At 59.4% G+C, this 111,103-nt stretch carries 117 protein-coding genes and 2 tRNA genes (2 of these 119 only partly in view); 54 read left to right on the top strand and 65 right to left on the bottom strand.

Going from position 1 to position 111,103, the window contains the following annotated elements; genetic code table 11:
* Positions 1–138 carry the 3' portion of a hypothetical protein gene (locus AC1DON_RS17680; RefSeq protein ID WP_476936137.1) on the top strand. 36 nt of this gene lie to the left of the window's left edge, so only the last 138 of its 174 coding nucleotides appear in the window; the start codon falls outside the window, past its left edge; its stop codon occupies positions 136–138.
* On the opposite strand, the gene AC1DON_RS17675 is transcribed toward AC1DON_RS17680, so the two are convergent.
* The 14 genes from AC1DON_RS17675 to AC1DON_RS17610 form a co-directional block, all read right to left on the bottom strand.
* Positions 135–782, bottom strand: a complete 648-nt coding sequence (locus AC1DON_RS17675) for a hypothetical protein (RefSeq protein ID WP_476936136.1) — start codon at positions 780–782, stop codon at positions 135–137. The two genes, AC1DON_RS17680 and AC1DON_RS17675, sit on opposite strands and share 4 nt — an antisense overlap.
* 59 nt (positions 783–841) lie before the next feature.
* Positions 842–1,162 carry a hypothetical protein gene (locus AC1DON_RS17670; RefSeq protein WP_476936135.1) on the bottom strand — a complete coding sequence of 107 codons (321 nt, stop codon included), beginning with the start codon at positions 1,160–1,162 and terminating at the stop codon, positions 842–844.
* A 23-nt stretch (positions 1,163–1,185) separates the two neighbouring features.
* Entirely contained in the window at positions 1,186–1,635 is a 450-nt protein-coding gene (locus AC1DON_RS17665) for a hypothetical protein (protein WP_476936134.1), read from the bottom strand.
* On the bottom strand, positions 1,632–1,865 hold the full coding sequence (locus AC1DON_RS17660; protein ID WP_476936133.1) for a hypothetical protein: 234 nt from the start codon (positions 1,863–1,865) through the stop codon (positions 1,632–1,634). Before AC1DON_RS17660 ends, AC1DON_RS17665 begins: the two co-directional genes overlap by 4 nt.
* Positions 1,862–2,836, bottom strand: a complete 975-nt coding sequence (locus tag AC1DON_RS17655) for a DUF7146 domain-containing protein (protein ID WP_476936132.1) — start codon at positions 2,834–2,836, stop codon at positions 1,862–1,864. Before AC1DON_RS17655 ends, AC1DON_RS17660 begins: the two co-directional genes overlap by 4 nt.
* Positions 2,837–3,015: 179 nt before the next feature.
* Positions 3,016–3,690, bottom strand: coding sequence for a DUF1376 domain-containing protein (locus tag AC1DON_RS17650; protein WP_476936131.1), 675 nt, complete (start codon positions 3,688–3,690; stop codon positions 3,016–3,018).
* The gene (locus tag AC1DON_RS17645) at positions 3,690–3,965 is read right to left on the bottom strand and encodes a PC4/YdbC family ssDNA-binding protein (protein ID WP_476936130.1); all 276 of its coding nucleotides are present in this window, start codon (positions 3,963–3,965) and stop codon (positions 3,690–3,692) included. Before AC1DON_RS17645 ends, AC1DON_RS17650 begins: the two co-directional genes overlap by 1 nt.
* Entirely contained in the window at positions 3,962–4,126 is a 165-nt protein-coding gene (locus AC1DON_RS17640; RefSeq protein WP_476936129.1) for a hypothetical protein, read from the bottom strand. Before AC1DON_RS17640 ends, AC1DON_RS17645 begins: the two co-directional genes overlap by 4 nt.
* 11 nt (positions 4,127–4,137) lie before the next feature.
* On the bottom strand, positions 4,138–4,575 hold the full coding sequence (locus AC1DON_RS17635) for a hypothetical protein (protein ID WP_476936128.1): 438 nt from the start codon (positions 4,573–4,575) through the stop codon (positions 4,138–4,140).
* Positions 4,575–4,841 carry a hypothetical protein gene (locus AC1DON_RS17630; RefSeq protein ID WP_476936127.1) on the bottom strand — a complete coding sequence of 89 codons (267 nt, stop codon included), beginning with the start codon at positions 4,839–4,841 and terminating at the stop codon, positions 4,575–4,577. Before AC1DON_RS17630 ends, AC1DON_RS17635 begins: the two co-directional genes overlap by 1 nt.
* Before the next feature lie 115 nt (positions 4,842–4,956).
* A complete protein-coding gene (locus AC1DON_RS17625) occupies positions 4,957–6,453 on the bottom strand; it encodes a hypothetical protein (RefSeq protein ID WP_476936126.1) in 1,497 nt (498 codons plus the stop codon).
* Positions 6,453–7,745: a tyrosine-type recombinase/integrase gene (locus AC1DON_RS17620; RefSeq protein ID WP_476936125.1), complete on the bottom strand. Its 1,293-nt coding sequence runs from the start codon at positions 7,743–7,745 to the stop codon at positions 6,453–6,455. The genes AC1DON_RS17625 and AC1DON_RS17620 overlap by 1 nt, the downstream gene beginning before the upstream one ends.
* Positions 7,746–7,863: 118 nt before the next feature.
* Positions 7,864–8,145, bottom strand: coding sequence for a hypothetical protein (locus tag AC1DON_RS17615; RefSeq protein WP_476936124.1), 282 nt, complete (start codon positions 8,143–8,145; stop codon positions 7,864–7,866).
* A gap of 87 nt (positions 8,146–8,232) precedes the next feature.
* Positions 8,233–9,138: a TIM barrel protein gene (locus AC1DON_RS17610; RefSeq protein WP_476936123.1), complete on the bottom strand. Its 906-nt coding sequence runs from the start codon at positions 9,136–9,138 to the stop codon at positions 8,233–8,235.
* Positions 9,139–9,184: 46 nt separating this feature from the next.
* Between AC1DON_RS17610 and AC1DON_RS17605 the strand changes: the two genes are divergently transcribed.
* From AC1DON_RS17605 to AC1DON_RS17590, 4 genes are all read left to right on the top strand, one after another.
* Positions 9,185–9,379 (top strand): hypothetical protein, encoded by a 195-nt coding sequence (locus AC1DON_RS17605; protein WP_476936122.1) that lies wholly within the window; start codon positions 9,185–9,187, stop codon positions 9,377–9,379.
* Between the two features lie 11 nt (positions 9,380–9,390).
* Entirely contained in the window at positions 9,391–10,206 is an 816-nt protein-coding gene (locus AC1DON_RS17600) for a hypothetical protein (protein ID WP_476936121.1), read from the top strand.
* 251 nt (positions 10,207–10,457) lie between these two features.
* Complete coding sequence (locus AC1DON_RS17595; RefSeq protein ID WP_476936120.1) at positions 10,458–13,232, top strand: PAS domain-containing protein; 2,775 nt, start codon at positions 10,458–10,460, stop codon at positions 13,230–13,232.
* A gap of 86 nt (positions 13,233–13,318) precedes the next feature.
* Positions 13,319–13,894: a Smr/MutS family protein gene (locus AC1DON_RS17590; RefSeq protein WP_476936119.1), complete on the top strand. Its 576-nt coding sequence runs from the start codon at positions 13,319–13,321 to the stop codon at positions 13,892–13,894.
* Here AC1DON_RS17590 and AC1DON_RS17585 read toward each other — a convergent pair.
* Positions 13,891–14,886 (bottom strand): adenosine kinase, encoded by a 996-nt coding sequence (locus AC1DON_RS17585; protein ID WP_476936118.1) that lies wholly within the window; start codon positions 14,884–14,886, stop codon positions 13,891–13,893. The two genes, AC1DON_RS17590 and AC1DON_RS17585, sit on opposite strands and share 4 nt — an antisense overlap.
* Positions 14,887–14,941: 55 nt before the next feature.
* Between AC1DON_RS17585 and AC1DON_RS17580 the strand changes: the two genes are divergently transcribed.
* Together AC1DON_RS17580 and AC1DON_RS17575 are read left to right on the top strand one after the other, a co-directional pair.
* On the top strand, positions 14,942–15,844 hold the full coding sequence (locus AC1DON_RS17580) for an ATP-grasp domain-containing protein (protein ID WP_476936117.1): 903 nt from the start codon (positions 14,942–14,944) through the stop codon (positions 15,842–15,844).
* Between the two features lie 106 nt (positions 15,845–15,950).
* Positions 15,951–16,412, top strand: a complete 462-nt coding sequence (locus AC1DON_RS17575) for a response regulator (RefSeq protein WP_476936116.1) — start codon at positions 15,951–15,953, stop codon at positions 16,410–16,412.
* Positions 16,413–16,436: 24 nt separating this feature from the next.
* Here AC1DON_RS17575 and nth read toward each other — a convergent pair whose 3' ends face one another.
* The 3 genes from nth to AC1DON_RS17560 are packed head-to-tail and all read right to left on the bottom strand — an operon-like array spanning position 16,437 to position 17,961.
* Positions 16,437–17,099 (bottom strand): endonuclease III, encoded by a 663-nt coding sequence (gene nth / locus AC1DON_RS17570; protein WP_476936115.1) that lies wholly within the window; start codon positions 17,097–17,099, stop codon positions 16,437–16,439.
* On the bottom strand, positions 17,096–17,608 hold the full coding sequence (locus tag AC1DON_RS17565) for a GNAT family N-acetyltransferase (protein ID WP_476936114.1): 513 nt from the start codon (positions 17,606–17,608) through the stop codon (positions 17,096–17,098). The genes nth and AC1DON_RS17565 overlap by 4 nt, the downstream gene beginning before the upstream one ends.
* Positions 17,605–17,961, bottom strand: coding sequence for a pyrophosphohydrolase domain-containing protein (locus tag AC1DON_RS17560; RefSeq protein WP_476936113.1), 357 nt, complete (start codon positions 17,959–17,961; stop codon positions 17,605–17,607). Before AC1DON_RS17560 ends, AC1DON_RS17565 begins: the two co-directional genes overlap by 4 nt.
* 101 nt (positions 17,962–18,062) lie before the next feature.
* Here AC1DON_RS17560 and AC1DON_RS17555 point away from each other — a divergent pair, with 101 nt between their 5' ends.
* Positions 18,063–18,521, top strand: a complete 459-nt coding sequence (locus AC1DON_RS17555; protein ID WP_476936112.1) for a low molecular weight protein-tyrosine-phosphatase — start codon at positions 18,063–18,065, stop codon at positions 18,519–18,521.
* Between the two features lie 65 nt (positions 18,522–18,586).
* Positions 18,587–18,874 (top strand): DUF3144 domain-containing protein, encoded by a 288-nt coding sequence (locus AC1DON_RS17550; protein WP_476936111.1) that lies wholly within the window; start codon positions 18,587–18,589, stop codon positions 18,872–18,874.
* 3 nt (positions 18,875–18,877) lie between these two features.
* Here AC1DON_RS17550 and hslU read toward each other — a convergent pair whose 3' ends face one another.
* The 4 genes from hslU to hslV are packed head-to-tail and all read right to left on the bottom strand — an operon-like array spanning position 18,878 to position 21,583.
* The gene (gene hslU, locus AC1DON_RS17545; RefSeq protein WP_476936110.1) at positions 18,878–20,179 is read right to left on the bottom strand and encodes an ATP-dependent protease ATPase subunit HslU; all 1,302 of its coding nucleotides are present in this window, start codon (positions 20,177–20,179) and stop codon (positions 18,878–18,880) included.
* Positions 20,176–20,646, bottom strand: a complete 471-nt coding sequence (locus tag AC1DON_RS17540) for a GNAT family N-acetyltransferase (protein WP_476936109.1) — start codon at positions 20,644–20,646, stop codon at positions 20,176–20,178. Before AC1DON_RS17540 ends, hslU begins: the two co-directional genes overlap by 4 nt.
* Positions 20,647–20,663: 17 nt before the next feature.
* Positions 20,664–21,038, bottom strand: a complete 375-nt coding sequence (locus tag AC1DON_RS17535; RefSeq protein WP_476936108.1) for a hypothetical protein — start codon at positions 21,036–21,038, stop codon at positions 20,664–20,666.
* A complete protein-coding gene (hslV, locus tag AC1DON_RS17530; protein WP_476936107.1) occupies positions 21,035–21,583 on the bottom strand; it encodes an ATP-dependent protease subunit HslV in 549 nt (182 codons plus the stop codon). The genes AC1DON_RS17535 and hslV overlap by 4 nt, the downstream gene beginning before the upstream one ends.
* 125 nt (positions 21,584–21,708) lie before the next feature.
* Between hslV and AC1DON_RS17525 the strand changes: the two genes are divergently transcribed.
* From AC1DON_RS17525 to AC1DON_RS17510, 4 genes are all read left to right on the top strand, one after another.
* Complete coding sequence (locus tag AC1DON_RS17525) at positions 21,709–22,815, top strand: Gfo/Idh/MocA family protein (RefSeq protein WP_476936106.1); 1,107 nt, start codon at positions 21,709–21,711, stop codon at positions 22,813–22,815.
* Positions 22,816–22,874: 59 nt separating this feature from the next.
* Positions 22,875–24,542, top strand: a complete 1,668-nt coding sequence (locus tag AC1DON_RS17520) for a GH39 family glycosyl hydrolase (protein ID WP_476936105.1) — start codon at positions 22,875–22,877, stop codon at positions 24,540–24,542.
* Positions 24,543–24,579: 37 nt separating this feature from the next.
* Entirely contained in the window at positions 24,580–25,314 is a 735-nt protein-coding gene (locus AC1DON_RS17515; RefSeq protein ID WP_476936104.1) for a HesA/MoeB/ThiF family protein, read from the top strand.
* A 107-nt stretch (positions 25,315–25,421) separates the two neighbouring features.
* Positions 25,422–26,078, top strand: coding sequence for a YitT family protein (locus AC1DON_RS17510; RefSeq protein ID WP_476936103.1), 657 nt, complete (start codon positions 25,422–25,424; stop codon positions 26,076–26,078).
* Between the two features lie 52 nt (positions 26,079–26,130).
* Here the strand turns inward: AC1DON_RS17510 and AC1DON_RS17505 are convergent, their stop codons facing one another.
* Together AC1DON_RS17505 and AC1DON_RS17500 are read right to left on the bottom strand one after the other, a co-directional pair.
* Complete coding sequence (locus AC1DON_RS17505) at positions 26,131–27,264, bottom strand: hypothetical protein (RefSeq protein ID WP_476936102.1); 1,134 nt, start codon at positions 27,262–27,264, stop codon at positions 26,131–26,133.
* A 71-nt stretch (positions 27,265–27,335) separates the two neighbouring features.
* Positions 27,336–27,596: a DUF3175 domain-containing protein gene (locus AC1DON_RS17500; RefSeq protein WP_476936101.1), complete on the bottom strand. Its 261-nt coding sequence runs from the start codon at positions 27,594–27,596 to the stop codon at positions 27,336–27,338.
* A gap of 181 nt (positions 27,597–27,777) precedes the next feature.
* Here AC1DON_RS17500 and rlmN point away from each other — a divergent pair, with 181 nt between their 5' ends.
* From rlmN to AC1DON_RS17475, 5 genes are all read left to right on the top strand, one after another.
* A complete protein-coding gene (gene rlmN, locus AC1DON_RS17495; protein WP_476936100.1) occupies positions 27,778–29,010 on the top strand; it encodes a dual-specificity RNA methyltransferase RlmN in 1,233 nt (410 codons plus the stop codon).
* Between the two features lie 160 nt (positions 29,011–29,170).
* The gene (locus tag AC1DON_RS17490; RefSeq protein WP_476936099.1) at positions 29,171–29,626 is read left to right on the top strand and encodes a DUF350 domain-containing protein; all 456 of its coding nucleotides are present in this window, start codon (positions 29,171–29,173) and stop codon (positions 29,624–29,626) included.
* A gap of 10 nt (positions 29,627–29,636) precedes the next feature.
* On the top strand, positions 29,637–30,458 hold the full coding sequence (locus tag AC1DON_RS17485) for a peptidase (RefSeq protein ID WP_476936098.1): 822 nt from the start codon (positions 29,637–29,639) through the stop codon (positions 30,456–30,458).
* Between the two features lie 102 nt (positions 30,459–30,560).
* Entirely contained in the window at positions 30,561–31,190 is a 630-nt protein-coding gene (locus AC1DON_RS17480) for a DNA-3-methyladenine glycosylase family protein (RefSeq protein ID WP_476936097.1), read from the top strand.
* Positions 31,180–31,467, top strand: coding sequence for a DUF1905 domain-containing protein (locus tag AC1DON_RS17475; RefSeq protein WP_476936096.1), 288 nt, complete (start codon positions 31,180–31,182; stop codon positions 31,465–31,467). Before AC1DON_RS17480 ends, AC1DON_RS17475 begins: the two co-directional genes overlap by 11 nt.
* Here AC1DON_RS17475 and AC1DON_RS17470 read toward each other — a convergent pair.
* The 3 genes from AC1DON_RS17470 to acs all read right to left on the bottom strand — a co-directional run bounded on the left by AC1DON_RS17470 (position 31,454) and on the right by acs (position 34,728).
* Positions 31,454–31,939: an MOSC domain-containing protein gene (locus AC1DON_RS17470; protein WP_476936095.1), complete on the bottom strand. Its 486-nt coding sequence runs from the start codon at positions 31,937–31,939 to the stop codon at positions 31,454–31,456. The genes AC1DON_RS17475 and AC1DON_RS17470 overlap by 14 nt on opposite strands.
* Positions 31,940–31,956: 17 nt before the next feature.
* Positions 31,957–32,631, bottom strand: coding sequence for a hypothetical protein (locus tag AC1DON_RS17465; RefSeq protein ID WP_476936094.1), 675 nt, complete (start codon positions 32,629–32,631; stop codon positions 31,957–31,959).
* Positions 32,632–32,739: 108 nt separating this feature from the next.
* On the bottom strand, positions 32,740–34,728 hold the full coding sequence (gene acs / locus AC1DON_RS17460; protein ID WP_476936093.1) for an acetate--CoA ligase: 1,989 nt from the start codon (positions 34,726–34,728) through the stop codon (positions 32,740–32,742).
* 192 nt (positions 34,729–34,920) lie between these two features.
* Between acs and AC1DON_RS17455 the strand changes: the two genes are divergently transcribed.
* Together AC1DON_RS17455 and AC1DON_RS17450 are read left to right on the top strand one after the other, a co-directional pair.
* On the top strand, positions 34,921–35,658 hold the full coding sequence (locus tag AC1DON_RS17455) for a creatininase family protein (RefSeq protein WP_476936092.1): 738 nt from the start codon (positions 34,921–34,923) through the stop codon (positions 35,656–35,658).
* A 90-nt stretch (positions 35,659–35,748) separates the two neighbouring features.
* Positions 35,749–37,980 carry a spermidine synthase gene (locus tag AC1DON_RS17450; protein ID WP_476936091.1) on the top strand — a complete coding sequence of 744 codons (2,232 nt, stop codon included), beginning with the start codon at positions 35,749–35,751 and terminating at the stop codon, positions 37,978–37,980.
* Here AC1DON_RS17450 and AC1DON_RS17445 read toward each other — a convergent pair whose 3' ends face one another.
* The 3 genes from AC1DON_RS17445 to tsaD are packed head-to-tail and all read right to left on the bottom strand — an operon-like array spanning position 37,981 to position 41,728.
* Positions 37,981–39,618, bottom strand: a complete 1,638-nt coding sequence (locus AC1DON_RS17445) for a GH35 family beta-galactosidase (RefSeq protein ID WP_476936090.1) — start codon at positions 39,616–39,618, stop codon at positions 37,981–37,983. It lies immediately after the preceding gene.
* Positions 39,618–40,622: an NAD(P)H-dependent glycerol-3-phosphate dehydrogenase gene (locus AC1DON_RS17440; RefSeq protein WP_476936089.1), complete on the bottom strand. Its 1,005-nt coding sequence runs from the start codon at positions 40,620–40,622 to the stop codon at positions 39,618–39,620. The genes AC1DON_RS17445 and AC1DON_RS17440 overlap by 1 nt, the downstream gene beginning before the upstream one ends.
* Positions 40,619–41,728, bottom strand: a complete 1,110-nt coding sequence (tsaD, locus tag AC1DON_RS17435; RefSeq protein WP_476936088.1) for a tRNA (adenosine(37)-N6)-threonylcarbamoyltransferase complex transferase subunit TsaD — start codon at positions 41,726–41,728, stop codon at positions 40,619–40,621. The genes AC1DON_RS17440 and tsaD overlap by 4 nt, the downstream gene beginning before the upstream one ends.
* Positions 41,729–41,881: 153 nt before the next feature.
* Between tsaD and hemC the strand changes: the two genes are divergently transcribed.
* From hemC to AC1DON_RS17410, 5 genes are all read left to right on the top strand, one after another.
* Complete coding sequence (hemC, locus tag AC1DON_RS17430) at positions 41,882–42,820, top strand: hydroxymethylbilane synthase (protein WP_476936087.1); 939 nt, start codon at positions 41,882–41,884, stop codon at positions 42,818–42,820.
* Between the two features lie 258 nt (positions 42,821–43,078).
* Positions 43,079–43,792 (top strand): uroporphyrinogen-III synthase, encoded by a 714-nt coding sequence (locus AC1DON_RS17425; RefSeq protein ID WP_476936086.1) that lies wholly within the window; start codon positions 43,079–43,081, stop codon positions 43,790–43,792.
* A 23-nt stretch (positions 43,793–43,815) separates the two neighbouring features.
* A complete protein-coding gene (locus AC1DON_RS17420; protein ID WP_476936085.1) occupies positions 43,816–44,778 on the top strand; it encodes a COG4223 family protein in 963 nt (320 codons plus the stop codon).
* Entirely contained in the window at positions 44,775–46,298 is a 1,524-nt protein-coding gene (locus AC1DON_RS17415; RefSeq protein WP_476936084.1) for a heme biosynthesis HemY N-terminal domain-containing protein, read from the top strand. The genes AC1DON_RS17420 and AC1DON_RS17415 overlap by 4 nt, the downstream gene beginning before the upstream one ends.
* A gap of 86 nt (positions 46,299–46,384) precedes the next feature.
* Positions 46,385–46,460, top strand: a tRNA-Thr gene (locus AC1DON_RS17410).
* Positions 46,461–46,602: 142 nt separating this feature from the next.
* Here the strand turns inward: AC1DON_RS17410 and AC1DON_RS17405 are convergent.
* From AC1DON_RS17405 to AC1DON_RS17395, 3 genes are all read right to left on the bottom strand, one after another.
* Entirely contained in the window at positions 46,603–47,016 is a 414-nt protein-coding gene (locus AC1DON_RS17405) for a hypothetical protein (protein WP_476936083.1), read from the bottom strand.
* A gap of 238 nt (positions 47,017–47,254) precedes the next feature.
* The gene (locus AC1DON_RS17400; protein ID WP_476936082.1) at positions 47,255–47,491 is read right to left on the bottom strand and encodes a hypothetical protein; all 237 of its coding nucleotides are present in this window, start codon (positions 47,489–47,491) and stop codon (positions 47,255–47,257) included.
* Positions 47,492–47,913: 422 nt separating this feature from the next.
* Positions 47,914–50,835: a TonB-dependent receptor gene (locus AC1DON_RS17395; protein WP_476936081.1), complete on the bottom strand. Its 2,922-nt coding sequence runs from the start codon at positions 50,833–50,835 to the stop codon at positions 47,914–47,916.
* 529 nt (positions 50,836–51,364) lie between these two features.
* Here AC1DON_RS17395 and AC1DON_RS17390 point away from each other — a divergent pair.
* Positions 51,365–52,831, top strand: a complete 1,467-nt coding sequence (locus tag AC1DON_RS17390) for a glycoside hydrolase family protein (protein WP_476936080.1) — start codon at positions 51,365–51,367, stop codon at positions 52,829–52,831.
* A 107-nt stretch (positions 52,832–52,938) separates the two neighbouring features.
* On the opposite strand, the gene AC1DON_RS17385 is transcribed toward AC1DON_RS17390, so the two are convergent.
* The 3 genes from AC1DON_RS17385 to AC1DON_RS17375 are packed head-to-tail and all read right to left on the bottom strand — an operon-like array spanning position 52,939 to position 57,738.
* Positions 52,939–53,988, bottom strand: a complete 1,050-nt coding sequence (locus AC1DON_RS17385) for a LacI family DNA-binding transcriptional regulator (RefSeq protein ID WP_476936079.1) — start codon at positions 53,986–53,988, stop codon at positions 52,939–52,941.
* Between the two features lie 59 nt (positions 53,989–54,047).
* Complete coding sequence (locus AC1DON_RS17380) at positions 54,048–55,793, bottom strand: glycoside hydrolase family 43 protein (protein ID WP_476936078.1); 1,746 nt, start codon at positions 55,791–55,793, stop codon at positions 54,048–54,050.
* A 7-nt stretch (positions 55,794–55,800) separates the two neighbouring features.
* Positions 55,801–57,738 (bottom strand): glycoside hydrolase family 97 protein, encoded by a 1,938-nt coding sequence (locus AC1DON_RS17375; RefSeq protein ID WP_476936077.1) that lies wholly within the window; start codon positions 57,736–57,738, stop codon positions 55,801–55,803.
* A gap of 397 nt (positions 57,739–58,135) precedes the next feature.
* Between AC1DON_RS17375 and AC1DON_RS17370 the strand changes: the two genes are divergently transcribed.
* The 3 genes from AC1DON_RS17370 to AC1DON_RS17360 are packed head-to-tail and all read left to right on the top strand — an operon-like array spanning position 58,136 to position 61,579.
* On the top strand, positions 58,136–59,431 hold the full coding sequence (locus AC1DON_RS17370) for an oligosaccharide MFS transporter (protein WP_476936076.1): 1,296 nt from the start codon (positions 58,136–58,138) through the stop codon (positions 59,429–59,431).
* 40 nt (positions 59,432–59,471) lie between these two features.
* Positions 59,472–60,641 carry a glycoside hydrolase family 88 protein gene (locus tag AC1DON_RS17365; RefSeq protein ID WP_476936075.1) on the top strand — a complete coding sequence of 390 codons (1,170 nt, stop codon included), beginning with the start codon at positions 59,472–59,474 and terminating at the stop codon, positions 60,639–60,641.
* Positions 60,641–61,579, top strand: a complete 939-nt coding sequence (locus AC1DON_RS17360) for an ROK family protein (protein ID WP_476936074.1) — start codon at positions 60,641–60,643, stop codon at positions 61,577–61,579. Before AC1DON_RS17365 ends, AC1DON_RS17360 begins: the two co-directional genes overlap by 1 nt.
* Here AC1DON_RS17360 and AC1DON_RS17355 read toward each other — a convergent pair.
* Complete coding sequence (locus tag AC1DON_RS17355) at positions 61,541–62,641, bottom strand: LacI family DNA-binding transcriptional regulator (RefSeq protein ID WP_476936073.1); 1,101 nt, start codon at positions 62,639–62,641, stop codon at positions 61,541–61,543. The two genes, AC1DON_RS17360 and AC1DON_RS17355, sit on opposite strands and share 39 nt — an antisense overlap.
* Before the next feature lie 838 nt (positions 62,642–63,479).
* Between AC1DON_RS17355 and AC1DON_RS17350 the strand changes: the two genes are divergently transcribed.
* From AC1DON_RS17350 to AC1DON_RS17285, 14 genes are all read left to right on the top strand, one after another.
* Complete coding sequence (locus AC1DON_RS17350; RefSeq protein ID WP_476936072.1) at positions 63,480–64,853, top strand: hypothetical protein; 1,374 nt, start codon at positions 63,480–63,482, stop codon at positions 64,851–64,853.
* Between the two features lie 104 nt (positions 64,854–64,957).
* Entirely contained in the window at positions 64,958–65,128 is a 171-nt protein-coding gene (locus AC1DON_RS17345; protein WP_476936071.1) for a helix-turn-helix domain-containing protein, read from the top strand.
* A gap of 2 nt (positions 65,129–65,130) precedes the next feature.
* Complete coding sequence (locus AC1DON_RS17340; protein ID WP_476936070.1) at positions 65,131–65,766, top strand: hypothetical protein; 636 nt, start codon at positions 65,131–65,133, stop codon at positions 65,764–65,766.
* A complete protein-coding gene (locus AC1DON_RS17335; RefSeq protein WP_476936069.1) occupies positions 65,759–65,935 on the top strand; it encodes a hypothetical protein in 177 nt (58 codons plus the stop codon). The genes AC1DON_RS17340 and AC1DON_RS17335 overlap by 8 nt, the downstream gene beginning before the upstream one ends.
* Entirely contained in the window at positions 65,932–66,156 is a 225-nt protein-coding gene (locus AC1DON_RS17330) for a hypothetical protein (protein ID WP_476936068.1), read from the top strand. Before AC1DON_RS17335 ends, AC1DON_RS17330 begins: the two co-directional genes overlap by 4 nt.
* Positions 66,149–66,400 carry a PC4/YdbC family ssDNA-binding protein gene (locus AC1DON_RS17325; RefSeq protein ID WP_476936067.1) on the top strand — a complete coding sequence of 84 codons (252 nt, stop codon included), beginning with the start codon at positions 66,149–66,151 and terminating at the stop codon, positions 66,398–66,400. The genes AC1DON_RS17330 and AC1DON_RS17325 overlap by 8 nt, the downstream gene beginning before the upstream one ends.
* The gene (locus tag AC1DON_RS17320; protein ID WP_476936066.1) at positions 66,397–68,106 is read left to right on the top strand and encodes an AAA family ATPase; all 1,710 of its coding nucleotides are present in this window, start codon (positions 66,397–66,399) and stop codon (positions 68,104–68,106) included. Before AC1DON_RS17325 ends, AC1DON_RS17320 begins: the two co-directional genes overlap by 4 nt.
* 439 nt (positions 68,107–68,545) lie before the next feature.
* A complete protein-coding gene (locus AC1DON_RS17315) occupies positions 68,546–68,737 on the top strand; it encodes a hypothetical protein (protein WP_476936065.1) in 192 nt (63 codons plus the stop codon).
* Positions 68,730–70,622 carry a glycosyl hydrolase 108 family protein gene (locus AC1DON_RS17310; RefSeq protein WP_476936064.1) on the top strand — a complete coding sequence of 631 codons (1,893 nt, stop codon included), beginning with the start codon at positions 68,730–68,732 and terminating at the stop codon, positions 70,620–70,622. Before AC1DON_RS17315 ends, AC1DON_RS17310 begins: the two co-directional genes overlap by 8 nt.
* Positions 70,615–73,356: a hypothetical protein gene (locus AC1DON_RS17305; protein WP_476936063.1), complete on the top strand. Its 2,742-nt coding sequence runs from the start codon at positions 70,615–70,617 to the stop codon at positions 73,354–73,356. The genes AC1DON_RS17310 and AC1DON_RS17305 overlap by 8 nt, the downstream gene beginning before the upstream one ends.
* Positions 73,357–73,397: 41 nt before the next feature.
* Positions 73,398–73,724, top strand: coding sequence for a hypothetical protein (locus tag AC1DON_RS17300; RefSeq protein WP_476936062.1), 327 nt, complete (start codon positions 73,398–73,400; stop codon positions 73,722–73,724).
* A gap of 2 nt (positions 73,725–73,726) precedes the next feature.
* Entirely contained in the window at positions 73,727–74,047 is a 321-nt protein-coding gene (locus tag AC1DON_RS17295; RefSeq protein WP_476936192.1) for an HGGxSTG domain-containing protein, read from the top strand.
* Positions 74,031–74,198, top strand: a complete 168-nt coding sequence (locus tag AC1DON_RS17290) for a hypothetical protein (protein ID WP_476936061.1) — start codon at positions 74,031–74,033, stop codon at positions 74,196–74,198. The genes AC1DON_RS17295 and AC1DON_RS17290 overlap by 17 nt, the downstream gene beginning before the upstream one ends.
* A gap of 955 nt (positions 74,199–75,153) precedes the next feature.
* Positions 75,154–75,732 (top strand): hypothetical protein, encoded by a 579-nt coding sequence (locus AC1DON_RS17285; RefSeq protein WP_476936060.1) that lies wholly within the window; start codon positions 75,154–75,156, stop codon positions 75,730–75,732.
* Positions 75,733–76,166: 434 nt separating this feature from the next.
* Here AC1DON_RS17285 and AC1DON_RS17280 read toward each other — a convergent pair whose 3' ends face one another.
* The 3 genes from AC1DON_RS17280 to AC1DON_RS17270 all read right to left on the bottom strand — a co-directional run bounded on the left by AC1DON_RS17280 (position 76,167) and on the right by AC1DON_RS17270 (position 81,400).
* Positions 76,167–76,400, bottom strand: a complete 234-nt coding sequence (locus AC1DON_RS17280) for a GlsB/YeaQ/YmgE family stress response membrane protein (protein ID WP_476936059.1) — start codon at positions 76,398–76,400, stop codon at positions 76,167–76,169.
* A gap of 270 nt (positions 76,401–76,670) precedes the next feature.
* Positions 76,671–79,886, bottom strand: coding sequence for an error-prone DNA polymerase (locus AC1DON_RS17275; RefSeq protein WP_476936058.1), 3,216 nt, complete (start codon positions 79,884–79,886; stop codon positions 76,671–76,673).
* On the bottom strand, positions 79,883–81,400 hold the full coding sequence (locus tag AC1DON_RS17270; protein WP_476936057.1) for a Y-family DNA polymerase: 1,518 nt from the start codon (positions 81,398–81,400) through the stop codon (positions 79,883–79,885). The genes AC1DON_RS17275 and AC1DON_RS17270 overlap by 4 nt, the downstream gene beginning before the upstream one ends.
* A 292-nt stretch (positions 81,401–81,692) precedes the next feature.
* On the opposite strand from AC1DON_RS17270, the gene AC1DON_RS17265 reads away from it, so the two are divergent.
* The 3 genes from AC1DON_RS17265 (at position 81,693) to AC1DON_RS17255 (ending at position 83,600) form a co-directional block, all read left to right on the top strand.
* The gene (locus tag AC1DON_RS17265) at positions 81,693–81,899 is read left to right on the top strand and encodes a hypothetical protein (RefSeq protein WP_476936056.1); all 207 of its coding nucleotides are present in this window, start codon (positions 81,693–81,695) and stop codon (positions 81,897–81,899) included.
* 471 nt (positions 81,900–82,370) lie between these two features.
* Positions 82,371–82,808: a DUF1810 domain-containing protein gene (locus tag AC1DON_RS17260; RefSeq protein WP_476936055.1), complete on the top strand. Its 438-nt coding sequence runs from the start codon at positions 82,371–82,373 to the stop codon at positions 82,806–82,808.
* A gap of 72 nt (positions 82,809–82,880) precedes the next feature.
* On the top strand, positions 82,881–83,600 hold the full coding sequence (locus AC1DON_RS17255; RefSeq protein ID WP_476936054.1) for an SOS response-associated peptidase: 720 nt from the start codon (positions 82,881–82,883) through the stop codon (positions 83,598–83,600).
* A gap of 1 nt (position 83,601) precedes the next feature.
* On the opposite strand, the gene AC1DON_RS17250 is transcribed toward AC1DON_RS17255, so the two are convergent.
* A complete protein-coding gene (locus AC1DON_RS17250) occupies positions 83,602–83,901 on the bottom strand; it encodes a hypothetical protein (RefSeq protein WP_476936053.1) in 300 nt (99 codons plus the stop codon).
* Positions 83,902–84,137: 236 nt separating this feature from the next.
* Between AC1DON_RS17250 and AC1DON_RS17245 the strand changes: the two genes are divergently transcribed.
* Positions 84,138–84,767 (top strand): SOS response-associated peptidase, encoded by a 630-nt coding sequence (locus AC1DON_RS17245; protein ID WP_476936052.1) that lies wholly within the window; start codon positions 84,138–84,140, stop codon positions 84,765–84,767.
* Between the two features lie 79 nt (positions 84,768–84,846).
* On the opposite strand, the gene AC1DON_RS17240 is transcribed toward AC1DON_RS17245, so the two are convergent.
* The 8 genes from AC1DON_RS17240 to AC1DON_RS17205 form a co-directional block, all read right to left on the bottom strand.
* Entirely contained in the window at positions 84,847–85,050 is a 204-nt protein-coding gene (locus AC1DON_RS17240; RefSeq protein WP_476936051.1) for a DUF2188 domain-containing protein, read from the bottom strand.
* Between the two features lie 94 nt (positions 85,051–85,144).
* Positions 85,145–85,462 carry a hypothetical protein gene (locus tag AC1DON_RS17235; RefSeq protein ID WP_476936050.1) on the bottom strand — a complete coding sequence of 106 codons (318 nt, stop codon included), beginning with the start codon at positions 85,460–85,462 and terminating at the stop codon, positions 85,145–85,147.
* A gap of 94 nt (positions 85,463–85,556) precedes the next feature.
* Positions 85,557–87,539 carry a DNA ligase D gene (gene ligD / locus AC1DON_RS17230; RefSeq protein WP_476936049.1) on the bottom strand — a complete coding sequence of 661 codons (1,983 nt, stop codon included), beginning with the start codon at positions 87,537–87,539 and terminating at the stop codon, positions 85,557–85,559.
* 2 nt (positions 87,540–87,541) lie between these two features.
* Positions 87,542–88,408: a non-homologous end joining protein Ku gene (ku, locus tag AC1DON_RS17225; protein ID WP_476936048.1), complete on the bottom strand. Its 867-nt coding sequence runs from the start codon at positions 88,406–88,408 to the stop codon at positions 87,542–87,544.
* A gap of 89 nt (positions 88,409–88,497) precedes the next feature.
* Positions 88,498–88,725, bottom strand: a complete 228-nt coding sequence (locus tag AC1DON_RS17220; RefSeq protein ID WP_476936047.1) for a hypothetical protein — start codon at positions 88,723–88,725, stop codon at positions 88,498–88,500.
* A gap of 223 nt (positions 88,726–88,948) precedes the next feature.
* The gene (locus AC1DON_RS17215) at positions 88,949–89,224 is read right to left on the bottom strand and encodes a hypothetical protein (RefSeq protein ID WP_476936046.1); all 276 of its coding nucleotides are present in this window, start codon (positions 89,222–89,224) and stop codon (positions 88,949–88,951) included.
* A 368-nt stretch (positions 89,225–89,592) separates the two neighbouring features.
* Positions 89,593–89,817 (bottom strand): hypothetical protein, encoded by a 225-nt coding sequence (locus AC1DON_RS17210; RefSeq protein ID WP_476936045.1) that lies wholly within the window; start codon positions 89,815–89,817, stop codon positions 89,593–89,595.
* Positions 89,818–89,884: 67 nt separating this feature from the next.
* Complete coding sequence (locus AC1DON_RS17205; RefSeq protein WP_476936044.1) at positions 89,885–90,316, bottom strand: hypothetical protein; 432 nt, start codon at positions 90,314–90,316, stop codon at positions 89,885–89,887.
* Positions 90,317–90,450: 134 nt separating this feature from the next.
* Here AC1DON_RS17205 and AC1DON_RS17200 point away from each other — a divergent pair, with 134 nt between their 5' ends.
* Positions 90,451–91,029, top strand: a complete 579-nt coding sequence (locus tag AC1DON_RS17200; RefSeq protein WP_476936043.1) for a hypothetical protein — start codon at positions 90,451–90,453, stop codon at positions 91,027–91,029.
* An 895-nt stretch (positions 91,030–91,924) separates the two neighbouring features.
* Here the strand turns inward: AC1DON_RS17200 and AC1DON_RS17195 are convergent.
* The 5 genes from AC1DON_RS17195 to AC1DON_RS17175 all read right to left on the bottom strand — a co-directional run bounded on the left by AC1DON_RS17195 (position 91,925) and on the right by AC1DON_RS17175 (position 94,639).
* Entirely contained in the window at positions 91,925–92,344 is a 420-nt protein-coding gene (locus AC1DON_RS17195) for a helix-turn-helix domain-containing protein (protein ID WP_476936042.1), read from the bottom strand.
* A gap of 64 nt (positions 92,345–92,408) precedes the next feature.
* On the bottom strand, positions 92,409–92,576 hold the full coding sequence (locus AC1DON_RS17190; protein WP_476936041.1) for a hypothetical protein: 168 nt from the start codon (positions 92,574–92,576) through the stop codon (positions 92,409–92,411).
* Positions 92,576–93,700: a hypothetical protein gene (locus AC1DON_RS17185; protein WP_476936040.1), complete on the bottom strand. Its 1,125-nt coding sequence runs from the start codon at positions 93,698–93,700 to the stop codon at positions 92,576–92,578. Before AC1DON_RS17185 ends, AC1DON_RS17190 begins: the two co-directional genes overlap by 1 nt.
* A 107-nt stretch (positions 93,701–93,807) precedes the next feature.
* A complete protein-coding gene (locus AC1DON_RS17180) occupies positions 93,808–94,266 on the bottom strand; it encodes a hypothetical protein (RefSeq protein WP_476936039.1) in 459 nt (152 codons plus the stop codon).
* 10 nt (positions 94,267–94,276) lie between these two features.
* A complete protein-coding gene (locus AC1DON_RS17175; RefSeq protein WP_476936038.1) occupies positions 94,277–94,639 on the bottom strand; it encodes a hypothetical protein in 363 nt (120 codons plus the stop codon).
* A 764-nt stretch (positions 94,640–95,403) separates the two neighbouring features.
* Here AC1DON_RS17175 and AC1DON_RS17170 point away from each other — a divergent pair.
* Positions 95,404–95,913 carry a hypothetical protein gene (locus AC1DON_RS17170; RefSeq protein WP_476936037.1) on the top strand — a complete coding sequence of 170 codons (510 nt, stop codon included), beginning with the start codon at positions 95,404–95,406 and terminating at the stop codon, positions 95,911–95,913.
* A gap of 176 nt (positions 95,914–96,089) precedes the next feature.
* On the opposite strand, the gene AC1DON_RS17165 is transcribed toward AC1DON_RS17170, so the two are convergent.
* The 5 genes from AC1DON_RS17165 to AC1DON_RS17145 all read right to left on the bottom strand — a co-directional run bounded on the left by AC1DON_RS17165 (position 96,090) and on the right by AC1DON_RS17145 (position 99,606).
* Complete coding sequence (locus tag AC1DON_RS17165; protein ID WP_476936036.1) at positions 96,090–96,488, bottom strand: helix-turn-helix domain-containing protein; 399 nt, start codon at positions 96,486–96,488, stop codon at positions 96,090–96,092.
* Between the two features lie 848 nt (positions 96,489–97,336).
* A complete protein-coding gene (locus AC1DON_RS17160) occupies positions 97,337–98,242 on the bottom strand; it encodes a hypothetical protein (RefSeq protein WP_476936035.1) in 906 nt (301 codons plus the stop codon).
* Between the two features lie 151 nt (positions 98,243–98,393).
* Complete coding sequence (locus tag AC1DON_RS17155) at positions 98,394–98,786, bottom strand: thermonuclease family protein (RefSeq protein WP_476936034.1); 393 nt, start codon at positions 98,784–98,786, stop codon at positions 98,394–98,396.
* Positions 98,787–99,296 carry a surface-adhesin E family protein gene (locus tag AC1DON_RS17150; protein WP_476936033.1) on the bottom strand — a complete coding sequence of 170 codons (510 nt, stop codon included), beginning with the start codon at positions 99,294–99,296 and terminating at the stop codon, positions 98,787–98,789.
* Positions 99,289–99,606, bottom strand: a complete 318-nt coding sequence (locus AC1DON_RS17145) for an excalibur calcium-binding domain-containing protein (RefSeq protein WP_476936191.1) — start codon at positions 99,604–99,606, stop codon at positions 99,289–99,291. The genes AC1DON_RS17150 and AC1DON_RS17145 overlap by 8 nt, the downstream gene beginning before the upstream one ends.
* Before the next feature lie 145 nt (positions 99,607–99,751).
* Here AC1DON_RS17145 and AC1DON_RS17140 point away from each other — a divergent pair, with 145 nt between their 5' ends.
* The 5 genes from AC1DON_RS17140 (at position 99,752) to AC1DON_RS17120 (ending at position 103,450) form a co-directional block, all read left to right on the top strand.
* The gene (locus tag AC1DON_RS17140) at positions 99,752–100,225 is read left to right on the top strand and encodes a hypothetical protein (protein WP_476936032.1); all 474 of its coding nucleotides are present in this window, start codon (positions 99,752–99,754) and stop codon (positions 100,223–100,225) included.
* A gap of 234 nt (positions 100,226–100,459) precedes the next feature.
* Positions 100,460–101,290 carry a hypothetical protein gene (locus tag AC1DON_RS17135; RefSeq protein WP_476936031.1) on the top strand — a complete coding sequence of 277 codons (831 nt, stop codon included), beginning with the start codon at positions 100,460–100,462 and terminating at the stop codon, positions 101,288–101,290.
* Positions 101,291–101,667: 377 nt separating this feature from the next.
* Positions 101,668–102,387: a TIGR04255 family protein gene (locus tag AC1DON_RS17130; RefSeq protein ID WP_476936030.1), complete on the top strand. Its 720-nt coding sequence runs from the start codon at positions 101,668–101,670 to the stop codon at positions 102,385–102,387.
* The gene (locus AC1DON_RS17125) at positions 102,384–102,983 is read left to right on the top strand and encodes a hypothetical protein (RefSeq protein ID WP_476936029.1); all 600 of its coding nucleotides are present in this window, start codon (positions 102,384–102,386) and stop codon (positions 102,981–102,983) included. The genes AC1DON_RS17130 and AC1DON_RS17125 overlap by 4 nt, the downstream gene beginning before the upstream one ends.
* Positions 102,983–103,450: a hypothetical protein gene (locus AC1DON_RS17120; protein ID WP_476936028.1), complete on the top strand. Its 468-nt coding sequence runs from the start codon at positions 102,983–102,985 to the stop codon at positions 103,448–103,450. The genes AC1DON_RS17125 and AC1DON_RS17120 overlap by 1 nt, the downstream gene beginning before the upstream one ends.
* 13 nt (positions 103,451–103,463) lie before the next feature.
* Here the strand turns inward: AC1DON_RS17120 and AC1DON_RS17115 are convergent, their stop codons facing one another.
* The 6 genes from AC1DON_RS17115 to AC1DON_RS17090 form a co-directional block, all read right to left on the bottom strand.
* Positions 103,464–104,684, bottom strand: coding sequence for a tyrosine-type recombinase/integrase (locus AC1DON_RS17115; RefSeq protein ID WP_476936027.1), 1,221 nt, complete (start codon positions 104,682–104,684; stop codon positions 103,464–103,466).
* 165 nt (positions 104,685–104,849) lie between these two features.
* Positions 104,850–104,936: transfer RNA gene (locus AC1DON_RS17110), tRNA-Leu, on the bottom strand.
* A gap of 152 nt (positions 104,937–105,088) precedes the next feature.
* The gene (locus AC1DON_RS17105; RefSeq protein ID WP_476936026.1) at positions 105,089–106,249 is read right to left on the bottom strand and encodes a glycoside hydrolase family 130 protein; all 1,161 of its coding nucleotides are present in this window, start codon (positions 106,247–106,249) and stop codon (positions 105,089–105,091) included.
* A gap of 382 nt (positions 106,250–106,631) precedes the next feature.
* Positions 106,632–107,204 (bottom strand): hypothetical protein, encoded by a 573-nt coding sequence (locus AC1DON_RS17100; RefSeq protein ID WP_476936025.1) that lies wholly within the window; start codon positions 107,202–107,204, stop codon positions 106,632–106,634.
* A 114-nt stretch (positions 107,205–107,318) separates the two neighbouring features.
* Positions 107,319–110,570, bottom strand: coding sequence for an error-prone DNA polymerase (locus tag AC1DON_RS17095; protein ID WP_476936190.1), 3,252 nt, complete (start codon positions 110,568–110,570; stop codon positions 107,319–107,321).
* Positions 110,561–111,103: the 3' portion of a DUF6504 family protein gene (locus AC1DON_RS17090; RefSeq protein WP_476936024.1), read on the bottom strand. 900 nt of this gene lie beyond the right edge of the window; the window shows 543 of its 1,443 coding nt (coding positions 901–1,443); its start codon lies off the right edge, out of view; its stop codon occupies positions 110,561–110,563. Before AC1DON_RS17090 ends, AC1DON_RS17095 begins: the two co-directional genes overlap by 10 nt.

The following is a 111,103-nucleotide window of genomic DNA, read 5'->3' as shown; positions in this document are numbered from 1 at the left end:
GCTGGCAATGCGATATTCGTGGACGAGACGGAGAGCTTGGCGGCGAACCGGGACCACATCGAAAATCGCTATGTCATCACGCGCATCGCTGCACCGACTGGTGAGCTTGTGTTGTGCAATGGCGTCAGGGTCGATTAAGCCGCCCGCGTCCTTCGACTCCGCCGCCTCTCCTCCGCATAATCACCGAGTGCTTCGCAGGCGACCACCACCCGCTCCGACTGCCTATCACGGTCGATGATGCCAAGCCCGGCCAGGGCATTACGCCAGCGCGCCACAAGCTTGCCGTTTCGATCCAAGACCACCATTCCGTCCCCCTCCCAATAATCGCGGCACAGTGCATCCAGAAGCCTCGCAGACGGCGGGCCGACGTATGCCATTATGGCTGACCACTCGTCGCGGTGTTCAATCCGCTTGCGCGCTCGAACCGCGCCGGACATTACAAGCTCATCATTGCTAGGCTTGCCGCCGTCGATAAAGCCCGCGTCTTCATATTCTGCAGAACCGGCGATGCCCTGGCATCGAGCATACAGCTCTAGGACGGCGTGTCCGTGTGCTGCCTGATTTCGGCTCAGGGCCGGTGCCCTTCCCTGCGACAAAAGCGCGAAGACGCTCGCCCGCTTATTTGTGCCAGTAACCCGGCCCTTCGTGTCGTAGGTCTCGCCCAGGTCTTCCTTGCTGATCCTGCGCACCGCTACGTGCAAGATAGCTTCTTCGTCCCCAGCCTGTTCCAAATGTTCCATTGTCGAACCTCGCAAATCATGAGAAAATACAAGTGCCGCCAAGCACTCCGCCCTCATCGCGATTTCGGTCCGGTGGGGGCGCTATGGTCGCCCGCCGATTGTTAGGCCTCCGATACCTCCAGCCCGCGCCTCAACACCTCGATAAGGCCCTTAAGGTCCGTCGCCTCCCAAACGAGATATTGCGCAGCGTCATTGAATAGCCCTTCACGGCCATAGATATCAAATTCGGTCTGTATGGATTGCCCCACTTCAGCCTGCGCTAGCTTTTCCGTCCACTCCCCTGTGTCGGTAGCCTTTACCGATCCCGGCGCCGTGAGTGTTGCATAGGTGAAGTCATATTCCAAAGACGGGCCGAGTACGCACAGATCGCCGCCTATGCAGGGTTCATAGGGCTGATAGATCGTCCCGGCCGGCATCGTCATGAGAGTTTTTCTGTCAACAATCCTCATTGCACACCTTTCCGCAGACGCTCGATAAGCGTGTCATCGTCCCCTGTGTCATGCACGCCGTCACAGCGGTCCTTTTGTGCGAAGTACCACCTTTCGATCATGTCGATATCGGCACGCGTGAGCGGCACGCCCGATCCGTCCCGCCAACGCTGCAACTCGACTGCAAAGGCGCGCGGCGCGTTCAAAATTTCCGTCTGAAAGTCCGCGTCGTCGGCAATATGGAACGCCCGGCAGAATTGACGCTTGAAGAGCCGCAGTTGAATCAGTTCGCGCTCAGTTTCCTCGCACGGCACGGGAACACATGCAGCCACCGGCCCCAATATCTGAGCGCCGCGCTGCATACATTGCGCAGCGTCTTCAGCCTCTTGTCGCGAGCCGTGGGAGGACAACGGCACATATTGGCCGTCATCGTTCATCCCGAAGAGCAGGTGCTTTTCTTCTGTCATGATATCCCTTTCAAGCCATTGTAGCGGACACCCCAAGCCGCGAAGGCCTTGATGCTTCCATCCATTGTCCTTGCCGCATACAGCAGCGCCCGCCCGCTTTCCCCATACTGGACGGCTAGGGGCAAGACCGGGTGAGGGTGCCATTCGGGGTTTTGCTCCACAAAGGCTTTGATCACGTCAGGCTCTTTGAAGGGCCGGAAGCGGCCCAGGTCGATTACGTCATTTGTCATGCGGTCAAGCGCTCCTTGTCGCCTATCATCGCAGATTTCCGCAGAATTTCCGGCATATCATCGGCCCAATCGGAGCCGGGTGTTTCCGGCAAGTGGACGGTGACCGCGATTTCCAGCGCTTGCCGTTCGGCCCACCGCAGAACATCACGAGCCGCAATGTATGCCGCTGCCTGCCCCACGTGCGACCGGTCATTGTCGCCAAAGATCATCAGCCGCTCGACGCCAGCAGGCGGGCGAAACTTCTGCATTCCCCCTTCTGAAATGACAGCCCACACCGGCACGCCAAATCTGATGTGCGCCGCTATGGCCGTTTCAATCCCTTCAGCTATGCCGAGAACCGGGCCAGCAGCGAAAAGGCGAATAGCGCTTCCGTCCGGTATTCCGCCCTTCATCAACTTTCGGCACGGGTCTAGCTCAGCTTTACATCCGTCCAATGTCAGCCAGGTCCGGTGAATGTTGGCGGCGCGACCGTCCGGCCCGACGACTTGCGCAATCATCCCAGGCGCCGCGCCATCCTCATGACGAAGGCTTGCGACGTGGCGAAGGCACCTTGGATAGCTGGACAGGCGAAGCCGACGCCGCGAGAGATAGCGTCCAACAGGATCATCTTCGCTGATGGTCAGACCCTTGTTCCAAAGGCTACGCATGGCCGCATGACCGCTATCGTGCGCCTGTTGAGGGGGCCGATTTGGAATTGACGACCCTATGACGCTTTCAACCTTTTGCGCCGCTTCTCGGAAGTCTAACTTGAAGTAGGCTTGGACGAAATCAAACCCGTCACCATGACCGCAACCATTGCAGAAGTAGCCGCCGCGCTCCTCGTGGTTTGTCCATCGGAACCGGTCTTTGCCGCCACACATCGGGCAAGCTTGATTTCTCTTGTTCAGCACGGATGCGGCCACACCGAGCGATGACAGGATGCTGAACCATTGACCTTGGCATCGGTCAGATATGGAAGTGTTGCTTTTCATCAGCAGCACTCCCGATCAAAGCTCACGTGAGAAATCGCCTCATGATCGTAACGTAACGCGTAACGTAACGCGTCACTGTGACAAGCCGGGGTTTGCCTTCCGGGTGGAGTGGCATTGACCCTATGCGCTTGAGCTGGCTTGTAGCCCTGCTTGTTGATTTGACTGGCTAGGCTAATCATCTAATGACGAGCCTCCCAATCAGGATCTATCTCACCGCTGTTAGCCTGATCTCCTACTACAGTACTAACTCCCTTCTTACGGAAGGGATAAGGGGAAGTGTAAGGGGAAGGAGAAGTATAAGTAGACGTGGCATCGCTATTAGCACTGCCTGTGCCACTGCCCGTGGCAACCTCATCATCGACCTGTTTCCGCAGCTTCGTCAGCGCCTTGGATCGAGGGTTGAGCGCCTTGAGGTAGGTCACGGCCTGTTCTTTTTGGGCGTCCAAGAATGATCGATCGATGTCAACGCCGTGGCGTTTTTTGTGCCCCGCCGCCGACTTGATGCGCTGCGTAAGCTTGCTGATCCATGAGTTCAGCGCACTTTCAGCAAGGATCGGATGATATAACCGACCATCGGTCGATTGCTCCCAGCCACGCAAGGCATGCTCGCGGACCTTCGGCCAGGACTTCTCACCGTCTCGCAGGTCAGCAAGCCGGGCCAGGCGCCGTTCATCGCTTGGCAGGCTTGCGGCGGGCACCTGATGCCAAGCTTGAAGCAACAAAGTTACACCTGCCCGCCACTCGCTATCAGAAGCGGCGTTGTGAAACTCGGACTTGAGCAGCCGGTCCACTTCTAATGGAAGGTAATGAAAATCCCTGAGGTCGCAGTCAGGCGGAGTAAGAGGGGCTCTCATTATGCATTGCCCTCCTCAGCTTCCAAAATACCAAGCTCCCGCGCCTTGACCTCCGCACGCTGTAGAAGCGCGATAAGGTCGGGAATGGCCGTGGCGCGGATGCTCACGCCCTTCTGCGTAGCCATCGGCACCTTCGCAGCGCTGAACTCAGCATAGACGCGCAGGTCAAGGAGCACATGGCCCTTGAACTCGTTGATCGCTATCCGCACTTCCTCTTGGCTGTTTTTCTTGACGGCGCCGACGCTGAACGGAAGGCCTGAATTTTCGTTGCTCATGCGTCACGCTCCATCGGATCACTCATACTCAAAATGTGGTTCATCGCCCGCCTGTTGAGCAGGCGGCGTTCTTCGGGGTTTTCTTCTCTGTCAGCTTGGCGGAAGATTTCAGCCGCCGCATCGCGCGTGGCTTCAATCTCAAGTGCAGTAGCGAACCGCATGCGGAACGCCCTCATGCGCTTGCCTCTGGAACCAGTTCCCATCGAACAGTTCCGCAACCGGCCTCAGACTTGCCACGCTGGCCTGAGTCACGAAGGTAACCGGCTTGGGCTAAATCGGTCAGGCGCGCCCGGTAAGTCTGGACAGGCGACATGACGCCGAGAGGCTTTAGTACGGCCTGAACGTCTTCAGCCGACATTGCACGGCCAGTGTCTTTGATAACGGCGAGGATTTTCGCAGCGATCCCGCCAGCGGTCTTGCGAGCAACCAGCGCCGCAGCTTCGGACGTGCCGCCTGTAGCGTTGTGTCGATAGCGAGGATCAGGAAGGCCTTGCGGATGGTCCGAGCGTGGGTTACGGTCTTCTTGATCCCTACCACAGTGATCATTAAAACCTTTGGAAAACCCGTCATTATCAGTGGCGGGTTTTCTGCCGTTTTTGGGGGCGCCCATTATGCAGCCCCCGCGCAACCGTTGTCGCTGGTCGATGTTTGGGGAGGCGATAAGATCGACTCAACCCAAGCATCAAGACTTTCCGGGCTATACAACGGAAAAATCCCGTCACGCACGAAAACGGGTCCGCCCCCGCGCACCGCATAAGCGGCGAGCGTAGCGGGCTTTCGCCTGACCCCATGAACCTCGCCAAGATATTCGCAGGCCTGTTCCCGGCGCAGGCGGCGGGGCCATTTCCGCACCTCGGTTTCAACATTCGCGTCCATGTCGTCTCCTTTGCAAATCACCGCCGAAGCGTGAGAACAAAAGAAGACCACAGCTCAAAATACGCCGTCTAGACCCAATCAAATACGCCGAAAGAGCGATTTAAACTTTTTTCGCCTATTTAATTACGCGTAAGTGCGGGGAGCCCGAAGACGCTGATTTTGTGCGTTTCGTGCCAGGGTTTCCACGCCCCCGCCGCTTATTTGCAGGCAGTTCCTTGAAGGTGTCTCGGACCGCATCGCGGTCGTAGAGATTTCTGAAATACGGGACCAAGTCTTTCTCTAAACGAGGATAAAATTTCTTCTGAGAAAAATACTTGTCCACATAACTTTCCAGCACATGAACCGGCATCGATTTCTCACGCTTGCCGCTGCCAGGTGGCGGAGAGGTTAGCGACTTTGCGCGATGTTCTTCTTGCGCCTGTTCTGCTTCCGCCAACACCGCAGATACATCCTCATCAGTCATCGGTGTTGGAAACCGATCACCCGCGAACTTCATATAGGCCGGGAGAAGGAGGTGGTTAAACCTGACTTCGACATTCCACAGGACGCTATCGCCTACAAGCAAGGTTTTATCATCTTCCCGAATGCTTACCCCGCTATAAAATACATCATTGTCGTCACTATAGTCTTTCTGATCAGCCAAGGCATGGCCGGGCCTGCCGCGAACATCGAGCAAACCGTCTTCGATCAGATCGATAAGAGTTATATGGTCGGGATGGTCGTTGAATGCTGTGGTATCACCCGCGAGCGCAGTGAAGTCCTCAATGCTGACTGGCTTTTCGTCCTCATCTTCTATCGCCCACGAAACGCGACCCTCCCCATCCCATGTTGGATATAGATAAAGAGACGACAGGGTTGACCACGCATCATCCGTGAACGTCAGTTCAGCAAATTCGCTCTTCAGGTAGGCAAGTGTCGCGCGCCCAACGGTCTGTGGCTTCATTGTTTCTGAGTCGCCCCACCGTACATCATCGGCAGCAATCAGCAGTTCTCCGACTACTGGAAAGGTCTTAGCTTCAGACAGCTTTTTCCACTGGAAATATTCGTTGAAGTCCTCAACCCACAGGCCGAGAAGGTTGATATCTAAACGCTCTTCGTCCGCCCCGTATTGGGTTACAGCACGTCCCATGTCGTCCGGCCCCACAGCGTCATAATTGCCGAACGCAAACCTCATCGACTCCTTTATATTTGGCGCGCGAAAGGAACGATGGACGATCTGGTTGATCCGCCCATCAGGATCTTGGATCATTGAAATGAATGCGTCCGTACTTTCCGCGTTCAATATGACGCAGGTCACATAGGAGTCCAAAGGGTAATCGTGACCGAGGTGCTTAGCAATTATAGCCAGTTGCTCAGGCGTAAGTCTCGGCTGTCGCTCAGCTAGCGCATCTTCCTCACTTACATTTGCCTCCTGTACTTCACCTTTGTAACTTGCGACTGCCGCATGAAAGCCTCTCTCCATCTCATCCGCTTCCAGTACTGCGGACACGGCAAAATGATGAGAGAAAAGCCCTTGAGCAACATAAACGTCGCGACCATCCTTCAGGCGAATGATGTCGGTGTGAGCGCTGTATGTTCGATTGCCAACCTCTATTGTTATGACCTGGCTCACTATTTTACCCCCTTCATCATGTTGAAAATATGCGCTGAAACCCTGTCAGCAGCCGCTATCAAGGCCTCGTCCAAATGGTGCACGTAGCCCTCAGTGACATTCGACGCCGAGCCATGCCCGATCATCGCTTTTATGGTTGGCATGCCGTAACCAAGATCGCCCGCCGACGACGCGTAGGCATGGCGCAGGCCGTGGAGGGTTAAGGCAGGCATCACTACATTGGAGGGTATGCGCTTCATGATCCGCGTCCAGGCGCCGGGGAGCCCGCCATATGGCTGTTCGGCGTTCCGCTCACTGTTGAAGACGTAAGGGGCATTCCCAATCCTACGTTTCAGCACTTGCAGGGCGGCGCGGCCCAATGGCCGGATGCTCTCGTTCTCTTTCGTGTCGATCAGCCGTAGGGCATTCCCATCTGTATCGACCTCTTGCGGCTGAAGCTTGATGACCTCGTTTTTACGACAGCCAGTCAGGGCAAGGGTCCAGATTGCATCTGTAGCCTGCCAGGACTCCCCGGCATCTTCAGCGGCGCGCAGAGCCTCACCAAGGGCGCGGTACTGTTCAGCGTTGAGCCGGATTTTGCGCTTGCCGTCAGGTGGCCGCTTGACGCCGCGACAGGGGTTTGCGTCGATAATCCCTTGTGACATGGCGTAGGTTAGAATGCCGCCGAGCAGGCCGACAGTCCGGCTTGCGATCCCCGCACCACCGGCAACACGGACACTGCCGCGCTTCTTCACCTTGTCGTCTTTTTCGGTCGTCGCGGTCTTGCCGACCGTCACGTTATGCTGAAATTTGGATATGTCCTTGGGCTTCAAATCCCGGACCTTCTCTTTCCCGAGAAGCGGAATGATATGCCGGTTGATGCGGCTCTTATCTTCGGCCAGCGTTGAGGCCTTCTTCGGCCTTCCACCCTTGCCACGGATCACAGCCCGCCGAGGGTCCTTAATCCCCAGCTCGACAGCCGCAATATAAGCCTCGCAAAGTTCTTTGACCGTTTCGGCCAGGCGGTCTTCGGTCTTCTCCGCTGCGGGGTCTTCGCCATCCGCAACACGGCCTAAAAGCACCTTGGCCTTCTTGCGCGCTTCCTCAGCGGTGAGAGCCCCGTGCTGCCCTATTTGGACCTTGCGGGTCTGACCGGCACTATTGCGATATTGAATGACGTAGGTTTTCCGCCCGTTCGGCTTCGTGCGGATGCCAAACCCGGTTAGACGCGCATCAAAATATACATGATCCTTGTCACACGTCAGCGCATCCACAAATTCCTTGGATATCCGGTGACCACTCAGCTTCGGCACGTCTAGCCCCCTTCGTTTGCTACCCAGCCCCCCGCAGGGTAGCAAGAGGGTAGCAAGGCAGATCACAGCGGCTCAATTGCGCCGCATTGATCGCCTTGTATCACAAAGCGGAAACCGTTCAAATACAAAGGAAAATCAGGGTGGGGATAATTGCCGCAATTGCGCGCAATTGATGTAGCGCCACCTTGCCAAGGTGGATGTCGAGAGTTCGATCCTCTTCGCCCGCTCCAATCTTTCCCTTTATTTTCTCTTCTTTTCCGCCTCTTCGACCAGGCGATTGTCCGTCCGGCTTCTTTTCCAGGATACGTTGGTTCGGATCTGGCGTGGGCGCTGGCTGCCCTGCCACGCCCTGCACGCGATTGACGGTTTCTTTCTGCTGCGGATTATCCTTGATGGTCATAGCAAAACTCCTATCGCTTCGATGAAACGATAGGAGTGCGTGGCTAAGGTTTCGACCGGGTTGACCGGTCAAAAAAGCAAGAAACCGTCAGACCAGTCCTGCGGCCAGCGACAGCTCCACCGCGTCCCTGGTCGCCTTTTCATAGTCGCCGTTGAGCGGATTATACTCGAGGCCGAGGAAGCCCTTGTAACCTGCCGCACGGATGCCCTTGAGCAGGTTGACGTGATTGACCTCGCCCGTGCCGGGCTGGTTGCGGCCCGGAACGTCGCCAAGCTGGACGTAGCCGACCTGGTCGATTCCCGCCTTGAACTTGTTGATCAGGTCGCCTTCCTCATGCTGCATATGGAAGAAGTCCCACTGGATCTTCACCATCGGTGAATTGACCGCCCGGCACATGGCCACGGTTGGCCGTGAGCCATTGAGCAGGAAGTTCAGATGATTGACGTGGTTGAACGGCTCGACCAGCGCCATCAAACCGGCATCTTCCAGCATCGGTGCGATCCGCATCAGGCCGACCGTATAGCTGACAAGCATGTCTTCGCGCGACATGCCATCCGTGTTGTGGTGGCCCACCAAGGTGATCTGAGAACAGCCCATGACCTTGGCGTCGGCGATAGCGTCCTTGATCATGGCGTCCAGTTCACCGTACTTGGCCGGACTGGTAAAGGCCGGTGCCCCTGGCGCAAACTGCGAGACCTTTAGTCCGTGTTTGTCCAGTTCCGCGCGGATCGCCTGGGCGTTGACGCCGTCTTCGCGCCGGGCCGGCCAGAATTCGACGGTCGTAAAGCCGCACTTCGCCGCCAGGGCAAACCGTTCGATGAAGGGCGTCGGACGGAACCACATATCGATATTACAGGCATAGGGCGCCAACGTCGCCTTGACATCGACCTTCTTGTCAACCTTGGCGGGCTTCGCCGCCTGGGCCGCGGTTGCCGCCATGACGGTGCCCGCCGCCAGCATGGCCGATCTGCGGGTCAATTGCGCCTTGTCCATCTGTTCCTCCAATTGTGTGATATTTCGCCGGAGCCTAACCCCGCACTTGGCCGCGCGCAACCTCATCTTACCACGTCATTATATTTCGACAGCGCAGCGCATATTTCAAGGAAACGGCGAACGTCCTAGCTCTGGCTCCCCCGACAATCACACCAAGGAGGACGTCATGGGTAAAGGTATTTTGCTTTGGCTTCTGGGGGTGCCGATCCCCATTATCATCCTGCTCGCGCTGATCCGCTGACGGGGGCTGACATGGACACGCCTCTCGAAGCTACGGGTCGGCACGACCGGCCGAACAACGAATCCACACATTCCGGCATCCACTGGGCAGCCATCCTCGGTGGCGCCGCAGCCGCTGCTGCGATTACGCTCATTCTTATTCCGCTCGGGTCGGCGCTGGGCTTTGCCTCATTTTCGGTCTTTACCGCCGATGCCAGCGATGCCGTCGAAATCGGCGCGGGTGTCGGTATCTGGATGATTGTCACGCAGTGGCTGGCGTCCGGCGTCGGCGGCTACCTTGCAGGACGGATGCGCGTCAAATGGGCCGACCTGCACAGCGATGAGGTCTTCTTCCGCGATACCGCGCACGGTTTCCTGTCGTGGGCCATCGCCTCATTGCTCGTCGCCTTCCTGTACATTTCCGCTGCCGGAACCGTCCTGCAAACGGCATCGACGGTCGCAGCCGGCGCCGCCGAAAACGACCGCCTGGCCTACAACGCGGAGAGCCTGTTCCGGGGCGCAACAGCGCCATCGAGCGACGCCAGCGCCGAAGCTGGCCGGATCATTGCCCAAGGGATGACTGATGGCACGGTGACGCCCGCCGACCGCGCCTACCTGGTCCGGCAGGTCGTGGCACGCACCGGCCTTGCCCAACCCGAGGCCGAGGCGCGCGTCAACGCCACGATTACGCGCGCTGAAACCGCTAAGAAAGAAGCGGCTGAAGCCGCTGAAAAGGCGCGCAAGGCCATGGTCGCCCTGCATTTTGGCCTTAGCCTGTCGCTGCTGATCGGCGCCTTTATCGCCAGCGTCGCTGCTGCCCTCGGCGGCCGCTTGCGCGACAAGCATTAACGCCGAACCAGGTCCCTCTTTCCGTCACAGGAGAGAGGGGCAAGGCGTCCCAATTTCTCAAAGACTGAAAACCAACCGCCTCAGGGCGGTTTTCTGCGCTTAAACATTTGTGATGTAAGATAATTACCTTGCAACTCTCTTCGGGTACGGTTTTTGCTAGCAACCGTCCACAGGGTGAAAATGTGTCGCGAATTGCATCACCGGCGCTTCATCCGCCGAGAACCGGCCCAGCCAGGGATTGATAAGCGCGTATGTTGTTGACCAGTGAGCAAGATCTGATTTTGGTCCTTGGCATCGTCGCCGTGGTCCTCCTGGCCCTGTCGATCGGCGCAGGCGTGCTGGCGACCCTCAAGTCCATGCAGGTCAAACAGTTCCAGGAACTGCTTTTCAAGGCCGAACGCAAGATCGACACCCTGGAACGGCGCATGTTCAACGTTTTGAACGCCGTCCCGGTCGCCCTGGTAGAAACCGATGCCTCGGGCAAGTTTACCTTTGCAAACCGCGCCGCCCACACGCTTCTCGGCCGCAAGGACAATGAGCTGATCGGCCTGCGTTTCCATTCGGCGACCTGGGGCATCACCTTTCCCGACGGCCGCGTCGTCCCCGCCGACATGCTGCCGATCGCGCGTACTCTGCGCGGCCAGACCGTCAAGGGCTTCCAGCACCTGATCGTCAACCACGGCAGCCACGAAAAGGTTCTGGTCAGCGTCACCTCCATGCCGATCATGAACGGCAATGGTGAGGTGATCGGCTCAACCTCGGCCATGGTCGAACTGGAAAGCAATGCCGGCGAAGGCGTGGACGACCTGACAGGGCTGTGGCGCGGCCACTGGTTCACCGCCGCCGCCCTGCCCTTCTGGGGCCTGGACGCCAAGGGCCAGATCGTCGACGTCAACAATGCCGCGCTCGACGCCTTCGACGCCAAGCGTGAGGACGTGCTGGGCAAGACATGGACGCACATCTGCGTCAGCGACGCCGATTTCCAGAACGCCATCAACTTCCTCGGTGAGGCTCAGGACGAGACGTCGCCACACAATGAAAAAACGGTCCCGCTGACGCTCAAGGGCGCCGAGGGCGAACGCGTCATGATCGTCAGCGCCTGGGCCGTGCATACGCACGAAGGCGGCGAACACGGTATTACGGTCATGGCAATGCCCAGATCAGAAGCCTGGCCCACCCCTGAAAGCCCGGCTTTGGCCGCAGAGGAGACTCCCATGGCCTTCAAGCCTGCCGCGGAACTCACCGACGACGACGCACAGGAACTGGAAGACCTGCGCAATGCCGAGGTCGCGCTGGCGTCCTTAGGGATAGGCGTTTGGCAGTACGACCGCGAAGCCGAGACCATTGTCGAGGACGAAGGCATGCGCCGTCTGATCGGCCGCGAATATGCCGGTGGCCCGACCTTGATTTCAGACGATGACCAGGCGCGCGCAGACACCGCCTTCGCCGACCTGCTGAGCGGCAAGAGCGATGCGCTTGGCCTGGATATCCGCGTCATCGACAAGGGCCAGGTGCGCTGGATCACCATGCGCGGCCAGGCCGAAATCACCGAAGCCGGTGAACGCCAGATCTATGGCGTCGCCTTCGACTCGACCTCGCTCAAGGCTCAGGTGACTGCTGCCGATGTCGTTATCCAGCCCGTCACCGGCCTGACGGTCGCCGACGTCGAAGCCGCGCGCCAGGAAGCGCTGGAAACCGCGCGCAAGGAATATGAGGCAAAGCTCGAAGTCGTGAGCAGTGAGCAGCCCGGAACCTATGGCTGGAACGACGCGTCCGCGCCCGTGGTCCAGGCCGACCGGGCGGTCATCGAAGAAAACGCAGCACTGAAAGCAAGGCTGGAAACGCTGCAGGCTGAGTTGGCCGATGCTGCCACCCAGCAGGGAACGTTGCAGCAGGAGATCGAAATGTTGAAGGCGCGCCCCGAACCGGAAACGCCGCAGCTTCAAGGCGATAGTGAAGAAAACGCAGCGCTTAAAGCCAAGCTGGAAGCCCTGCAGGTCCAGGTGGTCGAAGCCGCCGACCATCACGGCGCGCTGCAACAGGAAATCGCCGCCCTGAAGGCGCGCCCGGAACCCGAAGCCCCTGAGCCTGTCGTGGTGCGCGAGCCTGACCCGGCGACGGTCGAGGAAAATGCTACGCTCAAGACGCGGCTGGAGGCCCTGCACGCCGAACTGGCCGAGACCTCGGCTTATCACGGCACCCTGCAGCAGCAGATCGCCGCGCTTGAAGCCCGACCCGCTCCGGTCGCCGATACCTCGGCCTTAGAAACGCGCATCGCGGAGCTGGAAGCCCGGTTGCAGACCACCGACGCGGCGCGCAACGAGCTTCAGGTGCAATTGTCCGACATCCTGCTGGCGCCCAAGCTGGTCGAGGCCAAGGACGAGCGCGACGCCCAGATCGAGCGCCTCAACGGTGAACTGGAAAGTGCCCGCCTGCACAGCGATGTGCTGACCGCCAGGATCGAAGCCCTGGCCTCGGCGCCGCCACCCAAGCCGGACACACGCGAATGGGAAGAAAAGGTCGCTTCCGCCGAGTTCGAAACGCGCAAGTGGCAGGCTGCCTATGACGATGCCCAGGCCAGGCTAGCCGCCGTTCCGCCACCGCCCACCGTCCATATCGACGCACTGACAAAGCGTCTTGATGACCTGCAGGCCAGCCTCAATCAGTCCCTGGCGCAGCAAGCGGAGCTTCAGGCCAATCTGACCCAGTCGCTGGCGCAACAGACCGAGCTTCAGGCCAGCCTGGCACAGGCCACGGCCCAGCAGAGCGAAGCGCAGGGTAAGGTCGAGCAGTTGTCGACGGCGCTTTCGAATGCACGCCGGTTCGAGACGGTCGGCCGCCTGACCGGCGATGTGGCCCAGGACTTCGCCCAGATGCTGGGGGTCATCAACGGCGCCCTCGACGTCATGAGCCGCCACGCCGACAACGAGCAGATCAAGAAGCTGTCGGAGGCTGCCCTGGCCGCCGGCAAGCGCGGCGAACGCCTGACGCGGCAATTGCAGGCCTTCCAGTCGGAAGATTATTAAGCGCCTTCCTCTGGCTTTTGCCAGGGTTTGCAAAGTAATATACCCCACCACCTTCGCAAAGGCGGTGGGGTTTTCTTTGGTGCAGTATGGCGTGGTATAAATTCAAGGCAGAGGATACGCGCCTGTGGGCACTGGTCACCGCGACCGTGCGCCCGCACAAGGCCTCGCGCGTCGACCCGCCCGCACCGGAAATCGAAACCGTCCACGTCGCCGATATGCCGAAACCGATGGTCGCCGAAAAGCCCAGGCCTTTGCCGCTGACGCCCTTTGCCATCGGCCAGGCGATCAAGCCGCAGACAGGTTACAAACTCTCTTTCGACAGCCCGAAGTTCGAACCCGACGCCATCGAACCGCGCCGCAAGCGCCGGTTGTCGCGCGAACGCGATCCGATCGAAGCGCGGCTGGACCTGCACGGCCTGAACAGTTTTGCCGCCGAAGCCCGGCTCAAGGCCTTCGTGCAGCAGGCCTATGCCAACGACTATCGCGCCGTGCTGGTCATCACCGGCAAGGGCATGGCGGAAAACGGCATATTGAAACGCAATGCGCCGGAATGGCTGGCCGACCCACAGCTTGGCCATATCGTCGCCGGCATCAGCCAGGCCCACGCCCGCCACGGCGGCACGGGCGCGCTCTATGTCGCGCTGAAGAGAAGGACGGGCTAGATCAGCCCGCGCTCTTTGGCCAAATCGTTCAGATTGACACGCGGACGTGGGCCAAAATGGCCGATGACTTCCGCCGCCGCCAGCGAGCCCAGCTTGGCGCAGGTCTCGATATGCAGGCCTTGCGTCAGGCCGTACATGACACCCGCCGCGTACTGATCGCCAGCGCCCGTCGTATCAATGACCTTGTCGACCGGCGCGGCCGCGACCGTGTGCGTGTCTTCGAACTTGATCGCTACCGAGCCCTGCTCCGAGCGCGTGATGAAGGCCAGGTCGGTCTTGGTGCGTAAGGCACGCAGCGCCTTGAAGAAATCGTCGGTCTGGAACAGCGACAGCAGTTCGCCTTCATTGGCGAAGACCAGGTCGATATGGCGCTCGATAAAGGCCAGCAGGTCGGTCCGCCAGCGGTCGACGACGAAAGTGTCCGACAAGGTAATGGCGGTCTTGCGGCCGCTTGAGCGCGCGATCTGCGCCGCCTTGGCAAAGGTTTCTCGGCCCGACGGCGAGTCGAACAGATAGCCTTCCAGATAGGTGATCTGCGAGGCGCGGATAATGTCGGCATCGAGGTCCTGCGGCGCGATCAGGGCGGCGGCGCCGAGATAGGTCGCCATGGTGCGCTGGCCGTCCGGCGTCACATTGATCAGGCAGCGGCCGGTGCGGGCGGGATCGTCGTGCAGGACCGGCGTATTAAAGGTCACGCCCATCTTTTTCAGGTCGCGCGCAAAGGTTTCACCGAGAGGGTCGTGCGCTACCTTGCCGACATAGGCGCATTTGGCGCCGAACGAGGCCGCGCCCGCGATGGTATTGCCGGCCGATCCGCCCGACTCCTGCTCGCTTTCCGCCATGGCCTCGAACAGGCTGGTGCCGCGATGCGTGTCGATCAGCGTCATGGCCCCCTTGTGCAGGTCCTGCGCGGCCAGGAAGGCGTCGTCCGCCGGAGCCAGAACGTCGACAATGGCGTGGCCAACAGCGGTGATGTCGTAGGTCAGGTCCATGGAAAATCCGGAAAAATCGGTTGCGTCTAAAGGTTTGTCGGGGAATAGAGCCTCCATGACCAAGACGCTACTGTTTTTTACGCCCGATCCCTCAACGCCATCGCACCATGGCCGCTGGCCTGCCGTGCTCGACGGTTATCGCGAAGCCCTGAAGGGACTGGATATCGAGATCAGCGCGCAAGCCTGGTCAGAGCCGGTCACCAAGCCATACGACCTGATCTGTCCGCTGGTCGCCTGGGGCTATCACAATGACCCCGAGCGTTTCCGCGCCGCCCTGATGGCGCTGAAGGATGCGGGGCATCGCGTCTTCAACCCCGCCGATATCGTCAGTTGGAACGTCGATAAGCGCTATCTGCGCGACCTGGCCGAGGCCGGCGTGCGCATCATACCGACCCATTTTGTCGAACGCATCAGCGACGAGGCCATCGCCCACGCCCGCGCCGATTTCGGAGACGCCCTGGTGCTGAAACCCGTCGTCTCGGCCGGCGCCAAGAACACCCTGGTGTGGCGACACGGTGAGACCCTGGCCTTCGACGCGCTTGAAGGCAAGGCCGGGCCGCCGAAGGGCGCCGCCATGATCCAGCCCTTCATGCCGTCCATCCAGGACGAGGGCGAATGGTCGCTGCTCTTCTTCGCCGGCCAGTTCTCGCACGCCGTACTAAAGACGCCGAAGTCGGGCGACTTCCGCTCACAACCCGACTATGACGCCAATCTACGCACCCTGTCCCCACCGCCCGAAGCCATGATGCTGGCGGCCGCCGCCATCGACTATATCGGCGCCGACCGCCTGCTCTATGCCCGCGCCGACATGGTCCGCGACAACGAAGGCCGGTTCTGCCTGATGGAGCTGGAACTGATCGAGCCCGACCTTTATCTCGGCTATTCGGACGGCGCCGCCGACCGCCTGCGCCATGCCTTTGAGATCGCCCTGTTCGGCGGCTGCGCCTGCCATTCTTAGGGACTGGAATACCGCCCTTTCCGCTCACGCAATTTTCGCTTGAAAAATATTAACGGCGGGCGCTTAGTTTCGTTTTCATAATTGGCTGGGGGCAAGCCAAAAAAACATGACCAATGCCGCCGCCCATACGCGGCTCGCGCAGGCGCTCTTCGTCGATGACAGCGCCGCCGAGATCCGCCTAGTCACCGAGTTGCTGAACCGGGCCTGCGTGCAGTTCGACGGCCATTGGGTGACCTGCGGTGAGGACGCCCTGGGGTTTCTGCGGCGGGAACAGGGCTTCGAAAGCGCGCCCGAGCCCGACATTATCTTCCTCGATCTCAACCTGCCAAAGCTGAGCGGCGCCAAGGTGCTGCAGATCATCCAGAACGACCCTGGCCTGAGCCGCATTCCCGTCGTCATCCTCAGCGGCTCGGATCACGAGGACGACATCGTCAATGCCCGCGAACAGGGCGCGACGCATTATGTCGTCAAGCCGCTCGATTACCCGAAACTGCGCGAGACCGTGACCCTGATCGACACCTTGCGCCTTGTTCCCGAAGGCAGTGAGTGGCACCTGACTCCGGCGTGATTTCCGCGCGCTTTTGAGCAGCGCTTATGCCGACTGCTCGACACCAATCCTGGGGCACAGATCCCGCACGATGCAGATGCTGCACTTCGGCTTGCGCGCGACGCAGACATAGCGGCCATGCAGGATCAGCCAGTGGTGCGCCCGCGTCAGCCAGTGCTTCGGGATAACCGCCATCAGCTGCTTTTCGACCTTGTCCGGCGTATTGGCGCTGACCAGCCCCAGGCGATGTCCGACGCGAAAGACATGGGTATCGACGGCGATCGCCGGCTCGATATCGAGTTCATTCAGCACCACCGAAGCCGTCTTGTTGCCGACGCCGGGCAGAGACACCAGGTCCTCACGGTTCATCGGCACCTCGCCGCCGAAGCGGTCCAGCAGTATCTCGCACAGGCGCATGACGTTCTTCGCCTTGTTGCGATAGAGGCCGATCGAGCTGATCATCCGCATCAAACGCTCCTCGCCCAGCGCCAGCATGTCGCGTGGGTTGGACGCGAGGGCGAACAAGGGGCCGGTCGCCTTGTTGACCGCGACGTCGGTCGTCTGGGCCGACAGCGCGACCGCCACGACCAGGGTGAAGGGATTGCTGAAGTTGAGCTCCGTGCGCGGGTCGGGCTTGTCCTGCTCAAAGCGCTCGAACAGGGTCTTGACCAGTTTCGGGTCTGGATTGACGAAGGCTTCGGTGCTCATCGCAGGCGCTCCAGAAAACGGATCGGCTCGCCGCGGAACAGGCCGTCGTGATAGACGGTAAAGCCCAGACGTCCCGCCAGTTTCAACGACCGTGTATTGCCCGGCGAGATGATGCAGACCGTGCGCGGCAGCTTCAGGCCCGTATCGGCATGATGCAATACAGCGGTCATGGCCTCGCTCGCCAGCCCTTTGCCATAAAAGGCCGGATCGAGCCCCCAGCCGGCCTCGGGTGCACCAAACGCCGGTTCGATATCCCGGCAGTAGTCGAACAGGCCGGCGGAGCCGATATACTGGCCGGTTGCTTTCCACGTCACGGCCCAGTTGCCGTAGCCGAAGACGTGCCAGTGGCCGACATCACGCAGCAATCGCAACCAGACGATCTCCGGCGAGTGGGGGCCGAAGCCGACATCACCTACGAATACCGGATCGTTCCATAGCCGGCACAGGGCTTCGAAATCCGTCGCCACCATGGGCCGCAGGATCAGTCTGTCGGTCGTCAGCACGGTCATGCGGTCACCGCTGCCGTCGGCGCAGCGCACTCTTCGTGCGCGGCCTCTTCCCACTTCAGCCACTTCTCGGCGATCGCGGCATTGAGGTCGATCCCTTCGGCGCGCGCCATCAGCATGACCATGCAAATGACATCGGCCATCTCCATCGCAACATCGTGCCGGGCACTTTCGGCGTCACGGCGCGAGCGGCCGGTCATGGCCAGATACGCCTGGGTCAGTTCGCCCATCTCTTCCTGGACCTTGAGCAGGTGCCAGTCACCGCCGCGATCGATGTCATAGGCCCGGCCATAGCGGTCCGAAATCGCCTTCAGGCGGTCGATAAAGGTCTCCAACTCGGGAAGCGGCAGGCTCATAAGGTCACCCGTTCATATTCTGTTCCCACCGTCTTAGAGCCGAATCTGCACCCTGATCAAGGGGCCTTATCTTCCTTGGTTTCAGACGCTATAGACAACTCATGACCTCCATCCTGTTTGTTTGCCTTGGCAATATCTGCCGCTCGCCTTTGGCCGAGGGCGTCCTCCAGCACAAGATCGACGCGCTGGGCCTGACCGGGCGGTTCGTGCTCGACAGCGCCGGCTGCGGCGGCTGGCACGCCGGTGAGCCGCCCGACCGCCGTTCGATCGCGGTAGCGGCGAGGCACGGCGTGGCCATTGACAGCCAGCAGGCGCGAAAACTGACGGCTGAGGATTTCAACCGCTTCGACCTGATCCTCGGCATGGACCGCGATAATGTCGCCTACCTCAAGGCGCAGCGTCCTCGTGAGGCAACGGCCAGGGTCGCGCTTTATCTCGAAGAGGCCCTGGGCGAGGCCGGGAACGTTCCCGATCCCTATTACGGCACCGAGGCCGACTTCCAGAAGGTCTATGAGCTGTGCGACCGCGCCAGCGATGCTCTGCTGGCAAAGCTTACCTGACAGGGCTGGCCATAGGTAAGATTTCAGGGCATGCTTGCCCTTCTGTTCTGTTTAAGAGACGTCTCATGCTTGAAACCGTTGATCCCCGTTTTTACCAGCGCGCCGATGACTATATCCAGGTCGCCAACACCCAGATGCGCACGGTGAACCCCCAGCGGGTCAGTGCGTCCTTCCTGTGGGGCGTCGCGCGCTACACGTCGTGGATGAACGTCCAGCTCAGCGAATCCAAGGCCGAGATGGAAGCCAAGCGCCAGGAAGCGATCGATTTTTATACCGATCAGTTCCGCCAGCTCCTCAGCGAGCAATACGACAAATACCTGCAGGAATACGAAGTCACCAAAGACCCCGGTTGAGTATCAGAGAATATACCGGCTGAGATCGGCGTCGCCGGCGATTTCGCCGAGGCGCTTGCGGACGTAGTCGGCATCGATCGTCACGGTCTGACCCGACATGTCCGACGCGGCATAGCTTAAGTCCTCCATCACCTTTTCGATGACGGTGTGCAGCCGGCGCGCGCCGATGTTTTCGACCTTGGCGTTGACGGTCGCGGCCGCCTCTGCCATGGCGGCGATCGCGCCATCGTCGAATTCCAGCGTCACGCCTTCGGTCGCCATCAATGCCTGGTTCTGCTTGATCAGGTTGGCTTCGGGCTCGCTCAAGATGCGGCGGAAATCGTCCTGGGTCAGGGCTTTCAGCTCGACGCGGATCGGCAGGCGGCCCTGCAGTTCCGGCAGCAGGTCCGACGGCTTCGAAACGTGGAAGGCGCCAGACGCGATGAACAGGATGTGGTCGGTCTTCACAGGCCCGTACTTGGTCGACACCGTCGTGCCTTCGATGAGCGGTAGGAGGTCGCGCTGGACGCCCTCGCGCGACACGTCGGCGCCGCCTCGGTCCTGACGCGAGGCCACCTTGTCGATCTCGTCGAGGAAGACGATGCCTTCGTTCTCGGCCAGCTTCAGCGCTTCATTGGTGACGCTCTCGCTGTCGAGCAGCTTGTCGCTTTCCTCGGTAATCAGCGGCGCCATAGCGTCCTTGACGGTCATCTTGACCGTCTTCTTGCGGCCGCCCATGGCCTTGGACAGCATGTCGGACAGGTTGAAATTGCCGTTGCCGGGCTGGCCGGGGATCTCCATGGCGCCGAAGGGCGAAGCCGCCTCGTTCAGCGACAGCTCGATTTCCTTGTCGTCCAGTTCGTTGTTGCGCAGTTTTTTACGGAAAACGTCGCGCGTCGCCTGGCCGGCATTGTCGCCGACCAGGGCATCAATCAAGCGCTCTTCGGCAGCCGCTTCGGCCTTGGCGCGGACGCCCGTGCGGTTCTTTTCGCGGATCATGAGTTGGGCGGCTTCGACCAGATCGCGGACGATCTGATCGACATCACGGCCGACATAGCCGACCTCGGTGAACTTGGTCGCTTCGACCTTGATGAAGGGCGCATGGGCCAGCTTGGCCAGGCGGCGGGCGATCTCGGTCTTGCCGACGCCCGTAGGCCCGATCATCAGAATGTTCTTGGGCGTGATCTCGTCGCGGATGCTCTCATCCGTCGCCTTGCGGCGCCAGCGATTGCGCAGGGCCACGGCGACGGCCTTCTTGGCGTCGGCGTGGCCGATGATGTGGCGATCGAGTTCGGAGACGATTTCACGGGGAGAAAAAGTAGTCATGATTTTGAACACTGCATAAGAAGGCTGGGGCCCCATTCGGGGCTGATGATTTCGCCGTAGGCCACAAAGCCGGCCTTTTCGTAGGCGCGGATGGCGCGGGCATTTTTAGGGTGCGGGTCAGTGACGACCACAGGCGCGCCCATGGCGAACAGCCGCTCGACCTGCTGGCGGACCAGGGCCGAACCGTGCCCCCTGTTGATCATGTCGGGATCACCGATAATCTGGTCAACGCCGCGCGTACCATCCGGCCGATCGAAGAAATGGTGACCAGGATAGAGATGCGGAGAATAGTCCTGCATGTAGGCGAACGGCCGGCCGTCCAGTGATACGATCCAGGTGTTGAAATCGGGTTCGATCAGGTCATCCTCTTGCATGGGATCAGACTCGCCGCTGGCATCGATCCACCATTCCGCCACATGCGGCTGGGCGATCCAGTCGTTGACCAGGGCCAGGTCTTCCGCGGTCATGGAACGAAAACCGTAGATCACGCCCGTCCTTCGAGTTTCAGAATTTCCTGGCGCATCTCCTTGGAACACAGCTCGCTCTTTTCAGCGAAGCTGTTGTCGGCACCGAGGACGCGGCCCTTGATGGCGGCCTCTTTCAACTGCTGGACATTGCCGACGCGCGCATAGGCCCAAAGCTTCCAGCGCGGCGTCATATACGCCTTGTACAGCCAGCTCATCGGCCAACCCGACACGCCGATAAAGATCGACACCGCCATGACCATAAGCGGCGCCTTGCCCATCGGCACGATCAGCAGGGCCTGGGCCCACGCCACCATCATGATCAGCGTCGCCGGCAGGTTGATGGTCAGGCGCGCTTTGTCGACCGCCTGATCGATGGTGATCCGATCGGTCATGACAGTTGTTCGAGTGTGACGTTGCCGTTGGTGTAGACACAGATTTCGCCGGCGATCTTCATGGCCTTGCGGGCGATGACCTCGGCGTCGGGTTCGTATTCCAGCAGGGCGCGCGCCGCCGACAGGGCGTAGGTGCCGCCCGATCCGATGGCCGCTACACCGTCTTCGGGCTCCAGCACGTCGCCGACGCCGGTGATGGTCAGGATGTGGTTGCGGTCGCCGACTAGCAGCATGGCTTCAAGGCGACGCAGGTAGCGGTCGGTCCGCCAGTCCTTGGCCAGGTCGACGCAGGCGCGCGCCAGCTGATCCGGATAAAGCTCCAGCTTGGCCTCCAACCGCTCCAGCAGCGTAAAGGCGTCGGCCGTGGCGCCGGCGAAGCCGACGATAACCTTGCCGCCGGCTAAAGTCCGGACCTTCTTGGCGCCGCCCTTGACGATGGTCGGGCCCATCGAGACCTGGCCGTCGCCGGCAATGACGGTCTTGCCGTTCTTTCGCACCGCGACGATGGTCGTGCCGTGCCAGTTGGGAAAATTTGAATCTTGCATGTCCGCTTAACTGGCGGTTTTGCCTCCGGCTTTCAAGGGCCAATTGTTATCCTTGCTATGCGGCCAATAGTCCGCCAAGCTTTCGGAAAAGACTTTGCAAGACGAAGCACCCGGAGGACACGTCCATGACCATCAGCCGCCGCGCGATAACCGCCACCCTGTTGCTGGGTCTGGCGGCCGGACAGGCCCGCGCCACCTCCGTCACCTTTCCCATGCCGCGACTGGCTATCGCGGGCCTGACTCATGGCCACGCCCATTGGGTTTTTCAGGCCGCCAAACGCGGCGACACCTTCGAGATCGTCGGCATCGCGGAACCTGATCGCGCACTGACCCGTCAGTATGTCACGCAATATGGTTTGAGCATGGATCTGGTCCACGACGACCTGGCCACGATGCTCGACAAGGTAAAGCCTATGGGCGTCATGGGCTACGGTTCAGTGGCAAGCCACATCGATATCGTACGCGCCGCCGCGCCGCGCAAAATCCATGTCATGGTTGAAAAGCCGCTGGCGATCAGTCTTTCCGACGCGCGCGAAATGGCCGCACTGGCGAAAAAGCACAGCATCCATCTGCTGACCAACTACGAGACCACATGGTATCCGACGGTCGAGACAACGCAAAGCCTGCTGGCAGGAGGCGCCATTGGACCATTGCGCAAGGCTGTCTTCCATGACGGCCACAAAGGCCCGAAGGAGATCGGCGTCGGGCCGGAATTCTTAAGCTGGCTGACCGACCCAGCACAGAACGGCGGCGGCGCGATCATCGATTTCGGCTGCTACGGCGCCAACCTGATGACCTATCTTCACCAGGGCAACCGCCCGGTCGCCGTCACCGCCGTCACGCGCAGCTTCAAGCCGGACGTCTATCCAAAAGTCGACGACGACGCGACCATCATCGTCGACTACGGCGATGCCCAGGCCATCATACAGGCGTCGTGGAACTGGCCGGTTTCGCGCAAGGACATGGAACTTTACGGCGCCACCGGCCAGATCATTGCCGAAGACGGTACCAACATGCGGCTGGTTACCGATGCCGGAGCGAGGCCCGTCAGCGCGCCGGAGCGCCGAAGACCCGGCAATGACCCGTTCGCCTATTTCTGCGCCGTCATCCGCGAAGATGTCAGACTTCAGCCGTTCGAACCCTCAGCGCTGGAAAACAACCTGATTGTCATGGAAATCCTCGACGCGGCCCTGCACAGTGCCAAGACAGGAAGGACCGTGTATCTGAACTGACGGAAACTTGCCGCGTCGGCGTTTCACTGTTATCGAATTGTCAGACAAGAGGAAACGCCATGTTGAAACAGATGACCAGCCTGGCGCTTGCGCTTGGCCTGATGAGCACACCCGTTTGGGCGCAGGACAGCTTTCCGGTGACCATCGCCGTCGATGCGGCGAAATCCCAGGGCCTGCTCAAGCCCGTCTGGCGGTTTTTCGGCGCCGATGAGCCCAACTACGCCACCATGAAGGACGGCCAGAAACTGCTCGATCATCTGGGCGAACTCAGGCCTAAGCAGGTCTATTTCCGCGCCCATAACCTCTTGAACACCGGCGACGGCACACCCGCCTTCAAGTGGGGCTCGACAAACGCCTATACCGAGGACAAGGACGGCAAGCCGGTCTATAACTGGATGATCACCGACATGATCATCGACAGCTATCTCGATCGCGGCGTCCGTCCTTATCTACAGATCGGTTTCATGCCCGAAGCCCTGTCCTCGGCACCGGAAGGCACGCAATACCGCCACTCCTGGCGGCCCGGCTTCAAGTACGAACTGATCGAAGGCGGCTGGAACTACCCGCCCAACGACTACAAGAAATGGGAAGAGTTGGTCTATCAATGGACCAAACACAATGTGGAGAAATACGGCCGCGACGAGGTCCTGACCTGGTATTTCGAGGTGTGGAATGAGCCGAACGGCCCATCTTACTGGAAGGGCACACCGGAGGAATTCTACAAGACGCACGACTACGCCATTGCCGGCGTCAAGCGCGCCCTGCCCGAAGCGAAGGTTGGCGGGCCCGATGTCGCGGGCTCCGGTGGCGCATTCATGGACGGCTTTCTCAAGCACGTCGTGTCGGGCAAGAACTATGCGACCGGCGAGACCGGCACGCCTACCGACTTTCTCGCCTTCCACGCCAAGGGCACGCCGAAATTCATAGATGGCCACGTCCAGATGGGCATGGTCAGCCAGCTCAAGGCCGTTGATACCGGTTTCGGGAAAATTGCTGCGGTCCCGGAACTGAAAGACACGCCGATCGTCATCGGCGAAAGCGATCCGGAAGGCTGCGCCGCCTGTCCGGGCAAGGCCAACGGCTATCGCAATGGCACCATGTACTCCAGCTACACGGCCGCGTCTTTCGCCCGCATCTGGGAGCTGTCGGACCGCCACAAGGTCAATCTCGAAGGCGTGCTGACCTGGGCCTTCACCTTTGAGGACCAGCCGTGGTTCGCCGGCTATCGCCAGTTGGCGACCAATGGCATTGACCTGCCGGTGCTCAATGTCTTCCGCATGTATGCCCAGTTTGGCCCTGAGCGCATCGCCGCCAGCAGTTCGGCGCAACTGCCGCTCGACGATATGATCGCCACGGTGACGCAGAAGAACGATGTCGGGGTCATGGCGACGCGCGACGGTTCGAAAGTCGCCGTCCTGGTCTGGCACTACAACGACGACGACCTGAAAGGCCCGGACGCAGCGGTGACGCTCAACCTTTCGGGCCTCGGCAAGGCGAAGACCCGCAAGGTCACCCAGTATCTGGTCGATCCCAAGACGGCCAATGCCTACACCGCCTGGCAGGACATGGGCGCACCGCAATCGCCTAATCAGGATCAGTACAAGGTCCTGGAGGCCGCTTCGGTCATGCATCCAACTGCCTTGGCGCCGCTGACGGTCACCAAGGGCGCCGCCAAGGTCGATCTTACGCTGGTTCGTCAGGGCGTAACGCTGCTGATCGTCGAATAGGCTTGGATCAGGCGGCATTCGGTCCTATTTAGCCGTCATGCTTACCGACGACGAAATCGACCGCTATGCCCGCCATCTCGTGCTGAAGGAAATCGGCGGGATTGGCCAGCTAAAGCTCAAGGCCGCGAAGGTCGCTCTTGTCGGCATGGGCGGGATCGGTGCGCCGGCCGCGCTCTATCTCGCAGCGGCCGGTGTCGGCACGCTGGGCCTGATCGATGACGACACCGTGTCGCTGAGCAATCTGCAACGGCAGGTGCTTTATGCGACCGGCGATGTCGGCCGGGGCAAGGCCGATACAGCCAAAGATGCGCTGCACGGCATCAATCCGCATACGGACTGCCAGGTCCACGCCGTGCGCCTCGATGACGACAATACCGCCGATATCCTAGGCGGCTATGACATTGTGCTCGACGGCTGCGATAACTTCCCGACGCGGCTTTTGGTCAATCGCATTTGCCAAAACTTGAAAAAGCCGCTGGTATCGGCAGCGCTTGGCCGCTGGAGCGGCCAATTGTCCGTCTTCGACGGCACGCCCTGCTATCAGTGCCTGGTGCCGGACATCCCGCCTGACGCCGAAACCTGTGAGCGCGTGGGGGTTGTCGGCGCGCTTGCCGGCGTCATGGGATCGCTGGCAGCGCTGGAAACCATCAAGCTGATCACCGGCGCCGGTGAGCCACTGCGCGGCCAACTGCTGATCTTCGACGGCCTGACGATGCAGTCGCGCGTCGTCAAGCTGTCGGTCGATCCCGACTGCCCGGTCTGCCACGGTTAGAAGACGGTTTTCCGCAACCCAAAACTATGGCATGATAGTTTCAATCGCAAACATATGCGCGCCACAGGACGGGATGCACTCAGGGCCACTCACCTGATGGATGCGACATGCCGCCAAGCACCGCAACAGCCACCACCGCCAATAACGACAAGGAGAGCCTGCTCTATCCTGCCGTCAAGCACACCCTGATCGAAGACATCTATGCGTTTGCCATCGGCTGTTCATTTGTCGTGCTGGGCATGATGTTCCTGAAGGCGGCAGGCCTGGTCACTGGCGGCGTCGCCGGTATCGCGCTGCTGGCCTCTTACGTGGTGCCTCTGCCGGTCGGCCTGTTGTTCCTGCTGATCAATATCCCGTTCTTCCTGTTTGCCTGGCCGGCCATGGGCAAGCGCTTCATGCTGAAGACCGTCATCGTCAACCTGGCGATCATGGCAGGCGCGCAACTGGCGCCCTACGCCTTCCATCTCGACAAGGTCCATCCGGTATTTGCCGCGCTTTTCGGCGGCACGGTCATCGGCATGGGCATCCTGTCGTTGGCCCGTCACAGCGCTGGCGCTGGGGGGACGGGCGTTCTGGCGCTCTATCTTCAAAAGACGCGCAACATCAATGCCGGCAAGACGCAGATGGTCTGCGATGCGCTGATCCTGTCCGCCTCGATCTTCGTCCTCAACGGTCAGCAGATCATATTCTCGGTGCTTTCGGCGATCGCCATGAGCGGCGTGTTGATCGGCTTTCACAAGCCCGAGCGCTATATCGGGCGTTAATTTTTTGACGCGCTTTTAATCCAAAAACCGCGTTGCACTTTTTGAAAAGCGCTTAGTCGTCAGTATAAACGCTGTCACCGATAAAGATCATTTCCGGATCGGGCTGAGGCGGTGTCTTCCGCAAGGCAAAGGCAAAGAATTCGCGCTTTACCGTGCCGTCGGCATAGGTCAGGGTCAACGTATGATCCTTGACCACATAGGTGCCGTTCTTGCCATTGCTGGCGCTGACCGCCGTCGCCCAGCCGCTCATGTTCCCCGAGCTTGTCGCACCAACATCGGAACCCTCGACAAAACGACCATCGGGCGCAAAGGCGATCTTGCTCTTGATCGCGATCGTCACCTCGCCGCCCAGCGCCGAATTGCCGCCGCCCGACAGACACTTATAGGCTGGTAAAAGCTTCGCCGCCGACGCCGGATAGGCCTTGAAGAACTGGCCCTGCTGAAGTTCGTACGTGTTGGCCTTGCCAGAAACGCCAGTCAGAACAAAAGCCGCACCGGCCTTGTTCCACTTCCCCCAGGACCGTGGCCGCGCCTGACGGTCGGCACCGATATCCATGTCTTCCAGCGCCGCATCGCGGATCTCCACATAGCTGCCGTCCTTGAACAGGATGATCGGCTCGAAATCCATGCCCGCCATGCCGCCGACACCAAAGGTCCCTATCAGCCGGAAATAGACGCCATCGACCTTAGCCCAGCTCTGGACAAAGCGTGCATTGGGCGCGGCCTTGACGCTTGCAGGTCTCAAAGCGGCAATTGGCGCAACAGGCGCCGCGACACGATCGACCTTGCCGAAATTAGCCAGGCACAGCAACAGGAGTTGCGGAATATGCGCCTGGCTTTCAGGCTTGGCTGGCGCGCGGATATGACAGACACCGCTGCCGCTCTCCGACGCTACCAGCATATGAATCTGCCCTGGGTCCTTGCCAAACGACCGCACCACAAAGGCGATCGCCGTACCCGTGGAGGTATCGACCTTGGGCTCGGGCCCGGCCGATGCCCCACCAAGCGTCTCTTCCAGCCGTGTAATGGCCGTGTTGAGGCTCCCGCCTGGGTCGACGGCGGGACCGCCTTCTTCCTCCATCGCGACCGTGATGCCGAGCGGATTGTCATAGGCCAGTGGTCCGGCATGCGCCATGGGCGCGGCCAGCACCAGGCCGAGGCCGGCGATGGATTTCAAGAACAGCATTGACGGTCTCCCGAACAGGATGCCCGCCCCGGGCTATCTACCGTCACAAACGCGACAAAAGGATGACGAAGCTATCCGCTTACCGTGAACAGGTCGCGCAGCCAATCCTTGACCTCATCGATGATCTGGTGCTGACGCGTCGATAGAACCGCCCCGTCCTGGACGATATGGTCGGACAGGATTTTCATGGCGCGATCATACGGCGTGCCCTCGCAATGGCTGGTTTCGGCGATGCGCTTCAACGACTCGGCGATAAGTCTCGGATCTTGCGAAGCAAAGAGGTTGGCGTGGTCACTTTCGGAATCCCGGGGCCATTTCCTGATCGTCACCATGCGCGCTCCATGCCAGCCTGACACACTCTGCACTTCGCGGAATCAGGAAGGAATTTGCGGGCAATCCGTGAGATATCAGAAGGTGGCAAACGCAATACATCCGGCTCATTAGACAAGGCCGACCTTTTCCTGTATAGACCGCGCCTTCATCCCGAAATGCCCTGTCCGAAAGCCGCTTGCCTTGGCCCATACGCTCGACCTGTCTCAAAAGCCTGCCTCCACTCAGCTGGTGAACATCACCGGCCTGACGCGCGAAGGCCTGACGCAGGCCTTGATCGATTCCGGCGTGGTCGAGGCGCGCAAGGCCAGGATGCGCATGCAGCAGATCTGGCGCTGGGTGCACCATTACGGCGTCATCGATTTCGACCAGATGACCGACATCGCAAAAGACCAGCGCGCCCTGTTCCGCGACAAGTTCACCCTGGCCCGGCCGGAAATCGTCGAGCGTCAGATTTCCAGGGACGGCACGCGCAAATACCTGATCCGCATGGCGCCAGGCATCGAGGTCGAAAGCGTCTATATTCCAGGCGTCGGACGCGCCGGCGCCTTGTGCGTTTCCAGCCAGGTCGGCTGTACCCTCAACTGCTCGTTCTGCCACACCGGCACGCAGAAGCTGGTGCGTAACCTGACCGCTGCGGAAATCGTCGCTCAGGTCCAGGTGGCGCGCGACGACCTCGGCGAATGGCCGTCGCCCAAGGAAGATCGCCAGCTGTCCAATATCGTTTTCATGGGCATGGGCGAGCCGCTGTACAATCTGGACAATGTCGCCGCGGCCATCGACATTATCTCTGACGGCGAAGGCATCGCCATTTCGCGCCGCCGCATCACGGTGTCGACCTCGGGCGTCACGCCGGAACTGCATGCCCTGGGCGAGCGCACCGCCGCCATGCTGGCCATCTCGCTGCACGCCACCAATGATGAGCTGCGCGATGTGCTGGTTCCGCTCAACAAGAAGTACAATATCGAGACGCTGATGGCGGCCATCCGCGCCTATCCGGGCCTGTCGAACGCCCGCCGTGTGACGTTCGAGTACGTCATGCTGAAAGGCATCAACGATACGCCGGCCGAGGCGCGCGCCTTGATCCGCTTACTCAAGGGCATTCCGGCCAAGATCAACCTGATCCCGTTCAACCCGTGGCCGGGCACCGACTATGAGTGTTCGGACTGGCGGACGATCGAGACCTTCGCCGCCGTGCTCAACAAGGCCGGCTATGCCTCGCCGATCCGCACGCCACGCGGCCGCGACATTCTCGCCGCCTGCGGTCAGTTGAAGTCGGAGAGCGAGAAGCAACGCGCCAGCGTGCTGCGCCGCAATCAACGCGATGACACTGCGTCAAACGAGGACATCGATGCCGATGATGACCACGGCGAGAGCCTGCCGTTCGCCTATCTGGCCTCTGGAATGGACTCTTAAATCGCGTATTTGTAACGCCTGGCGCAATTCACAGCGAAAGTGTCCACAGGCCTGGGTCGCTGGACTTGATCTTGCAGGAAGTTTCCAGCATACCTAACGGGCCGGTGGAGAACGCCGCCGGACCGCACCGCAAAAAGTGCCGCAGGGGACCGTTTCGCACATGACATCCGACACGCTCAATCTCAGCTTCCTGACGCCCGAAGTGCTGCGTCCGGAAATGCAGGCCTTCGCCTCGGGCTTCGTCACCACCCTGCTGCACGGTGGCGTCGCGCTGCTGATGCTGATGATCGGCGCCACCGTCTATTCGATCCTGACGCCCTACAAGGAAATCCAGCAGATCCGCGAAGGCAATTCGGCCGCAGCGGTCGGCTATGGCGGCGTCATTATCGGCCTGGCCATCCCGTTGGCCGCCTCCATCGTCGCCTCGACCTCCTTGCGCGAAATCGTACTGTGGGGTGGCGCGACCATCCTGCTGCAACTGTTCGTCTTCCGCATGGTGGACTTCCTGCTGGCCGGCCTGCCCAACCGCATGAATGATGGCGAAGTCTCCGCCGCCGTGCTGCTGGTCGCCGCCAAGCTGGCCGCCGCACTGCTCCTCGCCGCCACCGTCCAGTAAGGGCCCGGTTATGAAGCTAGACTGGCTTCTTTACGGTGCTTGCGTCGCCATCGTTACAGTGGTGACCAGCCAGTGGCATGAGAACTCGCCGGCGCCGCCTGCCCCGCCGCCCCCAGGCGTCGGTGAAATGGCCCTGTTCGCCAACTTCACGCCGTTTACCGCCGGATCGATCATCAACCTGCCGATCGACGATCAGCGCGTCATGACCGGTACGGCCTTCAGCCTGTCGCAGACCGGCGACTGGGTTGTGTCGCGCCAGAGCATTCGCGGCTGTACCCACCCGTTCCTCAATATTGGCGGCAATCTCGGCGTCCCGTTCAAGGTACGTGAAGTCCCGGGCGTCGACAGCTATGTCATCGGCGTGACCGATGGCGGCGCCCGTCCTCTGTCCCTGGTCGATGCCAAGACGATCGAACCGGGTGTACGCGGCTTCATGCCAGGCTTTCCCGCTGGCGAGCCAGGTGAAGCGACAGCCCGCCTGATCGGCGCAACCGTGCTGGAACGTTCCAAGCGTGGCGGCCATAATGAGGTGGTTCTGGCCTGGGCCGCGGCCGGCCGCACCCAGGGCATCGAAGGTGATCTCAATCACCTGACGGGCGGGCCGGTCATCGACGACAATTCGCGCGTCGTCGGCATCGTCATCAAGGAAGCTCCGCGCCGTGGCCGCATCTATACCTCCGTCCCGGAGGCCGTGGTGCAGCTGGCTAATGCCAGTCAGCGCAAGCCGGACTACGACGCCGAAGCGACCATCACAAAGCGCAATTACGGCATCGTCGCCGACACGCTGCGCCGTGAATACCGCGTGGCGCAGGTCGGGTGCATCAAGTCGTAAGCTGAGATTCTTGGATATTTTTCCTTCCCCGTTCATGGGAAAGGAAAGAAGCCTGGCAAATCTGCTGCCGCTTTCGCGCAAGTCTTCCGGTATAAGCGCTCCATGACACCTCTCGACCCAGCGCATTTAACGGCCCTCGCCGCCGCCGATCCAAAGTTCCGGCCCATCAGCGAACAGTTCGGCCACATTACCTTCCGCAAGCGCGACAATGGCTTTCCCGCCCTGCTGGGCCTGATCGTCGAGCAACAGTTGTCGGTCAAGGCAGCCAATACCATCATCGCCCGACTGCACGCCGGCCTCCAGGATGTGAGCCCACAAGCCGTGCTCAGCCACGACCATGACCTGATGCGCAGCTACGGCCTGTCGCGGCCCAAGATCGGCTATGCCCGCTCACTCGCCGAGGCCTTCCACTCCGGCCACTTGACGGCCGAAGCCCTGGCCGCCATGGAAACCGAGGCCGCAGTCAAGCACCTGATGGCGCTCAAGGGCATCGGGCGCTGGACCGCCGAGGTCTATCTGATGTTCTCCGAAGCGCGGCTTGACCTGTTTCCGGTCGGTGACATCGCCCTGCGCGAAGCCGTTGGTTGGCTGGACGGGCTGGAGGCGCGGCCAAACGAGTTGTACTGCGCCGAACGCGCTCTTAGATGGTCGCCCTACCGCTCCATTGCATCGCATCTGTTGTGGGCGTGGTACGGCGCCGTTAAACGCGGCGAGGCCAGCCGTGAGCTATAATTTCGAAGGAAAGTTGTGGCGATATCACGCCGAAAAGGCCTCCTGGGTGTTCATTACCCTGCCCGAAGGCGTCGCCTTTGCCATTCGCTGTGAGGCAGCAACCCGCGGCTGGGGCTCGGTCAAGGTGACGGCACAGATCGGGGCCACGCGCTTTCAGACCTCGCTGTTCCCGCACAAGGCATCGAACAGCTATTTCTTGCCGGTCAAGGCCACCGTCCGCAAAGCGGAACATTTGGCCGACGGCGACATTACGACTGTGCAACTCACATTGGTATAAGCGGATCGCCGATGCGAACGGCGCCGCCTTCAAGCACGCGGGCCGTAATACCCCCGTGGCCGCGCACGGCATTGTAGCCGCCTTCGCCAAAGATCTCTTCCATTCGCGAGCAGGGATGACATTCGCCAGTCGTTTCCAGGACTGCGTTCCCAAGCCGGAACCTCCTGCTTTTCAACGCCAGCAGATTGATACCTGAGACGACGATATTGCGCCGAAGCTGCTCGGGCGCCACGTTCTGGCCGAGAAAGGCGGAGATGGCGTCGACGTTCTCCCGCGCGATCAGTGTCACATGGCGCTCACCACTACGGCCAGAGTAACGGTCTCCGATCAGACCGTGGCTCGTATCGAGCATGGCCTCCTCTACAACGGAGATCGGTGCGCGCCGTTTCGGACGCACACCGATCCATTCGACCTTACCTGGCCGCACGCGGGCATTCATCAGGCCGGCGAGCGGCGAAGCAGAATTAAGCATCAAGCTATCTTACACGCTTACTGCTTATCTTTCACTTCGATTTCAGGCTTGCCCTCGCCGGGCTTCAACGTCACGTCGGGGCGCAGCACGTGGTGCTGGGCGTCCTGCGGCACGCGGAAACGGTGCTGGTCTTCCGGCGGGAAATATTCCTTGTCCTCGCCCGATTGGTTCAGCTCATTAGGCCGAAAGATGAGCTTGCCCTCGTAGGTGCCTTCCTGCGACAGCGGATCGTCGCGGCGTTCGGCATGGTCCTGAGGCTGGTCTTCGAGCTTGAACGGCGCCTCGCCACCTTCCGGCTTTTGAACGACATCGCTTGAGCCCCCCATGACGGCGTTAGCAGCGTCGCTCTGAATGTCGCGGGTTCCACGATCAACGGAAGTGTTCGCGGGCGAAATTACACCTGTGTCCGGGCTAACGCCGTCGGCGGCGATAGTCTCTTCTTCAGCGATATCGGTACGCGCATTGGCGTAGGAGGTATCCGCCGAACCCTGAAGCTCGGTATCCGGGCTGGCCTGGCCTTGAATGCCGACAATGGAGTCGAAGCCGGTTGTCTCGCCACCCAGGCCATTGCCAGGGCTGTTGGTCTGTTCCGGATGCAGGGTCGTGCTGTCTTGGGTCTGTCCCTGTGATTGCGACTGACCGTCCTGAGATTGATCAAAACGGGCACGGTCATTGTGAATCTGGTCTGCCATGGGAGTCGCTCCTTCCTATTGAAAGAGGAGCGTACTCCCGAGCCCAGTAAGGATCGGATGCCGGAATTACCGAGGCGCGTAAGCCACTGGTAAGAGCGGGCCCTTGCTTCAGTTTAACCCTTTTGCGCCCTCGATCAGATCTTTCACGACTGAAGGGTCTGCCAGCGTCGAGATATCGCCCAGGGCTTCCGGCTGGCCTTCGGCGATCTTGCGCAGGATACGGCGCATGATCTTGCCCGAACGCGTCTTGGGCAGGCCCGGCGCCCACTGGATGACGTCCGGCGAGGCAATCGGGCCGATTTCACGGCGGACATGGTCTCGCAGTTCCTTCTTGAGATCGTCCGTGCCCTGAAGACCGGCTTTCAGCGTCACATAACACCAGATGCCCTGACCCTTGATGTCGTGCGGATAGCCGACGACTGCCGCCTCGGTGACACCCGAGTGGCCGACCAGGGCGCTTTCGACTTCGGCCGTGCCGATGCGGTGGCCTGAGACGTTCAGCACGTCATCGACGCGGCCGGTGATCCAGTAATAACCATCGGCGTCACGGCGGCAGCCGTCACCGGTGAAGTACATGCCGGGATAGGTCGAGAAGTAGGTCTCAAGGAAGCGCTGGTGGTCGCCGAAGACCGTGCGCATCTGGCCTGGCCACGAATCCGCAATACACAGATTGCCTTCGGTGGCGCCTTCCAGCACCTTGCCTTCGGCATCGACCAGCACCGGCACGACGCCCGGCAAAGGCAGGGTCGCGGAGCCCGGCTTGGCGGGTACAGCACCCGGCACCGGCGTGATCAGGTGACCGCCGGTTTCGGTCTGCCACCAGGTGTCGACAATCGGGCAACGACCATCACCAACCACGCGATGATACCACATCCAGGCTTCCGGATTTATCGGTTCCCCGACCGTCCCGAGCAGGCGCAGGGACGCGCGGCTGTATTTCTTCACCGGCTCTTCGCCTTCGCGCATCAGGGCACGGATGGCGGTTGGCGCGGTGTAGAAGGTATTGACCTTGTGCTTGTCGATAACCGCCCAGAAGCGGCTGACGTCGGGGTAGTTTGGCACGCCTTCAAACATCAACGAGGTCGCGCCATTGGCCAGCGGGCCGTAGACGACGTAGGAATGGCCCGTGACCCAGCCGACATCGGCCGTGCACCAGAAGATATCGCCGTCCTGATAGTCGAAGGTGGTCTTGAAGGTATAGCTGGCCCAGGCCAGGTAACCGCCCGTGGTGTGCAGCACGCCCTTGGGCTTGCCGGTAGACCCCGAGGTGTAGAGGATGAAGAGCGGGTCTTCGGCGTTCATCGGCTCGGGCGGGCAGACGTCGGATACGTCTTTGAGTGCCTCGGGCACACTGACATCGCGGCCGCCGTGCTTGATATATGCAGCAGCCGTATGTTCGACGACCAGCACGTTGCGGACATTGGGACACTGCAACAGAGCCAGATCGACATTGGCCTTGAGCGGGATCGATTTACCGCCGCGCAGGCCTTCATTGGCGGTGACGACGATATCCGACTGGCAGTCTATGATACGGTTGGCAATACTGTCCGGCGAGAAACCACCGAACACGACGCTGTGCACGGCGCCGATACGGGCGCAGGCCAGCATGAAATAGGCCGCTTCCGGCACCATCGGCAGATAAAGCGTGACGCGGTCGCCCTTGTTGACGCCGTACTGCTTCAGCAGGTTGGCGCGCTTGTTGACCTCGACCGACAACTGGCGATAGGTGACCGTTGAAGACACACCGGGATCATCGCCTTCGAAGATCAGCGCGACCTGGTCGCCACGGCGGTTCAGATGGCGGTCGATGCAGTTGGCTGATACGTTGAGCACGCCGTCATAGTACCAGCGGATGCGGAAATCCTCGCGCTGATAGCTGACATCCTTGACCTTGCTGAACGGCTTGATCCAGTCGAGCGCCTTGCCGAGGTTCGTCCAATGCGCCTCAGGATCGCGGGCAAACAGGTCCGTCTGCGCCTTCAAACCTTCGGCTGTCAGGCTGCCTGGGCGAATGAAATCGGCGGGAACCGGGAAAATGGCGTCGTCGCTCACCTTTAGTCTCTCCTGTGTGTTCCGGCGCAGGCCCGGAAACGGCATTCTTTTGTCGGCGCGACCTTAGGAAATAAGGATTCCGGAGTCGAGAGGACCAATGCGAAAAATCGTTGGCTTTAACCGTACTTACGCCTAAAACCCGTCTCAGCCGAAACCGTCCGTTCAGGTTTTTATTTTGTCGCGATATCCAGTCAAAAACCGCTGCACACTTTTTGGCATATCGCTTTAGGAGTTCCCATGCTGCTTCATCTGTCGACCTGGTGCGAAATCGAAAAGCGCCTTGAAGGCTCGCGCACCGTCATTGTGCCGATCGGTTCCAATGAACAGCACGGCCCCATGGGATTGCTCGGCACCGACTGGCTGTGCCCGGAAATCATCGCCCACGCCGCCGAAAAGGAAGGCGACCTGCTGATCGCGCCGACCTTCAATATCGGCATGGCGCAACACCATCTGGGCTTTCCGGGCACCATTTCGCTGCGCCCGACGACCTTCATGTCGGCGATCGAGGACTGGGTCGATTCCCTGGCACGGCACGGCTTTGACCGCATCTATTTCCTCAACGGCCACGGCGGCAATGTCGCCACGATCGAGGCGACCTTCTCGCAGATCTATTCGCACTATTCGTACTCGGGCAACCCCTGCCCGTTTATCCTGAAGCTGCGCAACTGGTGGGACTTGCCGGGCATCATGCGCCTGGCCGCGAGGCTTTATCCGACCGGCCACGGCAGCCATGCCACGCCGTCGGAAATCGCCGTCACCTTCGCCGCCTATCCCGATCATGTGAAGTCCGCGCCAATGGAACCGAAGATCGCGCCAGATGGTCCCATACGCGATGCGCTCGATTACCGCGCGCGTTTCCCCGACGGCCGCATCGGGTCGGATTCGTCGCTGGCCACCATCGAGGACGGCCGGGCTCTCATCGAAGCGGCGGTCAAGGGCCTGCTTGACGACGTGGCCAAGCTGGAAGCGGAATAGGTTTTTAAAGAGCGCTACCACCACAAGGCCAGACTTGCATTACAGGCAAACCGGCAGCTACAGTCCGGCCATAAAAACAGGGGCCAGTGAATGACCAGCCAAGCCGCGACCACTCGTGCCCTGCGCCAGTCGCCCCTGTTCGCCGTGACGGTTTTCACCAGTGCGCTGCTGGTCTTCTTCGTACAGCCCATGGTCGGCAAGCTGCTTCTGCCGCTGCTGGGCGGCGCGCCCGCGGTGTGGAACACCTCGATGGCCTTCTTCCAGGCGGCGCTTCTGCTCGGCTACGGCTACGCTCACCTGCTGCAAAAACTGAAATCCTTCCGCATGCAGGTTATCCTGCACGGTGTCCTGCTGGGTCTCGCAGCCCTCACCCTGCCGCTTGGCATCACCAATGCATTGGGCCTGCCCAGTCCGGAACACCCCATACTGTGGATGCTGGGCGTGCTTACCCTGTCGATCGGCGCCCCATTCGCCATCCTGTCGGCGACTGCGCCGCTGGTCCAGGCCTGGTTCGCCCTGACCGCCAATCCGGACCCCACCACGGGCAAGCCGCCCGAACCTTACACGCTCTACGCCGCCAGCAATCTCGGCAGCCTGCTGTCGCTTCTTGCCTATCCCACAGTCGTCGAGCCGCTGACGCAACTGACAGACCAGCGCGTCGGCTGGAGCCTCGGCTACGGCCTGCTGGTCGTGCTCATCGTGACGCTGGGCCTGACGCGTAAAGCGCCAGCGCGAGCGGCCGCCCAAACCGCCACCGCAACACCACGCCCCTCGTGGCAGACCATGGCGGTATGGATCGGACTGGCGGCCATCCCGTCCAGTCTGATGATGGGCGTCACCACCTACCTGTCCACCGACGTCGCCTCAGCGCCTTTTCTGTGGGTCGTGCCCCTGGCGCTGTATCTGCTAACCTTCGTCCTGGCTTTCAGCTCCAAGCCCCTCATCGGCCGCAAGGTGCTGTTGATCGGCCAGGCGCTGGCGGCGTGCGCCTGCATCTACGCCCTGCCGTTTCACGGCCTGGCCATACCGCTGCAACTCCTCGTGCACCTGCTGACCTTCTTCCTGACGGCGCTGCTGTGCCATTCGGAGCTGGCCCGCGCCAGGCCGCAGCCGGAGCACCTGACGCTTTACTACCTCTGCTTGTCGATAGGGGGCGTTGTCGGCGGCGGCTTCAACGCCTTTATTGCACCTGTCGTCTTCCCGCTGGTCGTGGAATATCCACTGGCCCTGGCCCTGGCTTGCCTGGCGCGGCCATGGTGCCCTGAGCGCGAGGACCGGCGCTTCACCCAGCTCGAACTGGTATGGGCGGCCTTTGCCCTGGTCGGCGCCGTTGCGTTGCTGATCCTGCTCGTCCTGCCCTCCGACAGAATTGCCATCAACGCCCTGACGCGCTTCCTGTTCTCGATGGGGCTGGTATGCGCGTTTGCCTTGCGCGAGCGCGGCCCGGTCATGGCTGGTATAATGACGGTCGCCGCCCTGACCACGGTTACCGCGCCGCAGATCGGCATCCACGTTGTCACCGAGCGCAACTTCTATGGCGTCGTGCGCATAGCCGAAACCATAGATCCGGTTGTCGGCCCCATTCGCCGCATGACCCACGGCACGACGCTGCATGGTGCGCAGGCGCTCGATCCGCGACGCCGCTGCCAGCCGCTGACCTATTACACCCCCGAAACCGCCATCGGACAGACCATCACGGCTGTCCAGGCGCGCGCTCCCGCCGTCAACATGGCCGTTGTCGGTCTGGGCGTGGGCACCATGGCGGCCTACGTCCGGCCCCAGGACCACATGGACTATTACGAGATCGATCCGGCAGTCATACGGCTGGCGAGCGATCCGAAATATTACACCTTCCTGTCGGACTGCGCCAAGGCGCCGGTCGCCATCCACGCCGGCGATGCCCGGCTGACCCTGTCCACCCTGCCGGCAGGTCAACTCGACCTGCTGACGATCGACGCCTTTTCGTCCGACTCCGTGCCGGCGCATCTGCTGACCGTCGAAGCCATGGACATGTACCTGTCCAAGCTGAAGCCCGAAGGCGTCCTGCTGCTGCACCTGTCCAACCGTCACCTGGAATTGCGCGACCCGGTTATCGCCGCCGTCCGTCAAGTGGGTGGCAGCGCCCTGACCCAGACCAGCACCAAGTCCCTCAAAAACAGCTTCGCCCAGTCGCCGGCCATCGTCGTCATCGCCGCGCGCAATCCAGCCGCCCTGTCGGTGTTCCGCGCCGATCCGCGCTGGAATACGCGCGATCCCGGCCAGGTCAGGGCGTGGACGGACGACTACACCAACCTGATCGGCGCCATGCTGCGCCACAAGTAGTCAGTCGTAGCGATAGAGCTTCAGGCGCTGGATGCTACTTTGGCCCAGCGGGAGACGCAGGTGACGGCCCTGGTGCGTCTGGTCGCCATTGAGCCAGCGGCCTTCGAGGAACAGGCCGTCCTTGAAGCCGCCTTCAATGACCTGCTCCATGCCGACCCGCGCCTTGCCAGACGCATCGGCGAAGGTCACGGTCACGCCGGTGCCAGCGACGATGAACTCGTCCTTGCCGGTCTGGATGATCAGGCCGCCGTGGTTGGCCGGGCTCTGCTTGTCCTTTGGCGTCCACGGATCGACGAAGGTCACCGTGAAGCGATAGCTCCCCAGATTGAAGCTCTGCGGCGTCTGATCGACCGTGCCGTCATAGGCGATCGGCGGCTTGAAGCCGCGCATGGTGCGTTTGTCGCCGGTCTTGCCCTGGTGTTCGATCATCAGCGGCGTCAACTGATCCAGCACCGCATAGGCGCCGATTAAAGGATCATTCTCCGGCAGGTCCTCGATCGAAAACGGCGAGAAGCCCATCGCATCCAGTTCGCCGAAGACGAAGAAGGCGTTGGCGGCGGCCTCGGGCTTGCCGGCGTGGTTGGCCTCAGGGACGAAGAGCGGATTATCGTCGCGGCGGAACTTGCGCGCCCAGCCGGTGAAGTCCGGCCAGTAGCTATCGATGGCCAGAAGATCGACCGCGGGGGCGCCGATCTTCCAGATGTCAAACAGATGCGGCAAAGGCCCGGCCGACGGATACTGGCCCGGCGCCTTGCCCGGCGCATTCAACGCGGCGTTGACATACATGGGCAGCGGATAGGCGGCCTTGCCGGCCAGGGTCAGTTCGTTGGTAAAGACGGCATAGCCCCACGCCTGGAAGACTTCGCGGCCGGCAGGCGTATCGCCGAAGACCTCGGCCCACGTGCCCTTGGTCTTGTTGCCATTGGCGTCCCACAGGGCTTTCAGTTCCGGCGTCAGGTCGGATTTGCGTTGCTGCAGGGCAGTCATCAAAGCGGGCGACACCGGCGCCTTGAACGCCTTGTCGGCTTCGGATGAATGATCGCGCGCCGACGGCAGCATGCCGATCTCGTTCTCGACCTGGATCATGACCACCGTATGGTCGGTATCGACCGTCTTCAGATGCGCCAGAAGCGCCGCGAACGCTTTCTTGTCGGCGGCGAGATTGTCGGCGTCGAAGGCGCTGAGGATATCCTGCGCCACACCGTTTTCGTCGCGGGCGCGGCTATAGGTCTTGGCATCGTGCTTGATCCACGCCGGCGCATAGGTCGACATCGAATTCTTCCAGGCGCCGAACCATAGCAAGACGAGTTTGGTGTCATTGGCGCGTGCCTGTTCGATGACGGCATCGATGACCGAGAAGTCGAAACGGCCCTGTTGCGGCTCGATCTGGTCCCATTCGACCGGCGCCAGCACCGTGTTCAGGCCAGCTTTCGTAAGGGTCGGCCAATGGGTCGCCAGATGCGCCGGGTCGGACGCCGTCGAATTGCCAAGCTCGCCGCCCAGCATCAGGAAGGGTTTGTCATCGACAAACAGCTGCGCCGCCGTGCCCTGCTTTTCCAGCCGCGGCATGTCCTGCGCCACAGCCGCTCCGCCCAAAACCAGACCGCAAACCGTAGCCAACAGGACCGTGCGCAACATCAGGCCTTCTCCACCTTGATCGGCCGCGACATCAACAGGCCGATAGCGTCATCGACCCCGATCTTGCCACTCAGCACGGCAGCAACCGCGTTGCACAGCGGCAGGTCGACACCCTGGCGCTTGCCGAGGTCGACGACGGCCGGCGCCGATTCGACGCCTTCGGCGACCGAGACCTTGTCTTTCAGGAATTCCGCCAAAGTCTGGCCCTGACCCAGCGCCAGGCCGACGCTCATATTGCGCGACTGCGGCGATGAGCAGGTCAGCACCAGGTCGCCCATGCCGCACAGGCCGGTCATGGTCTCGGGCTTCGCGCCCATCGAGATCGCCAGCCGCGTCATTTCGGCGAACCCGCGCGTGATCAGGGCGGCGTGGGCGTTCTTGCCCAGCCCCTTGCCTTCGCTGATCCCGCAGGCGATGGCGACGACGTTCTTGATGGCGCCGCCGGCCTCGGCACCAATCAGGTCGGTCGAGAGGTAGGGCCGAAAGCTGGGGCCGGCTATGGTCGCGGCGATGCGCGCAGCGACCGCTTCGTTCTGCGAGGCGATGGTGACGGCGCTCGGCAGACCCATCGCGACTTCGCGGGCAAAGTTGGGGCCGGCCAGCACGGCCTGGCATGCCTCGGGCAGCACAGCGTCCAGCACCTCGGTCATCAGGGCATCGCTGCCGCGCTCGACCCCCTTGGAACACAGCACCACCGGCAGGCCAGCACGGGCATAGGGTTTGAAAGCCGTCAATGTGGCCCGCATGTGCTGGGCGGGTGGTACGGCCAGGATCAGATCGCAATCGGCCAGATCCGCCAGATCATTGGTCGCCATCACACCTTCCGACAGCTTGACACCGCCGAGATAGAGGCTGTTTTCGCGAACGGCGTGGATCGAGGCAACGACCTCCGGCTCACGGGCGTGGAGGGTGACGGCATTGCCGCCCAGGGTGACGACCTGCGCCAGGGCCGTGCCCCATGCGCCTGCGCCGATCACCCCGATGCGCCGGTATTGCTGCGTCATGCCTTGGCCCCTTTACGTCCCTGCGTCTTATATATCGGCGATTCCACGGCCCGCGCTTCGTCCAGCGGCCAGCGCGGCCGGGCGAGCGCAGCCATGTCGGCCGCTTTATCGTGCGGCATAGTGGCCCGCTTCGCGAAATGTTCAAGCCCGGCCAGGGCAATCATCGCTGCATTGTCGGTGCAATATTTGAGCGGCGGCGCGACAAAGGTAAAGCCGTTGCGCTTACACAGGGCCTGGAGGGCTTCGCGGACAGCGGTATTGGCGGCGACACCACCGGCGACGACGAAGTCCGGATTTGTGACATCCATCTGGTCCTTGAACTGCTTTTGCGCGCGATCGGAGCGTTCGACCAGCTGACGCGTAATCGCCGCCTGGACCGAGGCACACAAGTCGGCGCGGTCCTGTTCGGTCTTCACTTCCTCATGGGCGATCTTGGCGGCGGCGGTCTTCAGGCCCGAGAATGAGAAGGCGCAATCCTTGCGGCCTAAGAGCGCGCGCGGCAGGGTGAAGCGGCTGGCATCGCCCTTTCTGGCTTCGCGTTCCAGCGCCGGACCGCCGGGATAGCCGAGCCCCAACACCTTGGCGATCTTGTCGAAGGCTTCGCCGGCGGCATCGTCGATGGTGGTGCCGAGGCGTTCATAGTCGCCGACATCGCGGACAGACAGCAACTGACAATGGCCGCCGGAGACCAGCAGCAACAGGAAGGGAAAGCTGACATTTTCAGTCAGGCGCGCCGACAGGGCGTGGCCCTCGAGATGGTTGACCGGCACCAGTGGCAGGTCATTGGCCAAGGCATAGCCCTTGGCGAAACTTAAGCCGACCATGACACCACCGATCAGGCCGGGACCGGCAGTAGCCGCCACGGCGTCAATCTGTGCATTACCGGCTTCGCTGAGCGCCTGACGTGCCATGGCATCGATGGTTTCGACGTGGCTACGCGCGGCGATTTCGGGTACGACACCGCCGAATTCGGCGTGCTGGACGACCTGGGAATGGATGACGCTCGACAGCACTTCGACGCGGCCGTCTGCATCACGCCGCACCACGGCTACGGCCGTTTCGTCACAGCTCGATTCAATGCCAAGAACGGTAAGGGTTTGGGACATGCACTTCACTTATACCTCCCCAGCTTGCTGGGGAGGGGGACCGCGCCGTGAAACGGCGGGGTGGTGGGGGTTCTTCCTTCCTAACACCTGCGACAAAGCCTCGCGTCAAGCCTTTTGCATTGAACGATGACGTGAAAATGGTAGGACACCGTCATGACTATCAAACTGAAAATCGGCACGCGCGGCTCGAAACTGGCCCTGACGCAGTGCGGCTGGGTCCAGCGCCAGATCGTCGCCGCCATGGGTGATGACCCGGCCAACGCCGACGCGATCGCGCCGCTGACCGTCATCACCACGACGGGCGACCGCATCCAGGACCGCCGCCTGATCGAGGCCGGTGGCAAGGCGCTGTTCACGAAAGAGATCGAAGAGGCGCTTCTTCGCGGCGATGTCGATATCGCCGTCCATTCGCTGAAGGACGTGCCGGCGCACGAAGTTCCGGGCCTGACGATCTGCGTCATCCCGGTGCGCGAGGATCCGCGCGACGCCTTCCTGAGCCCCAACTATGCCAGTCTGGACGACCTGCCCAAGGGCGCCAGGCTCGGCACCGCCTCGATGCGCCGTCAGGCCCAGGCACTCAGCTGCCGGCCCGACCTCGACATCATCATGGTGCGCGGCAATGTCGATACGCGCCTGGCGAAACTGAAGGCTGGCGACTGCGATGCCCTGCTGCTGGCCGCCGCCGGGTTGAACCGGCTGGGCCTGAGCCGCGAAATCCGCAGCTTTATCGATGCCGATCAATACGCCCACGCACCGGGGCAAGGCGCTTTGGCGATCCAGTGCCGCAGCGAAGATGTCGGCCAGGACTGGATGAAGCGCCTGCATCACGAAGAGACCTTCCTCGCGATCCATGCCGAACGCGGCGCTCTGGAAGCGCTCGAAGCGTCTTGCCGGACGGCAGTCGGCGCTGTCGGTAAGGTCACGGACGGCACGCTGTCTTTGTTCGTCGAAGCCCTGAGCGCCGATGGCCAGAAGCGCTGGCAGCGCCGCGAGACGCTTTCTAACGTCACCCCGCAGACCGCCCGCGAACTGGGCCTGCGCCTGGGCCACGCCATCAAGGCCGAAGCCGGCCCGGACCTGATCGTTGCGTAAGGCCCCCACCACCGCATCGCCTTCGCTACGCTCAGTCGTCTTGCGCTTGCCGGGACTATATCCCGGCTTCGCTCATCCGGCCTCCCCACAAGTGGGGAGGTATAAGGCAGCGCCAATCTATTCTATACCTCCCCAAAAGCACCTCGGATCTATCAGCGCATGCAATGCGAATGAGGTAAGCGCCGCGAAAGTACAGCTTTCGCAAGCGCAGGACCACACGAGCCGTAGGCGAGATGTGGTGGTGGGGGCAGGTTCGCAATGACAAATGTCGTCTGGATCACCCGCACCCATGGCGAAGCTACTGCCGAAGCCATCACGGCGCTCGGCCACGAAACCGTGCTCGCCCCGCTCCTTGCCGTCCAGCCGATCGACGCAAACCTGGACGTCCCCTATGACGCCATCATCTTCACCAGCCGCAACGGGGTTTCGGCCTTTGCCCGCCTGTCAGATCGGCGCGACCTCTCCGTCTGGTGCGTTGGCGATGCCACCGCCGACGAGGCCCGCACCCACGGCTTCGGCGATGTCGTCAGCGCCGGCGGCGACGCCCCTGCCCTGTTCGAAAAACTCAAATCCGAAGCCCCGCGCACCACGCGCTTCCTCTACGCCGCGCCCTCCGAACCGTCGGCGCCACTGGCTGCCTGGATGTGGGCCGAAGGCTTTACCATCCACCAGATCGCCGTCTATGAAACCGTAGCCACTCCCCCCGCGCTCTCCGACGCAGATCTCCACCGCGTCACCCATATCCTGATCCATTCGGCGCGTGGCGGTCAGGCCCTGGCTTCATATCTCGTTAGCCGTAAGTTTGCCTTCACCAATTCATGGTTTATCTGTATCTCTGAAAAGGCATGGCAAGGGTTTACGGACGCTATCGAGGCGCAGGACAAGGGCCTGCTCACGGGGGTGAGTGTACGGATTTCTCCGTTACCGGATGAGCCTTCCATGTTAAAACTGATCGACAGGGACGGCAGCTGAACGTCCCGATGGGATGCCAGAACATGACCGAGCCGCTGCAAACAGCCGCATCTGATACCTATTCCGATAGCGGCCTGAGCCCTTCGGACATGTCTTACGGCAAGCCGCAGCCCAGCCCAACCGCGGCCGCAACGCGCATGTTCATCATGTTCTCCATCCCGTTGGCCCTGATGTTCATCATCCTGGTCGCCGCCTTTGCCTGGAAGCTAAACCAGACGAAAAACGCCGCTCAGCCACCTGTTGTCGCCGCCGCCCCCGCCAAGGATGCCCAGATCGCCCAGTTGCAGAGCCAGATTATCGCCCTGCAAAGCCGCCTGGCCGCACCGGCTGCTCCGGCCGAAACCATCTCGCCGGTCCCGCCCGCCCCTGTTCCGACCTATGCCGATCCGGCCCTGCTGACCCAGTTGTCGCAGCGCCTCGACCGGCTGGAAGCCAACCAGCGCGCCCTGGCCCGCGCCGCCGCCGCCGCCAATGCCGCCGCCGCCCTGCAGTTGAAAGCCCACTCTTCCGAGCCCTTCCTCAACGAACTGGCCGCCGTCGAGCCGGCCTTCGATGACCCGGCCCTGACCGCGCCCTTGCGCGCCGTCGCTGAACGCGGCGTTCCGTCCGAAACCCAATTGGCCATCGAATTCCCGCAGGCCGCTGCCAAGGCCAATATCGCCGCCAAGGCCGCCGGCAGCGAAGACAGCCTGTTCGAGCGCGCCCGCCATGCGCTGAGTTCGCTCGTCTCGGTTCGCCGCGTCGACAATCTCAACGGCAAGGGCGTCCAGGCGACCCTGGTCCGCGCCGAGACCCGCCTGAACCAGGGCGACCTGAAGGGCGCGCTCGCCTATCTCGACACCCTGCCGCCGGAAGGCCAGAAGGCGCTGAAGCCCTGGCTGGACAAGGCCCGCGCCCGCGCTCTCGTCGACGGCACGACCCTGCGCCTGACGCAATTGACTCTGCAGAAACTTGCGAAAGCCAGCGATACCGGAGCCGCGCTGTGATCCGCACCCTCCTTATCCTACTCGGCATCACCATCCTGGTCACGACCGGCATCGGCCTGATCGGCGATCCCGGCGCGGCCAGCCTGGTCTGGCTCAACTACCGCATCGACACCTCGGCGGCCGCCGCCGTCAGCATTATCGGCGTCCTGGCCTTCTGCGCCGTTTGCTTCTGGAACCTGGCCCTGTGGCTGTCGCGATCGCCGCAACGCGCCGAGCGCGCCCGTGCCGAAACACGCCGCCGCCAGGGCGACGAAGTCCTGACGCGAGGCTTCCTGAGCGTCGCCTCGGGCGATGGCAATGAAGCCCGCCGCAACGCCGTAAAGGCGCTCGATCTGTGCGACAATGTTGCCCTCGTCCGCATCCTGACCGCAATGGCGGCTGAAACCTCCGGCGACGTCACCGCCACCCGCGCCGCCTATACCGCCATGCAGAGCGTGCCGGAACTGAAGCTCGCCGGGCTCAAGGGCCTGATGCAGCTGGCGCAAAGTCAGGGCGACAAGGCCGAAGCCGTCAAGCTGGCGACCGAAGCCTATAGCCAGTCGAAGCCCGCCATGTGGGCGTTCGAGACCCTGTTCGAAGCACGCCTTGAGGCTGGCGAGTGGTCCGAAGCCCTGGCCCTGATCGATGGCGCCCTGACCCGTAAATTAATCTCGCCCATCTTCTCCGAACGCGCCAAGGCATCACTTATGGTGGCCTCGGCCGCCGGCGTCGAAGCGACCGATGAGACCCAGGCACTCGACTACGCCGTCCGCGCCGCCAAACTGCAGCCGCAGTTTACGCCGGCCGCCGTCATCGCCTCACGCCTGCTGTCCAAGGCCAACAAGCTCGGCCGCGCCGAAGACGTATTGGAAGCCGCGTGGGCGGCCCGTCCGCACCCCGCCCTGTGGCTCAGCTATCGCGACCTGGTGTCGGACGAGACCCCACGCGAACGCGCCCGCCGTCTGCAGGGGCTGATCGACCGCAATCCGAAACACCGCGAAAGCCGCATCCTTCAGGTCGAACGCGCGCTGCTGACCGGCGCACGCCAGGACATCGCTGACGCCGTGAAAGCGTTGGAAAACGACAGCACACCCGACACCCTGACCAAGCGGGGCTGCGCGGTGCTGGCGCGGGGCGCGTCGGCGCTTCAGGACATGGACACGGCGCGTGCCTGGGCGGCCCGCGCCACCATCGCCAAGTCCGATCCCGAGTGGGCGGACATCGACGCCGAAGGCCGCGCGTTTGAGTACGGCGCCGCTGACTGGTCGAACCTGATCCTAACCTTTGCCGGCACGGCGACCCTGGTCCACCCGCGCTTCGAACGCGGCGAAAAGGGCCTGCCGGAATTGCCTGACCTGCCGTCGCGCTACGTGCCGTCCATGCCGTTCATCAAGGCGGCCCAAAAGCGCTCCGCTAACGTGCCGTTGCCGGACGATCCCGGGGGGTTCGACGCCGCCATCACCGGCCAGGACCTCGATGAAGCCGAAGCCGCGCGTGCCAAACCGGTCCGCAAGGTCCGCGCACCGAAGGCTGTGAAATAAAAGCAATATCCCCTTGGCAAGGGGCATGCAGTTGTGTAATGACACGCCCCTGTCCGCGAGCCATATAGGCCTTCGCGTACTTCCGGGCCGCTTTAGCTCAGCCGGTAGAGCACCTCATTCGTAATGAGGGGGTCAGGTGTTCGAGTCACCTAAGCGGCACCATCACCTTGTTCGCCGAGTCAGCGACAGGGTGAAAAATCTAACAACTTTGTTAGTTTAGACACGCATTGACCGCAGTGTGCTGCCGTTTGCCGACATTCAGCTGATGTCCTGAAGCAAGAGCAGGAACGTCACGATGACCAGGCTAAATGAATTGCGCATCGTCAATGGCGGCTCCGCCCAAACCATTGATCCAATTCAGGGCCGCTTCAAAATTGTTGAAAAAGGCATAGTCCCGATACGGAAATGGCGCTTGCAGCCGGCTTAACCGGGCTTCCATTGCCGGATAGTCGCTGACGATTGCGGTTCTTCGTCCGACATCGCGACCTTTGGTCAATTCAAACCAGATTCGTCCGACCTCTTCGTTGTCGGCATCGGTGAAGGTGGCGACGTAATCGCCCAGGTCGAAAATGCAGTCATACCGCCAGGCGTTCTCAAAGCCACGCAGGTGATCCACCATGCTTTCGCGCAGATCCACCCCCTCAATCCGACCGGAATAGCGAATAACAATGAGGGAACTCGGGATATCGACGACAAAGGTAAATCTATACTTTTTCATTGAACACAGGCTCATCTTACACGACCGGTTATCCCATAAAGGTGATTAACGCGCACTTGCCCTGCCCGGCACGCGTCGCACGAAACTGTGAATGGTCAAAAACCGTATCAAGAAGAGTTGCTAGCGCGGAATGATTTTAGACGAAAATACCATCCGGCCTAAGATATTGTTTTGTTGAAATATTTTAGCGAAACCGCTGACGCTTGGGCTACGCCGAACGTCGTTTCGCCATATCGCTCTAATCGCCCAATAGCTCGCGCACGCGGTTATAGTCCGCCATCTTGGCTTCGTAATCGGCGCGGGCCGCGCGGAACCCCTCGGTCTGGCTCAGCCCCATGTCGAACAGCAGGTTGGCCTTTTGCGCGGCCAGTTTCACATGCTCTCCAAGGACCATCATGCGTGTAGCCAGGGCAACCGGATCGGTCGCTTCGTTTGGAGACGGTTCGGGATTTGAATTTTGCAGCAGGTCAGACATCACAAACAAACGTCGGAAAAAGGCGGGATGGAACGGTCTACCTTATAACCGGTGTTGAGTTGCCGCCCTGTTAATCCCTGCGAAAATATTTGTGAACCACCGCCTGAACAGGGACAGCCCGAACGCGTATGCTCCCTCCACGCCGGACACCTCGTCTGATGAAGGATCGCGCTCCTGCAGAACGGACACCTGCGGCGCAGTCAAAAAAAACCGCAGCCATTTCAAGCTGCGGCAAGAGAGGATGATCGAAAAAACAGGGAGTGTATTTTTCGATCATGGGAACAGATGCCACAAGGGATTTCCTTGCGAGCTACAGAATACAATATTCTGATATCGGTATCAAATTGCAATGCACATATTTACATAAAAAAAGCGACCTCCGTTATTTACGAAGGCCGCACATTACTTTCTATAATTTGAGCCTACCCTCCGAACTTGTATCTCAGACTGATATTATAGTTGCGACCATTCAGAAAATGCTGACGCTCGACATCGGTTTCATACCCACCCGGCTCACCGACATTGCGGTTTAACGCACTGTCTGTCAGGTTGAGGGCATTCAGCGAGAGGGTCAGTTGCTCGTTGATCTTGTAGTTCAGCGAGGCATCCAGCACGCCATAGGCCTTGATGTAGCGCCCATCGATCGGGTTGGTCGCTGCGCCGAAGAGGATCGCGTCAGACCGCCAGGTATAGACGACACGTGCCGAGAGCTTGCTGTCTTCGTAGATACCCGACAGGCTGTAATTGTGCTTCGACTGCATCGGCTGGGGCAGGACGACGAAGCGTGGGACGGCCGCCGTACCGAAGTTCACCGGCAGCGCCGTATCGACGTAGGTGTACGAACCCGACACGCCGAAGTGGCTCCAGATGCCTTCCAGGTCGTCAAAGAAGTACTGGCCCGCCAGTTCGATCCCCTTGACCCAGCCCGGCTCGGCATTGATCGTGCGTGTGATCAGGTACTGGGGCGACGGACATCCGGTCGGCGTTACCGGCGTTGGCGCCGGAGCCCCTGCAATCGTTTCACAGGTCGCGATCCCGTAGAAGAAGCTGTCGATATCCTTCTGGAAGAGGGCCGCCGACAGATAGTTCGTGCTGCTGAAATAGCGCTCAAGCGACAGGTCATAGCTGTCCGCCAGTTGCGGCCGCAGGTTCGGGTTGCCGGCCCCGCCCGTGCCCGACGTCGTCGAATAGGTCAGGCTGGGGTTGAGCTGGTCGAGACCCGGGCGCGTCAGGCCCTTGCCATAGCCGAAACGCAGGAGGAAGTCCGGCGCGAAGTAGTAGGTCGCGTTCAGGGACGGCAGCGTGTTGCTGTACGAGGTCGTCTGGCTCAGGCCGGTGCTGGGGAGGCCGGCGATGGCATGACCATCCGTCGTGACGTAGCGGACGCCGACATTGCCCTTAAGCTTGGCGTCAAACAGTTCGAACTCGCCCATCAGGTAGACGGCATTCGTGTCTTCTTCGACGAAGCGGCGGCTGGCGACAGCTTCGGGCAGCGAAGCATCGGCAGGAATGCCGGCCAGTCCGAAGCGATTGCGGATGTTGTCGCCCAACAGCGCGTCGGAATCGACCGCCAGGAAACCGCCCGGGTATCCCGCCTTGCCGCGCATGAAGTTCCCTGGCGCCGTGATAAAGAGGTCCTGCATGCTGGTGCCGTAGATGGCATTCGAGAAGTCGCCCGCCAGCGCCACGCCATTGGTCGTCAGCGGCTTGGCGGAAACGTTGAAATTCTTGAACGTGCTTTCCTGATGCGCGTTGCGGAAGCCGAACTTGATCGCCTTCAGGACGCCGTCGAGTTCGTACTTGCCGCTGAGCGCGATGGCATGACCATTGTCGTCCCAGACCGAGTGATTGCCGTTCTGATAGTCCTTGAGCACCCAGTTGGCCGGATCCGCCAGGCTGGACCCAACGATATCGAAGGTATGCGGGGCGCCATCGACGCCACGGACAATGGTCCAAGTCTTGCCAGCGCCCGACACCATGTTGATCGACCGGTTGTCGACCGTCCGATCGGCCTTGATGTACATCACGTCCGCCTTGAGGCTGAGGCGCGCGGTCGGCGACCACTCGACGCCGCCGGCGGCCGTCCAGGTCGTATAGGGCGTGTGCTCATCGCCGCTGACGGAGGTCAGCGTCGAGTTCAGGAAGGTCGCGCCGGCAAGGCGCTTGGAGACGAGAACGTCATCGCTTCCGCCGTTGCTGTTACGATTTGCCAAACCTTCCGTGTATTCGAACGGCGACGTCGTCAGGCCCTGCACCGTCTGGTTGTCGACCGAGTTCAGGCCACGGTAGTTCTGATGATACTGATAATAGGTGTAGTTATAGTCAGCGTAGAAACGTAAGGCATCATTCACGCGATAGTCAGCGGCGAGGCTCAGGCCCTTGCGCGTACGATAGATGGTTTCCTGGAACTGATTGTTGGTCAGGGCGGTACCGACCATGACATTGCTGATCTGGTCCGCCGTCAGGCCGGTCAGGTTCGGCTGGTTTACCCCCGTGGACGGCAGGCTGGCCAGGAACCAGGTGTCAGAACGGCCGTCATAGGCGTGATTGGCGCCGGCCGTCGTCAGGTATTCGGCACTGTCGGCGCGGATGGCCCGCTTGAAGTTCGCCCCGCCATTGGCCGGGTTGTTGTCTGAGCGCCCGGTGCTTGCGGACGTCACCGCCGCAGCCAGGAAGCCGATACGGCCACCGTCGGCCAGGTCCCACTTGTTCGCGACCAGGCCGAATACCTCCGGGTCGGAGCCGTTCTCCAGGTCGTTATAGCGGAGCGTCGCGCCCAGGGACACGGTCAGGCGCTTGAAATCGCTGGGGTTCCGTGTGCGGATATTGACCAGGCCGCCGATGCCGCCCTCGATATGCTCCGCCGACGGGTTCTTGTAGACGTCGATACCCGCGATCATCGCCGGGATGGCGCTTTCGACATTGAATTCACGGTTGCCGGCGGTGAAGTAGACGCGGCTGTTGATCTGGGACGCCGTCTGGCCCGACAGGCCGCGAATGGTGACGCCCGAACCGGAGCCGCCGGGCGAGGCGCCCTCACCCGCATAACGGTAACCCTGGACACCCGGAATGCGCGTCAGCGTCTCGGACACGTTGTTGTCCGGCAACTTGCCGATGTCTTCGGCCGTGATCGAATCGACGACTTCGGACGCATTTCGCTTCAGTGAGACGTTCGAGCGCGCGCTGGCGCGCATGCCGGTGACAACGACCACGTCCCCGGACGCGGCGCTACCCGTCGCCGGTACGTCCTGCGCATAGGCGCCGGATGCCGCCAGCGCCGTGAGCACGGCCAGGCCCGACACCTGCCCAAAAGCCTGCATTGAAAAAGATCGAATATTCTTCATGTTGGTTTCCTCATTTTGTTCGCGTTGGTCGTCAGCCTGTGGCCACGCCCGCATTTTATCGTTTCCGTCGCCCAAGGACGGATGCTGGATTGTCTCTCGCACCTAATCAGAAGCCATTCTGATATCGATACCAGTTACCTTTGAAATACACCCGGCATGTGAACGCGTCAATCGGGCACCGAATATGAGAAATCGATATGAGACATTTTAAACACAACCAACCATGCAAAAAAATACCATTTGACAACGCTATCACAAAACGGTCACCTGAAAATGTTATTGATTCATAATATGAAAATAAGTTTTTGAAATGTCGTATAAATAATTTCCCGACGCGATCAAATCGCCGATCCAGATCGATAAAATTTCACATATTAGGATTCCAATACGCGAAAAAGCCGCAGCATGATGAAGGGGCATTTGCGAAAAATGCGATCGTGGAAAGTGACACGGACCCGGAGATTTGATATCGATATCCAAAATAACCGGAAAGCCTTTTGCAAGGCGTTCAGAGCACAGGAGAGACCGCATGGGCAAGAGGGACATAATCACCGCCACAGTTTGGTTGCTGGCCAGTATGTTGACGGCCAGCGCCGAAGCGGCAGTATCCCAGGTCGAGGTGTTTCCGTTCCCTCAACCCGTCCGTTATAGCCACCACAATGACGACTTCACCGTCCGGGTGCGCACCCCTGGCGGCCAGTGGCAGGATGTGTACGAGTACAATGTCAAGGTCGACTACGACCGGCCGCAAAAAGACGCCTCCATGGTGTACTTCAATTTTGACGGCGCCGTTGAGGTCTCCGTCCAGAAGAATAACGGTACCGTCTCGAAGGTTGATATCCGGCCGACCGCCAAGGGAGTGAAACACACCCTAAGGGACGGCGTCGTCTATTTTACCCTGCAAAAGCCGGAGAACCTCAGCATCGAGTTCGACGGCGACCGCCACCACAACCTCCACCTCTTTACCCACGCCATCCGGCGCGACTGGCCTGCCTTTCCGCAGCGCCCAGCCTCGCCCTATGACATCGGCCTGGCCAAGACACCCGACCTGACCCAGCCCGTCGTCTATTTCGGCCCTGGTATCTATTCCGGAGATCTCAGGCTGCGGTCGAACACGACCGTCTATATTGACGGCTCGGCAATGCTGCGCAGCCCGCTGATCATTGACGGCGTCGAGAACGTGAAAGTGATCAGCGACGGCCTGTTTGACGCCGCCGGCGGCATGCAGATCCGGAATTCCAGGAAGATCTCGCTGGACGGGCTGATCTTCATCAATCAAACCAACGGCACCATGGCGTGCCACGCCTCCCAGGATATCGAAGAACTGAATATCCGGACGATCGGCGGGGGCCAGTGGTCCGATGGCCTGGGGCATTTTGGTTGCCAGCGGGTCAGGATATCCGGCGCCTTCATCCGCACGTCCGACGACAATATCACCCTCTATAACCACCGGTGGGACACCTGGGGCGACACGCGCGACGTCACCGTTACCCATTCGACCCTGTGGGCCGACATCGCGCACAACGTCATGATCGGCATCCACGGCAATACGCCGTCTCCCGCGCATCCGGAACCCGAAGTGATCGAACGCGTCGTCTTCCGCGATATCGACGTGCTGGACCATGACGAGGATGAAGACGATTACCAGGGCGCCATCGGGCTGATGGTCGGCGACGATAATCTCGTCCGCGACATCACGTTCGAAGACTGGCGTGTCGAGCGCATCGAGGAGGGCAAGCTGTTCAGCCTCCAGGTCCTCTATAACCAGAAGTACAATACAAGCCCGGGCCGGGGCATCGAGCGCGTCACGCTTCGCAATATTGCCTATACCGGTAAGGGCGCGGCCGCTGCCTCCCTGATCCGGGGCTATGCGCCCGACCGGACGGTGCGTGACATCACGATCGACAATGTGACCGTTGCCGGAAAGAAGATCACCCGCGCCGAGCCCGGCCTGCTCGACATTGGCTCCCATGTCGAAGGCATCACCTTCAAATAAGGCCGTTACCTGGCTGGCCCTCTCGAAGCCGGCCAGGCGACGATTAGAGCGATATGGCGAAAAGTGTGAAGCGGTTTTCGCCTTAAATATCGCCACCCAACAAAAGATTAGATCAGCTTGTCCGGCGCGGGGCCGGTAGACCCCCGGTGCATGAGCATGAATTTCATCAGCTGGTGGGTCGGCCGGCTGTCCTCCCCCTGCTTCAATGCCCGGATCTTGTCATGGATGGTGCCGACGGCGCTGCGGCCCATGGCCACGATCGGCTGATGCACAGTGGTAAGTTGAGGCCAGACCGTGGTCGCGACCGGCGTGTCGTCGAATCCGCAGACACTCAGCTCATCGGGTATGGAGATGCCCATGCCGTGGGCGACCGCCAGCACGGCCGCTGCCATATCGTCGTTGGAGGCAAATATGGCCGTCGGCCGGTCGTGCCGGTCGAGCAGGTCGCGGCCGACCTCAAGCCCCGACCTGTAGGTAAACTGGCCTTGCAAGACGAGATCTTCCACCAACGGCAGGCCGGCTTCCCGAAGGCCCGCCAGGAAGCCCTTGTAGCGGACGTCGGTTGGCGTGTGGCTTGGGTCGCCCTTTATGAAGCCGATGCGGCGATGACCGAGGTGGACGAGGTGCCGCGTCAGGGCCAGCGCCCCCTGAAAGTCGTCAATCCGCACCGCCGACACGTCCGGCAATGGCCGTGCCGTCGCCAGGGCGAGCACGGAGATACCGGCGCGCTTCAGCATCTGAACCGTCGCCTCCGAGTCGCACAGCGGCGGCGGCAGGATCACCCCGTCGACACCGGCTTCGACCAGCCGGTTGACCGCATTCTTCTGGGATTGCAGGCCGCCGCACTTTTCGAGGATCAGCTGGGCCCCGAGCTTAGATGCATGCTCAAGGCCACCCAGCATGATCTCGTTCAGGTAGGATGCGGACGGATGAGAATACAAGATCCCGATACGGACACCGCCAAGGCCCGCGCGCGTCGACTGGGCAGCGACATTGATGGAGTAGTTCAGCGCCTTGATCGACGCCAGGACGCGCTCCCTCAGCGGTTCCCGCACATTGACATTCTGGTTGATAACGCGCGACACGGTCATGGACGAGACGCCGGCATGCCTTGCGACGTCATGGATCGTGACACTGCCTCCCTGATCCGCGGGCACTTTGTTTCTCAACGTTTTTTGCTTGCGCACCTTATCAATCCCTAACCTGGTCGCGCCCGTCACTCGGCCACGGTGAACGCTTCAAACTCGGCGTATCCGACACGGGTCGCCACAAAGGCGGGTGTTCCGGACGACGCCTGAGCAAACAGTCCGACCTGCGTGCCGACCCAGCGGCCGGGCTGCGTGGTCATGCCTGGTCCGATCGGGGTAAACGCCTGGCCATCCAGGCTGTAGCTGAAGGTCACCCGCGCGTGGGTAGACCTGAGCATCGACGGCCAGTAGTCGGCGAAATTCGGCACGGGCTCGGCAACTGTGACCGGTTCGAACCTGACGCGAACCCAGACAGGGCCATTGACCTGCACGGGAGCGGTGAGCACGGTTTCCGCGCCACCCAGATTGGAGCGGGGCCGGCTGACCTGAACCAGCCGTACGCCATCCGCTGTCTTCTCAAGCCCGATCCAGCCATAGTCGTAGCCCAGCACCAGCAAGCCGGCGCGTTCGCCGGGCAGGTTGGCGTTCAGAGACAGCTGCGTCGTCGCACTGAAGGTCATGCCGGGCAGCTTCTGGGTCAGCAGGTTGCCGGCCTCCCACAAATTGGCCGACGACGACACCGATTTGAGACGCAGCTTGCCCTTGACCGAGCAATCGACCCAGTCCTCACCTGGATTGGCGCTCCATTGCCAGCCAAGGTGATAGCCATCGCCGAACGCATCGTTCACGACCGGCACCGCGCGCGGCTGCTGCGGGACATCCGGCTTGCGATAGCGCGTCACGGGTTGACCGAAAGCCTCCCCGTTCTGGCGCTCTCCAATAATCGGCCAACCGTCCTTGCCCCAGACCATCGGTTGCAGCAGGACGCGGCGGCCATAGGAGTCGGTGTCCTGAAAGTGCAGGAACCAGTTTTCGCCGCCCGGCGTATCGACCCACGCCCCCTGGTGCGGACCATTGAGCTCCGTGACGCCCTGGTCCAGCACGCTCCGCGCCTCATACGGCCCCTGGATCGACCGCGACCGGAACACACCCTGCCAGCCCCCCTTGACCGAACCGGCGGGCGCAAAGATGTAGTACCAGCTATTGCGCTTGTAGAGCTTTGGCCCTTCCAGCGTGAACCACGGCTTGTCGCCCTGCGAGGTCCTGACCTTGGGAAGCTTGCCACCATCGACGACATCGATGCCGTCGTCGACCACCCGCGTCCCATCAGCGCTCATCTTTTTGATGCGGATGACATTGTTGAAACCCGCGCGCGAACCGGCAAAGGCCATGGCCAGATAAGCCTGGCCGTCATCGTCCCAGAACGGCGCCGGATCGATTGCTCCCTTGGCACCATCGACCAGGACAGGCGTCGTCCACGGTCCTTTTGGGTCGGTCGCCGTTACGACGAAGATGCCGAAGTCGGGGTCCGGGTAGTAGATCATGAATGTCCCGGCGTGATGCCGGATCGCCGGCGCCCACACTCCGCCGCCGTGGCGCGGCACCGAATGGTGGCTGTCCGGCACGTTCCGCGCCAGCGCGTGGCCAATCAGGGTCCAGTTGACCAGGTCTTTCGAATGCAGGATCGGCAGGCCCGGCACGTTGGTGAAGCTCGACGCCGTCAGATAGTAGTCGTCGCCGACACGCACGGCATCGGGGTCCGAATAGTCACCCTGGAGCACCGGGTTGATATAGGTACCGTCCCCCTGATCCGGGCTCCAGATTCCCGGCGGCAGGGAGGCCGCCGGCTGGACCAGAGGCGGTTCAGCGGCATTTGCCGGGGTTACGATGGCTGAGACGAGGCAACAGCTAAGTGCCAAAGGCTTCCAGGTCATAGGTCTCTCAGATACGCGCAAAGCGGATGGCCTGGCCGCCGGCCGCATTCAGCTGAAGCTTCAGGCGATCCGCCGAGGTGACGGTCTTGTTCCCGATCACGACAGGCGTTGTGTTGGCCGGCCGCGACAGGGTGCCGTCCATGTAACGGGTCGCCGACCAGTTGCCCTGGCCGAGGAAGGACAGATCGACCTCTACCCGGCGTTCCATCTCGTTGGTGATCGCCCCCAGGTACCAGAGGTCGCCCTTGCGCCGGGCAATGATAACGTATTCACCGAGCGCACCGGCAAGCGCCCGGGTTTCGTCCCAGGTGGTCGGCACGCTATCGAACCAGGCAAGCTCGGGCCACGCCTTGCCGGCATACTTCTCGGGCTTGTCGTACCAGTAGAGCATCGACAGGGGGCTGTAGCAGGTGACGGCCAGGGCCAGCTGATGCGCATTGGTCGTCTGGTTGCGTTCCTGGGCGTAGCAGATCGTGTAGTCGATCGGCCCGACGACCGAGCGCGTATAGGCCAGGTTGACATTATGGCGGGCCGGCGGGAACTGCTCATTGCCCTTTACGCCTTCAAGCGTCAGGTAGTTCGGCAGGGTGGTTTCAAGCCCGGCCGGCCGCAGGTTGTCGTGCAGGTTGACGACCATGCCGTGCTCACCGAACGCCTTGACGACCTTGTAGATGAAATCGACATCGACCTGGCGCCCCTCCCACATGAAGCCCAGCTTCACACCGGCCACGCCCCACTTCTGATAGAGCCGGCACATGTCATCCAGCGCGCGGGTCACGGCGACGCGGTCGATGTAGAGGACGACGCCAATGCCCTTGGACTTGCCGTAGTCGATGACTTTTTGCAGGTCGAGCGCGGCGATCGGATAGGTCGGCTCCGAAGCGTCGGTTCCGTCGCCGTACCAATGGGCATCGAACAGGACGTATTTGATATTGTGCGCCCTGGCAAAATCGACGGCGCGCAGCGAAGCCTCGGTCGAATAGGGCTTCATGATCCGGAACATGTGACCGGCCTTGATCCACGACACATCGCCCAACTGGTTAGGCGTCGCCAGGGTCGGCACGATGTGATGGCGCTCGATCAGGCCTTTGGCGCTGTCGGCGACCATGACGATGCGCCACGGCGTCTTCTGGCCGACCGCGATGTCAAAGTCGGCCTGGGGCGGCGTATCGCCAGGCCCTCCCCACCCTGTTGCCCGGCCCGGATAGGCCATCAGGTGCGTGACGATTGCGGGCGCACACAAAGGCGCTACCATGGCGCGGGGGTAGTGCAGCCGGTCGGACTCCGCGACGACGGCGTACAGGCCGTTGCCGATATCAACCGTCAGCGGAAGATCGGCCAGCCGGCCCTTGTCCGACGAACCGGTCAGGTCGGGATGCTCCAGCGGCGCGATATCGGCCTGCGAAGAAACATGGATATCGCCCTCGTCGCGGCTGGCATAGACTTGCGCCGACGCCGGAAACTGAAAGACCGTCCGCTCGCCATCAAGCGTGACAGCCTTGGCATTCGGCGCGCTCAGTATCTGATACCGGACCGCCGCGGCGCCATTGAAGGCGCGGACGATGATCGCGAAGCGAATGCCCACGGACCGGTCCAGCAAGGTGAGCGTCAGTTCGGCCGAGGCCTGGTCATAGCGGCTGGATTGCCCATTGAGCGGCACCCAGTTCCCCGATATGTTCCGGATCGCAGCATCAATGACCTCAAGCGTGTCGAAGCCCAATACGCGGCGCTGCGCACTCAGGGACAGTCCGAGCAGCGATGGCTGGAGCACAGGCCTGCCGTCATAGGCGATGGCCCATGTTGGCACTTCCCCCGCTGCGGTTACGGAGACCGTCAGCCGACCATCGGGCGAGGAGATCGCGTGGGCGGTCTTCTTGTCCGAAGGCTCAGCGGCGACCGATGTGCCGCTTGCCCCCGCAATGCCGGCCGCGGTGAAAGCCATCATTTCACGCCGTGTTGGCATCGCCAGTATCTCCGCAGAATTCCTACCTGTCGAGCCATGCCGGCTAGCCGCCCGGACTAAGCCGTCGGCCTGCACACCCTGCAACCTTTCACAGCCTGACCCAAACGGAAATTGACAGGTCGGAACGGCGCATCGCAGCCTGCCCGGTGCTCTTCATTATGTCTTGGGCTCAAGCCTACACGACCTGATATCGATATCAAGTCCAATTATGCCTGACTATAGCGCAGCGTGTTAGAAATCATTCACCCATCACACTATAAAAGCACGGACTGATCCAAAATTCCGGCACAAGCGATGGACTTCAACATAAACGTCTGATATCGATATCAAAACAGCGCTAATAAAATTGGGGCAAAGCCCCGTGCACAGCAGGTAGGTTATGACCTCGTTTCCCCAAGCGATCCTGACGGAAGTGAAGGACAAAAGGAAGATATACGCACTCCTCAGTGTCTATATGTTCGCCTACTTCGCCGCCCAGGCCATGAGCATCTCGCTCCTGTCGAATTGGCTGAAAAGCACGCTTGGACTGACGGGCGAGCAGACGGGCATCGTCTTCGCCGCCAACTTCGTCGCCGCCCTGATAAGCCAGCCGCTGTACGGCTTTATTTCGGACAAGGTCGGATACCGCCGCCACGTCCTTCTGTTCCTGGCCCTGATGGTCGGGGCCTGCGGCTTCTTTTTCATCTATCTCTATGAGCCCCTGCTGCGCTCCAATCTCATGCTGGGCGCCAGCCTGGGCGGCGCCTATATCGGCCTCACCTTTGCGGCGGGTTCATTCGCGCTTGAGTCCTTCACGGACCGCGTCGGCCGCAAGTACGGATTTGAGTACAGCCGCGTCAGGATGTGGGGCTCGCTCGGCTTCGCCAGCGCCGCCTTCTTCTCCGGCAGTCTGTTCAATATCGACCCGCATATCAACTTTTTCATCGCCTCGGCCACGGCTGTCGTCCTCCTGAGCGCGCTCGCCTTCGTGAAAATCAAGACCAGCGAAGACGAGGTTATGGCGTCATCCTCCCTGAAGGTCCGCGATGCACTCGAGGTCCTGCGCCTGCCCAAATTCTGGGGCTTCATGGTGCTGATCCTGGGCGTCACCAATCTCTATCTCGTTTTTGACCAGCAGTTTCCGGTCTATTACGCCTCGCAGTTCCCGACGGAGCAACTGGGCCGCGAGATGTTCGGCCGGCTGAACTCGGCGCAGATCTTTGTCGAGGCGGGCATGTTCTTCATTGCGCCGTTCATCGTCAATTTTATCGGGATCAAGCGCGGCCTGTTGCTGGCTTCCGGCATCATGATCATCCGCATTACCGGCTCAGGCCTGGTCACCGGCCCGGTCCTGATCTCGTGCATGAAAATGCTGCATTCGATCGAACTGCCGATCCTGGCGGTCTCCATCTTCCGCTACATCGCCGCCCATTTCGAGTCGCGCGTGTCCTCGACCATCTACCTCGTTGGCGTCAGCTTCGGCCACTCGCTGGGCCTGGCCATCCTGTCCCAGCCCGTCGGCAAGTCCTACGACCTTATCGGGTTTCAGCACACCTACCTGCTGATCGGTCTTGGGGCCCTCATTTTCTGGGCGGCGTCGATCTTCATCCTCGCCCGCGACCCCTCCATACTGACCAAACCGGCCAGTGCGCCTCCCCCCGGCACGAGCGACGCAGCCAGCGACGTCACCTTATAAAAGCGTTTGAACCATGCCTCTCGATAAAAGCGTTTGAACCATGCCTCTCGCCTCCCCCACGGACGCGCCGCCCAGCCCGAACGCTGACGCGTCGCTCGCCTTTCTCGACTCTGCCATTACAGACGCCCTGGCGCGTATCGACGCGGCACTGCCGGCCTTTACCGATGCCTGGCCTGAACCATCCAGCGTAGACGGCGTCTACGCGGCAATGGACAATACCGAATGGACCAACGGCTTCTGGACCGGCATGCTCTGGCTGGCCTATGAGCTGACCGGGCAGAACAGGTACCGCGACATCGCACAAAAGCAGGTCGACAGCTTCCACCACCGTGTATTCCAGGCCGTCAATATCAATCACCACGACCTGGGCTTCCTCTATTCGCTGTCGTGCGTCGCGTCCTGGCGCCTGACGGGCTCACCCGTGGCCCGCGAAGCCGCCCTGGAAGCCGCCCATCGCCTGCTGGATCGCTACCTGCCACAGGCTGGAATTATCCAGGCCTGGGGCGACCTGTCGGACCTTGACGAGGCCGGCCGCATGATCATCGACTGCAATCTGAACTTGCCGCTGCTCTACTGGGCGGCCGACGAGACGGGAGATGCGCGCTTTTCAGACGCTGCCCGGTCTCACATCAAGGCAGCCCAGAAACACATTGTCCGACCGGACAATTCGACCTTCCACACCTTTCATATGGATCCGGCAACGGGCGCGCCGAAGTTCGGCTCCACCCATCAGGGCCTCTCCGATTCCTCGTGCTGGGCGCGCGGCCAGGCGTGGGGCATTTCCGGCTTTCCGCTGAATTACCGCTACTTCGAGGATGCCTCGCTGATCGCCACCAGCGAGAACCTGGCCGACTACTTCCTCGCCAGGCTCCCCGCCGACAAGGTGTGCTGCTGGGACCTGGTGTTCACTGATGACGGTGAGCAGCGCGATTCCTCGGCAGCGGCGATCGCGGCCTGCGGCCTGCTGGAACTGGCCGGCTGCACCTCCCCGGAAAAGCAGGCGCGTTACCGCGACAGCGCCATCGCGATCGTCCGGTCACTGGCCGGCACCTACGCCTCAAAGGCTGATGACGCCGGCAACGGACTGTTGGCACACAGCGTGTACCATATGCCCAAACAGATCGGCGTCGACGAGTACTGCATCTGGGGCGACTACTTCTACCTCGAGGCCCTGGTGCGCCTGCGCAAGAATTGGGTGCCGTATTGGTAATGCAGATCGGGATAGACTTTGGCGGGACGAAGATCGAAGCCGCAGCGCTCGATCTTCATGGCAAGATCATCACCCGCATTCGCCGTGGCAATCCGGGCGACTACGAGGACGCGATCCGCGTCGTACGCGATCTGGTCCACGAGATCGAGCGCACGACCAGCCAGCGCGGCACGGTCGGCATCGGCACGCCGGGCTCGATTTCGCCGACCACCGGTGTGATGCGAAACGCGAACTCCCTGTACCTAAACGGCCGTCGCTTCCGGGAGGACCTGAGCGTTGCCATCGGTCGCGAGGTCAGGCTGGCCAACGACGCGAACTGCTTTGCGCTCAGTGAAGCGATCGATGGCGCCGGCGCCGGCGGCACCGTCGTGTTCGGTGTCATCCTCGGCACCGGCTGCGGTGGCGGTCTGGTCGCAGGCGGCAGGCTTATCGCCGGCGCCAACGGGATAGGCGGCGAGTGGGGCCACAATCCCCTGCCGTGGCCATCTCCCCAGGAAAACCCCGGCCCGCAATGCTATTGCGGACAGTATGGCTGCCTTGAGCAATGGATTTCCGGCACAGGCTTGCAACGGGACTACCTGGTGACCGCCCGGATGCCTCTGTCAGCGGAGCAGATCTTCGCCGACGCGCGCAGAGGCATCGCGAACGCCGAAAACGCTGTCGCCAGATTCATGAGTCGTTTGGCCAGGGCGCTCGCCACAGTCTGCAATGTCGTCGATCCGGACGTCATCGTGATTGGCGGCGGATTGAGCAATGTCACCGAGATCTACGACCGGCTGCCGGGCATCATCGGCGGCCGCGTCTTTTCGGATGCCTGGTCGGCGAAAATCGTTCCGGCGCAGTGGGGCGATTCGTCGGGTGTCCGCGGCGCCGCCCGGCTTTGGACAGTCGAAGAGGCTTTAACGCGGAAGGATGCCGCCTTCGTACACCCCAAATAGTTCGGGACGCGGGACCGGCCCGGTCGAAGCCCGCTCCTGCAAGGTGTATTCCAGGATCAGCTGACGCGGCTTCAAAGCCTGGCCCAGGCGAATATCGCGGATCTTCTCCGAGATCGTCGCAACGGCGGCCTGCCCCATCTTGACCAGTGGCTGGTGGATCGTCGTGATCTGAGGCCAGATCGTTGTGGCCAGGGGCGTATCGTCAAACCCGCAGACGCTCAGGTCGTAAGGGATTTTGATCTTCATGCCATGGCAGAGCGAAATAACAGCTGCGGCCATTTCGTCATTGGACGCGAAAATAGCGGTTGGACGCTCGCGCAGGGCCAGGAGCTGCTCCGCGGCGATCAGCCCGGACTGATAGGTGAACAGTCCCTCTGCGATCAGGCTTTCATCCAGCTCCAGGCCGGCCTCGGCCATTGCATGCTGGAAGCCGCGCAGGCGCTGCAAGGTAGGCGTATGCTGCGGGTCGCCCTTGATGAATGCAATACGCTGGTGCCCCAGCTCAATCAGGTATTTCGTCATCGCGGCAGCGGCTTCGAAATCGTCGATGCGCACGGCCGAGACATTTTCGAGCGGGGCCGCGGTTGCCAGGGCAAGAACGGGAATACCCTCGCGCTTCAGCATATGCACCGTCGGCGCTGAGTCACAAAGCGGCGGCGGCAGGATAATACCATCCACGCCCTGCTTGATCAGGCGCTCCATGGCGGCCTTCTGCGATTGAAGCCCGCCACAGCTCTCCAGTAGAAGCTGTCCGCCCGACCGTGTCGTCTCTTCGAGTGCCCCCAAGAGGATTTCGTTCAGATAGCCTGGCGACGGATTTGAATAGAGTATGCCGATCGAGACCTTGGTTACACCGGCGCGGGTCGATCGTGCCGCTTCGTTCACGGTGTAGTTCAACGCTTCGATCGAGGCGAGGACCTTGCCTTTTAACGGCTCTCTGACATTGACCTTGCGGCTGATCACCCGAGAAACAGTCATGGGTGAAACGCCCGCATGACGTGCGACGTCATGAATCGTAATGGTACGACCTTCGTCAGGACCCGTTTTCTCAGTCAAAGGCATCTCCAGTCCACCATCCTATTCGCTGCTGAAGCCTTTGCAAGTTGCACACGAGGTAATTTATACCACGAGCTTATCAGGATTCGCTCTATCCTTACCTCTTCCATAAAGTTTATCGCCTGTCGAAATCAATTGCGGCGATTAAAGTGCGCAGGCAATTGCCCCACGCAGACAGCGGAAACGCAACAGGGTTCGCGACGGTGGCCCAGCCCGGAATGGCTATGTTCTGCAGATTGCAAATCCAGTGAAACAGCCGCTGCGTCGGCCGAACACCGGAGCCCGTAAAGTATCAGATTTTAGGGGGCTTTTCAAACATCAGCAGGCGCTGACGGAAACCCAGATGGTGCCAGGAAAGGACTCGAGCGAAACAAATAAGCAATTGATCTCAATACAGTATCCAAATACAGTTACAACTCAACACCCCCAATTGTACCCCCAATTGCTCATATTGAGCGCTGGTAGGTCGAAAGGTACGACGTCTAAAACTCCCTCGGTAGAAAACCTTTTCCGATCTTCTGGGGCGGGGCTTTTCCAATTGAGGATAAGTGGTCCAGCAACTTCCTTTCATGGATCGGCCCCCAACCGTCTTCGCTGCTCGAATAGCAGGGGTGGCACACGGTGATGTCGTATCCCCGCAATGGATAGCCGGTGTACCGGCCAAAGGCGAACTTGTACGCGCCACCACAAGTGAAACACCGGTGAGTTGGTGCCTCCGGCCTATTATCGATATGCATCATCCCTCCAGCTCGAATCAATCCTGGTCGAATGGTAGCGCACAACTGCGGTCAGCCGTGAATGATTTTCCCTTTTTGTTCACGGCGAATGGGTGTAGCTTTCCGCCATGGCAGTCAGAGAAATTGAGCGGCAAGGCGTCCTGAAGGGATACGTAAGGGCGGACGAGGTGTGGAAGTTCGCCGTTGAAACTCTCAACCGAAGTCGGGATGTCAACGGGCGCATAAAGGAATTAACTGGCTTCGACATCAAGAAGCTGGAAACTACCTTGGAACAACGCGCTGAAACCGAAGGCGCTGGACGTGAGCCCGGCATCGCTGAAAAGGTCAGGTCGCATTACATATCCGAACTGTGGCGCATAAGAGACGAGAAGTTGTCTATTGCCGGCGCAGTGGCCGTTCATCGGTTATTTTTGAGAAACGACATCAAGGTCTGGCATCAGCCCGACGTAGGAACGGAACGATACCTTTTACCCGAAGAGTTTCGCGTTGCGGATACCCGGCCCGGCGGGACCTATGGCCAAACTGCGAGCGAGGACGTGGCCCTCACGCCATACAATTCCTGGATGACCGGCGCAGTAAGTCTCAATGAGACTAATGGCGGATCGGACGACCGCCTCTATGGCAAAACTCTGATGGTTTCAGAGTCCGACATCGAGAAGGCTCGCCAGTCGTTAACGCGGGACTACCCCCCGACGGCGTTAGCTCTTGCTGCCGATGAACGTCTGAGCATGATCGAACAAGAAGTCGAGCGCCTACACAATCGAAAGCTCTGGGACGTCCTCGCTACAGTTGGGTGGGTCGCATATCGAGATCTCCGGCAAGTCGCAGAAATTGTCGTCGACTGGAAAGCAGGCCATTCGCTTACCGCGGCCTTTGTATCTGCGCCAACAGCATTGATCGACATCCGATACCTCGATGAAAGCAATGACGCGTCTGCATATCTTCCTTCACGGCAACTGCTCGACGCGCTGCTTAATGAAGTGGATTTAGGCGCCACGGGAAGGTTTCTTGGCGAAAGTCATTCTAAATCACTCACCGGAGTTGATGCAGTTGGCCGACATTTTTGCGGAGGGACTGCGGGCGAATTTATCGGAGCTATGAGCCAAATCGGCCCAGGCGAAAAAGTGACACAGGCCGATATTACGGCGGTCTCATTTGATCGACAGAAGGTGATGTCGGCATTTCCAACGCCTGCCGTGAGCTCCGAGAGAGACGCCGTTGAAGGCGGTGCGCATCTGATTTTACATCAAGATCGCACTGGGACGGGTGACAAGCCCTCGTGGCATCGTAAAGAATATGAGTCAAAGTCGTCATGGCTGCTTCGGCAAGATGTTCGCGAAGAGGCATTTCTACGATCCGGCATCGAGGATATGCGGAAGTCATACCGAGCGTTAGCCGATATGGCGCAGGAGGGCGGATTTGGCGGTTGGACCCATCTGCAAATCGGAGCAAATTGGAGACAGTTGAATCCTGCGTCCTAACTTGCTTACTTCGCGAAGTTTCTTCGCGCAAAGCGAAGTTACTTCTTTAGTCCGCGCTCGTTTGTGAGTGTACTTAACAGGCTCCGACAATATGGAGCCTGCACATGCAGCCAATTTCCTACCGCATTAATGACTTCGCCAAGGCCGTAGGTCTTAGTCGCACGTCCATTTACGAACTGATCAAGGATGGCAAGTTGAAGCCGGTCAAGATCGCGGGCCGGACTCTTATTCCCTCGTCCGAAGCGCAACGTCTCATCACGGAGGCTGCGCAATAAACATGGACAAGTACAACGACGAACGCCGCCCCACCTCTGGCAAGGTGGAAAGCGGCGCTTCTGATATGTCGATGCTTGGTGGCGCTGACGGTTCAGAAGATAGCAAATCCCCTCTCCGCTCGCAATCTCCGAATTTGGATTTTCCCGTCCGCTACCGTGCTAACGCGACCGGCGAAACCAGCCGTGACGCTGCCGCGATGGCAACCAAGACGGCCAAGACGCAGCGCGAACGCGTTCTTGCGATCATGAACGAGTGCGGACTTGCGATCTCTGCTGAAGGCGTGACGCTCATAATGGTGTCGAAGGGCTTCATCCCGGCATCCGAATATCAAGCCGCTGTACCCTCGGTCCGCCCTCGCTTGTCCGAACTGGCCCGCCATGGCCTTGTCCGCGACAGCGGCAAGCGTGGTGACGGCCTGCGCGGTGCGAAGTCGATCATGTGGGAGTTAACGCCTGCTGATCAGATCGAAGCTGAAGCCGCAAAGTACAAAAAACCGAAGCCTGCCGACGAAGAGGGCCTGTGGGCTGCCGCCTTCAAAGAAGCCGGCGAACTGCTCGAGCAGGGCAAACGCCCGATTGAAGCGCTGGCAATGGCGATCTTCGACCGCTTGGTCATGGAAGGGCGCCTTAATGCGTAGTGTCCTTTCCCCCCTCCCCGGCGCGTCGATCGCCAACCATACCCGCCAAGCTTTGACCCTGATGCGCCTGGCCGGTTCCCACGATGAACCCGAGACGCGCGCACTCCTCAATATGGGCGCCGTCGTCCACCTTTCAGCGGCACGCGCTGCAAAGGCGGTGCGCACATGAGCCTAATTGGAAAGCTGAACACGGGCATCAAGGTGGAAACCCGTGTGATTGTGAACGACGCCTGCTCCATCGTGGATATTCGGCACTACGAGCGTTTGACCTCTACGGGTCTGTACACGGGAACCAAAATTGGCCTGCCGGTCCCGGTAGCTGATCTGGATGCCCTGATTGAACTGCTGCAGGCCGCTAAGGCGATGGTGGGGAGTGCGGCACATGAGTAAGGCCCCATCCCTGCCCGTCATCCTGGGCGATATCCAGAAGAATAGCCGAGAGGTTGTTCGCGTCTCGCTCACGGTTAAGGGCCATAAGCTTCTTGATGCCCGCATTTACGCAGGCGACGACGCGAAGGCCACTGCGAAAGGTATCTCCGTCAAAGTGGCATTGCTTCCGGCGCTAATTGTACTTCTGCAGAAGGCAGAAGCGCAGGCGCGCGACCTCGGCTTGATCGACGGGGGCGCCGAATGAACGCCCTCGCCATCCTTCCACAGACCGAACCGGGCGAACACCTGACCGCAGCGGATGCCAGTGAAGAATTAATTGGCCTCTTCATGGTCTATTCGGATGTCCGCCCCCTCGCTCGCTCCCTGCCACCCGAGGCGCACTATTATGGGGTGCACCAAGTTATCTGGCGTGCCCTGCTGACTATCGATGCGGAGGGGGGTGAACCGCTCCCCGAGGCTGTCGGCGCACGCCTAACGCACGGAGAGATGAAGGAGTTTCTTGATTACGGTGGAAAGGCTACCCTCGAAAACCTAGGCGCAAAATGCGGAACACCAACGCGCGTCAAGCCCATGATCCAACTTGTTGAAGCTGCGGCGCGCCGTCGGCATCAACAAGCGCTTTCTGCCGATCTCTCCATTGCCATTCGGGACAACTATGACCCGGAGCCGATCCTGGCCGAACTTCAGGCTCTAGCCTCTCGCCATGACAAGGGGACCTCCCTTCCCCTGACGCGCTGGTCGTGGGTCGATCCTTCCACGCTGCCGCCTCGGCAATGGCTCTACGGCAAGCATTACATTCGGCGCTTCGTCTCCGCCACCGTCGCTCCCGGCGGCTCCGGTAAGTCTGCCCTCGCTCTTACAGAGGCGCTTGTGCTGGCATCTGGTCGCGGTCTGCTGGGCATCGTGCCCGAAGAGCGCGTCAAGACTTGGTATATCAATCTTGAGGACCCCCTAGAGGAAACCCAAAGGCGTATTGCGGCGACCTGCCTTCACTACGGTCTGAGGCCGGGCGATCTGGAAGGCTGGCTCATGATCGGCTCTGGCCGTGATGCTGAAATCATCCTCGGCAGTCAAAGCCGTGACGGCGCGGTGGTGAATGAAGCTCTCGTGTCGAAGCTCTGCCGGGTGATAACGGAGCAAGGTATTGGCGCGGTTATCGTTGACCCTTTCGTATCGTCGCACCGTGTGAGCGAAAACGACAACGGCGCGATTGATGCGGTGGTGAAGGCCTGGGCCAGGATCGCAGACGCGACCGGGTGTACGGTTGAACTTGTCCACCACGTCAAGAAGGGGCAAGCGGGCGTAGCAACCACGATGGAGGACAGCCGGGGCGCTGTGGCTCTCGTCGGTGCTGTGCGCTCTGGCCGTGTCCTCAACGCCATGACGGACGATGAAGCGGCTAAAGCCGGTGTCGATGCCGCCTGGCCGTACTTCCGCGTCAACAATGGCAAGGCAAACCTTGCGCCCGCAAATCGCGGTTCTGAGTGGTATCGCTTCGTCTCGGTCGATCTTGGCAACGGCGATAACGTTGGCGTCGTCACCTCGTGGGATTGGCCTGCCGAGGCTCCTATCAAGTTGGATGACGTTGCCAAGGTTATCGCGGCCATGTCCTCCCTTTCCGAAGATCAGGGGCGTTGCGACTATCAGTCCCCGTTCTGGCTCGGTCATACGGTAGCGGATGCTCTAGGGCTGGAACTGCCACGCGCAAAGCAACAAATCCGACATCTGTTGAAAGCATGGGAAGCCGCGGGACACCTTGCCCGGGTTAAGCGGAACGACGCCCGCCGCGTCGCAAAGGATTACTACACGGCAGGTGCTCCACGTTCATCAACTGCGGTGGTGCAAAGTGGAGCAGTGGAGCAACCTTCGTGCTCCACCACCCCCCCTTTTTATAAGGGGGGTGGTGGTGGTGCAGGTAAGGTGGTGGAATATCTGGGTGGTGCGGCATGACCGTCGATGTGTCTGGCCCATCATTCGAGCATAAGCGCGAGGTTGCCTCTCGTATCAGTCGGCGACTGGCGTTGCTCGCAGCAGAGTTTGCGGCGCTGTCTGACGACTTTGCAGAAGCCCGCAACCTCGGCATTAGCCTTCCCGGTCCACAATACAGCGACCCGAGCGGCGCAACGGCCTTATGGGGCGAAGTCGTTCGTGTGGTTCGGGAGGTGTACCCTGACGGGCTGCCTAATGAAAAACAGTCTTACGTCTTGGGGGAAATATCCAAAGAGTGCGCAAAAAGGGAGGTGTGGGCGGGATCTCGCACAGTCCATAAGGCGCTTGTGTGGGCGGGTCTGAAGGTGCCTCGGCCAAAGAGAAAATGGAAAGCCTAACGTTCCATACTTTTCCATATATTTAAATGGGTTGCAGCTCCTCCGAATGGTATATTTCTTCCATGGATTTGCACCAAAACACCCCCTTAAAAAGCTGCCTCAAGGGCACGCTCAACCCCTCCGAACTTAACGCCATTGCCAACCATGCCGCAGTGCGTCCGCATGTCGGCAGCGGCAGCGGCAGCGGCAGTGGTGATCTTGGTCTGCAAAAGCCAGAATTATCCTTCACTTTTTTGGATTGGCCCAATGTCTGAAATCCGCACTCCGAACTTGCTCGACTATGCGGCAAAAGGCTTTGAGCTTGGCCGTTCTCACCGCACGCAGCAGGCCCGCGACGGCATCCTGGCGCAGTATGGCAAGGACCCGGAAAAGGCATCGGGCTTGCTGATGCAGGCCGGTGATTTCGACGGTGCGCGCTCGCTTCAGGACTACAACGTCAATGCCGGCGAACTGAAGGTGAGGCAGGAAGAGGCGCAGCGCAAAGTCCATTCTGAGTATCTGAATCAGATGCTGAACATGACGGAAAGCCTCAAGCGTGTTCAGTACGAGAGGCGGCAGGAGGCATTTGATAACGTCCTGGCTCCGGCGTTAACGCAGATGGGCTTCAGCGTCCTTCTGCTGGATCAAATGCGGCAAGCAGACAAGAGCGACGAAAACCTCTCGGCATTGACCACGGCGCTCGGACGGAAAGCCAAGGAATATCAGCTTGCCACGACAGGCACCGGCTTCGTCGGCGCCTTCGATAAAGAGTCCGGTTCACTCCAAACCTTGCGCGAAGCGGACGCGGTTCAGTATCAGAACCTGAAAAACGCAGACGGGTCAGAGACGGTTGTTCAACTACCGAAGACCGGTGGCATCTCGGGTGGCTCTGGCCTCCTGTCGTCGTATGGCGGTGGAGGTGGTGCGGCTGGTGCCGGTGATGCCGGGCGTAGCGGCTTTGATGCGATCTATGACGGCTTTATTGCGCCGCAGGAAGGTGGTTACACGTCCTCGGATGGCAACGGTGCGCCGGCCAACTTCGGCATTAACCAGAAAGCCAACCCGGACGTGAATGTTGCCAGCCTGACGCCAGGCGCGGCCCGTGAGGTTTACAAGCAACGATATTGGGACGCCTCGGGCGCGGCGAACCTGCCCCCAGCGCTCCAGGCCGTCCATTTCGACACGGCTGTTAATATGGGCGTGGGTGCGGCCCAAGGCCTTCTGCAGCAATCCGGCGGTGATCCGCAAAGGTATCTGCAACTGCGGGAGCAAAAGTATCGCGCCATTGCGCAAGCCAATCCTGAACGCGCGGGCGCATTGCCTACGTGGCTGCGTCGTAATCAGGCGCTCGGTCAGTTCATTGGCGGTGGTGGCTCGGGCGCTGTTTCCGGTGGTGGTGGTGCGCGCGCCGTGTTCACATCACAAGGTAGCAAGCAGCAAACGCGCCTCATGACACCGGAGGAAAAGGCAGCTTATGGAATCGACGCAAGCACGCCTGCGCAGATTTCACCTGACGGCAAGGTTGACGTGATTTCAGGCGCCAAGCCTGCAGCAAAGAAAGTACCCGTTAAGGCACAAGCAGGCTTTCAAGCGAACCAGGCGGCGATTACCGGGATCGATCAGGCAATTGAAATGATCCGCGCGAACCCCGAGGCAATGGGTGGCGCGAACTATCTGGGAGACGAAGTCCGGCAACGCTTTGATACAGACGGAGTAAAGGTCCGCGCCGCCGTTTCCAACATCGGTGGCCGTGTCATTCATGACCGGGCGGGCGCCTCTCAGACCGTCACGGAAGTGAAGCGCTTGAAGCCATATGTTCCAAACACGACGGATCGCGCGGACGTGGCAATTACAAAATTACACCAGTTGCGTCGCGAGTACGAAAACGAGATCGCTCAGTTTGAGTCCACTTACGGAGAGGACAACGGTTATGCGCCCCTCGGACAGCGGGGCAACGGCTCGGAGACTGGTTCCCCGCAAAACGGCGCGAACATGAACCCTGCGCAGCGCGCAGCCTACCGTCACGCGTTTAAGCCAGGCGCCGCCTATGGCTCCGAAGATAACCCACTGATCGTGAATAGTGAGGCGGCTTATAACAACCTCAAGCCCGGCACTTTCTACATAAGCCCAGACGGCCAACGGAGGCGCAAAGGTGGCTAATCCCTGGGAAAATGACCCCGTTGTCCCGGTCGGCGGCTCTCGTCCTGCTCAAGAGTCTGCGCGTCGCACGTCGGCAAAGCCGTGGGAAGCGGATGCCGTTGTGCCAATCGCGAAAGCCAAGGCCACGGTAAAGAAGCCAACGCTGCTGGATGACTACAAGGCCGGAATTAAGGAGTCGATGGACGCCTTTACCGAACAGCAAAACCGTGTCGAGGCCCGCCGCGCCAAGAATGAGCGAACCAATAACATCGGTGGACGCGTCTCGGATGCCCTGCGCTATCCAGCTGATCAGGCATTAACCGCCCTGACCGCCGTGGGCGCTGCGACTGCTCCGGTGCTCACGGCGCCGCTCAAGGCTGCATCCCGTCCGTACTCCGATCTCATGTATGATGCCGGTGTTCAGTTCAATTTGTCGAACGTGACAAAGCCTCAACTTGGCCTGCTGGCTCTGGTTCCAACCATAGGCCCGGTCAAGAAATCGAGCCCTGAAGGTCGCGAGGCAAACCGCCAAATTACAGAGGCCATTATGAATGTGGGCTCTATGGCGATTGGTGGCGGTGGCGGCGGTGCTGGCAAGGCTGGCCTGTTGGCGCGAGGCGTGAGCGAAGGTGCGGAAGGCGCTGGGATGCTCGCACGGGGTGGAAAGCTCGTGAGCAATGGCGCACGCGTCGATCCGTCCAAGGTCAGGATAGCTGATCCGGCAAGAGTGTTGAGCGAAGCCGCACAGCGTAGCGCAGAAATGGGGAAATCGCCGCGTGTGCTTGGTAAGCCCGAAAGCGCGGCTTTAAAAATGGCCCAAAAGGATCTGCGCAAGGCTGGCCCCCAAGCCGCCGAAGCTCTGGCCCGCAACCCTCAACTTTCGTTCGCGGAAGCTGTAGGCGAGCGCGGCATCAAGCGCGTAAGGCGTCTAGGCGAGATGGAGGATTTAGGCTTGCGCTCCCAGGTGACGGGAAGGATGTCTGAGCGCATCGCCAATACCCCGGCCAGGATCAACCGTGCGGCAGAAGCCCGCACCGGCATAATCCCAGAGGCGGCAGAAGCCAACTTAGACGCCGCGACGGTTCGGGGCCAAAAGGCAGCGCAGCCGCTCTATGATGAAGCGTACAAGGTCCCGGTAGACAGTCCTGTGCTACGCGGCGTGCTGCAGCGACCTGATGTTCAGGCCTCAATGAGAACGGCAACAAGGGGCATCCTGAACCGTGGCCGCGATCCGTACGCACTACAGGAAACGATTGCCCTGCCGGATAGCCTGCCCACGGGTGCGCCTACAGGCGATGCGGCGGCCTACATTGACGACATTCAAGCGCTTCGTGGCGGCGGTGTGCGCCGTGCCAATCGTGAGGCGGGCGCGTCGCTGTCTGATACCCTGGCCGAAATGGGGGGCATTGCTGACAAGACTGGCGACCTGCAGGCCTTCGATGCTGATCGGATGCTGTTCAATCCAGGTGTAGGGAAGTTGAAGCGTCTGACGCGCGACACGGGAATGTCGCTCGATGATGCTGCCGTCAGGGCGTGGGAGGAAGGCTATTTTCGATCTGTCCCCACACAACGCGAATTGCTCGACGCACTGCGCAACGAGGCACGCGGCAAGCCTATGCGGTCCATGCAGGCTGATGGCGACCCGACGCGGGCGCAATACCTTGAAGGCCTTGATCAGCGCATGGGCGAGATGGGCGTGCCTGGTGGCGCCACACCTCGCCAGACAGCTCAAGCCCTGGCCGATGATGACGCGGCAATGCGCAACCTTCAGGACTTCGCGGACGGTCGCCAAGACGGCCTTTCCCCTGCGGTGGTGGAGGAGCGTATCCCCACAATGGAGCGCCTGGACAAGACCAAGCGCTACCTTGACGACGCTGTGCGCGATGCGCGGGCACGTGGCCGGAACGAAACGGCCTCTGACCTTGATGCCGCGCGTTCCGATCTGGTTGGCGAACTGCGCAGCCTGAACCCGTCCTATGCGAAGGCGCTCGACACAGCCAGCGACTACTTGCGGAACAGGACCGCGTTTGACAGTTCGGCGCGGCAATTCAGCGGGGCGTCGGCAAACTCCTATCGTCAGTACGTGGCCGGTCTGTCTGGCCCTGAAAAGGAAGCGAACCTCGCGGGCCTCCTGGCTGACTTCGATAAGAAAATGGCCTCGCGTACTGGTGGGCCTAAGGCGTTCCTCGACTCGATGAACTCGCCCGCCGTTCGTGACAAATTGGCAATCGCTGCGGAACATCTGGGGCCTGATGTCGGCACCAAGCTGCACGGCGACATTTTGAACGCAGTGGAGATAAGGAATAACGCAACGCGGATGATGCCCCGGCAATCACGCGGCAGCACACCGGACATTGAAAGCGAAATGCTGGCGGAAGCTACTGGCAGCAAGAACCCGAAGCTACCGACAAGCCGCGCTGGACTGATGTCCAGTCTCGTTGAGATGGTGGCCGATCCTGCGCGGCAGGTCTGGTACAAAACCCGGATGTTGAGGGGCAAGCCGACGTTGGAAGCCTATGCACGGCTCATGCTTGAACGCGGCGATGTCACCATTGCGCAAATCAATGCCATGCCCGACAGCCGCTTGAAAACGATCCTGACACGCGTTTCCAAGGCTGCGAAGGCTGTCGCGCCTGTGGCTGTCAAAACGGTTGCGGGTTCTGCGGCTGCGTCCAATGCCAAAGGATTACTCAACAGCTACTCCGACAAGAACCGCAAACCCGCAAAGCCCATGCTTACGAAGGGTGACCAATGACCCAGGCACTACACACACAATCGGTACGGACTGCCGATGTCATGAAAACACTGCTCATGATGACGCTGGGCCTTCGACGTGTCGCGCCTGAAGACCGGGCGGAGACGTACAGTTCGGTTGTCATTCCAGCAATGCAGGGAATGGGCTTTGACGCGGCAATGCTCTCGCTGCTCACTCGCATAGACCTGAGCGACGAAGGCATAAACAGCGCCGTCTCGACATTGAGCGGTATCGTGCAGATGCTTGAAGCCCTGGCCGAACTCGCCTTGCAACCGCATGGCCTGGTAAGGGATGCCTTCGGGGTCTTTGCTGTCGGCGTGTTAGACACTTATGGCTTGATGAGCGCCGAACCGGATGGGGCGTGCTGAAAATGGATCGGGTAGCCAATGAACCCACAGTTTCCCTCTCCGGGGCACTTATCGACGCCGATGCCATGAACCCCTCCCCGGTCCTGAGATTGCGGGCCGCCTGCCGGTGTGGAGCCAAGAACCGTCAAGGCCTCCCCTGCCAGGCGCCCGCGATCCACGGAAAGCGGCGTTGCCGTCTGCATGGCGGCAAGAACTCAGGCGGGAAGACCGGAAAGCAAAACGGACAATACAAGCACGGCCTGCGGTCACGCGAGGTGATCCGGGGCAAGCGACTATTCAAAGCGCTGGTAAGAAAGGTGATTGCCCATGTCGAGGAAGCCTAAGCCTGTGGCGCGCCCTGATGTGCCCGCAACCATGGAGGAGTTTGAAGAATTGTTCGAACGCGAAGGGCCGCGGATCATCAGCCTCGTGCGTCAGCATCACCCGTCGCTGTACGTGAAGGCAATTAGTGCCCTGGCCGACTTCGGAGATTGAATTTTTCGGAACGGTAAAAGGGTCTCTCGACCGAATTTTCCCACACGATAAAAGGGGCCAAGGCTGGTAATTTCGTAACACGGTAAAAGGTCCCCCGTGGGAATTATCTGACACGGTAAAAAGGTGACCTCCGCCAATTCCGCGCGCGCACGCGAGGCATCACAAGCGCCTGCGTCCGTGTCTAAAGTAGATCGGTTTAGACGGTAAGCCAGGCATCCGGCGGTGTGGCGAAAGTACTAAGAAATCCTAAGGGCGCGCCGAGTTTCTTGACACGGTAAAAAGGGAGCGTGCCGAGTTTCTTTAGTCCATAAAAGGGCGGCGTTGGTGAGTTTTCGGAGCCCATAAAAAGAGCGTCCGTGAACTCCGCGCGCGTGAGGTCCTGAATTATGCGACCCCGAAAAAGGGCAGCGGTGACAATTCCCCGCGCGTGTGCGCGAGCGGTTACTGGTCGCCGCCGATCTGCACCCTCACTGGGAGGCAGGATTAAAAACAATGACGGTCTGTAATGGCCGAACATTCCGCGCGCGCGTATTAAGCCCGCCTCGTGAATGTCAACAAATGTCGAGGTTGTGGCCCGTCCCCGGCCTGCCGGTCGAAAAACAATCAACGGATTTCAAAGGGTGCCAAAATCTGCACATGCCGTTTCCTGACTCATACGAGTCCGTACAGGCGAAAGTCGCGGTTTCCGCCCTTGTGGTGCTGGAATGGCGCGAGATGGCCGTGTGCGCCTTCCTGAGTCCGATTGCGAGGGGTCTAAAGTGGACAGTTTTAGACCGGATACTTGGGCTTGGTGCGATAAGTCTTGATAAGGTCCAAATGCTAACTATTGCTAAGGTGTGAGGGCTGCGGCGTGCTAGGAAATGTTGGGGGTGCTATCCGCGATCCCCGGGTAATAGCTGCCATTGCGTTTCGTCCTCCAGTGGATCCATAGTGAATTACGCACACGGGACGAACTATGCGACTTCCGATCAAAAACAACTTCGACCGTCCGCTTACCGTCTTCATGGAGCCGATGTGCAACCAATTTGAAATACCTCCTGGCGGGGAGGCTATCGTTCGTATTGAAGATGGTTTTCTTGGCCCGATCGAGTTTGAAGACGCATGGGTGACAATCTACGACACTAGCTGCTGCGCGTCCGTTGAGATCGTTTCCGATCAAGATAGGAAGTTTGATGGTGCTCTCAGGCTTGCCTCAACTTGGCTTTTCAACCTCGGTGCGATTACCGAGGGAAAACTCATCGATGACGTCGTCGAAGAGCTTGAGCCCATTTCTGGATATTTGGACGCTAGAAAGCAGGTATTTATCTCTTTTTACGACGGATTCAAAAGCTTAAAACGACGCAACTCAAGCAACGGTTCGCCACCAGACGCAAATTTGGCAGCCTGTAGGCAAGCCGGCGTGGTTGCGGCCCGCCTTAATGAGGCGGCACGCTTGAGCTTCTCTTTCCCTGGCTTTGGAATAGGGCCCTTAGACACTGACCTTGTAAAGTCAGCTTTCGCTAGTGCCTCAGTTTTCGCTCGTACCTTAGACTAGTAAACGCCAAAAGGAGACATCCGGGCCGGTATTATCGAACGTTCCCCGAAGCAGACATTCATCGAACAAGGCCGTCCGCACATACAATTGTGCATTGCGTTATTACCAGGTGGTCCTTCAAACGGGCAGCTTGGAGGCGTGATTTTTGCTCAGGCGTACCACTAAATTTCGCCGGAGCTCGCTGCTATGATTTTCATCGCACCGCTGGCGGCAGGACCGGGCGTAGACGAGAACCTCACGTCTTGCCGACAGCTCCGTATCGCGATCTTATCGGCAACCGCCCAATGTGTGCAGGCGTTCCATAACGCTCCGTCACTGGCGGTCCGGACTTGCCCTGGGGCGATCTGGGCCGCTGGTTGATGTAAGTAGGGGACCGGCAAAAAAATAAGCGCCCATAGCGGGCGCTTATTTTGTCTAGGCTATCAAAACTGAATTTAGACGCTTCGGCGTCGCAACATGCGACCCAAGGCGATCAGCACACAGGCACCCAGGAAACCGGCGATGAGGTAGCCAAGGACGCCACCCAGGGCGACACCCATCATAGAGAGCGCAAGGTTGGCCAGAATGGCGCCGGCAACACCTAGGACGATGTTCATCAGAAGCCCTTGATTGGACTTCATTACCATTTCAGCGAGCCAACCGGCGACCGCGCCTACGACGATGGCCATAAGCCATCCAACTTGAGTTTCTGGCATTTCACGATCCTCTGTTCCCGCCCTCATGGGCTGGTGACCCATACAGTACGGCAGCGTGCGTATTGTTTTAATGGCGTATGAGGCTGCAATGATAAAACCTTCGCAAAACGCGAGCTATGGCATTACCCGCCATCGGCCGCCTTGCGCCGAGTCGGCTCGTGCTCAAGCTATCATTCGCGCGCCACTTGTCGAGTAAAGCATTGATAAGGCGCTCTACCTCCGGGTCTTGTAGCTGGCTGGTCATTAGTGGAAGTTCCTGGCCTTTTGCAGGGGCATCTCCGGTGCTCGCCTATCGCTACCCTTCGGTCCATATTTGAACTCATCCGCGCGGCTTAGGCGCACGTCTACGGACTCGTCCCTGTCCCCAATGGAAGATAGCTCATGAGAGATATCGACAATGCTCCGGGCAATCAGGTGAACTACCTCGCCCTCCCGCTGCAGGTAGCCCGTGATGAGCATGAGCGTGCTTCCCAGAACGGCGCGCCGAAACTGCTCGAACACCTTAGGCCAGACAATGACATTCAAGACGCCGGTTTCGTCTTCTACGGTTACGAAGACGACGCCGGATGCAGAGCCGGGGCGCTGCCTGACCAACACCATGCCGGCAGCCTGGACGTACTTGCCATCCTTCGACTCGTTCGCCTGGCGGCACGACAATATGCTACGGCTCGCCAGATCGCTACGCAGGAAGGACACCGGATGATCCCGGAGCGTCAGACCAATATGGTTGTAGTCCTGGACGACATTGCCGCCCTTGGTCATTGCCCGTAGCTGCACCGCGGCCTCTTCGAACTCCGGCACCGGCTCATCCAGCTTGTCAGCCAATGAAGCGAATAGCGGCAAAGGCTCGTCTCTCAGGGCTTTAATCGCCCATTTAGCGTCACGCCTCGGCAATTTCAGCGATGGCAGGAAGGCGTCAGCGTCGGCCAACTTTAAAAGGGTGGCGGTTGGCACTTTTGACCGGCGCCATAGGTCGTCAATCGATACGAAGGGCCGGTTCATGCGCGCGGCGACAATCGCTGCCAAGTGCGCGTTATTGAGGCCCTTCACCATCCGAAAGCCCAACCTGACCGCAAACCGCCCTTCATGCTGTGTCGGTTCCAATGTGCAGTCCCAGCGGGACGAATTGATACAGACAGGCCGCACCTCCACATTATGCTCGCGGGCGTCTCGAACGATCTGCGCCGGAGCGTAGAAGCCCATCGGCTGGCTATTCAGCAGGGCGCAACAGAAGGCGTCAGGGTGCCAACATTTAATCCAGCAGGACGCATAGGCGATCAGAGCGAATGAGGCGCTGTGGGACTCTGGGAAGCCGTAGGAGCCAAAACCTTCCAACTGGTCACAAATCCGCTCTGCGTCGTTCAAGGTGTAGTCGTTCGCCAGCATCCCGCCGATCAGGCGCTCTCGGAATTTCACAACGCCGCCTGTGTGCTTGAATGTCGCCATAGCGCGCCGGAGTTGGTCCGCCTCGCCTGCAGTAAAGCCAGCCGCTACCATGGCTACCTGCATGGCCTGTTCCTGGAATAATGGGATGCCCAAGGTCTTCGACAGAACTCGCTCAAGCTCCGGCGAAGGATATGTCACCGGTTCCTTGCCCTCCCGGCGCCGCAAGTACGGGTGCACCATATCGCCCTGAATAGGGCCTGGCCGGACAATGGCAATCTGCACAACCAAATCGTAGAAGCTGCGGGGCTTGAGCCGTGGCAGCATCGACATTTGCGCCCGGCTCTCGACCTGGAATGTGCCCAGGGTATCGGCCTTGCGGATCATGGCGTAAGTGCGCGGGTCCTCGGCAGGAATGGTTGCAAGGTCCAGGCTTAGATCCTTATGGCCTTGCAGCAGGTCGATTGCTTTGGCCATGCAGGTCAACATGCCCAGGGCCAGGACATCGACCTTCATGAATTTCAGTACGTCGATATCGTCCTTGTCCCATTCAATGACGGCCCGGTCCTTCATGCGTGCTGGCTCGATAGGCACAAGCTCGTCCAGCCGGTCGTTTGTCAGCACGAACCCGCCGGGATGCTGCGACAAGTGCCTTGGGGCACCTTTCAGTTGCCCTGCCAGTTCCAGCGTCAGGCGGATACGGCGATCTTTGGTGTTGATGCCGGCGGCCGCAATCTCCTCAAGGCTCAGGCCTTCCTTCCAATAGCCATAGACCTCACCGGTAATGGTCTTGACCATATCCTCGGGCAGCCCAAGTGCCTTGGCTACGTCGCGCAATGCCCCCTTTGTGCGATAGCGGCTGACAACAGCGGTGAGCGCTGCCTTATCCCGGCCGTAGGTCTTGTAAATCCACTGGATAACCTCTTCCCGGCGCTCGTGTTCAAAATCGATATCGATGTCGGGAGGCTCGGCGCGTTCCTGGGATATGAAACGTTCGAACAGCAGGTTGTTGCGCGCGGGATCGATAGACGTAACGCCAAGGACGTAGCACACCGCACTATTGGCAGCAGAGCCGCGTCCCTGGCAGAGGATGCCGACTGAGCGGGCATAGCGGACAATGGCGTGGACGGTCAGGAAGTACGGCGCATATTCCAGAGCCTCAATCAGCTTCAGTTCATGCTTAAGGTTGGTAATAACCTCATCCGGTACACCTTCCGGATACCGGGCCTTAGCGCCTTCCCATGTGTAGCGCTTCAAGGCGTCCATAGCCGACATTCCGGTCAACACCCGTTCCTCTGGATACTGGTAATCCAGTTCCTTCAGGGAGAAGGTACACCGGTTCATGATCTCGATCGTGCGCTGGAGGGCATGGGCGTACTTTGGAAATAGCCTTGCCATTTCCTCGGGTGGCTTCAGATATCGATCGGCGTGGCGCTCTCGCTTGAAGCCTACATCATCAATGGTCGTGCCATGCCTGACGCAGGTGAGCACGTCCTGAAGCTTTCGCCGTGAACGGTCGTGAAACAGCACGTCGTTCGTAACAATGGTTGGAACGCCGAACTTTGATGCCTGGTTCGACAAATGAAGTAGTCGGACCTGATCGTTTGGTCGTCGCCGCAGCGTCAGCGAGAGATAGGCGCGGTCTCCAAATAACTCCTTCAGCTTGCGCAATTGGAGGGCCGTTGTGTCATCGGCCTGTACTGGCACCAAGACAGCAATCAGCCCCTCGGCGTAGAGCCTGACGTCATCCCAGCCGATATCACATTCACCTTTGCCGGCGCGCGATTTGCCAAGGCTAAGCAAGCGACATAGACGGCCATAGCCGGCCCTATCCATCGGGTAGGCAAGGATTGAAGATCCGTCATTCAGGTCCAGGCGGCACCCGACGATCAGTCGGACGCCGTGCTCCTTTGCAGCCACATAAGCACGGACAATCCCAGCGAGGCTATTGCGGTCGACAATCCCTAACGCGCTTATGCCCAACGCTTTGGCCGTGGCAAACAAGTCATCCGGCGATGAGGCGCCTCTTAGGAACGAAAAGTAGGTGGTGACCTGAAGCTCGGCATAGGCGGTCATGCGAACAGGCCATGAATGTACCAGCCCTGGCTCCCCGTGTCGTCGTACTCGCCGTCTCCGTCGCGAAACAGCCAGTAGCGTTTGCCGGTCTCGTCCACGACGTAGTAGTAGTCTCGAACGCTTTCCAATTCGGGATCGCGCTTCCACCATTCACCAAAGACACGCTCCGGACCATCGGCTTGCGCAACGCGCCTGCGTTGGCCGCGCCAGGTGAAAGCAACAGGAGGATGGTCGGGCAACAATGCCATTACCTGCACAGGTTCAGGCGGCGATAGAAGCCGTGTCGGTCGTTTCCAGCTATCTGCCCAGGTTTGTGTAACGGCTACCTCAGCGCCGGCCCAACGCACGTTTCGCTCAGGCAGATCACTGGCGATTGGCACGGGTCTACAGACCGCCTGCTCGCCCAAACGATTAGCAAGGACATCAACAAGCGAAATGACATCTGGCCGCTGGTCCTCCGTCAAAGCAGACGCAATCTGATGGGCCTCTAAAGGCTCGGCCAAGGTCGCAGTGAGCGTCATCACTTCGACGCCAAACCCCGGATCGACGGTTTCGATCTTGTCGATGAGCAGGCGAGACAGTTGCTTGATGTCTCGTGATGGCCTTGCAGTCCCTATGCGGACGGACTCGACGTGATTATCTACGCGGTAAAACAACAGATCGACCAACCGGGCGCCAAGACCAGCAACTTCCAAAGCATCGCAAAACTGCTCGACAAGCTTACGGGTGTACCGCCGCAAAGTCTCTGGGGCGCCAATAGGCTCGGCAAAAACCTTCCGCACTTCGATATACTCGATCTCACGCGCGGACTGGATGGGCTCATTCTCGCGGCCCAAAGCCTGGTCAAGCCGTCTGCCTAGTTCTGGCCCGAAGCGCAATTGCAAGGGCGCGCGGGGTTGAGACGCCAGATCGGAAATCCTCTCAAAGCCCAACGTATGTAGTGTCTCAACGAGCGTGCCGGGAAGCCTCAGGGTAGATACCGGCAAGGGTAAGAGCGCATTTGCTGTTTCGCCAGGTGGGACTATCGTGATGTCTCGGCGGCTATAGCGAGCCAGTGCATGTGCAGCACCCCATGTATCGGCAAGCGCTGCTACGGCTGTAATGCCGGTCTCTTGCAGACGATCCAAAACATACCTGACAGTCTGGCTCTCGCCGCCGTGAAGGTGATCAGCGCCGGCCGTGTCTATGACGAGCCCGTCCGGTGGATCAGCTGAGACGACAGGAGAAAGTCTTAGCGCCCACAGTGCCAGGCGCTCAAGTGCTGCTCGGTCCTCGTCCTTGTCCGCGTCCATCAGCACGAGATCGTTGAACAGGGCTTGCGCCTTGGTAACTGGCATCCCAATACGAACACCGATCTGTTGTGCCAGGTCATCAGCCGCCGTGACAACACGCTTGCCGCGTTCGACGCCTTTGAGAACTAGAGGAACATCACGCGCGGGCGCGGCTGGTCCCAAAGCCCGCCGTAGCCGATCGGTCGGCCAATACGGCAGGTAGAGCGACAAAACCCTGCTCATCACATGCTTCCAAAATGAAATCCGCGCACTCGGCGCCTTGTACGCGCATCAACTCGACAGCCCACCGCGCTCGGGCTACCCCGGCCACAGGTAGTTCTTCAGGCAGAACCTCCGTCACTCGCCACCGGGTGCGTGAAGCAGTGGGATGACCAAAGTCCGCAGCATCGACCTCACGTCGCCAGCGGCGCAGAGCAAGGCCTAATGTGCCTGTGCTCTCGGCAGCGAGTTGCAAGCGCCTGGAGGCCGTCATATCCAGCCGGGAAACTTCAGCTACTACGGCCGTCAATGACCCGTGCCGCAGTCCTTCTTCAAAGGCCAGGAGAAGGCTCTTGTCATCATCGACCTCGACACGCAGCAGGCGGTCGGGCGTAAGGCCTGCCTGCGCTATGCCGGCTGGAAACAGATCGGCCTTTGTAAGGCACCACATGACCTGCCCGCCGGTACGCGCAGCAATCCCGGCACAAAAGGCGGCAGCCGCAGCGCCATCTATGGCGCCTGACCCACCGCCCGCAACTTCGTGCAATGCTCCTAGAGCGATGCCGCCACCAGGCAAGCGATTATCGATTTCCGGGACATGAAATGGCAGGTAGGTCCGAGGGCGTGCAGAGGTGTTTTCCAGCTTGCGGATACGATCTCTAAGATCGGCAAGCTCGGCTCTGGTGGTACGCTCGGAGTGCGGGGACACGGGTATGATTCCTTCTGAAGCATCTCGTCTCGGGGTTAAGTGACAATATGTTCGCTTTTTGTTCTCAAATTCAGCAAGGTGTCAATAGTGCCTTGGTTGAACCCGCCACAACCCAAAAGCCTTATTCCGCTTAACCCAAGGCTTTGGGCTCAACGTTTTCGCTGATGGGGCAAGGCTTTAGATGCTTACCGCCCACCACTGGCAATTTGTGGAAAAGCATCGAAATTTATCCGGCGTCAGACTATCGCTCGACCATTATTACCCCGTGAACCGATGGCTAGTTCAATGGCGCAGCATGACCCGTTCGGCCTGAAGCGATTCGTAGACGCTCAGGAAAGAACTTACGAAACCGCCTTGTCGGAACTCCGCCAGGGCCGGAAGCAAACACATTGGATGTGGTTCATTTTTCCTCAGCTTCGCGGCCTGGGCCGGTCGTCTACCGCGCAGTATTACGGCTTGTCGTCACTTGATGAGGGGCGTGCGTATCTCGACCACCCCATACTTGGCCAACGGCTAGACGCGGCCACAGTCGCGGCGACAAACGCATCCGCAACGTCACTAAATGCCCTGTTCGGATCGCCAGACGATATGAAGTTCAAATCGTCCATGACCCTCTTCGAACGCGCGGCCTTAGAACCGGACAACATATTTGGCCTGGCGCTCGACAAATGGTGCAGTGGACAGCGCGACCCTGCCACTCTCGAACTACTTGCCTCGCATTGATCCGGTTCCGGCTTGCGTTGACAGGCCAGAGGCGTTTAACGTCGGCATAGTCGTATCTGATGCGAGCGGTATATGTGCAATCTCTACTCCGAACTCGTAGGCGCAGCCGCCATTGTCGCCATGGCAAAGGCAATGAACAGCGGGATCAATTTCCCACCGTTGCCTGGCGTCTATCCAGATAAGCCGGCTCCGATTGTGCGTAATAGTCCCAACGGGCGCGAGCTCGCTATGGCACGGTGGGGTTTGCCAAGTCCAGACAAGTACGTCGCGACGCTGAATTACAACAAAGGCACAACGAACGTTCGACGCCCTGAGATCAAGCATTGGCAGCGATGGATGGGCGTCGAAAACCGGTGCGTCGTGCCGTTTACCAGCTTCGCTGAACCGACGACCATTGACGGTAAAACGACCAATGCCTGGTTTGCTCTAAGCGAGGATGAGCCGTTGGCCTTTTTCGCTGGCGCCTGGACCCCATGGACCGGCGTTCGAATGGTGAAGGAAGGACAGGTTTCGTGTGACGTCTTCGCCTTCCTGACGACGGATGCCAATGCCGAAGTGTTCGAGCATCATCCAAAGGCAATGCCGGTGATCCTTCGGACGCCGGAGGAGATTGACCGCTGGCTGACCATTCCCAACGCCGAAATCCCGGACCTGCAAAAGCCGCTGCCGGATGGGTCACTGAAGATCATCAGCTTTAGTAGGGTGCACCCGCGTATAGCCGAGTTCAAAGAGCCGGAGCCAACCGTATCACCGATACCCGAGGCGCAGCCTGATCAAGGCTCACTGTTCTGACCTACTCAGGCCCGATGTCCAGCAGCCAATCGAAATCCGGGGTACCGGACTTAGACGCTTGCGTCATCTCCCAGATGTCAGAAGCTGCTGTCTCTGCGTCTATCTCCTGGCTGTGTACGCGGTCTAGGATCGAATCGAGATAATCGATCAAGCCCTGCCTGCTGCAATCGTCGCTGGCCGCGCCGAAGGCTGACATAATTGCGGCTCGCGCTTCGACCAGGTGGATCTGATATTTCTGGAACCTGCGAACGATATCGAGAATAGTCTGCTCATCGTGAGCCGCCTTTAAATCCCGAGGCATTACAGTCATCGGTCGTCCCTTCTGTAAGGGCGTACTGCCATGACCGCCCGCGCTTTCTTCGGGGCAAGTAAGAACCTGATTATTCCCGTACGCTCGTAAGGTTTCAGTCGGGGTCGGGTACCGCCGGCATGTGGTCACACATCGTCGTCTTGCCAATCCACCAAAATGTTCTATCTTTGTTCTTGGCTGGATAGGAATGTCCAGACCGATATGCAGAAGCAGAGTGAGCGTACGGTATGTGTGGCAGATATGGTGCCCCGGCAGAGTTAGCGATTTACGCGGGCTATTTCGACGTGCCAGCGCCGTTCACGAACCAAAAGCAGGCAGACAACGATATGTACCCAAGCCGGAATGTGACGGTGCTCGCAAAGAACCGCGAAGGCCAGGTTACCGCTATCGAAATGCGGTGGGGCCTAATTCCATCTACGTTTTCCGGCCATGTTGCCGACTGGTCGTTCAGCACAATGAACGCAAGGCTTGAGACGGTCGAGACGGCACCGGCATTTGCGAAGTCCTGGGCTAAAAAGCGCCGGGTCATCATTCCTATGGAGCGCTACTTTGAATGGCTCCCTGCGAGCCATGGGCTTTTCGGCAAGACAAACAAGAAACAACGGGTGGCGATCGCCAGGGCCGACGGTAAGCCGATGGGTGTAGCTGGCGTCTATGACCATGCCCAAACCTTGGACGGTCCAGTTCTTTCCTGCGCCATGCTCACCCGTGCACCAGGCTCCCGTATGTTGGAGGTACACGACCGCGAACCGGTCGTAATTGACCCGCAGGATTGGCAGGCGTGGCTAAACGGATCGGATGACATCGACATCTTCAGTAGCTGGAAAGACGACGCCTTTTCGCTCGAAGCGGCCTAGCTTTTATAAGAAAGCCCCGGCATTGCTGTCGGAGCTTTGGTTCGGACGTCCAAAGTAAAGGCCGCTCGGTCTGGTCCAACTACACCTTACGAAATTTATCCGGGCCATCCCCACCCTTGCGAACACGCGCGACGTGAACTTCGCCACCTGGCTCGAGTTCTTTGGCACTTTTGATAGCTTCGGCTTGCGTGGGTGCGATTGCGCTGGCGCGCTTCGAGCCTTCCTTACGAACGGCGAAATCACCCTGTGGGCGGGGTTCTACGTATAAACCGTCTTTAGACATAACATGGCCTCCAATGAGGCCAACATCCTTCCCGAAGTCTCGTAAGGAGTCAGGAGTCTGTTCAGCGCCAGGCATTGGAAAGTCGTAAGCAACGCTAAAACGCTTGCAACCTGGCAAGAGGCTGCGCCAATCTCGACGAGGCGGCAACATGCCCTTGGGGGCCTTCCATGGCCGCATCCACTATCGCATCAAACACATCAGACAGGTCGATCTGCCTGTCGGCAAGCGCTTCAAGCGCTTTGCGAACATAATATCCAAGCACCGCCACTGCGTAATTTGTTCTGCCGACAATCTGATTGGCGATCAATTCGACTAGGTCAAGTGATGCTTCATCCAGCGTGATCCGGCCACTTTTGAAGGCGCACAGGGTTGAACCAACTGATCGTTCGATGAGTGTGGGATGTGTGTGCATTGTCGTGCTCGTGATGAGAGCGCGACTACGCCTTTTCGACCTGTAAAAAATCAATGTGTTGGCCACCGTCAATCAAGCGTTAATGCTTCGATTATCACTTGGGATCGATCTTAAGGGCTTTCAGGATTTCCGGGCGAAGGCCTTGCCGAATTTGGAAATATTCCGCCCAAGGATCGGTTTTTTGATTTCTCAGGCGCCGCATTATCGTTTCGAGGTTGAACACTGAAGGCTTCAAGCTCGGTTTCAATTCCTTCCAGTCCAGCGGCGTCGATACGCCCGCACCCGGTCGCGCCCGCACGGAAAAGGCTGAGGCCGCCGTCGATGTCAGGTCGTTGCGCAGATAGTCGATGAAGATGCGGCCTTGGCGCTTAGCCTTTGACATATTAGCGATGAAGCGGTCAGGGCTATCGTGCGCCATCGACTCGGCAATGGCGCGGGTGAAAGCCTTGATGGCTGGCCATCCGTACTTACGCTCTATGGGGACGACAATGTGTAGCCCCTTACCCCCGGTCGTCTTGAGAAAGCACTGCAGGCCGAGTTCAGTCATTCGCTGGCGCACCTCGGCCGCACCATCAATGACATTCTGCCAGGGCGCGCCGGGATCGGGATCGAGGTCGAAGATCATGCGATCGGGGAGAAGCGGCTGGTCCGCTAGGCAACCCCATGGGTGGAACTCGACCCCGCCCCATTGTGCCAGGGACAAAAGCCCAAGCGCATCATCGATCTTCATGTAGTCTTCGGTGCGTGTCTTGATTGGCACTTTGACGGCCGAGACGTTCGACAACCCGCCATGGTCCGGCAGATGGCGCTGGAAGAATTGCTGTCCATCGACATTGTCCGGCACACGGACTAGCGACAACGGCCGTCCGGCGATGTGTGGGAGGATGCGGTCGGCAACCGCCTCATAATATTGCACCAGATCGAGCTTCGTCAGGCCGAGCTCCGGAAAAACGACCCGGTCCGGGTGGGACACACTGACGCCGCCGACATCGACGCGGCCCGCCTTCGACGGTTTCAAAGGCGCAGACGGATGTCGGTGCCTAACCGCCGGCACGGTTTTCGTTATCTCGACCTCCGCCTCCTTGACCGCGACCTGGACCGGTGTTGCCTTGTCGCGGCCGATCGCACTCGCAGGCTTGTCTTCGCGTAAGCCTTGGAAGGAAGGGTGACGCAGCCGGTTTTCCGGCGTCCATTCGGTGAACTCGACCTCGCAGACGAGCTTTGGCTCAACCCAAATACCCCGGCCTACATCGGGCGGGAGCTTCTTGAAGGGCTTGGGTACGACCTTCAGAGCGTCCAGTTTTTTGCGGATTTCGAACTGGCTGTCCTGATTGAACCCCGTGCCCACCTTTCCTGCGAATTGAAGGGCGCCGTCATCGTAATAGCCAAGAAGCAGGGAGCGAAAACCCCGCGCCGCGTGCTCCGACTCAGTAAAGCCGACAATGACGAACTCCTGACGCTTGTGGCATTTAACCTTCAGCCACGCCTTGCTCCGCCGGCCGCTATAAATCGAGTCGACACGCTTCGAAATGATGCCTTCCATGTCCAGGCGGCAGAGATGCGGCAGGAAGTCGGCGTTTTCCGCGAAGTGTTCGCTATAGATGACGTGGTTTTCGAAATCCTGCGCGGAAATGATGTCGTGCAGTTTAAATTTCCGATCGATGAGTGGCTGCTTGGTGAGATCGTCATCATCGAGAACCAGGAGATCGAAAACGTAATACTGAAGGTTCTCGCTGCGGCCTGCACCCAATTCGTCCTTCAACTTCGAAAAGCTCGAAGCGCCGTGTTCGTTCAGCGCAACGATCTCACCATCGATAATCGCATTTCGCACCTTGAGCGTCTTCAGACGCCTGGCGATCTCGACATATTTCGAAGTCCAATCCAGACCGGACCGCGAGTACATGGTCACATGGCCATCGTCTATAACGGTCAATGTCCGATAGCCGTCGAACTTGATCTCGTGAACCCACTCCGGACCAGCCGGCACGGCATCCGCCAAGGTGGCAAGTTCGACCTCTCGGAATTGCAACAGTGTCTTTTGCGTCGCGGCACGACGGCGATAACCTTGATCGTCCATGATCAACCGGCCTTACGTGTAGCAGGTTTCGCTTTGGTCTTGGCGGGTGCCTTGGCCGCTGATTTGGCGTCCGACTTCTTGGCATCATCGTTGGCGGCGCCCGACTCTTTTAGGCTGGCGCGCAGCGCATCCATGAGGTTGACGACCTTAGCGGTGGGCCGTTCCTCCGGCATGACCGGCTCGCGATTTTCGATACGTGAGTCAACCAGCTCCTTCAGAGCTTCGCTGTAGCGATCGTGGAAGGCTTCGGGTTCGAAATCACCAACTTTGCGTTTGATCAGTTGCTTGGCGAGGTCTTTTTCATCGGCATCCAGAGAAACGGTCTTGATGTCGCCAAAGACGTAGCCGGCCTTCTTGATCTCCTCGGCATAATGGAGGGTCTCAAGAAGCAGGCCTGGTCCGCACGGCTTCACAGCACAGAGACGCTCGCTGCCGGCAATCACGATCTGACCCAGGCCCATGACCTTCATTTCGCGCATGGAGTCGCGGATTACACTGAAGGTGGCCAGGTCCCCTTTGCCGGACGGCGCCAGATAATAGGGCGTGTCAAAATAGATGGCGTCGATGGCGTCGTAGGGAACAAAACGTACGAGTTCCATTGCCTTGCTCGAGGGGATTTTGAGGTCCTTGATCTCGTCAGGCTCGAACAGGACATACTCGCCCTTGTCGACCTCGTAGCCCTTGACGATATCGGCGCGCTCGACCTCGACGTCGCCGGCGACCAGTTTCTGTCGGACCCGTTCGCCGGTAGGCTTATAGATTTGGTGGAAAGCGATCTTGCTCCCAGAGTCGAGCGCCGTGAACATGTCCACGGACAGGGAGACCAGCGACACACGAATGGTGCCGCTCCAGTAAGGGCGTATTGCCATGTGAGCCTCGAATTTTGCGAGGTGGAGATAGACTCTATGGCTAACAATGGTGACGTAAGTTTTCAGTCCGATTCCGGTGGGTGTTCTAGTTAACTGGCGTTGCCCTTATCTACTTCAGGACTTGCTCCTGCCGTCTCGTCAATCCTGTCCATCTCTGTAAGGAGCGACTTCGCCTCGTTGGCAAGATAGCGCAGACGCTCATAGACCAATTTGCGGGTCTCCTGCGGATAGCTGCCGTTCATTAGGTCCATGCGTTGCGTCTTGATGGTTTCGAGGATCGCCTCAAGATCACTGGCAAACTTATCGTGCGGAGTCATGCGTTGGCGTTCCAAGGGACGTATTGTCATCTGCCTTACGGCCACAAAAAAGCCGGCCGTAGCCGGTGCGTGCGTGTGGGGTAACGGGCTGGCCTTATCAGGGGGGGCGATATGGGACCAGCCCGTCATGTGCCCGAGGGCACCACCTACCTATGTCATGCGTGTAGTAAAATACTGATGCGTTTCCCGACCTCAGATTGAACTCATTCCATGGGACAGGCAATTATGTTGCTGATTGCTCTTCGCGGATGGCGAGCGGATCGTCCTCGGCTTCGCTGTTCGGCGTCATATCTTCATCACCGTTTAGATCGGTGCCTTGAGGCGATCCATCAGGGTTGAGTACTGTACCGTCGACGCCAACCACGTCGTTGCCGGTTCCCATGTCTCCATCCTTTTCGGTATGAATGCCCTTGTCGATGGCGTCGTTGCCGAAATCGCCTTGTTGGCCTTGTCTCGGTTGATTGTTGTCGGGGTTTTGCAGTTCATCATCTAGCCGCACGGTATCCTCCTGGGGCTGCGTGGCGGCGATCGAGGATATCTTGCCGCTCGTAAGTCGGCGGCATGGCATTGCGCCGCGGAAGTAAGCATCAAATGCGCAACGCCTCTGTATGACAAGGAGACCCGTACACGGCAAAGTCGATGTGATGGCGGAAGGGTGGCGGACAGAGCCGACCTGAGTCTGTACGACTCGGAAAATGGCCCTAGCGGCGATACCAAATGAAAAGCCCCGGCATTTCTGCCGAGGCTCTTGTTGTGACGGGCAACACGTTGGAGGCAGCCTGAGAGAGTAGAAGAGGGCTGCCTCCGGCGTGTCCATCCCTACACAGGTGCTATAATACATCCTGCGGAATAAATTCGGGATGCGATTCAGGCTGTTGGCTGATCAGGCGGTGGCAGTTCTTGCGGCGCATCGACCGGCGGGATTTCCGTTGGCGGATCGATCGGAGGGGTTTCGGCCGGTGGACTTACAACACCTTCCCTGGGCTCGTCGGTTGGCAGCTCAACAGGCTTTTCTTCTGGAAAGCCCGGTGGGACGGCCGGCGGGTCTTTGGGTTCGCCGCCTTCCACCCATGGCGGTTGATTTTGCGACATGTCACTTCTCCAAGAGAGCGTTGATGCGTCAACGGATGACATGGTCAGCATAAAAAGGCGCCAGGGATTACTGCTTTGTCACGCCACACGGCGGCGTTTGCCGCAAAAATTCCGCCACTCGAAGCAGGCCGGCTATTAGCTCCGGCAAATCATCCGGGTTAAACTGGTAGGCCAGGTTTATTTTCCCCTGTGTCACGACATTCAGGATTGGAGCGCCCGTCTCGCTCAATACCAAGTCCCAATCTTTGACTGTTAAAAGCATCGGCGCGACCTCCTGCCCCTCACCCGCGACGATCTGCCGACACAGACGATCAAACGCAAACAGGTTCAAGGCTGCTGGAACGGCATCCTCAAGCGGGATGGCCAAGTGCCGAGGCTTGCCCTCGATGACGACCTTGGCAACGATGTGCCCGCCGTCCTCAGTCGGCATCATGCCCTCGAACTTGTCGATCGTCTCAGCGTCGATCGTCTCAGCGTCGATCTTATGGGTCTCGGTCATGTTCCCTCGCACGGATCGCTATCGGCGTTCATACAGTTGCTCGCAACATTGCCATGTACGCAACCTCGTAGATGATCCCGGGCGCGAATCGTGGCTCACTATCACTGCTAGGGCAGCAGACACGGAGTGATCCGATGTATGACTCGCGTACCGTAGATCGTGCGTTGAAAGGCCAAGCCAACATTCATCGCCACATGCATAAGAAGGGCTGCACCCTGGCAGGGCAGCCGCTTTGGACTGATGACGAGAAAGCGCTAGTAAAAGCGCATTATCCCGACATCGCTAAGCTGGTTGTCTTGCTCATCCGTCGGACTTCTGGCGCGATAAAGCGGCAGGCCCGTCAGCTCGGATTGGTGAAGCCGCGCACACGGTGGTCAGCCGCTGAGACCAGCAAGATGCCCCCACCATATAGGGACGGTCTGCCTGTTGCAGAGATTGTCGAGGTGCTGGATGATAAAACCAAGCGCCAAGTTTATTCCAAGGCGCATCATATGCGAGTGCGCAGACCCAAGCCGCCACCAAAGGCAACTGGACTGCAGATCGTTGACCTCATACTGCTGCGTTCCCACGAGATGGGTTACACGCGTGCTGATCTCAATGAATGGACTGGGCGCAGTCGATACTGGATCTCTCCTCGCCGATATGACTGGGTTGCGATCAGCCGCGCTATAAAAGTGTTGGGAGGTCAAATTGTCCCACTCTGGCCCCAGTAGAACGCTCTACCTTCCGAGCGAAGATGAATTGATATGGAAGCTTCACCCCAATTATGATGCGTTGAAAAGGGAGTTGCCGCATCGGACGCGCAGATCATTGCAGGCAAGGGCCTCCCGTATCCAAGCAAGCAGCAATCAAAACTTGTGGACCGGTGCCGACCGGAAGAAACTTGCGAACTTACGTCGACAGGGGGTTAGTGTTGGTGACTTGGCAAAACTTTTCGGTGTGAAGTGCCGGTCTATCCAGTGGCAGATCACATGCCTTGGCATCGGAAAGCCTCAAAAAATGCGCCTCGATGGCGTTGATCCGACAATGTCCTCAATTCGACTACGTGCCGTCGCGCTCAAAACGAGCATCAAGCAGCTAAACCGGTCACTCGGAACCAAAAGTCTGTTTGGCGCGCGGCATCACAAAACGCCCCTTAAGCATGTCGTGAGGGCCATAGATTCTCTTGGCGGCACACTATCAATAGAGTGGGCGGATTTGCATTAGCTGCCGCAATCGCCGAACGGTAGTCGGCTTAATCCGGGGCAGTCTTGTCATATGGCTGGAGCAGGATGCTCTCCTCGGCTAGACTGGCCAAGACATTCAGCCTTACAGCTTCCGCCACATTATCGTCGGGAGATAGACCGCGCTGCCGAAGGTTCACCGCTACGTTCTGGATATACGCCATGAACCGAAGGCGCGAAGCTACGTTGTCGGGTGTGTTCATGGTCGGCGCTCCGCATGACGGTCAGCAGTCTCACAAATAAGACCGCCTATGGCTAGATGTATATGTACCCCCCTCAACCGATACCGTGACAGAGGGTAAAATAACCCTGACGGTATCGCTTAAGGCTACCGTGAGCCTGTTTCTGACGTGGCGACCTGCCTCAACCGATACCGTCAGCAGCCTCAACCGATACCGTTGTTTAAATTTTGCCCCTCCCCTAGCGGCAGTTTTGACCGAAAGGAATTGGCCGGCGCGGCGCCCGTCCGGTCACACCTGAAGCAAGTTAGCCGGTACTCGGTCGCCTTTCGATCCTTCCGCGAAAACGCCGCCTCCTGAGCTTTCTCGACAAACCCGGCCGCGATCAGCCGTTTGACAGCCTCTGACGCGGTGTTAGGCCGAACATTGCACTCCTGCGCCAAGGTATCGATAGAGACAGCAATCTGGCCGTTGTTGGCGCCATGATACCGCCGCATGATCTGAAGGAAGACAGCGCGGTCTGTCGGCATGAGGTTCAGCCAGGCCGGACTGTCCATGAGGTAATAGAACAGCCTGACGAATGGCGGGCCGCTCTTAGTCCTGCCCTTGGCGTTGTGTCGTGCCACTCTGCGGCATCCTTGGATGAAAAGCGGCGGGCCTCGGTGTGCCCGCCTGGTTGTCATGGATCGGTTAGAACGGCAGGGCGGTGTTTGGGGCGCTGTCGTAGTCTTCCGGTAGGGCGTAGGCGTCCTGGAGCCTATCGCGCGCTTCAGGGCACTGGTGGAGCCCCTGGACGGGGCGCAGGGCCTGCGGGGCCGTTGAGGGTCCCCCCTGCATGTGGTCGATCTGCACGCGCATTATTCGGCGCTAGCAGTAGGGTTGGCTCGGTAGTGGTCGCGCAAGGCCATGACCAGTTCGCGCGACATTTCCCCGAGGGGTTCGGCTGCGCCTTGCTCGCCTGCGGCCTCGGCACTGCGCAGGTAGTCATTAATCTGGGTGTTGGCGTACTCGCCGCGATCCCAAAGCGCCGCAATGAGTTCAACCGCCGCAATTTCTTCAAGGCGTGATGCAGCGTGATATTCGTCTGCGGTCTCGGGGCTCATGCCATTTGTGCGCGCCGCCACTTCACATTTGCGGGCGAGAGCGGCCTTGTGAGCGTTGATCAGGTCCCAGACATTGCCCGCGTCTTCCGTCGTGTCGTCCTCGGTGTGCTCGGCTTCCGGTGCAGGGGCGGCGAAGTTGCACAGGGATTTCAGGAAAATTTGGGACTCGTCGCCTTGCTCGAATATCTCGCGTTGAAAAGCTGGTGAACCGGCCGCGAAAACGAGAAGTGCGGTTGCTTCGGCTGACGTGGCGCACTGGTGGTCACGAATGGCGTTTGCGGCTTCGCCAAGCCGTTTGAAACAGCGGTCCGTCTCGGCTTCGGCCTGCTTGGCTGACTCTTCACTTTCGGCCTTGTCCTGCGCAGCCCAGCTAGCTTCACAAGCTTGGTCGAGGGCCTGAAAAGCGGTAATCTTCGCTTCAATCGTGGCGAAGTCGGAAACACTACGACCGCCAAGTCCAGCCATTGCGCGCGAGGGGTCAGCCATCACGGCTTCAGAAAGTGACAAGGTAAGGCTGATTGGCAGCGAAAAAGTCCGTTCCAGAAGTTCGGCGTCCCGCGCCATTTCGTTGGCGTGTAGCTCAATCAAGAGCTTGTCTACGTGGCTCGGTGTCGTGAACCGGTAGCGAGCGAGGCGCAGGGCGTCGAGCATTTCGGCCTCGTCCGTTTCATCCAAGCGCTGCTGCTCGTCCGGTGTGGTGTCGCCCTCGTGGTCGGCAGCACGCATGGCGGTGATCATTTCGCGGACTGACCGGCGGTGAGACATTGTAAGGGCGAGGCAGTCGGGCGAGACCACGCCGTGGTCATTGCCTTCGTGAATGAGGTGGGCGCCGTCGTCGTGCAGTTGGATAAGAACGGGGTTTGCGGCTTGCTTGGTCATGGTGGATACCTTTCGGGCATGGGGCCGCGCTGGCGCTTCGTGGCGCGCGTGGCATGATTGGAGATAATGGAGGGGCGCCCGCCCTGATCGACGGGCGTGAATGTCCGCTAGAGAACGCGACCAATGATGTTGTGCGGAAGGTGGCTAGCTATCGTCCTGACCCGCTCCGTCCCGTCTGCGCTTACCATCGTCACGATGGGGCTTCCCGGCCAGCCGCCAAGATCTTTGTCTCCCGCATCGGTCGCGCCGCTGTAGTCAATGCGAACGGTCCGGCCATTGCTGAGCAGCAGAAGCTCGCCTTCAGGGTAGCGTTCTTGCCAATAGGAAACCTTGCTTTCAGCCAGGGCTTCATCTCGCGTGACCCGCCTTGACATAGGGGTGGGAGCAAAGATGCCAACGACATTGAGCTTTCCACCGGAGAGGCGGTTGATGGCCTCGATATGGTGTTGCAATTGGTCGTCGGTGTGGGGCTCGGCATCGACGGCCTGAGCCACCACGGGAGCGGCGGCAAGCGCTCCAAAGAAGGGCAATGCTGCCAGGATGCCGCGACGGGTGCTATTGGTCATGGTCACCTCCCTATTCCGCAGCCATGAGGAAACCGGCTTCATAGGCTGCATGAACCTCATCGACGCTGCCGTAAGCAAAGTGCGGGTCATTCAGACCGATCGTGCGGGCGTCCATGTGGATCCAGCCGTCAGCCGTTTCCGTACCGTCTTCGTAGCGGAACCAGTGACCCAGGATCGGGCAAAGAAAGGCGTGGTCGGCACGGTAGGCTTCAATGGCCTCGGCTTCGGTGGTGAACTCACCGGGATTATCGGCCATGAATTGGGCGACTTCGGCGGAACCAGCCTCGATGGCGTCAGCCCGGACATTGGCGACGTAAGAGCGCCAGCCGGTTGCGACACTTGCGGTGGTGGTGATAAGGATGGCTTTAGCCATGACAGTCAGGCCCTCCATTGGCCTTTGTTTTGGTTAGGGCCGGAAAGGACGTTGGCGCGTCCTCCCGGCCTGTTTTCGTTTATAAGGAGGTAAAATAACCTTGTCAACATTCTTTGTTCGCCATAAGAACGATATTTAGACACAAGCGTGTGAGTCGTAGTATGTTGACAGTATATGTTGACGCGGTGTAGCAAGACCACATGGAACGACCACCTTTGAAGAAACGCGGCCCGCCCCCCTCAGAGCCGCCCCCCCTCGTTGCCGAGGTCATCAAGGCCACTGAGGCCGGTGGGTATGAGTTGAAGGGGCAATACGACCGCAAGCAGAGTTCCGCAGTGCGCCGGGCGTTAAATCACCACGGTGGGCGGCTCGGCCTACGCTTCTCCGTCCTTATGACTGCCTCTGGTGGCCTTTGGATTGAGCGAATAGCGAAAAACGACATCGGCTGACGGTCAGCCATGCGGAGCGCCATCGCAACCCGTGAATAACGGCGATGGGAAACACCATTACGCCAGCTATCAGAAAGCCCTACTTCCCCGCACTGAGACGCACGAAAATATGATCAGCCATTAGCCAAGACTAGCTAAACTGATAATCGCTTGAAAAAAGCACCCTACTCGTTCCTCGCCGCCGTTCAGTGATCGCCCTCCCCACGGCGAAGATCAAAGCCGATACAACCCAAGATCTAACGGGGGCTCGCGTTTTAGCGAAACCCCGTTATATTTGTCGCTGGCATGTAGCGACATAGGTCGCAAGGAGGGGGTGTGCGCCATCTATTGTTCGGGCTGATCCTGTTCGTAAGCACCTCGCTAAATGCGCAGGAAATCAACACGCCAAATTTATTAGACGCGGCCAGGAAGGGTTATGAGCTTGGGCGCGCGGTGCGAGATGGTGCTCCGGTATCGCCCGATACATCTTCGCTTTTATTGTTCGGAGGCGATGGGCACGATGTTTTTTTAGGGTGCCTAAACTGCGGATCGTTCGATCGGGACTCAATCTGCAATCCCTACAGTCCTTACGGCTCTCAATACTCTGCGGTCAGCATATGGAACACATACGCAAAATACGGGTCACGCTACAACCCTCTCAGTCCATGGAATAGTTACGGGCGCTCTCCACCCGTTATTGTAGATTATGACGGTGCATTTTATGGGTACTTCACCGCGAACCAATATTTTGCGAAGCGCACGAGCATTACAAGCTTGCAGCAGGTGTCGGAACTTGGTGCGGCATCCGACGATCTTACTGCACTGCGCGATGCCTTCTGCGGATAAGACGCCGCCCCTTCGTAGCCACTGTGACTGCCAAGCGAAACTTTCTCTAACAGCGATGTTTCACAACTACCCTTCGTCTTGCAACCCTATGCTGACGGAAGAATGTAATCTCGTGGCGAGAGCGGCGCCTGGCTAGGTTATTCGGCGAGACGGGGCAGCCAAAGCTGTAGGTGCGACTAGCCTTTTTTCTTTTCAAATAATGCTGCCAACCCCTTAGCCGTGGTGGCCACAAACTTTCGTTGTTCGGCTGATAGCCGCATGAAAAGCTGCGCCAGCTCGACGCCTTCGCGAGATTCCACAAATGACCGGGCGCCCGTTTCGCTCGCGCTGGCTTTTATGGTGTCAAAAGCGTCTAAGCCGTCAAAGAAATAGTCCACGGGGACCTTTAGCACTGTTGCCGTGTTAAACAACGTGGATGCACTGATGCGATTGTTGCCCCGCTCGTACTTCTGAACCTGCTGGAACGTTACACCGATCGCGTCGGCAAGGCTGGTCTGGCTCATTCTTATAGCCTTCCGTCTATCGCGCACACGCTGACCTACATGAATGTCGTGGGGATTTGGGCTGCGCCTCATGTGCTGTCGTCGCTCCGATGTTAGCCGGGCCGTCTTAGCGTGAGCGTCGGCTGCGCGCAAAAGAAAAGCCCGGCCGCGTAAAGCGATCCGAGCGAGGGAGTAATCACCGAGTGAAATATCTCCTGAGACAAGCCTGCATGATTAGTGACGCGCCGAGTCCAGGCTTTCGCTTAGGACACGCATCCCCAGATACCCCCAGAATTGCTGGGCAGGGGAAGCGTTTTGACGGGGCGCACCACCAAATCAGTCAGTCGCTGCTATCATGCCCCGCCGAAGCGGTCCCTATCAGCTTACGTCCAAGACGACGCGACCGCTGACAGGATATCTTAGCTGCAAGGTGTTGGCAACGGCGGCGTCGTGACGACAAATTGGCGCTGCAGGTTGCCGGGGGGGGCGTTGAGGGGTTGTATTGACGATCTCAAATCTCGATTTTCCATGTAATGTGCATGAAAAAGCCCGCCGGATGGGGCGGGCTGAAAACTAGTTTGCGCACCTTCGGGTGCTGTGCGCCGCGCGGGCACGGCCCCTTCGATCCAACAGCGAGAAAATCCGTGTACCGTGAGAGTTATGGACGTGCGGAGCTACTTCCTCGTCAATGTCCTTCGGCAGCAGCACCACCATTTTTCTATGGGGGCTCAGCGTAAGTTTATACGCTTCCTCATATTCCAATAGTTCGTCTTCCACGCTCAAGACCTCCTGCCCCCTACGCCCCCTGTTGCCGAGCCCAAAAACTTGCAAATCAGGTCACCTCCAAGCTAATACACAATCATGGCACGTTCAAGGTTAACAAAGTTAAAATTATTGCAATATTTTCAATGAGAAGGATAAGGAACCGGAAAAAAGCCCCGTCAATCTGGCCACTTGATGTATTTAGAAAGCGCTGGAAAGATATTTGCTGCGTGTGCACAAATTTTCCTTCGGAGTTCACTACTCATCACAAAGTCGATGCGTCGCCCACTGTCTATGCAAAGGATTGCAATGGGTTTCTGCCCAGTGGCCGTGGCGACCAATACAGGTAAACATAAAAATGAACGCCCCTTGTCGAACGGGCCATGATCGAGAAACGTCGGATCCTTCCAGAACGGGATTAGCTCTGCTACGCCGCCTTGCGGCTTTTTAGTGTCCCAAGCTCTCCCGCAGAAGCCCTCGAACCCAATGCCGGGTACTCTTTTGAACACTAACGCAGTGCTAAAATCGAGGTCGAACTCAGTCGAGTTTCTAACGTAAAGCTGCTGCTGGCTTCTGTTACCGCCAGCGGGATATCCTAGGGTGTAAACCGCCACTTTAATATCTGAGGATCGACACAGTTCTTGGAAAGCGTCACGGAGATCCGTGATCAGGAGATCGATCATAGTAGTCGACAGCGCAGTAATTCTTTCCTTGTTTGCTGGCGTGTCTCTTTGCTTTAGAAACGACACGGTCTCATCTAGAGCATTTTTGCTATGATATTGTCCAATTTGGCGCACGGCATCTAGAAACGCCGGAAGGCGACTTTCGATGGTCATCCGAGCATAGAGATCAAAGAAAAAGAACCGCGCCAACCAAGCAATTACAAGGTAAAAAGGAAATAGAATTATCGCGATGGCGAGACTTTTATTATCTACGCCATCTATGTTAATTCCAAATTTTTTCAGTAGGTCCGAAAAAAATCTAAAAGTGGCGTCGGAGTCTATAAAAAATTGCAAGCTGAAAAAAAGGTATCCGCCGGCAATCGTAATTAATGTGTACCACGTCTTTTGACGATGTGTTGCCATCGTGTAAGCCTTATAGCGTAGTTATTAAGGTGCCGGCTGGCAGAGAGACCGCCGGCAAATAGCGGAACTATTCAAACTTAAATTATAGTGATGTCCCCGGCGCCGCCCCGAATCGTATAGGTACCACACGTTCAAAGCTTGTAAACCACGGTTACCCTTTTAGGTTACTACTCTTTGGGCTGCAAACCAGCCTCATCCGCCCGCCATTATCCCACTTTGTCGCGTACACCGCATTGCAAGTGTGGATCTGATGGCAGCTCAGGTTGGTGTCGCCGGCCGTGACTGTCGCCAGCGTCCGGCCGTACCGGTCTATGCCGACGCGCTCGATCTCGCCGCCGCCGCTCTCAAGCGCTGCTGCCAAGCTCTCTCGGCTGCGGATCGGATCACCTTGGACACACACGCGGCCTGCCGGTTGGCACAGCCCCATCTCTGGCGTGTCGATCGCAAGGAGCCGGATGCGTTCGTCCCCACACCGGATCGAGTCTCCGTCCGTGGCAATGGGTTTACAGGTGAGAGCAACTGACGCAAGCAGCGCTAGTATCACCTACTTAGCCTTATCCAACGCGACAACAAAACGAGTGACAAAATCATTGAGGTCGGTTCCCTGCTCTATCGGCCATGAGTTAACCTCCCTGCCACATACGTAACCTGTGACTGCATCGAAAGTGGAACCCGGCACAGCGTACTCCCAGTCTTGAGGGACGTTCCCAGATGCAATAGAAGCACCATCTTTATCATACGCCACCCATGACCGCGAACTGAACCTGTCGTCGGAGCAGTCTACGTGGTATAATGTTACAATCCTCACCGCACCCGCTACTGCTGTTTCTGGCGTGTAGACATTCGTTATCCACGCAGACTTCAAGCCGCCCGGACGATCCTTTATCGTAGAAGGGTCGGCGAAGAAGAAGTTTGTGTGCTGTGCATTGAAAGCTACAAGATAGTTCTGTCGGCCCAAACCCATGGCTTGTTCGCCAAAGGCAGGTGTAGATGTCGCAAGCAGTGCCGCAACGACAGCCCCCATGGCCTGAGAAGTTTGCTTAAAGTCACTCACAGGCCACCCCGTCCCCATCTCGATCCATCTGGCTCCGATACCCAGACTCACCACGCTTAAGCGGAGCTGCGCCAGCGGCACGTGCCTCTGAGCAATTGGCATAATAGACTGACGACTGCATTAGGCTTTGCGTTTTGGCGGGTTTACGTTCCTGCGATGAACTGCGCTGCGTTTGCGATGCTGGTGCCGAGTGAGCACCGTGACAGTGGTAACCGCCGCGCTTCCGGTCGTTGTGGCAGCCCTCTTTGTTGAGGCCGCCGCCATGCGCGAGCGTGTTAGCCGGCGCAAACAAGACCACTACGGTAGACATCGCCAATATAAGCCGCATTTGCCCCCTCACCCCACGGCGAGCATTAAAGCTGATGCAGCCGAAGATGCAATAGTAGGCTCGCGTTTTGGCGAAACTTTGTTATGCTGGCTATTTGATGCGAGCGCGTGGGCCGATGGGAGGGGATGTGCGCATAATTGTCTTGGCTGTTATATCAGGGTTGACGTGCGGTAACGTCTTTGCTGCCGACGTACCCGATTACATCGGCTACTCCCAAATCGCGCAGGAAAACGCGGATTTAGCCTACTCGGCTACCAGTTGTACTCGCCTGGGCTTTATGGTTGATAAAGACAAGGCTTTGGTTTCGTTCCAGCAGGACATGATCGACGCTATCAAGAACGGCATAGATAGCGAGACTGCCGCAGCTCTTACTCAGTCCGCACGGGAATCTCGCAAGGCTGACTTGGATTTGATCTCTGCCAACATTTACCTCGGCGCAGACACTGAGCTGGAAAAAGAGGCTGCGTTAGTGAAATACCTGGAGTGGTGGCAAGATCATTGTGCCGCTTTGGTGAAGAACCCGCGCTTCACTTCAATCATACGCTGGGGAACAGACGAAGAAATCGAGACAGCCTATGCCAAGCTGGCAAAAGGCGACTGAGGCGGTGCCAACACACCGCTACTACTTACCCCGTTTCTGAAACCAACTCTCGATCTAGAACGTTATTAACAGCAGCGTGAGCCCCATGAGCGTACATGTCTTGTTCCAAGCTCATGGCGTGTCCTCAGTGATGGCCTGAAGATATTTTTTGTAGCAACCGTTTTGCAGCCAACGTTGGGGCCTGATTGCTTCCTCCTGGCGACCGCGTAAAGTGGACCTTTACGGGGGTAAATTATGACGAAGCCAACAATCAAGAAAGCAGATATCGCGACACCACGCCGGCCTGCCGGAGCGAAGCTAATCAGGCCAATTCCATGCGACGAGGGGTCTACTGACCCCCAGGCGGACATTACACATCTGCTGAAGGAAATGTGGCGGCTCGGACTACGCTTTTCCGACATCGAATCGGTTGGAGAGAGCTATCTGGTTGACCGTGTCCTTTCGAACTTGATTGCCTGGCTGGGTGCGCACCCTGGCGAGGCGTACTCGGAATTATTGGACTGGCGGATTATCGACCGTAAGGTCATGGATTGGCGGCTGAGCAAGAATCGTAGAGCCAAGCCGCGAATCGAACTGACTGCCGAGATCACACGGCAGGGCAACTTATCAGTCCGGTGGTATCCGCGCGGGTACTTTGGTCCAGATAGTTGGAGTACGAGTGGCCGCCCGATCGAGCCTGCGGGCGGCGACTATACCGGATACATCGATTTTGGAATATTTGACCCACACTCCAAGACTGACCTCGTCGCGCGGCCGTTGAATGAGTTGATGTTCATTCGAGGAGTTGGCAATCTTAACCCCGATCCAACACGAAAAGATTGGCAAATGTCAGAGCTGAATTGGGACGTGCTCGACGCTATTTTGATAGGCGCCGTCAGCGCAGCATTCAATCTTCTCGTCGAGCAGCTAAGAAGATCATTCGAGGTCACACTTAGGAACAATTTCGAATTCGACCTGGTTAAGGTGCCATCCGAGAGCCGGTCAGCCCTTCCGATTATGCGCCAAGGCAAGAACCGGGTTGTGAACTGGCGCCTGGTCAATTTGGAGGTGGCGCCCTTTTCCTAGAACGCAACACGTTGGAAATTGTTGTTACCGGACCTACGATCGGAGATAGGTCTGGTGCGGAAGGCGGGCTAGATGAGTTAACCAAATGTTCCGATTTCCCGATTGCCTTTCTTCGCCAGCATAAGCATAATTCGGGAGGGGTAATATTACAGGGCTATCAGGAACGATAGTCCTGCGGAGCCATTGCTCCACTCCACCGAGCTAGTTCAACAGGCGTGACCTCCCCGGCCTTCCCAAGGCCAGTTGCTACTCGTAAACTTCATCTTATATAAAGCCCAATCGCTGTATCCAGTGGTGCGATCCTCGTGTCCGAATTGAAACGAGTTGCAAAATGCACCCTGTAGGATACCTAGTTGCGATCGGTGTCAGGTGGAATCATGCAGGAATATACTCGGCCTCCCATTACGGAGGCTATCATAGAGTTGCGGACGGTAGCGCCCATCCCTGCTGCCGACCAAGAAAAGCTCAGTAAAAAGCTCGAAAAATTTTACGGCCCTCCGTTGGCGCAAATGGAGGTAATTTTTGAGTTCAATTCTGATGGCGCGACCAAACCACCCCTACAAACTCCGCAAGGCTACCGTTTGGCTTCGTCCGATCAAGCCGACATAGCTATCATATCTCCCGCAGCGCTGACTGCCAGTAGGTTGGCGCCCTACAATGGTTGGGATAGGTTGTACGCGCGCGCAAAAGAAAATTGGGAGATCTTTGCTGGTATCGCGGGAAGTCGTCCCGTTGGGCGCATCGGTGTGCGATTTATCAATCGAATTGACGTGCCGGTCGACGGCGATCTGCCAAGGGCCTCAGACTATCTGCATGTGTACCCGCACGCCCCCCTCAGCCAAGTATTTGGCGAGTTTGCAGTTCAGGCAAATGTCGACGCGGGCACGCCGAACTGGACCGCTCGCTTGGCGTCCGCTCAAGTTCCTTCTCCGTTGGTCAATCACGTGTCTTTCCTCTTGGACGTGGATGTCGCACGAACGGCAGAAATACCTCAAAGAGTTGACGCGCTATGGGAAGTAGTGGCGGAGGCGCGGTCTATCAAAAACCATATTTTCTCGAAATGTATAACGACCAAAGCAGAGAAGTTGTTCGAATGACGAACCTAAATGAACTTTTGCTGGGACGGAAAACCTCCAAAGGGGCAGGCGACTATAGTTCCTTGATCTCGAACATATTGTCTCAGGCCCTCGAAACGAACGCACAACACGATTTAGCGCGTTCGATACAAAACCATCAAAAGCTGGCCGTAATTAACGGAAGTCCGGTTGAGAGAGCGCTTTTTGAATCCCGCGCATTTTCAAAGGTATGGACGGCGCAAGTTGCCATGCACTTAAACGGGGATTGGCGCGAAAAATTCTTTTGGCAGATTGATAACCTCTTGGACGAAGAGAATTGGGAAGAAGGCGACCTCCCAATGACCCAGGAGTCGTTCAAAACTCTGCTAAGAATGATGACACTGCAACGCGGTATGAAGAGGCCGGGCTTGGGCCTGACTAGTGAAGGCAATGCCATTGCCACTTGGACAAATGGAGACCGGCGGCTGACCGTTGAGTGTTATCCGGGTGACCAGGTACGTTGGGTGCTTAGCGTAAGGGAAGACGGCCAGCCGGAGTCTGCAGCCGGCAAAACCAGCCTTCCTCGCCTTTTAAAAGTTCTCGCGCCCTACAGCCCAGAACTGTGGTTTTTTAGCTGATGGTTTTGGCCGCAAAAAAGTACCAAGACGTGCCGGGCGATCATGAAGTTGTCCGGTACGTTCCGTGGACCAAACTTCGGCGCGCCGACGGTACGGACGAGGTTATTGGCGTGCTTCCTCTCGCCTTCCAAAGGCGAACCCAAGATAAGGGACTGTCAGTAACGTGGGCAGACTATTTCGACATCGACGCCTCTTCGAACCGAATTGCCGCGGTACATGTAATCAGAAACAGCAACATCGAAGTGAAGCCAAAAAGTGGCTTCGCTTTCGGCAACGTGGCCCAAATCACTGACACCTGCTTGAGCAGAAAGCACAAAGTCAAAATACAGTACTTCCCAGAAGATGATAACGTCGCGCACGCTGAGATCCGATCTATTCCGGATGAGGATTTTGAGTTGTTCGAATTACTTGCGGCCGAAACATGGGCCGACCTCGTCCTCAACAAGGACGTTCCAGCCGAAACATAGTCCTGATCCAATCCTATGTTGATGCGCCTCGTATTGAAACGGTTTCACCACCGTCCCGGAGCCTATCAAGATAATCAGACCACCATTGCGCCATTTCTACGCGCTCGGCCCAATATGGGCTTCGGTTATATATCCCGCGCACCTCGTTCTTATCCTTGTGCGCCAGAGCCCGCTCGATCGCGTCTGGTGACCATTTCTTCGACTCGTTCAAAAGACTGCTGGCGGTTGTGCGGAAGCCGTGGCTCGTCATCTCGTCGGCGCCGTAGCCCAGGCGCCTCAACGCAGCGTTCATTGTGTTCTCGGACATGGGCCGAAGCCAGGTTCTGATAGCCGGGAACACGTACTTGCTGTGGTGCTTTACGTCCGACGCCTCTTGCAGGATCGCCAGCGCCTGGCGAGATAGCGGCACAACATGCTCCTCACGCATCTTCATCTTCTCAGATGGGATGCGCCACACCTTGGCGTCGAGATCAAACTCAGCCCATTCAGCGTGACGCAACTCACCCGGCCGGACGAAGAGGTGCGGCGCCAGCCGCAGAGCAAGCTTGGTGGTAATGTGACCGTCATACGCCTCAATGGCCCGTAGAAGCCCGCCCACGGCTTTGGCATCGATTAGGGCGGCATGGTGCTTGACCTTCGGCGACACCAGCGCCTCGCCCAGCCCTGTGGCAGGATTGTGCTTCGCGTGGCCGGAGATGATGGCATAGCGAAACACCCGGTCGGCAAACGCCCTCACCCGTTTAGCGGTCTCGTTGTTGCCTAGCTTCTCTATCTTCTTCAGGGAGGTCAGCAATTCATACGGCTCAATCTCTGACATCGGCCGGCTGCCAATGTCGTCATTCAGGATCGAGAGGAACCAACGAGCCTTGGTGACGGTGGTTTCGGCCAGGCCATCTTTCTCCCGCTTGGCAATGAAGTCCTCGGCTACACTCTTGAACGTGTTGCCGGCGGCGATCGTCGCAGCCACGGCTTTGCGCTTCTTGTCGGCGCCCGGGTCTACATCTGCGGCCAAAAGCTTGCGCGCACCGTCGCGACGCTCACGGGCCTCCTTCAGGCTAATAGCGGGGTACGCCCCAATCGCAAGCAGCTTTTCTTTCCCACCGAACCGGTACTTGAGGCGCCAAAGTTTCCCGCCCGAGGTCGCAACGAGAAGAAACAGACCGCCGTCGTCATATAGCTTGTAAGGCTTCTCGGAAGGCTTCGCCGTACGGATCGCCGAATCAGAAAGTGCCATTTGGGGGTATCATCCCTGGGGGTATGAGCGATGTACCCCAAGATATACCCCCAATTCGCTCGGATGAATGCGAACAAGAGTGTACAGTTACGGACACCGAAGCCGCTTAAGTACCATGTTATTAAGGGGTTTTCAAACAACTACGCACAATTGCGTACGTCTAGATGGTGCCCAGGAAAGGACTCGAACCTTCACGGCCGTTAAGCCACTGGCACCTGAAGCCAGCGCGTCTACCAATTCCGCCACCTGGGCACACTATCTAGGTGGTAGGTCCGGTCTTGCGACCGAAGGCGGCGAGCTATAGGGGCAAACTTTTCAGCGGTCAACGGCCAAAGAGCAGTTTTTTAAGGCCTTATGACAATTTTCCACATGTTCGCGAGACCAGGGCCATTATGGCCGTGATTTTAGCCGAAAGCCGATTTCGGGACATGCGTGATACGACACGCCAGGTCGGCTTCGCCGGACGCCACGATGTAATGGTCGCCGCCATCGGCGATCCCCGTCGTGAAAACGACATCGCGGATATACATCTGGTGTTCCAGTGGCCGGGTCAGCTCCGGATTGGCCTCAATCAGCGGCGCGTGGCAGGTGCGCAGGACTTTGCTCGGTTCGTCCTTGTCCATGATCGACCAATAGGTGCGGTAAATACCAACAATCTCCTTGGGCTCGACGCCGTGCCACAGGCTGAGCCAGCCTTCGTCCGTCGGAATTGGCGGGGTGCCGCCCCCCATGCGTGCCGTTGCCACTGTGCCAGAATGCGGACGGATACCCGGCTTGGCATAAGGTTTCCAGAACAGGCCGTCATTTGAGTGCGCCAGGTTGATCGACGGCCCCGCACGCCATTCGCTGCCCGGCGGATAGGCAAAATAGAGGTCACCCAAAGGCCGGGTCTGGGCGAAATACTGACCGTTGATCAGGCCTTCAAAGATCAGCATATCCTTGTTCTGGTGGTCGAGCACGATGTCTTCGAACGTCCAGTCGAGCCCGTTAGTCGAGTTGTAGAGCGTGGTTGAATGGCGCTCGGGGCTGACCGAACAGGTCGTCATCAGCCAGCGATCGCCGACCTTCGATATGCGCGCATCCTCGATCCCATAGCATTGCAAGCTGTTTTGCGGCGCCACGGCCTTGTCGTAATGACTAGCGACGACCTCAAGCCCATCGGGCGTCAGTTCGACCGGCAGAAGCCACGACAGCGAGGTCAGGGCCATGATCTTCCAGCCGCCGCCATGCAGCACGAATTTGCGCGGATCCGCGGTATTGGCCAGCTCCAGTGGCCAGGCGTCGAGCACGTAGCGGCCTTCGTCCCAGCGAATGGCATGGACATGATTGTCAAAAATCGGCGTGCGCAGGGCTTCGGCGACGCGCACCATCATCAGCAGATTGCCATTAGGCAGACGCGCCAACCCGGGATTGAATGCCCCCAGCACATAGGTTTCAACGTCGATATGCCCACGCAGGGGAGACCGCGACAGGTCGATATCGTCGGGCACGAGGATCAGCTTGTCGACGGCGTAACGGTTATCCAGTGCCGGTTGCAGACCCGCCTGTCTCTGATCGTCGTGCATTGTGCGCTTCCCTGACGTCCTCGCCGGCTTCGGAAAATACCCGAGCACGCCTAAGTTTTAGGTAGGCGAAGGCCATGGAAATATAAGGAAACGGCAGGGACGCCGGTTTCAGCCAAACAGCACAAATGTCAAGGAAGCGACCAGCATGAATCCAGTCAGGCCGCTGGCCACCAACGGAATAAACAACGGCACGCCATGCTGCGAGTCGCGGGGATCGTATGTCATTCTAACCTCGATCATATGGGACAGTTATCTGTCATGGACGAGTAAGACTCGATTCCCGTGAAAGAAAATGCACGAATTTGTGAGAGTCGTTTCCCCCTATCCACAGGCATGCGAGGCCGGCCTTATGTCGGCCTCGCATGCGTTAAGGCATCAGTATTTATTTTCCCAATTTAATGCCCGTCGCAATATATTTTACGTTCTTGTCCGAAAAGGGTATCTGCACCACTTTTGCATCGCCCGTATTTACGGCGTAGTGTTGAGATGCAGCAAATACAAGGACCGGAAAAAGCTTACTCAGATCCCCGCTAGAGCCTGTGGACGAAACCGTGTTTCTCCACTTTTCAACCCCAGCCTTGTCGGCAGCACTAATTGTTGCTTTCCGGGTATAGGAAGTGCTCGTATTAATGCTGGCATAAGAATTATCGTTGCTGTCTGTTCGCGTCGTCGAATAGATGCTTTGCTTTGGATCGCTTATTCCGTAGGTCAGGGATATCGTGATTTCCGCGCTGTCGGCATTCGCGACCTGCTCGTAACCCCGGCCCTCAAGCGACCTGGCCAGCTGGGTAGAATATTCCACAAATTCCAGGTCGTTCGTCGAGACATCGGGACGTCCCGAAACGATGACATATTTCTTATACTGATCGGCGCCGGGAGCCGCGAGGCCGCTCACCGAGACATATGCGCAAGACGGTGCTACCCCCACAAGGTAGCTTAAACACTCAACCGGCATCTACTTCCCCTTTGCGACCCCTGCCGCAGCATAAACAACATGCCCGAGTTATAGAGAATGGGGCGAAATCAAGTAAAGTATTATCGCGGCAGTGGGGCCAAGCTGCGCTTTTATCTACTTGAAATCGCGCGAGCGGACGAGAATAACCGGTGGAGAAGCGGCGCGATTACCGCCGCGCCGTTTGAGCGTGCGCGGATCGGGACCGGGCTCGCCATGGCGGAAGTCGTCACCGCGCGGTTTCGGCACCGGGAAGGCATCATCGCGTTCGCTGACACTGTCGAGCAACGCGGACAGGTCGATCAGCCGCTTCGCCACCAGGTGGACGACCTCGCCCTCCTTCTGGATCTGGCCGACGATCGCCACCATGCGCGAAGTCAGGATCAGCCGGCGCTGTTCCTCATAGATACGGCTCCAGATGACGGCGTTGACGATGCCGGTCTCGTCTTCGATGGTCATGAAGGTGACGTTCTTGGCCGTGCCCGGCCGCTGACGCACCAGCACCATGCCGGCGACGATCGCATCGGATTTGTCCTTCAGGGCATTTGCGGCAGTACAGGTCAGGATGTTGCGTGAGGCCAACTCCCCGCGCAGGAAAGCCAGGGGATGCTTGCGCAGCGACAGGCCGACATGGCCGTAGTCCTGCACAACCTCGCTGCCGGCGGTCATCTGCCGGAGCGCGACGACCGGCTCGTCCAGTTCGGGCGCCGACATGGCGTCGAACAGAGGCAGGGGCGTATCGCGCAGGCCTTTCAGCGTCCACAGGGCATCGCGGCGAGACTTGCCCAGCGACGGCATGAAAGCATCGGCTTCGGCCAGCGGCAAAAGACTCGACACGGCCAAGCCACTGCGCCGCCAAACATCGTCAATCGAGCGGAACGCCCCTTCCCCCCGGCTCGTAGCCAATATAGCGGCGTCGGTGTTGGACAGGCTCTTGACCATGCGCAACCCCAGCCGGACGGCAAACTGGCCCGGCACATCATTGGTTTCCAGGGTGCAGTCCCAGCGCGAGGCATTAACACAGACCGGCCGCACGTCAACGCCGTGGTCACGGGCGTCGCGCACCAATTGCGCTGGCGCATAGAAGCCCATGGGCTGAGAATTCAGCAAGGCACACAGGAAGACGTCAGGGTGGTGACACTTCATCCACGACGAGGCATAGGCGATCATGGCGAAGGAGATGGCGTGGCTTTCCGGGAAGCCATAGGAGCCAAAGCCTTCCAGCTGCTTGATCAGCCGCTCGGCGAACTGCGCCTTATAGCCGCGGTCCAGCATGCCTTGCCGCATCTTGTCGCGGAAGTTCTTGACGCCGCCGGTGTGCTTGAAGGTCGCCAGGCTGCGGCGGACGTGATCGGCTTCGTCGGGTGTGAAACCGGCGCAAACCACCGCCACCTGCATGGCGTGTTCCTGAAACAGAGGTACGCCATAGGTCCGGCCAAGAATCTCCTTCACCTGATCATTGGGATAGTCGATCTTTTCCAGACCGTGCTTGCGGCGCAAGTATGGATGGACCATGTCGCCCTGGATCGGGCCTGGCCGAACGATGGCAACCTCGATGGCCAGGTCGTAGAACACTCTTGGCTTAAGGCGGGGCAGCATCGACATTTGTGCGCGCGATTCGATCTGGAAAACGCCGACTGTGTCGGCCTTGCAGATCATGTCGTAGGTCGGCGTATCGTCGGCGGGGATGGTCGCCATCCGCATGTCGATGCCCTTGTAGTCCTTGAGCATATCGAAGCTCAGCTTCATGCAGGTCAGCATGCCTAAGGCCAGACAATCGACCTTCATAAACTTGAGGACGTCGATATCGTCCTTGTCCCATTCGACCACTTGGCGATTGTCCATGGCAGCCGGTTCAATCACCGCCAGCTCATCCAGCCGGTCGCGTGTCAGGACAAAGCCGCCCGGATGCTGCGACAGGTGCCGCGGCGCATTGGTCAGTTGCCGTGCCAGCATCCGCGTCAGGCGCACCCTGCGATCAGAGATATTGAGGTCAAGCCCTTCCAAATGTTGGTCGTCAATATCAGTGTCCCAATGCCTGTATTGCTGCGCTAGAGTCTTGATAATGTCTTCGGGCAGGCCCATCGCCTTGCCGACATCGCGCAGGGCGCCACGCGTGCGATAGCGGCTGACGACGGCAACCAGGGCCGCGTGATTGCGGCCATAGGTTTCGAATATCCACTGCATGACAATCTCGCGCCGGGCGTGCTCGAAATCGACATCGATATCCGGCGGTTCGTTGCGGTTCTTAGAAATGAAGCGCTCGAATAGCAGGTTGTATTTGGCCGGATCGAGTTCGGTAATGCCGAGGACATAACAAACCGAGCTGTTGGCTGCCGAACCGCGGCCTTGGCACAGTATGTCTTGCGAACGGGCAAAATGGACAATGGCGTGGACGGTCAGAAAGTAGTTGGCATACCCCATCTCCCCGATCAGATCGAGCTCCTTGCGTAACTGAGCGACGACCTTTGAGGGTATGCCATCCGGGTATCCTGTGGCGATATTATATCGCGCCTGCGCCCCCATGCAGACAAACTTCTCCAGCGCTTCCTGCGGACTCAGGTGCGGATGCGATTTTTCGTCCGGATACTGGTATTTCACCTCTTCCATATTGAAGGTGCAGCGGTCCATGATCTCGCGTGTGCGCGCCACGGCGTCCGGATAGCGTTCGAACAGCCTCTGCATTTCCTCCGGTTCTTTGAGATAGCGATCGGCATAGCGTTCACGGCGATGGCCCAGTTCATCGATCGTGCAGGTATGGCGGATACATGTCAGTACATCCTGTAACAGGCGCCGTGACGGATCGTGGAACAGGACGTTATTGGTGGCGACCACGGGCACGCGCGCGGCCGCCGCCAGTTGCGACAGTTCGTGCAGGCGCAAGGCATCGTTCGGCCGCCGCCGCAGGGTCAGGGCCAGATAGGCGCGATCACCGAACAAGGCTTTCAAGCGGCGCAGATTGGCCGCGCAGGCTTCATCCGCGATATCGGGGACAAGGACGGCGATCAGGCCCTCATGAAAGCTTTCGACATCGGCCCAGTCGAGATGGCACTTGCCCTTGCCCGCCCTGCCCTTGCCCAGCGACAGCAGCCGGCACAGGCGCGAATAGGCGGCGCGGTCGGTCGGATAGACCAAAAGGGATGTGCCGTCGCGCAGATCCAGCCGGCAGCCGACGATCAAACGAACACCATAGTCCCTGGCCGCCTTGTGCGCCTGGACTATCCCAGCCAGCGAATTCCGGTCCACCACCCCCAGCGCTTCGATACCCAGCGCACTGGCCGTGGCAAAAAGCTGGGCGCACGAACTGGCGCCACGCAGGAAGGAAAAGTGCGTGGTGACCTGAAGCTCGACATATGCGCTCATGCGAATATCCCGTGCAGGAACCATTCGCGGCTGCCCGTCTTGTCGTCCTCGCCGTCACCGCTGCGGTAGATCCACAGGCGCTCGCCGGTGTTCAGCTCGACGCGGAAATAGTCGCGCACAGCCAGCATCTCGGCGTCGCGCCGCCACCATTCGCCAAAGATGCGTTCAGGTCCGTCGGCAGCGATGACCAAATGCCGGATGCCTCGCCATATGAAGGCTTTGGGCGGATAGTCGGGCAGTTGCGCCAGGGTAGCGATCCGTTCCGGTTTCGACAGCAGGCGCACCGGGCGCGGCCAATGCGGCGGCCACACCCCATCAGGCGCCGCGCCCAACGCCGGCGCCTTGCGCATGGAACGCTCCGGTACATCGCTTTCGACCGGCGCCAGGCGATAGATACGTTCGGTACCGATGCGGTTGCTAAGAATATCCAGCAGGGTCGCGATATCGGACGCAGGGTCGTCCATCGTGCTCACCTGCTTGTGCAGCAAGGGCTCGGCGTGGGTGGCGATCAGGCGCATGTGCTCGATGCCAAAGCCCGG

Source organism: Asticcacaulis sp. P4_H10, assembly GCF_056400965.1.
Note: the sequence above shows the minus strand (reverse complement) of the source record. Positions and strands in the feature narration are given on the sequence as shown.

Excerpts from the sequence above, each read along its gene's own strand:
- AC1DON_RS17670 (WP_476936135.1), bottom strand. The coding sequence starts at position 1,162 with ATGACGATGCCGGCCGGGACGATCTATCAGCCCTATGAACCCTGCATA.
- AC1DON_RS17665 (WP_476936134.1), bottom strand. The coding sequence starts at position 1,635 with ATGACAGAAGAAAAGCACCTGCTCTTCGGGATGAACGATGACGGCCAA.
- AC1DON_RS17660 (WP_476936133.1), bottom strand. The coding sequence starts at position 1,865 with ATGACAAATGACGTAATCGACCTGGGCCGCTTCCGGCCCTTCAAAGAG.
- AC1DON_RS17655 (WP_476936132.1), bottom strand. The coding sequence starts at position 2,836 with ATGAAAAGCAACACTTCCATATCTGACCGATGCCAAGGTCAATGGTTC.
- AC1DON_RS17650 (WP_476936131.1), bottom strand. The coding sequence starts at position 3,690 with ATGAGAGCCCCTCTTACTCCGCCTGACTGCGACCTCAGGGATTTTCAT.
- AC1DON_RS17645 (WP_476936130.1), bottom strand. The coding sequence starts at position 3,965 with ATGAGCAACGAAAATTCAGGCCTTCCGTTCAGCGTCGGCGCCGTCAAG.
- AC1DON_RS17640 (WP_476936129.1), bottom strand. The coding sequence starts at position 4,126 with ATGCGGTTCGCTACTGCACTTGAGATTGAAGCCACGCGCGATGCGGCG.
- AC1DON_RS17635 (WP_476936128.1), bottom strand. The coding sequence starts at position 4,575 with ATGGGCGCCCCCAAAAACGGCAGAAAACCCGCCACTGATAATGACGGG.
- AC1DON_RS17630 (WP_476936127.1), bottom strand. The coding sequence starts at position 4,841 with ATGGACGCGAATGTTGAAACCGAGGTGCGGAAATGGCCCCGCCGCCTG.
- AC1DON_RS17615 (WP_476936124.1), bottom strand. The coding sequence starts at position 8,145 with ATGACCATCAAGGATAATCCGCAGCAGAAAGAAACCGTCAATCGCGTG.
- AC1DON_RS17610 (WP_476936123.1), bottom strand. The coding sequence starts at position 9,138 with ATGGACAAGGCGCAATTGACCCGCAGATCGGCCATGCTGGCGGCGGGC.
- AC1DON_RS17600 (WP_476936121.1), top strand. The coding sequence starts at position 9,391 with ATGGACACGCCTCTCGAAGCTACGGGTCGGCACGACCGGCCGAACAAC.
- AC1DON_RS17595 (WP_476936120.1), top strand. The coding sequence starts at position 10,458 with ATGTTGTTGACCAGTGAGCAAGATCTGATTTTGGTCCTTGGCATCGTC.
- AC1DON_RS17590 (WP_476936119.1), top strand. The coding sequence starts at position 13,319 with ATGGCGTGGTATAAATTCAAGGCAGAGGATACGCGCCTGTGGGCACTG.
- AC1DON_RS17585 (WP_476936118.1), bottom strand. The coding sequence starts at position 14,886 with ATGGACCTGACCTACGACATCACCGCTGTTGGCCACGCCATTGTCGAC.
- AC1DON_RS17580 (WP_476936117.1), top strand. The coding sequence starts at position 14,942 with ATGACCAAGACGCTACTGTTTTTTACGCCCGATCCCTCAACGCCATCG.
- AC1DON_RS17575 (WP_476936116.1), top strand. The coding sequence starts at position 15,951 with ATGACCAATGCCGCCGCCCATACGCGGCTCGCGCAGGCGCTCTTCGTC.
- nth (WP_476936115.1), bottom strand. The coding sequence starts at position 17,099 with ATGAGCACCGAAGCCTTCGTCAATCCAGACCCGAAACTGGTCAAGACC.
- AC1DON_RS17565 (WP_476936114.1), bottom strand. The coding sequence starts at position 17,608 with ATGACCGTGCTGACGACCGACAGACTGATCCTGCGGCCCATGGTGGCG.
- AC1DON_RS17560 (WP_476936113.1), bottom strand. The coding sequence starts at position 17,961 with ATGAGCCTGCCGCTTCCCGAGTTGGAGACCTTTATCGACCGCCTGAAG.
- AC1DON_RS17555 (WP_476936112.1), top strand. The coding sequence starts at position 18,063 with ATGACCTCCATCCTGTTTGTTTGCCTTGGCAATATCTGCCGCTCGCCT.
- AC1DON_RS17550 (WP_476936111.1), top strand. The coding sequence starts at position 18,587 with ATGCTTGAAACCGTTGATCCCCGTTTTTACCAGCGCGCCGATGACTAT.
- hslU (WP_476936110.1), bottom strand. The coding sequence starts at position 20,179 with ATGACTACTTTTTCTCCCCGTGAAATCGTCTCCGAACTCGATCGCCAC.
- AC1DON_RS17540 (WP_476936109.1), bottom strand. The coding sequence starts at position 20,646 with ATGACCGCGGAAGACCTGGCCCTGGTCAACGACTGGATCGCCCAGCCG.
- AC1DON_RS17535 (WP_476936108.1), bottom strand. The coding sequence starts at position 21,038 with ATGACCGATCGGATCACCATCGATCAGGCGGTCGACAAAGCGCGCCTG.
- hslV (WP_476936107.1), bottom strand. The coding sequence starts at position 21,583 with ATGCAAGATTCAAATTTTCCCAACTGGCACGGCACGACCATCGTCGCG.
- AC1DON_RS17525 (WP_476936106.1), top strand. The coding sequence starts at position 21,709 with ATGACCATCAGCCGCCGCGCGATAACCGCCACCCTGTTGCTGGGTCTG.
- AC1DON_RS17520 (WP_476936105.1), top strand. The coding sequence starts at position 22,875 with ATGTTGAAACAGATGACCAGCCTGGCGCTTGCGCTTGGCCTGATGAGC.
- AC1DON_RS17515 (WP_476936104.1), top strand. The coding sequence starts at position 24,580 with ATGCTTACCGACGACGAAATCGACCGCTATGCCCGCCATCTCGTGCTG.
- AC1DON_RS17510 (WP_476936103.1), top strand. The coding sequence starts at position 25,422 with ATGCCGCCAAGCACCGCAACAGCCACCACCGCCAATAACGACAAGGAG.
- AC1DON_RS17505 (WP_476936102.1), bottom strand. The coding sequence starts at position 27,264 with ATGCTGTTCTTGAAATCCATCGCCGGCCTCGGCCTGGTGCTGGCCGCG.
- AC1DON_RS17500 (WP_476936101.1), bottom strand. The coding sequence starts at position 27,596 with ATGGTGACGATCAGGAAATGGCCCCGGGATTCCGAAAGTGACCACGCC.
- AC1DON_RS17490 (WP_476936099.1), top strand. The coding sequence starts at position 29,171 with ATGACATCCGACACGCTCAATCTCAGCTTCCTGACGCCCGAAGTGCTG.
- AC1DON_RS17485 (WP_476936098.1), top strand. The coding sequence starts at position 29,637 with ATGAAGCTAGACTGGCTTCTTTACGGTGCTTGCGTCGCCATCGTTACA.
- AC1DON_RS17480 (WP_476936097.1), top strand. The coding sequence starts at position 30,561 with ATGACACCTCTCGACCCAGCGCATTTAACGGCCCTCGCCGCCGCCGAT.
- AC1DON_RS17470 (WP_476936095.1), bottom strand. The coding sequence starts at position 31,939 with ATGCTTAATTCTGCTTCGCCGCTCGCCGGCCTGATGAATGCCCGCGTG.
- AC1DON_RS17465 (WP_476936094.1), bottom strand. The coding sequence starts at position 32,631 with ATGGCAGACCAGATTCACAATGACCGTGCCCGTTTTGATCAATCTCAG.
- acs (WP_476936093.1), bottom strand. The coding sequence starts at position 34,728 with ATGCCGTTTCCGGGCCTGCGCCGGAACACACAGGAGAGACTAAAGGTG.
- AC1DON_RS17455 (WP_476936092.1), top strand. The coding sequence starts at position 34,921 with ATGCTGCTTCATCTGTCGACCTGGTGCGAAATCGAAAAGCGCCTTGAA.
- AC1DON_RS17450 (WP_476936091.1), top strand. The coding sequence starts at position 35,749 with ATGACCAGCCAAGCCGCGACCACTCGTGCCCTGCGCCAGTCGCCCCTG.
- AC1DON_RS17445 (WP_476936090.1), bottom strand. The coding sequence starts at position 39,618 with ATGTTGCGCACGGTCCTGTTGGCTACGGTTTGCGGTCTGGTTTTGGGC.
- AC1DON_RS17440 (WP_476936089.1), bottom strand. The coding sequence starts at position 40,622 with ATGACGCAGCAATACCGGCGCATCGGGGTGATCGGCGCAGGCGCATGG.
- tsaD (WP_476936088.1), bottom strand. The coding sequence starts at position 41,728 with ATGTCCCAAACCCTTACCGTTCTTGGCATTGAATCGAGCTGTGACGAA.
- hemC (WP_476936087.1), top strand. The coding sequence starts at position 41,882 with ATGACTATCAAACTGAAAATCGGCACGCGCGGCTCGAAACTGGCCCTG.
- AC1DON_RS17425 (WP_476936086.1), top strand. The coding sequence starts at position 43,079 with ATGACAAATGTCGTCTGGATCACCCGCACCCATGGCGAAGCTACTGCC.
- AC1DON_RS17420 (WP_476936085.1), top strand. The coding sequence starts at position 43,816 with ATGACCGAGCCGCTGCAAACAGCCGCATCTGATACCTATTCCGATAGC.
- AC1DON_RS17405 (WP_476936083.1), bottom strand. The coding sequence starts at position 47,016 with ATGAAAAAGTATAGATTTACCTTTGTCGTCGATATCCCGAGTTCCCTC.
- AC1DON_RS17400 (WP_476936082.1), bottom strand. The coding sequence starts at position 47,491 with ATGTCTGACCTGCTGCAAAATTCAAATCCCGAACCGTCTCCAAACGAA.
- AC1DON_RS17395 (WP_476936081.1), bottom strand. The coding sequence starts at position 50,835 with ATGAAGAATATTCGATCTTTTTCAATGCAGGCTTTTGGGCAGGTGTCG.
- AC1DON_RS17390 (WP_476936080.1), top strand. The coding sequence starts at position 51,365 with ATGGGCAAGAGGGACATAATCACCGCCACAGTTTGGTTGCTGGCCAGT.
- AC1DON_RS17380 (WP_476936078.1), bottom strand. The coding sequence starts at position 55,793 with ATGACCTGGAAGCCTTTGGCACTTAGCTGTTGCCTCGTCTCAGCCATC.
- AC1DON_RS17375 (WP_476936077.1), bottom strand. The coding sequence starts at position 57,738 with ATGATGGCTTTCACCGCGGCCGGCATTGCGGGGGCAAGCGGCACATCG.
- AC1DON_RS17370 (WP_476936076.1), top strand. The coding sequence starts at position 58,136 with ATGACCTCGTTTCCCCAAGCGATCCTGACGGAAGTGAAGGACAAAAGG.
- AC1DON_RS17365 (WP_476936075.1), top strand. The coding sequence starts at position 59,472 with ATGCCTCTCGCCTCCCCCACGGACGCGCCGCCCAGCCCGAACGCTGAC.
- AC1DON_RS17360 (WP_476936074.1), top strand. The coding sequence starts at position 60,641 with ATGCAGATCGGGATAGACTTTGGCGGGACGAAGATCGAAGCCGCAGCG.
- AC1DON_RS17355 (WP_476936073.1), bottom strand. The coding sequence starts at position 62,641 with ATGCCTTTGACTGAGAAAACGGGTCCTGACGAAGGTCGTACCATTACG.
- AC1DON_RS17350 (WP_476936072.1), top strand. The coding sequence starts at position 63,480 with ATGGCAGTCAGAGAAATTGAGCGGCAAGGCGTCCTGAAGGGATACGTA.
- AC1DON_RS17345 (WP_476936071.1), top strand. The coding sequence starts at position 64,958 with ATGCAGCCAATTTCCTACCGCATTAATGACTTCGCCAAGGCCGTAGGT.
- AC1DON_RS17340 (WP_476936070.1), top strand. The coding sequence starts at position 65,131 with ATGGACAAGTACAACGACGAACGCCGCCCCACCTCTGGCAAGGTGGAA.
- AC1DON_RS17335 (WP_476936069.1), top strand. The coding sequence starts at position 65,759 with ATGCGTAGTGTCCTTTCCCCCCTCCCCGGCGCGTCGATCGCCAACCAT.
- AC1DON_RS17330 (WP_476936068.1), top strand. The coding sequence starts at position 65,932 with ATGAGCCTAATTGGAAAGCTGAACACGGGCATCAAGGTGGAAACCCGT.
- AC1DON_RS17325 (WP_476936067.1), top strand. The coding sequence starts at position 66,149 with ATGAGTAAGGCCCCATCCCTGCCCGTCATCCTGGGCGATATCCAGAAG.
- AC1DON_RS17320 (WP_476936066.1), top strand. The coding sequence starts at position 66,397 with ATGAACGCCCTCGCCATCCTTCCACAGACCGAACCGGGCGAACACCTG.
- AC1DON_RS17315 (WP_476936065.1), top strand. The coding sequence starts at position 68,546 with ATGGATTTGCACCAAAACACCCCCTTAAAAAGCTGCCTCAAGGGCACG.
- AC1DON_RS17310 (WP_476936064.1), top strand. The coding sequence starts at position 68,730 with ATGTCTGAAATCCGCACTCCGAACTTGCTCGACTATGCGGCAAAAGGC.
- AC1DON_RS17300 (WP_476936062.1), top strand. The coding sequence starts at position 73,398 with ATGAAAACACTGCTCATGATGACGCTGGGCCTTCGACGTGTCGCGCCT.
- AC1DON_RS17295 (WP_476936192.1), top strand. The coding sequence starts at position 73,727 with ATGGATCGGGTAGCCAATGAACCCACAGTTTCCCTCTCCGGGGCACTT.
- AC1DON_RS17290 (WP_476936061.1), top strand. The coding sequence starts at position 74,031 with ATGTCGAGGAAGCCTAAGCCTGTGGCGCGCCCTGATGTGCCCGCAACC.
- AC1DON_RS17285 (WP_476936060.1), top strand. The coding sequence starts at position 75,154 with ATGCGACTTCCGATCAAAAACAACTTCGACCGTCCGCTTACCGTCTTC.
- AC1DON_RS17280 (WP_476936059.1), bottom strand. The coding sequence starts at position 76,400 with ATGGCCATCGTCGTAGGCGCGGTCGCCGGTTGGCTCGCTGAAATGGTA.
- AC1DON_RS17275 (WP_476936058.1), bottom strand. The coding sequence starts at position 79,886 with ATGACCGCCTATGCCGAGCTTCAGGTCACCACCTACTTTTCGTTCCTA.
- AC1DON_RS17270 (WP_476936057.1), bottom strand. The coding sequence starts at position 81,400 with ATGAGCAGGGTTTTGTCGCTCTACCTGCCGTATTGGCCGACCGATCGG.
- AC1DON_RS17260 (WP_476936055.1), top strand. The coding sequence starts at position 82,371 with ATGGCGCAGCATGACCCGTTCGGCCTGAAGCGATTCGTAGACGCTCAG.
- AC1DON_RS17255 (WP_476936054.1), top strand. The coding sequence starts at position 82,881 with ATGTGCAATCTCTACTCCGAACTCGTAGGCGCAGCCGCCATTGTCGCC.
- AC1DON_RS17250 (WP_476936053.1), bottom strand. The coding sequence starts at position 83,901 with ATGCCTCGGGATTTAAAGGCGGCTCACGATGAGCAGACTATTCTCGAT.
- AC1DON_RS17245 (WP_476936052.1), top strand. The coding sequence starts at position 84,138 with ATGTGTGGCAGATATGGTGCCCCGGCAGAGTTAGCGATTTACGCGGGC.
- AC1DON_RS17240 (WP_476936051.1), bottom strand. The coding sequence starts at position 85,050 with ATGTCTAAAGACGGTTTATACGTAGAACCCCGCCCACAGGGTGATTTC.
- AC1DON_RS17235 (WP_476936050.1), bottom strand. The coding sequence starts at position 85,462 with ATGCACACACATCCCACACTCATCGAACGATCAGTTGGTTCAACCCTG.
- ligD (WP_476936049.1), bottom strand. The coding sequence starts at position 87,539 with ATGGACGATCAAGGTTATCGCCGTCGTGCCGCGACGCAAAAGACACTG.
- ku (WP_476936048.1), bottom strand. The coding sequence starts at position 88,408 with ATGGCAATACGCCCTTACTGGAGCGGCACCATTCGTGTGTCGCTGGTC.
- AC1DON_RS17220 (WP_476936047.1), bottom strand. The coding sequence starts at position 88,725 with ATGACTCCGCACGATAAGTTTGCCAGTGATCTTGAGGCGATCCTCGAA.
- AC1DON_RS17210 (WP_476936045.1), bottom strand. The coding sequence starts at position 89,817 with ATGTCGCAAAATCAACCGCCATGGGTGGAAGGCGGCGAACCCAAAGAC.
- AC1DON_RS17205 (WP_476936044.1), bottom strand. The coding sequence starts at position 90,316 with ATGACCGAGACCCATAAGATCGACGCTGAGACGATCGACGCTGAGACG.
- AC1DON_RS17200 (WP_476936043.1), top strand. The coding sequence starts at position 90,451 with ATGTATGACTCGCGTACCGTAGATCGTGCGTTGAAAGGCCAAGCCAAC.
- AC1DON_RS17190 (WP_476936041.1), bottom strand. The coding sequence starts at position 92,576 with ATGCGCGTGCAGATCGACCACATGCAGGGGGGACCCTCAACGGCCCCG.
- AC1DON_RS17185 (WP_476936040.1), bottom strand. The coding sequence starts at position 93,700 with ATGACCAAGCAAGCCGCAAACCCCGTTCTTATCCAACTGCACGACGAC.
- AC1DON_RS17180 (WP_476936039.1), bottom strand. The coding sequence starts at position 94,266 with ATGACCAATAGCACCCGTCGCGGCATCCTGGCAGCATTGCCCTTCTTT.
- AC1DON_RS17175 (WP_476936038.1), bottom strand. The coding sequence starts at position 94,639 with ATGGCTAAAGCCATCCTTATCACCACCACCGCAAGTGTCGCAACCGGC.
- AC1DON_RS17165 (WP_476936036.1), bottom strand. The coding sequence starts at position 96,488 with ATGAGGCGCAGCCCAAATCCCCACGACATTCATGTAGGTCAGCGTGTG.
- AC1DON_RS17160 (WP_476936035.1), bottom strand. The coding sequence starts at position 98,242 with ATGGCAACACATCGTCAAAAGACGTGGTACACATTAATTACGATTGCC.
- AC1DON_RS17145 (WP_476936191.1), bottom strand. The coding sequence starts at position 99,606 with ATGTCTACCGTAGTGGTCTTGTTTGCGCCGGCTAACACGCTCGCGCAT.
- AC1DON_RS17135 (WP_476936031.1), top strand. The coding sequence starts at position 100,460 with ATGACGAAGCCAACAATCAAGAAAGCAGATATCGCGACACCACGCCGG.
- AC1DON_RS17130 (WP_476936030.1), top strand. The coding sequence starts at position 101,668 with ATGCAGGAATATACTCGGCCTCCCATTACGGAGGCTATCATAGAGTTG.
- AC1DON_RS17125 (WP_476936029.1), top strand. The coding sequence starts at position 102,384 with ATGACGAACCTAAATGAACTTTTGCTGGGACGGAAAACCTCCAAAGGG.
- AC1DON_RS17120 (WP_476936028.1), top strand. The coding sequence starts at position 102,983 with ATGGTTTTGGCCGCAAAAAAGTACCAAGACGTGCCGGGCGATCATGAA.
- AC1DON_RS17115 (WP_476936027.1), bottom strand. The coding sequence starts at position 104,684 with ATGGCACTTTCTGATTCGGCGATCCGTACGGCGAAGCCTTCCGAGAAG.
- AC1DON_RS17105 (WP_476936026.1), bottom strand. The coding sequence starts at position 106,249 with ATGCACGACGATCAGAGACAGGCGGGTCTGCAACCGGCACTGGATAAC.
- AC1DON_RS17100 (WP_476936025.1), bottom strand. The coding sequence starts at position 107,204 with ATGCCGGTTGAGTGTTTAAGCTACCTTGTGGGGGTAGCACCGTCTTGC.